66 protein-coding genes, 2 tRNA genes and 1 pseudogene are annotated in these 81,021 nt (G+C 63.1%); 28 read left to right on the top strand and 41 right to left on the bottom strand.

Annotated elements, in window-relative coordinates; genetic code table 11:
* The 4 genes and pseudogenes from GM909_RS25845 to GM909_RS21060 form a co-directional block, all read left to right on the top strand.
* A pseudogene (locus GM909_RS25845) lies at window positions 1–524 on the top strand (hypothetical protein); the annotation flags it as partial.
* Between the two features lie 120 nt (window positions 525–644).
* Entirely contained in the window at window positions 645–2,738 is a 2,094-nt protein-coding gene (locus GM909_RS21070; RefSeq protein ID WP_157019185.1) for a type I secretion protein, read from the top strand.
* Window positions 2,739–2,760: 22 nt separating this feature from the next.
* A complete protein-coding gene (locus GM909_RS21065) occupies window positions 2,761–5,019 on the top strand; it encodes a type I secretion system permease/ATPase (RefSeq protein ID WP_157019184.1) in 2,259 nt (752 codons plus the stop codon).
* Window positions 5,020–5,029: 10 nt separating this feature from the next.
* Entirely contained in the window at window positions 5,030–6,370 is a 1,341-nt protein-coding gene (locus GM909_RS21060; RefSeq protein WP_157019183.1) for an HlyD family type I secretion periplasmic adaptor subunit, read from the top strand.
* A 36-nt stretch (window positions 6,371–6,406) separates the two neighbouring features.
* On the opposite strand, the gene GM909_RS21055 is transcribed toward GM909_RS21060, so the two are convergent.
* Complete coding sequence (locus GM909_RS21055) at window positions 6,407–7,555, bottom strand: ROK family transcriptional regulator (protein WP_198174336.1); 1,149 nt, start codon at window positions 7,553–7,555, stop codon at window positions 6,407–6,409.
* Between the two features lie 296 nt (window positions 7,556–7,851).
* Between GM909_RS21055 and GM909_RS21050 the strand changes: the two genes are divergently transcribed.
* The 5 genes from GM909_RS21050 (at window position 7,852) to radC (ending at window position 12,792) form a co-directional block, all read left to right on the top strand.
* Window positions 7,852–8,877 carry a sugar ABC transporter substrate-binding protein gene (locus GM909_RS21050; protein ID WP_407941333.1) on the top strand — a complete coding sequence of 342 codons (1,026 nt, stop codon included), beginning with the start codon at window positions 7,852–7,854 and terminating at the stop codon, window positions 8,875–8,877.
* Window positions 8,878–8,989: 112 nt separating this feature from the next.
* The gene (locus GM909_RS21045) at window positions 8,990–10,072 is read left to right on the top strand and encodes an ABC transporter permease (RefSeq protein ID WP_157019181.1); all 1,083 of its coding nucleotides are present in this window, start codon (window positions 8,990–8,992) and stop codon (window positions 10,070–10,072) included.
* Entirely contained in the window at window positions 10,069–10,854 is a 786-nt protein-coding gene (locus tag GM909_RS21040) for an ATP-binding cassette domain-containing protein (RefSeq protein WP_157019180.1), read from the top strand. Before GM909_RS21045 ends, GM909_RS21040 begins: the two co-directional genes overlap by 4 nt.
* A 228-nt stretch (window positions 10,855–11,082) precedes the next feature.
* On the top strand, window positions 11,083–11,916 hold the full coding sequence (gene map / locus GM909_RS21035; RefSeq protein ID WP_157019179.1) for a type I methionyl aminopeptidase: 834 nt from the start codon (window positions 11,083–11,085) through the stop codon (window positions 11,914–11,916).
* A gap of 117 nt (window positions 11,917–12,033) precedes the next feature.
* On the top strand, window positions 12,034–12,792 hold the full coding sequence (radC, locus tag GM909_RS21030; protein WP_157019178.1) for a RadC family protein: 759 nt from the start codon (window positions 12,034–12,036) through the stop codon (window positions 12,790–12,792).
* A 178-nt stretch (window positions 12,793–12,970) separates the two neighbouring features.
* On the opposite strand, the gene tig is transcribed toward radC, so the two are convergent.
* The 4 genes from tig to GM909_RS21010 form a co-directional block, all read right to left on the bottom strand.
* Window positions 12,971–14,401 carry a trigger factor gene (tig, locus tag GM909_RS21025; RefSeq protein WP_157019193.1) on the bottom strand — a complete coding sequence of 477 codons (1,431 nt, stop codon included), beginning with the start codon at window positions 14,399–14,401 and terminating at the stop codon, window positions 12,971–12,973.
* An 84-nt stretch (window positions 14,402–14,485) separates the two neighbouring features.
* Window positions 14,486–14,570, bottom strand: a tRNA-Leu gene (locus GM909_RS21020).
* 151 nt (window positions 14,571–14,721) lie between these two features.
* On the bottom strand, window positions 14,722–15,309 hold the full coding sequence (locus GM909_RS21015; RefSeq protein ID WP_157019177.1) for a GDYXXLXY domain-containing protein: 588 nt from the start codon (window positions 15,307–15,309) through the stop codon (window positions 14,722–14,724).
* Window positions 15,306–16,415: a DUF2157 domain-containing protein gene (locus tag GM909_RS21010; RefSeq protein WP_235912006.1), complete on the bottom strand. Its 1,110-nt coding sequence runs from the start codon at window positions 16,413–16,415 to the stop codon at window positions 15,306–15,308. Before GM909_RS21010 ends, GM909_RS21015 begins: the two co-directional genes overlap by 4 nt.
* A 160-nt stretch (window positions 16,416–16,575) precedes the next feature.
* Here GM909_RS21010 and GM909_RS21005 point away from each other — a divergent pair, with 160 nt between their 5' ends.
* The gene (locus tag GM909_RS21005) at window positions 16,576–16,716 is read left to right on the top strand and encodes a DUF1127 domain-containing protein (RefSeq protein ID WP_157019176.1); all 141 of its coding nucleotides are present in this window, start codon (window positions 16,576–16,578) and stop codon (window positions 16,714–16,716) included.
* 251 nt (window positions 16,717–16,967) lie between these two features.
* Here the strand turns inward: GM909_RS21005 and GM909_RS21000 are convergent, their stop codons facing one another.
* Window positions 16,968–17,591: a hypothetical protein gene (locus tag GM909_RS21000; protein WP_157019175.1), complete on the bottom strand. Its 624-nt coding sequence runs from the start codon at window positions 17,589–17,591 to the stop codon at window positions 16,968–16,970.
* Window positions 17,592–17,722: 131 nt separating this feature from the next.
* On the opposite strand from GM909_RS21000, the gene trmFO reads away from it, so the two are divergent.
* The gene (gene trmFO / locus GM909_RS20995) at window positions 17,723–19,132 is read left to right on the top strand and encodes a methylenetetrahydrofolate--tRNA-(uracil(54)-C(5))-methyltransferase (FADH(2)-oxidizing) TrmFO (RefSeq protein WP_157019174.1); all 1,410 of its coding nucleotides are present in this window, start codon (window positions 17,723–17,725) and stop codon (window positions 19,130–19,132) included.
* 21 nt (window positions 19,133–19,153) lie between these two features.
* Here trmFO and GM909_RS20990 read toward each other — a convergent pair whose 3' ends face one another.
* From GM909_RS20990 to yajC, 4 genes are read right to left on the bottom strand one after another with little or no spacing between them, the layout of a single operon-like run.
* Window positions 19,154–19,981, bottom strand: a complete 828-nt coding sequence (locus GM909_RS20990) for a phytoene/squalene synthase family protein (protein WP_157019173.1) — start codon at window positions 19,979–19,981, stop codon at window positions 19,154–19,156.
* Window position 19,982: 1 nt separating this feature from the next.
* A complete protein-coding gene (locus GM909_RS20985) occupies window positions 19,983–20,372 on the bottom strand; it encodes an Mth938-like domain-containing protein (RefSeq protein ID WP_157019172.1) in 390 nt (129 codons plus the stop codon).
* Between the two features lie 4 nt (window positions 20,373–20,376).
* The gene (secDF, locus tag GM909_RS20980; protein WP_157019171.1) at window positions 20,377–22,935 is read right to left on the bottom strand and encodes a protein translocase subunit SecDF; all 2,559 of its coding nucleotides are present in this window, start codon (window positions 22,933–22,935) and stop codon (window positions 20,377–20,379) included.
* A gap of 48 nt (window positions 22,936–22,983) precedes the next feature.
* Window positions 22,984–23,325: a preprotein translocase subunit YajC gene (gene yajC / locus GM909_RS20975; RefSeq protein ID WP_157019170.1), complete on the bottom strand. Its 342-nt coding sequence runs from the start codon at window positions 23,323–23,325 to the stop codon at window positions 22,984–22,986.
* Window positions 23,326–23,496: 171 nt separating this feature from the next.
* On the opposite strand from yajC, the gene GM909_RS20970 reads away from it, so the two are divergent.
* Window positions 23,497–24,366: an ATP-binding protein gene (locus GM909_RS20970; RefSeq protein WP_157019169.1), complete on the top strand. Its 870-nt coding sequence runs from the start codon at window positions 23,497–23,499 to the stop codon at window positions 24,364–24,366.
* A gap of 45 nt (window positions 24,367–24,411) precedes the next feature.
* Here the strand turns inward: GM909_RS20970 and GM909_RS20965 are convergent, their stop codons facing one another.
* The 14 genes from GM909_RS20965 to GM909_RS20900 form a co-directional block, all read right to left on the bottom strand.
* Window positions 24,412–25,821, bottom strand: a complete 1,410-nt coding sequence (locus tag GM909_RS20965; RefSeq protein ID WP_157019168.1) for a peptidoglycan DD-metalloendopeptidase family protein — start codon at window positions 25,819–25,821, stop codon at window positions 24,412–24,414.
* 120 nt (window positions 25,822–25,941) lie between these two features.
* Complete coding sequence (locus GM909_RS20960; RefSeq protein WP_157019167.1) at window positions 25,942–26,595, bottom strand: protein-L-isoaspartate(D-aspartate) O-methyltransferase; 654 nt, start codon at window positions 26,593–26,595, stop codon at window positions 25,942–25,944.
* Window positions 26,592–27,350: a 5'/3'-nucleotidase SurE gene (gene surE / locus GM909_RS20955; protein ID WP_157019191.1), complete on the bottom strand. Its 759-nt coding sequence runs from the start codon at window positions 27,348–27,350 to the stop codon at window positions 26,592–26,594. The genes GM909_RS20960 and surE overlap by 4 nt, the downstream gene beginning before the upstream one ends.
* 42 nt (window positions 27,351–27,392) lie before the next feature.
* Window positions 27,393–28,682 (bottom strand): serine--tRNA ligase, encoded by a 1,290-nt coding sequence (gene serS, locus GM909_RS20950; protein ID WP_157019166.1) that lies wholly within the window; start codon window positions 28,680–28,682, stop codon window positions 27,393–27,395.
* A gap of 183 nt (window positions 28,683–28,865) precedes the next feature.
* The gene (gene tatC, locus GM909_RS20945; RefSeq protein WP_157019165.1) at window positions 28,866–29,720 is read right to left on the bottom strand and encodes a twin-arginine translocase subunit TatC; all 855 of its coding nucleotides are present in this window, start codon (window positions 29,718–29,720) and stop codon (window positions 28,866–28,868) included.
* Complete coding sequence (tatB, locus tag GM909_RS20940) at window positions 29,717–30,295, bottom strand: Sec-independent protein translocase protein TatB (RefSeq protein WP_157019164.1); 579 nt, start codon at window positions 30,293–30,295, stop codon at window positions 29,717–29,719. The genes tatC and tatB overlap by 4 nt, the downstream gene beginning before the upstream one ends.
* Window positions 30,296–30,351: 56 nt before the next feature.
* Window positions 30,352–30,576, bottom strand: a complete 225-nt coding sequence (locus tag GM909_RS20935; protein ID WP_157019163.1) for a twin-arginine translocase TatA/TatE family subunit — start codon at window positions 30,574–30,576, stop codon at window positions 30,352–30,354.
* 35 nt (window positions 30,577–30,611) lie between these two features.
* Complete coding sequence (locus tag GM909_RS20930) at window positions 30,612–31,736, bottom strand: ABC transporter ATP-binding protein (protein ID WP_157019162.1); 1,125 nt, start codon at window positions 31,734–31,736, stop codon at window positions 30,612–30,614.
* A 54-nt stretch (window positions 31,737–31,790) separates the two neighbouring features.
* The gene (scpB, locus tag GM909_RS20925; RefSeq protein WP_407941334.1) at window positions 31,791–32,513 is read right to left on the bottom strand and encodes an SMC-Scp complex subunit ScpB; all 723 of its coding nucleotides are present in this window, start codon (window positions 32,511–32,513) and stop codon (window positions 31,791–31,793) included.
* 16 nt (window positions 32,514–32,529) lie between these two features.
* Window positions 32,530–33,333, bottom strand: a complete 804-nt coding sequence (locus GM909_RS20920) for a segregation and condensation protein A (RefSeq protein WP_157019190.1) — start codon at window positions 33,331–33,333, stop codon at window positions 32,530–32,532.
* A 72-nt stretch (window positions 33,334–33,405) separates the two neighbouring features.
* Window positions 33,406–34,431: a beta-N-acetylhexosaminidase gene (gene nagZ / locus GM909_RS20915; RefSeq protein WP_157019160.1), complete on the bottom strand. Its 1,026-nt coding sequence runs from the start codon at window positions 34,429–34,431 to the stop codon at window positions 33,406–33,408.
* Between the two features lie 103 nt (window positions 34,432–34,534).
* On the bottom strand, window positions 34,535–37,771 hold the full coding sequence (locus GM909_RS20910; RefSeq protein WP_157019159.1) for an SPOR domain-containing protein: 3,237 nt from the start codon (window positions 37,769–37,771) through the stop codon (window positions 34,535–34,537).
* A 105-nt stretch (window positions 37,772–37,876) separates the two neighbouring features.
* Window positions 37,877–39,634, bottom strand: a complete 1,758-nt coding sequence (gene argS / locus GM909_RS20905) for an arginine--tRNA ligase (protein WP_157019158.1) — start codon at window positions 39,632–39,634, stop codon at window positions 37,877–37,879.
* 48 nt (window positions 39,635–39,682) lie between these two features.
* On the bottom strand, window positions 39,683–40,927 hold the full coding sequence (locus tag GM909_RS20900; RefSeq protein ID WP_235912005.1) for a deoxyguanosinetriphosphate triphosphohydrolase: 1,245 nt from the start codon (window positions 40,925–40,927) through the stop codon (window positions 39,683–39,685).
* Window positions 40,928–40,974: 47 nt separating this feature from the next.
* Here GM909_RS20900 and erpA point away from each other — a divergent pair, with 47 nt between their 5' ends.
* A complete protein-coding gene (gene erpA / locus GM909_RS20895) occupies window positions 40,975–41,325 on the top strand; it encodes an iron-sulfur cluster insertion protein ErpA (protein WP_157019157.1) in 351 nt (116 codons plus the stop codon).
* Window positions 41,326–41,385: 60 nt separating this feature from the next.
* On the opposite strand, the gene GM909_RS20890 is transcribed toward erpA, so the two are convergent.
* Entirely contained in the window at window positions 41,386–42,756 is a 1,371-nt protein-coding gene (locus GM909_RS20890; protein ID WP_157019156.1) for a uracil-xanthine permease family protein, read from the bottom strand.
* 123 nt (window positions 42,757–42,879) lie between these two features.
* Here GM909_RS20890 and xth point away from each other — a divergent pair, with 123 nt between their 5' ends.
* On the top strand, window positions 42,880–43,674 hold the full coding sequence (gene xth, locus GM909_RS20885; protein WP_157019155.1) for an exodeoxyribonuclease III: 795 nt from the start codon (window positions 42,880–42,882) through the stop codon (window positions 43,672–43,674).
* A 107-nt stretch (window positions 43,675–43,781) separates the two neighbouring features.
* Window positions 43,782–44,120: a hypothetical protein gene (locus tag GM909_RS25840; protein WP_198174333.1), complete on the top strand. Its 339-nt coding sequence runs from the start codon at window positions 43,782–43,784 to the stop codon at window positions 44,118–44,120.
* 26 nt (window positions 44,121–44,146) lie between these two features.
* On the opposite strand, the gene GM909_RS20875 is transcribed toward GM909_RS25840, so the two are convergent.
* From GM909_RS20875 to GM909_RS20850, 6 genes are all read right to left on the bottom strand, one after another.
* Window positions 44,147–44,944, bottom strand: a complete 798-nt coding sequence (locus GM909_RS20875; RefSeq protein WP_157019154.1) for a tetratricopeptide repeat protein — start codon at window positions 44,942–44,944, stop codon at window positions 44,147–44,149.
* Complete coding sequence (gene ilvD, locus GM909_RS20870) at window positions 44,931–46,655, bottom strand: dihydroxy-acid dehydratase (RefSeq protein ID WP_157019153.1); 1,725 nt, start codon at window positions 46,653–46,655, stop codon at window positions 44,931–44,933. The genes GM909_RS20875 and ilvD overlap by 14 nt, the downstream gene beginning before the upstream one ends.
* 231 nt (window positions 46,656–46,886) lie before the next feature.
* Entirely contained in the window at window positions 46,887–47,816 is a 930-nt protein-coding gene (locus GM909_RS20865) for a TerC family protein (protein WP_235912003.1), read from the bottom strand.
* 261 nt (window positions 47,817–48,077) lie between these two features.
* A complete protein-coding gene (locus GM909_RS20860; RefSeq protein ID WP_157019152.1) occupies window positions 48,078–50,861 on the bottom strand; it encodes a valine--tRNA ligase in 2,784 nt (927 codons plus the stop codon).
* A 148-nt stretch (window positions 50,862–51,009) separates the two neighbouring features.
* Window positions 51,010–51,795, bottom strand: coding sequence for a PopZ family protein (locus tag GM909_RS20855; RefSeq protein ID WP_157019151.1), 786 nt, complete (start codon window positions 51,793–51,795; stop codon window positions 51,010–51,012).
* Between the two features lie 245 nt (window positions 51,796–52,040).
* Window positions 52,041–52,673 (bottom strand): invasion associated locus B family protein, encoded by a 633-nt coding sequence (locus GM909_RS20850; protein ID WP_407941332.1) that lies wholly within the window; start codon window positions 52,671–52,673, stop codon window positions 52,041–52,043.
* 278 nt (window positions 52,674–52,951) lie between these two features.
* On the opposite strand from GM909_RS20850, the gene GM909_RS20845 reads away from it, so the two are divergent.
* Both GM909_RS20845 and GM909_RS20840 read left to right on the top strand, forming a co-directional pair.
* Window positions 52,952–54,754, top strand: a complete 1,803-nt coding sequence (locus tag GM909_RS20845; RefSeq protein ID WP_157019150.1) for an extracellular solute-binding protein — start codon at window positions 52,952–52,954, stop codon at window positions 54,752–54,754.
* Window positions 54,755–54,859: 105 nt separating this feature from the next.
* Entirely contained in the window at window positions 54,860–55,540 is a 681-nt protein-coding gene (locus tag GM909_RS20840; protein ID WP_157019149.1) for a DsbA family oxidoreductase, read from the top strand.
* 36 nt (window positions 55,541–55,576) lie between these two features.
* On the opposite strand, the gene mfd is transcribed toward GM909_RS20840, so the two are convergent.
* Window positions 55,577–59,077, bottom strand: coding sequence for a transcription-repair coupling factor (mfd, locus tag GM909_RS20835; protein WP_157019148.1), 3,501 nt, complete (start codon window positions 59,075–59,077; stop codon window positions 55,577–55,579).
* 43 nt (window positions 59,078–59,120) lie between these two features.
* A complete protein-coding gene (locus tag GM909_RS20830; RefSeq protein WP_157019147.1) occupies window positions 59,121–59,402 on the bottom strand; it encodes an FAD assembly factor SdhE in 282 nt (93 codons plus the stop codon).
* A gap of 89 nt (window positions 59,403–59,491) precedes the next feature.
* On the opposite strand from GM909_RS20830, the gene recG reads away from it, so the two are divergent.
* A complete protein-coding gene (recG, locus tag GM909_RS20825) occupies window positions 59,492–61,600 on the top strand; it encodes an ATP-dependent DNA helicase RecG (RefSeq protein ID WP_157019146.1) in 2,109 nt (702 codons plus the stop codon).
* A 4-nt stretch (window positions 61,601–61,604) separates the two neighbouring features.
* Here recG and GM909_RS20820 read toward each other — a convergent pair whose 3' ends face one another.
* The 5 genes from GM909_RS20820 to GM909_RS20800 all read right to left on the bottom strand — a co-directional run bounded on the left by GM909_RS20820 (window position 61,605) and on the right by GM909_RS20800 (window position 67,867).
* Window positions 61,605–62,306 (bottom strand): DUF502 domain-containing protein, encoded by a 702-nt coding sequence (locus tag GM909_RS20820; RefSeq protein ID WP_157019145.1) that lies wholly within the window; start codon window positions 62,304–62,306, stop codon window positions 61,605–61,607.
* Window positions 62,307–62,435: 129 nt separating this feature from the next.
* Complete coding sequence (gene glmS, locus GM909_RS20815) at window positions 62,436–64,259, bottom strand: glutamine--fructose-6-phosphate transaminase (isomerizing) (protein WP_157019144.1); 1,824 nt, start codon at window positions 64,257–64,259, stop codon at window positions 62,436–62,438.
* A 128-nt stretch (window positions 64,260–64,387) separates the two neighbouring features.
* Window positions 64,388–65,761, bottom strand: a complete 1,374-nt coding sequence (glmU, locus tag GM909_RS20810; RefSeq protein ID WP_157019143.1) for a bifunctional UDP-N-acetylglucosamine diphosphorylase/glucosamine-1-phosphate N-acetyltransferase GlmU — start codon at window positions 65,759–65,761, stop codon at window positions 64,388–64,390.
* Window positions 65,762–65,838: 77 nt separating this feature from the next.
* Entirely contained in the window at window positions 65,839–66,618 is a 780-nt protein-coding gene (locus GM909_RS20805) for a cytochrome c biogenesis CcdA family protein (protein WP_235912002.1), read from the bottom strand.
* Window positions 66,619–66,769: 151 nt separating this feature from the next.
* Entirely contained in the window at window positions 66,770–67,867 is a 1,098-nt protein-coding gene (locus tag GM909_RS20800; RefSeq protein WP_157019142.1) for an NmrA family NAD(P)-binding protein, read from the bottom strand.
* A 328-nt stretch (window positions 67,868–68,195) separates the two neighbouring features.
* On the opposite strand from GM909_RS20800, the gene GM909_RS20795 reads away from it, so the two are divergent.
* From GM909_RS20795 to GM909_RS20760, 8 genes are all read left to right on the top strand, one after another.
* On the top strand, window positions 68,196–68,714 hold the full coding sequence (locus GM909_RS20795; RefSeq protein WP_157019141.1) for a winged helix-turn-helix transcriptional regulator: 519 nt from the start codon (window positions 68,196–68,198) through the stop codon (window positions 68,712–68,714).
* A 437-nt stretch (window positions 68,715–69,151) separates the two neighbouring features.
* Window positions 69,152–69,227 (top strand) — tRNA-Lys (locus tag GM909_RS20790).
* A 795-nt stretch (window positions 69,228–70,022) separates the two neighbouring features.
* On the top strand, window positions 70,023–70,259 hold the full coding sequence (locus GM909_RS20785; protein WP_157019140.1) for a hypothetical protein: 237 nt from the start codon (window positions 70,023–70,025) through the stop codon (window positions 70,257–70,259).
* A 356-nt stretch (window positions 70,260–70,615) separates the two neighbouring features.
* Window positions 70,616–70,753, top strand: a complete 138-nt coding sequence (locus tag GM909_RS20780) for a hypothetical protein (RefSeq protein ID WP_157019139.1) — start codon at window positions 70,616–70,618, stop codon at window positions 70,751–70,753.
* A 196-nt stretch (window positions 70,754–70,949) separates the two neighbouring features.
* Window positions 70,950–72,290 (top strand): molybdopterin-dependent oxidoreductase, encoded by a 1,341-nt coding sequence (locus GM909_RS20775; protein ID WP_157019138.1) that lies wholly within the window; start codon window positions 70,950–70,952, stop codon window positions 72,288–72,290.
* A gap of 37 nt (window positions 72,291–72,327) precedes the next feature.
* On the top strand, window positions 72,328–72,726 hold the full coding sequence (locus tag GM909_RS20770) for a hypothetical protein (RefSeq protein ID WP_198174332.1): 399 nt from the start codon (window positions 72,328–72,330) through the stop codon (window positions 72,724–72,726).
* A gap of 174 nt (window positions 72,727–72,900) precedes the next feature.
* On the top strand, window positions 72,901–73,146 hold the full coding sequence (locus GM909_RS20765; RefSeq protein WP_157019136.1) for a hypothetical protein: 246 nt from the start codon (window positions 72,901–72,903) through the stop codon (window positions 73,144–73,146).
* Window positions 73,147–73,827: 681 nt separating this feature from the next.
* On the top strand, window positions 73,828–75,723 hold the full coding sequence (locus GM909_RS20760; protein WP_157019135.1) for an acyltransferase family protein: 1,896 nt from the start codon (window positions 73,828–73,830) through the stop codon (window positions 75,721–75,723).
* Window positions 75,724–75,989: 266 nt separating this feature from the next.
* Here GM909_RS20760 and GM909_RS20755 read toward each other — a convergent pair whose 3' ends face one another.
* Window positions 75,990–76,289: a hypothetical protein gene (locus tag GM909_RS20755; protein ID WP_157019134.1), complete on the bottom strand. Its 300-nt coding sequence runs from the start codon at window positions 76,287–76,289 to the stop codon at window positions 75,990–75,992.
* Window positions 76,290–76,513: 224 nt separating this feature from the next.
* Between GM909_RS20755 and GM909_RS20750 the strand changes: the two genes are divergently transcribed.
* Entirely contained in the window at window positions 76,514–76,822 is a 309-nt protein-coding gene (locus GM909_RS20750) for a transcriptional regulator (protein ID WP_157019133.1), read from the top strand.
* Between the two features lie 78 nt (window positions 76,823–76,900).
* On the opposite strand, the gene GM909_RS20745 is transcribed toward GM909_RS20750, so the two are convergent.
* Both GM909_RS20745 and GM909_RS20740 read right to left on the bottom strand, forming a co-directional pair.
* Complete coding sequence (locus GM909_RS20745; protein WP_157019132.1) at window positions 76,901–78,886, bottom strand: bifunctional 2',3'-cyclic-nucleotide 2'-phosphodiesterase/3'-nucleotidase; 1,986 nt, start codon at window positions 78,884–78,886, stop codon at window positions 76,901–76,903.
* A gap of 139 nt (window positions 78,887–79,025) precedes the next feature.
* The gene (locus GM909_RS20740) at window positions 79,026–79,499 is read right to left on the bottom strand and encodes an Lrp/AsnC family transcriptional regulator (protein WP_157019131.1); all 474 of its coding nucleotides are present in this window, start codon (window positions 79,497–79,499) and stop codon (window positions 79,026–79,028) included.
* A 147-nt stretch (window positions 79,500–79,646) separates the two neighbouring features.
* On the opposite strand from GM909_RS20740, the gene ald reads away from it, so the two are divergent.
* A complete protein-coding gene (gene ald / locus GM909_RS20735) occupies window positions 79,647–80,765 on the top strand; it encodes an alanine dehydrogenase (protein WP_157019130.1) in 1,119 nt (372 codons plus the stop codon).
* Window positions 80,766–81,021: the final 256 nt, after the last annotated feature.

The raw sequence follows: 81,021 nt of genomic DNA, 5'->3' as shown, positions 1-81,021 counted from the left end.
GCGGCATGGCCGACGCAGCTGGCGGTCACGCTGGCGCCCTCGGCCTCGGCCTCGGGATCGGTGGTGACACCGGCGACGGCGGTGCCGGCGGGCCCGGCGGTGCCGGCGGCAACGGTGCCGGCCAGGGTGCAGGCGAAGGCAACGGCTTCGGCGCCGGCGTCGGCATCGGCAAAGGTGGTGACGGCGGCTGGGGCGGCTTCGCCTGGGGCGGCGACACCATCAACCTGTCCAAGGGTGGCGACGGCATCGGCGGCTATGCCAGCGGTGGCAACGGCGGTGCTGGCGGTGCTGGCGGAACGATCACCAATGGCGCTGGCGGAGCCGGCGGCACATGGGGATCGAACAATGGTGATGACGGCTTCGTGACCGGTACCTCCACAGCGAGCGCCGACGCGATCGTCGAAACCACCGCCTTCAACCAGGAAATCATCATGGGTGCCAACCTGCTCGACAATTCGGTCGACATGACCGTGGTCGGCGGCAGCCTGTCGAGCACCGTGATCGGCGAAGACGACACCGCCTGATTTCCGAAAGTCGAACGACACCGGGCTGCGCGGCCATGGCCGCGCAGCCTCCTAATCGATGGGGCTTTGCAATCGACTTGCCCGATGGCGAGGGTCAGTCCAGAACCGGGAGTACGCACGGTGTATATGGACAAGGTTACCGAGGCGATAGCCCACTTTATCGGGCTTTTTCAGATCACCGAAGAACAAGCCAGGTTGCGAGAGAGCTACGAGAGTTTCAAGCAGGCCCAACGCGCCAGTTCGGACGACCCGCAATGGGATCAGGTCGGCGTTTCCTTCAAATCCCCATACCAGTTCAAGGATCACGACCCGCAGTTGCACTACGTTCCGCCGGCTCCACAGGTCGAGCCGCTGACGTCGAGCCATCCGATCGGCCACAATCCACCGCACATTCCGGTCAGCCCAAAAGGCATATCGGCCGATCATCCCGGCTATGAGAACATCGCGATCAAGCAAACGGTCTCGATCGTCGTCACGCAGTCCGCTCCTTCCGGGGCGGCGCCGGATATCAGCATCGATCCGCCGGGACAGATCGCCGTCGCGATCAATCAGGAAAACCATCTCACCGACAACGATTATGTCGGCATTGGCGGCAGCGGGCTGTTTGTCGGCCAGATCGGGGCGCCCGACGCGGCGCTGGAAGCGCTTGTCGAGCAAATGCATTCCAGCAGCGCCCTGTCCGAAAGCGCGCCCCCGGGCTCCGTCGAGGAGATGGCGGATTTCATCGACAACGTGGCAGCCGAACTCAAGGCAGCAGCGGCGGCCTATGAGGCAAACGACGCACCGCAGGACGTCGGCGACGGGCTGATACAGACCAGCTTCGTTGTCCACGATGAGGCGATCGAAGGCATATATGTCAACGGGAAGGCGGCTATCGAAATGCCGTCGATCCAGGACTACCTGCCTGATGGGTCGATGCTGGCCGAGGACGCCGGATCGCCGCAGGATGGTCCCGCCAATCAGGGTGTCAACGGTACGGGCGCGTCTGCGAGCGGCAGCTACACCAAGGGTGAAGGCAGCCTGGCGCAACAGCCATCCGTCACGCTCGAAGCCGGCGGCAACACGCTGGTCAACAGCGCCATCATCAACAACAAATCGCTCTCGTCGACGGTGACCGCCATCGGCGGAAAAAACGTCGAGGTCAACGCGATCGTCCAGCAAAACGCCTGGAGCGATCTCGACTCTATCGGGTCCAGCCTGTCGGAATGGAGCAAGGACGCGCAAACGACCAAGGCCTTCAATCTGGCCAGTTTCAAGCACGTCGATCCATCCGAGAGCGCCGCGGTTCCGGCCTCCAACGGCACCCCCCAAATGGCCGGCTTCACCAAGATCGACGGTGATCTGATCTTCATGGATTGGGTCAAGCAGCTCAACTTCGTGACCGACAACGATGTGCACACCATGTCGTCCTCCGGCTCGATTTCTAACGTGGTCACGGGCGGCAATATGGCCTTCAATTCCACGTCACTGGCGGAGTTCGGAAGTTTTTTCGACCTGATCATGGTCGGAAAGGATTTCTATGACGGCAGCATCATCAAGCAGACGAACCTGTTGCTCGATGACGATATTGCCGGCGCCGTCAACGGATTCGACACCAACGGCAAAGGTTCGGTTTCGGCGAGCGGCAATCTGCTTTGGAACGAGGCCAAACTGGCCAATGTCGGCGGTTCGGCCAAATTCGATAACCTGCCGGATCACTACCAGAAGACCATGGACGCTCTGGCATCCGGCAAGATGACCATCGATGACGGGGTCTATTCCGACGATGCCTTCATGGGCCTTGCGGGCCTGCGCGTGCTCTATGTGACCGGCAGCATCATCGACCTGAAATACATCTCGCAGATGAACATTTTGGGCGATTCCGACCAGGTGGCGCTCGCCATGGACAAGGCGGGCATCAACAACGCCGACTGGACCGTGAACACCGGCGCCAACGTGCTGCTCAACACCGCAGCGATCACCGATCACGACACGCTTGCCAAGAGCTATGCCGCAAAAGGCCAGTATTCGGACGAGTTCCTCGTCCAGTCGGAACTGGTCAAGATGGACAATCTGGCCTTGAACCACGACGCCGACGCACTGATCAACGAAGCGGTGGCTTTCCTCGGCGACGAGGCGGGCGATCTCGGACCAATCCAGCCGGCCGGCGGATCCTCCGACGGTCAGGATGTCCACCCTGCCCACAACGACATCATGCAGTCCGTCGTTGCCTGAAACCTCGAGAACATAAGACGCCATGAACAAGCACACACGCAACGACGACCTGCCGCGGGCCGACCAGAAGAACGCGGCAGGCGAGGCTCCTTCGGCGGGCATCACGCCCCGCTCGGATGAGACCGCGGCGGCGCTGGACCGCGATTTTCAGGCCCTTATGGGCGAAATAGACAGGACGGTGCAGGAAATGAAGTCCAACACCTCGTCCACAAGCGAAGCCAAGCGAGCCGGTCAAACCGGCGATGCTCCCTCCCCCACCAAGGCCCAGCAGCATGACCACGCTCGGCCCGATGCCGCCGCAACGGAGGCGGAAAAGAAGACGGCAGCGCACGCTGCCTCCGGCGCAGACAACCCGGGAGACGTGACCATCGAAGCGGGTCCGCAAAAGCAGCCCAAGGTCGACGTCAGGGACGCCGATTTCAGTGCCGGCCGTCTGAAATCGATCGAGGCCGACCGCGGTCCCATCAAGGCGGGATCGGGACCGAACGGTGGGCGCCAAGCGGCAGGCGACAAGGCCGGCCAGAATGTCTTTCATCGCCGGCTGGGGCCGATCAATCTGGCCGACAATCTCAAGGCCGGACGAAAGGCCGTTACTCAGAACCTGGCGATCGTCATGGGTTTCACCGTGGCGACCAACGTGCTGGTGCTGGCTATCCCGGTCTATCTCTTCCAGATATCCGATCGGGTGCTCACCAGCCGGTCGACGGACACGCTGGTCATGCTGACCATCGTGATCGCGGGCGCCGTCATCCTCAACGCGGTTTTCGACGCCATTCGGCGCTTCATCCTGATGCGCACCGCCGTCGAGGTCGCCGCACAGCTTGGCGCACCCATTCTCGGCGCGGCGGCACGTGCCTCGCTGCAAAGCAACGGCAAGGAATACCAGACGCTGGCCGACCTGCAGCAATTGCGCTCCTTCCTGGTGTCGGGAACGCTTTTGTCCTTTCTCGATGCACCGATGACGCCGTTGTTCATGCTGGCCGTCTTCCTGGTCCATCCGCATCTGGGATCGATCGTGGTGATCGCGGCGCTGATCCTTCTGGCCATCGCCTATATCAATCAGCGCGCCACGGCGGCCGCGTTCGGCGAGGCGAGTACCTTCCAGAGCAAAGCCAATCTCCATCTCGACGCGATGTCGCGCAACTCGCAGGTCATCAACGCGCTTGCCATGATCCCCGAGGCCGTGAAGATCTGGGGCCAGGACACGGCCGGATCGCTCAAGGCCCAGGTCGTGGCACAGGACCGCAATGTCGTCTCGGCGTCGCTGTCGAAGGGGGTACGGCTCCTCACCCAGGTGGGCATGCTCGGCTGGGGCGCCTATCTGGCCATTCACGGAGAAATCACCGGCGGCATGGTGATCGCCGCCTCGATCATCGCCGGACGCGCCCTGGCGCCGGTCGAAGGCGCCATCGAGGGCTGGAACCAGTTCCTGCATTCGCGCGCCTCCTATCAGCGCATATCCTCGCTGCTGCAGGTTTCGCCGCTCAATTTCGAGCGCCTGAAGCTGCCCAGGCCCGAGGGCCGGCTCGATGTGGAACGTCTTCTCTACGTGCCGCAGGGCACCAAGCGTGTCGTCCTCAACGGCGTCGCCTTCTCGCTGGCGCCGGGCGATTCGCTTGCCATCATCGGCGATTCGGGTGCCGGCAAGACGACGCTCGGCAAGATGCTCGTCGGATCGCTGCTGCCGACCTCGGGCAATGTGCGCCTGGACCTTATGGATCTGAGAAACTGGGACCAGCGCCAGTTCGGCGAAAATATCGGCTATCTGCCGCAAGACGTGCAGCTCTTCCCGGGCACCATCAAGGCCAATATCGGGCGCATGCGCGACGACGCCTCCGACCAGGACATCTACAAGGCGGCGGTGCTGGCCGATGTGCACGAGCTGATCTCGTCTTTCGCCCAGGGATACGAGACCACCGTCGCCTCGGACGGATCGCCGCTGTCGGGCGGCCAGAAGCAGCGCATTGCCCTGGCACGCGCCTTCTTCGGCAATCCGCGTCTGGTCGTGCTGGACGAGCCGAATTCCAACCTGGACGGCAACGGCGACTCCGCGCTGATCCGGGCACTGGAACATGCCAAGCGCGAGAAGATCACGGTCGTCACGATCACGCAGCGCGCATCGCTGCTCAATTGCGTCGACAAGATCCTCGTTCTGACAAACGGCACGGTATCGATGTTCGGACAGCGCCAGGAGGTGCTCAGTGCGCTCGGTGCTCCGGCTGTCCCTGGAAACAACGCCCAATTGGCCGCGCAGGCCAACAGTGGCCGGCAGATCGGATGAGGTTCATGCCATGACGAGCATCTCCAAAGTTCATGACGCGGAATGGTACAGCGAAGTGCCGCGCTCCATCCGGGGCCATGCCGTGGCCGGCCTCGCCATAGCGGCCGTGGCGTTCGGCGGCTTCGGCACCTGGGCATCCACTGCCCCGCTGGCGGCGGCGGTCATCGCCCAGGGCAGTTTCGTCGCCACGGGCGAAAACAAGATCATCCAGCATCTGGAAGGCGGGATCATCGAGGAAATTCTGGTCAATGAAGGCGACCACGTGAAGAAGGGCGATCCGCTTTTCAAGCTCGACGGCACGGCGGCCCAGGTCCAGGAACGGCAACTCTTCCTGCGCCAGGCGCGGCTCGAGGCAATCGTCGAGCGGCTGCGGGCGCAGGTTGAAGAACGAAAGGTGCTGACCTTGCCGCCGATCGTGACCGACAACATGAACGACATGGACATCCGCTCGATCGCCGACAGCCAGACGACCGCGTTCAACGCCGAGAAGACCCGGATTGAGGCCGAGATCGGGCTTTTGCGTCAGAACATCGAATCGCTCGAATTCCGCAAGATCGGCTTCAAGCGGCAAAAGGAGTCGATGGCCGAGCAACTCCACTTCCTGGAAGAGGAACTGGAGGGCAAGATGATCCTGTTCAACAAGGGGCTGACCCGCAAGACGGAAGTCAACGCCATCCAGCGCGCAATGGCCGACGCCAGGGGCCAGATCGGCCGTCTGGGAGCAGAGATCTCCGAGACGCAGTCGCAGATCGTGAAGCACCAACAGCAGATCGATCAGACGGTGACGGAAATGAAGGATGCTGCGCTCGACGAGTTGCAGACCATGGAGGCCGAGCTCGACACGGTGCGTGAGAAATCGCGTGCGGCGCAGGACGTGCTCAGGCGCTCGACGATCAACGCGCCGGTCGCCGGCGTGGTCGTGCGCATGTATTACCACACCGCCGGCGGTGTTATCGAAACCGGCAAGAAGATCCTCGAGATCGTCCCGTCCGACATCCCGCTGATCATCGAGACGCAGGTGCAACGCAAGGACATCGACGCGATCAGGGCCGGTCAGAAGGCGACCGTGCGATTGATCGCGCTCAACCAGAGGACCACGCCGGTGCTCAACGGCGATGTCTTTTACGTGTCGGCCGATGCTCTGGCAGGCAATACGGTCGGGCTGGAGCAGAAGGAGGTCTATCTGGCGCGTATCGAGCTCTCGCCGAGCGAGTTGGCAAAGGTGCGCGGCTTCACGCCGACCCCGGGCATGCCGGTGGAAGTGATGATCCAGACAGCGGAGCGGACGTTTATCGACTACCTGACCAAGCCGATCCGTGACAGCATGTCACGCGCATTCATGGAGCGTTGAACAAGGAATTTTCCCGCACGCCACGGCGCAGCGCGTTCACTGGTCCATGAGAAAAGCGTTGGAATCGACCAGAAAACGTTGCGACAGCGCCAGGCTTGCCGCCCCCAGGGCGCGCGCATCATGTCCGACCGTGCCTTCGCGCACGATCGGAGCCCGGATCCCGGCGAGATCGATCTGCTCAATCTGCACACGCGTCGCGGCAACGATGCGCGCACGCACCTCGGACGGCAGCCAGCCGTCGATCACCGCCGCCTCGAAGTCGATCACGGAGGAGGACGCCACGATGGCGTGAGCCAGCGCCTTCGACAGGCCATCGATCCATTCGCCGAGGATGCTCTCGTCGACTGGCCAGTGGCCGGGCGATTCCCAGAGCACTGAACTGGCGTGGCCGGCAGCGTCCAGTGCGGCCTCCAGGGTCGCGATCGAGGCGATGTCGATCAACTGGCCGGTTCCGCCCCTGCCGTCCGGCACCGGCATCGAGCCGATCGCGCCGGCATTGCCGGTGCGTCCGCTGTAGAGGCTGCCGTTGAGGACGACGCCGCCGCCGATGAAATAGCCGATATAGAAATAGAGAAAATCGCTCTGCCCCGGGGCGGAGCCGAACACCAGCTCGGCGCCACAGGCGGCCGACGCATCGTTCAACAAGAATACGGGATAGTCCGCCCCTTCGGCGATCTCTGCGCGAATATCGACCGTCTTCCAGTCCATCATCGCATCCGAGGGAGCTTCGACGAATTCGGCCCAGTCCCAGAGCTGGAACGGCATGGCAATGCCAAGCCCGGCAATGCGCCCGTTCTGGCGCGCGGTGAGTTGCGCCGTGATCTGCGTCAGCGCCTCGCGTGCGAACGCGATCGTCGCGGCGGGCGTGGGATAACGATAGGCAGAATGAACCTTGGCCATGACCTGGCCCAGAAAATCGATGAGCACCAGATCGCTGCTGCGCCGGCCGATCTTGAGGCCGAAGAACAGGGCGCCTTGCGGATCGAGCGACATGGGAACGGCAGGCTGCCCCACCTTCCCCCTCACGGGCTTGCCGCGCAGGAGAAGGCCATCGGCTTCCAGGGCGCGCATGATCACCGAGACGGTCTGCGCCGACAGGCCGGTCATGCGCGCGATTTCCATCTTGGCCAACGCCCCATGGCGGCGCACCAGCGAAAGCACGAGACGTTCATTGTAGGCGCGCATGCCACTTTGGTTCGAACCGCGGTCCAGGCGATGCACCGTCGCAATGCCGCTGTTCGTAGAGTCCACCACGCAGCGCTCCTCCTGCTTCCTCAGTTGCGGCAATTCTGCACATGCCGCCGCAGGACAATGGTCGGTTCGGGGCATGCTGTCAATAATAATTCATTTTGATTTATATATTGACAGTGACCGTCAGTTGGAGTTTGCTTTCGTCCGGACTGGCGGCGGGACAGGTGCCGGCCAGTCCGCTGAAACACTGGATTGGCGGGGTCCGCACAATCGTTCACGGGAGGAAAATCGTGAAGCACAAGACACTGACGACAGCTTTGCTGAGCGCGGCCGCGTTCGGCCTCATGAGCGGCCTGGCATCGGCGCAGGATATCGGCGCCTGCCTCGTCACCAAGACCGACATCAATCCCTTTTTCGTCAAGATGAAGGAAGGCGCGACGGCCAAGGCCGAAGAGCTGGGCATCGAGCTTGCCACCTATGCCGGCAAGGTCGACGGCGATCACGAAACCCAGGTTCAGGCGATCGAGACCTGCATCGCCTCCGGCGCCAAGGGCATCCTCGTGACGGCCTCCGACACAAAGGCGATCGTGCCGGTGGTCAAGAAGGCACGCGACGCCGGCCTCCTGGTCATCGCTCTCGACACGCCGCTTGAGCCTATCGACGCGGCCGACGCCACATTCGCCACCGACAATTTCAAGGCCGGCGAGCTGATCGGCCAATGGGCCGCCGCGACGCTTGGCGACGAAGCCGCCAACGCCAAGATCGCAATGCTCGATCTTTCGCCGTCCGCACCCTCGGTCGGCGTATTGCGCGACCAGGGCTTTCTCAAGGGATTCGGCGTCGAACTCGGCGATCCCAAGCTGATCGGGGATGAAGACGACCCGCGCGTCGTCGGCCACGACGTGACGTCGGGCAACGAGGAAGGCGGGCGCAAGGCGATGGAAAATCTGCTGCAGCGCGACCCGGAGATCAACGTCGTCTACACGATCAACGAGCCGGCCGCTGCCGGGGCCTATGAAGCGCTGAAATCGTTCGGCAAGACGGACGGCGTGATCATCGTGTCGGTCGATGGCGGCTGCCCGGGCGTGGAAAACGTCAAGGAGGGCGTCATCGGCGCAACGTCGCAGCAATACCCGCTGCTGATGGCGGCGAAAGGCATCGAAGCCATCAAGGCCTGGGCCGACAGCGGCGCCAAGCCCGAGAACACGCCCGGCCTCGACTTCTTCGATACGGGCGTCAATCTCGTCACCGACCAGCCGGTCGACGGCGTTTCCTCGATCAGCGTCGCCGACGGCCTCGATCGCTGCTGGGGCTGATGCCGGGAAAATGCGGGGCCGGACAGGCCGGCTCCGCACGCCCGAATTCATCCGGCTTTGACGGCCGGAGACACGTCGGGCAAGCTGCAATCAAACATCCGGGAGGAAGTCGATGAGCGATGCCACGAGCACGCCGCGTCGATCGGACGATTACGAACAGTCGCTGGACGAAAGCGAGGCTTCCGTCGCCGCTTTCGAAAGCCATGATCTGAACTGGCTCGACCGCGTACAGCATTTCCTGCACCGCAACCCGACGATGGTTCCCGTCATCGTGCTCGTCGCCTCCATCGCCGTCTTCGGCTTCCTGGCCGGCACCCGCTTCTTCTCGCCGTTCAATCTTTCCTTGATCTTGCAACAGGTGTCGATCATCGGCGTGCTCGCAGCAGCCCAGAGCCTGGTTATCCTGACTGCCGGCATAGACCTGTCGGTCGGTGCCAACATGGTGCTCATGTCAGTCATCATGGGACAATTGTCGGTCACCGTCGGCCTGCCGACGCCGATCGCCATTGCGGTCGGCCTGATCGGCGGAATGGCCGCCGGCGGCCTCAACGGCTTTCTGGTGACACGGGTCAAGCTGCCGCCCTTCATCGTCACCCTGGGCACCTGGAACATCTTCTTCGCACTCAATCTGTGGCTGTCCGGGGCCCAGTCGATCCGCAGCCAGACGCTCGACGAGCAGGCCCCGCTGCTCAAGCTCTTCGGCCGAAGCGTCGCCTTCGGCGGCGCACAGATCACCTACGGCTCGATCCTCATGGTGCTGGTCTTCGCAGTGCTTTGGTACATGCTCAACCGTACGGCCTGGGGGCGGCACGTCTATGCCGTCGGAGACGACAAGGAAGCTGCAGAGCTCTCTGGAATCCGAACCAACCACACCTTGATGTCGGTCTACATGCTTGCCGGCCTCGTCTGCGCCATCGGCGCCTGGGCCTCGATCGGCCGCGTCGGCTCCGTCTCGCCGCAAAGCTTTCAGGAAGCCAACCTGCAGTCGATCACAGCCGTGGTCATCGGCGGCATATCGCTGTTCGGCGGGCGCGGCTCGATCGTCGGACCGCTGATCGGGGCACTGATCGTCGGCGTCTTCAATTCGGGCCTGCGCCTCGTGGGCGTCGACGTCCTTTGGCAGGTGTTCGCCATCGGTTGGCTCACCATCCTCGCCGTCGCGATCGACCAGTGGATCAGGAAGTTGTCGTCATGACCCAGTCCGAACCCATCCTCAGCGCCCGCAATGTCGTCAAGCGCTACGGCCGCGTGACCGCGCTCGATCACGCCGACTTCGACCTCTATCCGGGGGAGATCCTGGCCGTTATCGGCGACAACGGGGCGGGAAAATCCTCGCTCATCAAGGCACTGTCCGGCGCCATCCAGATCGATGAAGGCGAAATCCGGCTGGAGGGCAATCCGGTCCGTTTCAATTCGCCCATGGCGGCACGCGGCGCCGGCATCGAAACGGTCTACCAGACGCTGGCCCTGTCCCCTGCCCTGTCGATCGCCGACAATATGTTCATGGGCCGCGAGATCCGCAGGCAGGACCTGCTCGGGCGCTGGTTCAAGGCGATCGACCGCGCGGCCATGGAACGCATCGCACGCGAAAAGCTCTCCGAGCTCGGCCTGATGACGATCCAGAACATCACGCAAGCGGTCGAGACGCTGTCGGGCGGCCAGCGCCAGGGCGTGGCCGTGGCACGGGCCGCGGCCTTCGGCTCGAAGGTCGTCATCATGGACGAGCCGACGGCCGCGCTGGGGGTGAAGGAATCGCGCCGCGTGCTCGAACTGATCCAGGACGTGCGCGCCCGCGGCCTGCCGATCGTGCTGATCTCGCACAACATGCCGCATGTCTTCGAGGTTGCCGACCGCATCCACGTGCACAGGCTGGGCCGGCGCCTGTGTGTCATCGACCCCAAGGATCATTCGATGTCGGATGCCGTCGCCTTCATGACCGGCGCCAAGAAACCACCGCAAGAAGCGACGGCTGCTTAGAGCATTTCCCACTCAAACGGAATCGTTTGAGCGGGACATGCTCCAACATATTGATCTGGCGCGCATATCTTTGCTTCAAACGTTTCCGTTTGAAGCGAACGCGCGCTAGCTTTCGATATGTCCACCTTCCGGCCGGTTGCGCCATTGCGCGGCCGGAGGGGTTGATACGGCCGATGTTCGGTGCCACATGTGCCTGATCACGACGATCTTACGACTGAGAACACCCAAATGGTTACCTACCAGGACGCAGCGACCGCGCCGCTGAAGAATACGGGACAAATCCGCCTCTACGACGAAGAGGCGTTTGCCGGCATGCGCAAGGCCTGCAACCTGACGGCGCGCTGCCTGGACGAGTTGGCCTCGCGGGTGACGCCCGGCACGACGACCGATTCGATCGACCGTTTCGTTTTCGAGTTCGGCATGGACCATGGCGCCATTCCCGCCACGTTGAACTATCGCGGCTACACGAAGTCGACCTGCACCTCGATCAACCATGTCGTGTGCCACGGAATTCCCGATCACAAGCCACTCAGGGAAGGCGATGTGGTCAATATCGACGTTACCTACATTCTCGACGGCTGGCACGGCGATTCCAGCCGCATGTACCCCGTCGGCAAGATCAAGCGCGCGTCCGAACGGCTGCTCGAAGTCACTTATGAGTCGCTGCTGCGCGGCATTGCGGCCGTAGAGCCCGGCGCGCGCACAGGCGCAATCGGTGCCGCCATCCAGGTCTACGCCGAAGGCGAGCGCTGTTCTGTGGTGCGCGATTTCTGCGGTCACGGCGTCGGGCGGCTTTTCCATGACGCACCCAATATCCTGCATTACGGCAATTCGCACGAGGGCGTCGAGATGCGCCCCGGCATGATCTTCACCATCGAGCCGATGATCAATCTCGGCCGTCCGCACGTCAAAATCCTGTCGGATGGATGGACGGCGGTCACGCGTGACCGCTCGCTGTCGGCTCAGTACGAACACACGGTGGGTGTCACCGAAACGGGTTGCGAGATCTTCACCCTGTCGCCAGCCGGGCTCGACTGCCCCGGCCTGCCGCAGGCATCCTGACTTCTTCTCGAGCGCACCGCTTCAAACGCCGCCGCCTATGATCTAAGCTCCCGCGGTGTCCCGACCCGGACAGCCGTTTCCGGCGGGCACAAGGTGGCAGCGGCGCAGCGCGGGGGAATGATGCAGTCGCAGGACGAGGACGAACGCGGCTTCTTCGCCGAACAGACCGGTGCAATCGACACGAAAAAAGGGGCTGGCGGCTCGAAACCACATTATGTCGGCCACCGCGAACGGTTGCGCGAAAGGTTGCGGGCTTCGGGTCCCAACGCACTGGCCGAATACGAGCTGCTGGAAATGCTGCTTTACCGGGTCAATTCGCGCTCCGACACCAAGCCCGTGGCCAAGGCGCTGATCGACCGATTCGGCTCCTTCGCCGAAGTGCTGGGTGCGCCGATCCATCTTCTGCAGGAAACCAAGGGCGTCGGCCCGTCGGCGGCGCTGGAGCTCAAGCTGGTCGCGGCGGCAGCCGAACGCATGCTCAAGAGCCGCATTCGCGGCCGCCAGATCCTGGCGTCCTGGGCCGAGGTCATCGACTATTGCCGCATGGCCATGGCCTTCGAGGCGCGCGAGCAATTCCGCATTCTCTTTCTCGACAAGAAGAATGCGCTGATCGCGGACGAAGTGCAGCAGACGGGGACCGTCGACCATACGCCGGTCTATCCGCGCGAGGTTGTCAGGCGCGCGCTCGAGCTTTCATCGACGGCGATCATCCTCGTGCACAATCACCCGTCCGGCGACCCGACACCGTCGCGGGCCGACATAGAGATGACCAAGCTCATCGTGGACTCGGCGAAGCCGCTCGGCATCACCGTGCAAGACCACATCATCGTCGGCAAGAACGGCCATGCGAGCCTGAAGGGGCTGCAACTGATCTGACTAGAGCATGCCCCGTTCAAACGGAATCGTTTGAGCGAAAGGTACATGCTCCAGCATATTGATCTGGCGCGCATATCTTGCTTCAAACGTTTCCGTTTGAAGCAAACGCGCTCTAAAGCCGAAAAGAAACGGCCGCCCGAAGGCGGCCGTCCGTTCAATCCTTCAATACCGACGCAGATTACTCGGCGTCGGCGGCCTTGGCCGCCTTCTTCTTCGGCGCGGCCTTCTTCTTGGCAGCCGGCTTCTTTTCGGCCGGCTTCGCCGTCTCTTCTTCCTCGTCGTCGGCCAGCAGTTCGTCCTTGCTCACCTTCTTGTCGGTCACCTTGATCTCGGTGAGCAGGTGGTCGACCACCTTCTCCTCGAAGATCGGCGCGCGCAGATCGGCGAGGGCGGCCGGGTTGTTGCGATAATACTCGTAAACCTGCTGCTCCTGGCCCGGATAGCGGCGCACGAAGTCGAAGAGCGCGCGCTGCATCTCCTCGTCGCTCACCTGAACGCCGGCCTTCTCGCCGATTTCGGCAAGGACGAGACCGAGGCGCACACGCCGCTCGGCGAGGCGCTGATATTCGGCGCGCGCATCCTCTTCCGTGGTGTCCTCATCGGCAAAGGTGCGTTCAGCCGCTTCGAGGTCGCGCGTCACCTGGTTCCAGATGTTGTTGAACTCCGCTTCGACCAGCTTCGAGGGAACCTCGAACTGGTAGGTGCCGTCCAGCGCATCGAGAAGCTGGCGCTTGACCTTCTGGCGGGTCACGGAGCCGAACTGGCTTTCGAGCTGCTCCTTGACGATCTCGCGCAGCCGGTCGACCGATTCCACGCCAAGTGCCTTGGCGACGTCGTCATTGAGTTCGATGTCGTCGCCCTTGGCGACCTCGCTCACCTTGACGTCGAAGGTCGCTTCCTTACCGGCCAGATGCGCTGCCTGGTAATCGACGGGGAAGGTGACGGTCACCACCTTCTCGTCGCCAGCCTTGGAGCCGACGAGTTGCTCTTCGAAGCCGGGGATGAACTGGTTGGAGCCGATCACGAGATTTGCACCGGTGTCGGCCCCGCCCTCGAAGGGCTCGCCGTCGAGTTTGCCGACATAATCGATCGTGACCCGGTCGCCGTTCTCGGCCTCGCCTGCCTTCGGCGTGTAGCTGCGCGCCGATTCCGCGACGCGGATGGCCTGCTCCTCGATCTCCGTCTCGGGAACGTCATAGACCTCGCGCGTCACTTCGATGCCGGTCACGTCCTTGACTTCGATCGGAGGGATCACCTCATAGGCGATCGAGAACTCGAAATCGGCCTGCCCGTCGAGGATCTTCTCGGCCTCCTTCTCGTCCTCCGTCATCTTCACCTCGGGCTGCATGGCAGCCTTCTCGCCGCGATCGGAGATGATCGACGTGGTGGAATTGTTGAGAATGTCGTTGACGACCTCGGCCATCATCGACTTGCCGTAGACCTTGCGCAGATGCGGAAGCGGCACCTTGCCCGGGCGGAAGCCGTTGAGCCGGACCTTGTCCTTGGCGTCGGACAACCGCTCCATGAGCCGGGCTTCCATATCCTTGGCGGGAACGACCACCTGGATCTCGCGTTTCAGCCCTGCATTCAGCGTTTCGGTAACCTGCATCATCAAACCTTTGTCTTCACGAATGCCGAGCGCAACAGCGTCTTGCCGTTTCGCCAGTGGATTCTCTTTGCCGGGAGTGGCTTCTGGTGCGGGTGGAGGGATTTGAACCCCCACGGCTTGCGCCACAGGAACCTAAATCCTGCGTGTCTACCAATTCCACCACACCCGCTTTCGAAGCATCAGCCCCGAAAGCGGGTGGTCTATATCATCAGCCACTGCGGCTTCAAACAAAAAACGCCGCAAAAATGCGGCTTTTTTTATACCGCGGGGTCGTGCGGACAGACAAACAGGCGCCGAAAAGCTGCCACAGGGCATCTCGGCTAATAGAGCGGTTCTTCGTAGAGCTTGGTTTCACCGTCGTAAAGCGCCTTGATCTGCGCCTGCCCGTCCGCGCCGACTGCCACCACGACCGTAAACGCACGCAGGCCCAGATCGCGCTCGATTGCCCTGCCCTCGCCTTCCGGCAGATAGAAGCGCTCTATGCCGTATTCCAGGCGCAGGTTCCGCCCCTGCGCGCCACTCCACACGCCCGTCGCTTTGCCGCAAATCTCCACCGCACCCGTCTCTGCCGCGCGCCCTGCGTCATTGGCGGGACGAATGGAGACGGCGCGCGCAATGCCGTCCTCGTCGGGATCGAGGCCGATGCACAAGCGTTCCCCTCCTGCGCCCCTATGATCCGCCAACACTCCGGAATCGAACAGTGCGGATTGAACGGTGGAAATATTGTATGTGAGACGGACATAGTCTCCCCTGAGCAGATCGCGCGGGTCCACCGGCTCGACCGTCAGGCGGATTTCGGCTCCGTCGCGCAGGATGGCCGCCCGGCCGGCGATGATCCAGGCCAGGAAACCGATCTGTACGAGCGCAACCAGCACCGCGCCGGCTATCAGCCTGGCCCGCCTGCTCATGTTCTGGCTCCCTCCCGATTCTGCTCATCGCGCAACCGGCGCTCGAAGCGGAAGATGACAGTGGCGATTGCAGCCAGCAAAAGCGCGGCCGCCAGCAGAAAACCGGCCGTACCCAGCATGGTGCCAATGGTCGCGAGATAGACGACGCAAAGTTCCACTGCGAACAGCAAATAGGCCAGCCAGCGCACCGGCGCACTGTCCCTGCCGCCCAGAACCAGTGCTGCGACGGCGCCGGCAAAGGTCAGGAAGGCCAGCAAGGCAAAGGCGGTTCCATCGCCGAAACGCAGTTGCAGGAGCATCATGGCAGCGCCGAAACCGATCAGCCCATGGACGCGCGCCTGGCCGATCGCCAGAAGGCGCTCGGCCATACGGGGGCGCAGAGCGCAAAGGACGAAATAGCCGACCGAGACGGCAGCGACGGCAATGGCAACCGCCGGATCATCGGCGCGCAGATATTGCAGCAGCCCGTAATAGATCAGGAGCAGCAGGAGGAGATGACGCGACGGCCGGCTCGCAGTCCACAAGGACAGGCTCCATAGGATGGCCGCGACAACCGGATAGCCAACCGCCGGTCCAAACGGCTGCCGCATGTCGATTTCCGCAATCGCGAACGATAGCCACACGCCGGAAAGCGCCACACAAACGACCGTCAGCGCCGGAGACCTCAGAACGAGTGCGGCCAGTGCGACGCCGGCACCCCAGGTGAACACCGCGTCGGCTTCCTCGCCCGACAGATGGTACATCTGCGCGATCAGCGCGATCGCGCCCCCGAAGGCGGCTGCCGCGACGATCCACGCGCCCTCGCCCGCCCCGTCGAGCCCGCGCGACTTCAAAACGGCGCCACCGACATAGCCGGCAAAGATGAGCATGAACAGCATCGCCACCCGAACCAGGTGCGCGATCGCCTCCCAGTTCGCGGCAATGAAGATCAAGATGGCGGCGGCAAACAGGATGGCGGCCAGAACCGCCAATATAGCGCCGAAGCCGAGGGTCCTTGCAGCGCGCTTTTCGACATCCCGGGTCATCCGCTCGGCGGCGGATGCATCGATCCATCCCCTGGATCTCCAGCGACCGATATCGTTCTTGACCCTCGCGGCGTAGTTCACGTTGAACCTTCCTTCACGAGATCGTCGCCCTCAGGGCCGATATTGCATTGCACAATACGCATTGCTGCCATGCAGCATTCACACTTCAAATCACCAACGACCATACCTAGATTGCAGACATACAAGAGAACAGCCGATACGACGATAGAGAGATAGAGAAATGAACCTGATCCGCAATTACCGCAACTGGCGCCGCTACCGCGAGACCGTGGGTGAGCTGAGCCGCCTTTCGAACCGCGAGTTGAGCGACCTCGGCATTGCCCGTGGCGACATCCCCTTCGTCGCCCGCAAGGCCATCTGACAAATTCGAATCTCGCCAGGGCCTACCTCCTCCCAGGCCCCGGTGGATACGGCCAGCATTCACCTCCTCCCGGATGCTGGCCGAAAACAACGACACCCGCCGGACCTCCTCCCCCGGCGGGTGTTGTTTTTTGTACCTTCAATTTTTCTCCAGCGGCCGGCGTTTGGCCGCCACATCCCCGCCAGGCAAATTGAAACTTGGGTTTGCGCCGCGGCTGCTCGAACGGTTTGCGCCGCGGCTGCTCGAACGCCTCAGCGCATCGCGGCCGACAGCTCTTCGGCGAGATCGCCGTTCTTGACCCACTGTTCGACGCTCATGATCTCCGGCTCCTGCCCCACTTCGGTCGGCCAGCTGTCGACGGACCATCTGAACCCGTTCTCCTCGATCAGCACCGCCGTTACATGCGGAAACTGACCATCCAGAATGAAGCCGCGGGTGATCGTCGGGCCGGCGGAATGATGCCTGAGCAGGCCCCGCCGATCGAGATAGCGCAACAGGGACTGGGTATTGGTCCCCTCGTCGATGCAGTCCATCTCGCCTTTCTTTCCGGCATTGCGGAACTGCGACATCGGCGTGTCGGTGTGGCCGAGAAAGGCGGCGTTGCTCTTCTCGAAATAGACGACGGCCTTTGCCACGGCCTTTCGCTCGGCGTCGGGCGAGGAGCGGCCGGCCGCCATGATCGCCGCATAGCGATTGGCGTCGCGCCGCGTCACCGGCACCTTGGTGCGCCAGTAGCAGTCAAATCCGCTGCACACGGCGAAGCTTTGCGTGCTGGAATTGGCCGCGACATCTTCATAGTTGCTGGAATGCGTATTGCACCCGGCAAGAACAGCGGCCAGGAGCGGAACAAAGACGGCAGGAATCAATGACTTCATAAAGAAATTCTCTATGCCGCAGCGCACATTTGCGCAAGCGCGGCAAATTGGCCGCGCCGTGCGTTCGACGGTCCGCACATCGCTCGACCCGACGATTGCAAAAGCGCCGCGCGGCGCTTATGTCGTAAGCCATGTCGACAAAGCCCATACATGTCATTGGCGGCGGTCTCGCCGGTTCGGAAGCAGCCTGGCAGATCGCGTCGGCCGGCCTGCCCGTCACCCTGCACGAAATGCGCGGCGTGCGCGGCACCGATGCACACAAGACCGATGCGCTGGCCGAACTGGTCTGTTCCAATTCCTTCCGCTCCGACGATGCCGAGGCCAATGCAGTCGGGCTGCTGCATGCCGAGATGCGGCTTGCCAATTCGCTCATCATGGCGGCCGGCGACAGCAACCAGGTGCCGGCCGGCGGCGCCCTGGCGGTCGACCGCGACGGATTTTCCGCCGCCGTGACGGCGAAGCTGGAAGACCACCCGCTCGTCACCATTGCGCGCGAGGAAATTGCCGGCCTGCCGCCCGCCGACTGGGATCAGGCGATCATCGCCACCGGGCCGCTCACCGCACCCTCCCTCGCCCAAGCCATCGCGAGCGAAACCGATGCCGACGCGCTGGCCTTTTTCGACGCCATCGCGCCCATCGTCCACTTCGACTCCATCGACATGGATGTTTGCTGGTTCCAGTCACGCTACGACAAGGTCGGTCCAGGCGGAACGGGCAAGGATTACATCAACTGCCCGCTTTCCAAGGAGCAGTATCTGGACTTCGTCCAGGCGCTTATCGACGGCGCCAAGACGGAATTCAAGCAGTGGGAAGGCACACCCTATTTCGACGGCTGCCTGCCGATCGAGATCATGGCCGAGCGCGGCGTGGAAACCTTGCGCCACGGACCGATGAAGCCGATGGGCCTGACCAACAGCCACGATCCCTCGGTCAAGCCATATGCGGTCGTACAGCTTCGCCAGGACAATGCGCTGGGCACACTCTACAACATGGTCGGTTTCCAGACGAAACTGAAGTATGGCGAGCAGGTGCACATCTTCCGCATGATTCCGGGTCTTGAGAATGCGGAATTTGCGCGCCTCGGCGGGCTGCATCGCAACACCTACATCAATTCGCCGGTGCTGCTCGACAACTCGCTGCAATTGAAGACGCGGCCCGGCCTGCGTTTTGCCGGACAGATCACCGGCTGCGAGGGCTATGTCGAATCGGCCGCCATCGGCCTCATCGCCGGGCGCTTCGCCGTCGCCGATCGGCTTGGCCGGGCGCCGGATCTGCCCCCGGAAACCACCGCCTTCGGCGCCCTGCTCGGCCACATCACCGGCGGACATATCGTCTCCGAGGACGAACCGGGAAAACGCTCCTTCCAGCCGATGAACGTCAATTTCGGCCTGTTTCCGCCGGTCGAGGTTCCCAAGCCGGAAGGAAAGCGCCTGCGCGGCAAGGAAAAGGCGATCGCCAAGAAGAAGGCGATTTCGGCGCGCGCCCTGGCCGACTGCCGGGCCTGGTTGGGCATGCCGCCGCAGGCCGAAGCTGCCGAGTAGCCCATTTTCCCGTTGCCTTCCTCACCACCCGCGTGTCGCGCGGCGCAACATGATCCAGTGCTTTTTGATCGCCGGAATGTCGCTGCCGCCGGAAAGAGGCGCGCGCGCGACGCGGTCGAGATAGGCCCCGGCAAGCCCCGCCGGCAAAAAGGCCGGCCTGAGTGTGTCGGGCAGCGCGCCGGCGTCTTTCTCGAAACGGGCAAGATGCTCGCGGCCGAGCGCCACCATGGCGAGTACGGCCTGCTTTTCGTTTTCTCCGGCGGCAGCCGACAGCATCGCCTCGCGGTCGGTGCCGGCCGCGGCCAAGATATCGGCCGGGATGTAGCACTGCCCGCGCATGCAGTGGACCGGCAGGAGGCGCATCAGGCCGGCAATCGCCTGGGCGCAGCCGGCATGACCGGCCAGGGCCGCATATGACGGCGCGGCCGCGCGGTCGAGAATCATCGCGGCAAGCTGGATCAGCGTCGAGGCCGTCTCGCCGCAATAGCCCTCCAGCATATTCCGATCGGTCATCGGATCGTCGTAGAGATCGAAGATGCGCGCCTCGATATAGTTGTCGAAGGCGTCCGGCGGCAGATCATGCCGGCTGATGGTTTGGATGAGCGCATCAGCAAGCGGATTGCCGGTCGTCGGCTGGCCGCCGGCAATCGCATCGCGCCACCATTGCAGCCTGATCTCGCCGGGCAGCGGCTCATGGATCAGATCGCGCACGCGCGCGATCTCGACATTGAAGGCGTAGAGCGCCGCCAGTGCCTTTCGGCGGTCCTCGGGTGCATAGAGGATCGACAGATAACGGTCGCGATCGCCCTCGCGCAGGGTCGCCATTGCATGCGCCAGAGATTCTGTCATGTCAGTCGACGGCAATGAGGGCGGCGGCAACCGCACGGTCCTCGGCCAGAAGGACGTTGTAGGTACGCACGGCCGCCCCGGTCGACATGGGCTCGGCCGCGATGCCCGCCGCCTTCAGCGTCTCGCGCAGCGCCTTCGGCAGCGGCTTCAGGTCCCGGCCCATTCCGACCAGCAGGATCTCGATCTCGCCCGCCTCGTCGAGGAGACGCGCGAAATCCCGTTCGGCCAATGCTTCGGGATCGTCCGGCTCCCAGCCATGAACACCCGAAGGCAGACAAAGGATGGAACCGCGATGCGACATATCGGCAAAGCGGAAGCCGCCATTGCCATATGCCTCGATCGCCGGACGCCCCGGAAAATGCGCCTGGCGAATGACGATGCCGGCAGCCACGGAATTACGCCTTGGTTGGCGTGATCGAGGAGTCCTCCGCCACCTTGGCCTGTCCCTGCCCCACGGCCTGCGGCCGCAGCTTGAACAGGATCAAGAGCGGCCCCGCCACGAAGATCGACGAGTAGGTGCCGATAATCACACCGAAAATCATGGCCTGCGTGAACGAGGAAATGACTTCGCCGCCAAACAAGTAGAGCGCCAGGAGAGCGAGAAGCGTCGTTCCAGCGGTCATTGTGGTGCGCGACAAGGTCTGATTGATCGTGAGATTGATCAGCTCGTCGAGCGGCATCTTCTTGAACCGGCGCAGATTCTCGCGAATGCGGTCGTAGACCACCACCGTGTCGTTGATGGAGTAGCCCACCACCGTCAACACGGCCGCAATGCTGGTCAGGTTGAATTCGAGCCCCATCACCACATAGAAGCCGATCACCATGATCACATCGTGCAGCGTGGCGACGATGGCGCCGACGGCGAACTGCCATTCGAAGCGCAGCCAGATATAGACCAACATGGCGAACAGCGACACGATGACGGCGATCGTTCCGGCGCGCGCCAGTTCGGCCGAAATCGTCGGACCGACCACTTCGACGCGTCGGAACTCGTAGTCGGCGGCAAGCTCGTCCTGGACATTCGTCAAAGCCGACTGTTCCGCGTTGTCTCCGCCTTCCTGCGTGCCGATGCGGATCAGCAGTTCACGCGGGCTGCCGAACTCCTGGACCTGCACTTCACCCAGATTGAGGTCGGTCAGCCGGCCGCGCACGTCGGCAATGTCGGCATTGCCGCTCTTGGCCTGAACCTCGACAATCGATCCGCCGCGGAAGTCGATGCCGAGATTCATATTGACCGTCATGAACAGGACGACGGTGGCAATGGAAGCCAGTGCAGACAAGGTGAACGCGAATTTGCGCACCGACATGAAGGGAACCTTCGTGTCGTCGGGCACGAACTTGACCGGACCGCGCGGCAACTCCGTCGGCCTTGCCCGGCGCACCCAGAAGGCAATCAGCCACCGTGTAACGACAAAGGCCGTGAAAACGGTGGTCACGATGCCGATCGCCAGCGTAACGGCAAAGCCACGCACCGGGCCCGATCCCAGATAGAACATGATCGCCGCGGCGATGAATGTCGTCACGTTGGCATCGACAATGGTCGAGACTGCGTGGCGGAAGCCTGCATCCAGCGCCTGGATGACCGACCGGCCCTGGGCGCGCTCCTCACGCACGCGCTCGAAGATGATGATGTTGGAATCGACGGCCATACCCATGGTCAGCACGATGCCGGCGATGCCGGGTAGCGTCAGCGTCGCCCCGAGGAAGGACAGGACACCGACGATCATGGTCAGGTTGGCGATCAACGCGATGTTGGCGATGATCCCGATCTTGCCATAGGCCAGAACCATGAAGACGACGACCAACATGCCGGCGATGATGGCGGCGATCTTGCCCGCTTCGATGGAGTCCGCGCCGAGGCTCGGGCCGACCGTGCGTTCCTCGATGATGGTCAGCGTCGCGGGAAGCGCACCAGCGCGCAGAAGAACGGCCAGGTCGTTGGCGCTCTGGACGGTGAAGTTGCCCGAAATCTGCCCCGTGCCGCCAAGGATCGGCTCACGGATCTGCGGCGCGGAGATCACCTGATCGTCGAGGATGATGGCAAACAGCCGGCCGACATTCTCCTGCGTGGCCTGGCCGAAGCGGGTCGCACCGCGCGTGTCGAAGCGGAACGAGACGACCGGTTCATTGGTCCGTTGATCGAATGTCGCCTGTGCGTCCACCAGGTTCTCGCCCGAAACGATGACGCGATTCTCGATCAGATAGGGAACCGGCGGATCGTCGGTCGAATAAAGGACGCTCGTGCCGGCCGGCGGACGCCCTTCGATGGCCTCCTGAACCGGCACCGACTGGTCGACCATCCGGAATGTCAGCTTGGCGGTCTGGCCGAGAATGTCCTTCAGGCGCTCCGGATCACCGAGGCCGGGAACCTGGACCAGGATGCGGTCGCTGCCCTGGCGCTGGATGATCGGCTCCGTCGTGCCCAACTCGTTGACGCGGCGGCTGACGACCTCGATCGACTGCGAAAGGGCGGCCGACACGCGGTAGTCGATGCCTTCGTCGGTCAGCGTATAGCGCATCAGGCCTGGCTCAGGTTCATCGAGCGTCAGTTCGCTTACCGTCGTCGCACCAAGAATGCCGGCCGAAACCGGCTCGATGAGCTGCGACAACGCTTCCTTGGCCCGCTCCATGTCGCCGGCATCGCGGATGCGCACCTGGACCGTTCTGTTGGTGCCCGACAGGCCCGTATAACCGATGCGTTCATCGCGCAGGAGGCGGCGAATATCATCGCGCGTGGTCTCCAGGCGTTCCTTGATCAGATCGTCCTTTTCGATCTGCAGCAGGATATGCGAACCGCCCTGCAGATCGAGGCCGAGCGTCATCTGGCGCTTGGGAAGCCAATCCGGCAACGAGGCCAGGGTCGACGGGGAAACCAGGTTCGGCGCCGCCAGCACGACGCCGACGAGGACCGTCAGCCAAATGAGAATTGTCTTCCAGCGCGTAAAATAAAGCATCGGTTGGTCCGTTGGAGCGAATATAGGGCTTCAACGCCCCAAATCCGATTATTTTTTGGAGTTCTGGTTGGCGACCGGCTCACCCTTGACCCGAACCTCGGCGATGGTTCCGCGCAATGCAGTGACCTTCATGCCGCCGCCGAGGTCGATCTCCAGCTCGGTGTCGTTGATAACCTTGGTCACCTTGCCCAAGAGTCCCCCGCCCGTGACCACCGAATCGCCCCGGCGGATGGCGGTCAACATCTCCTGGCGCTTCTTCACCTGCTGACGCTGCGGCCGGATGATCAGAAAATACATGATGACGAAGATCAGCACGAAAGGAAGGATGCTGATCAGCATGTCGGGCGTTCCGCCCGTGGCAGATTGGGCAAATGCCGGCGTTGCAAACATTGATGTCTCCTGAAAATACGTGCCCGGACCCGCTTGTGGCCCCCGCGAAAAGGTGGGCGGAATATAGTCGCTCGCCGCGCCAATGCAACCGATACCACGGCGCTTTTGGCCGACTGTCTTGCATGCTACAGCCGAACGCGACCTGCGGCATGAAATGAAGAGCGATCGAATATGGACAAGGACGACATTCAGACGTTTGGCGCAAAACTGGATCTGCTGATCGAAACGTTGGGCAGAATGGCCCCGCCGAAACAGACGCAGGCCGATTTCGACCGGGCCGATTGCTTTATCTGGGAGCCCGCCGAAGGCCTTCTGCAGCCGGTGCGGCACGTCAACCGCGTCGAGATCGACCTGATCAGGGGTGTAGACCGCGTGCGCGACATCCTGGTCGACAACACGAAACGCTTCACCGAGGGACTGCCCGCCAACAACGTTCTTCTGTGGGGTGCGCGCGGCATGGGCAAATCGTCGCTGGTCAAGGCAGCACACGCCGCCATCAACGCCGAGGCCGGCACACGCCCGCTCAAACTGATCGAGATCCATCGCGAAGACATCGCGACGCTGCCAAGATTGCTCGCCATCCTGCGCGAGGCGAAGCACCGCTTCATCCTGTTTTGCGACGATTTGTCGTTCGACCATGACGACACGTCCTACAAGTCGCTCAAGGCCGCGCTCGAAGGCGGAGTGGAAGGCCGGCCGGACAACGTCATCTTCTACGCGACGTCGAACCGCCGCCATCTGCTGCCGCGCGACATGATCGAGAATGAGCGCTCGACGGCGATCAACCCGGCCGAGGCGGTCGAGGAAAAGGTGTCATTGTCCGACCGCTTCGGCCTCTGGCTCGGCTTCCACAAATGCTCGCAGGACGACTATCTGGAAATGATCGACGGCTATGTGCGTCATTACGGGCTCAGGGCCGATCCGGAAGACGTCCGCGCAGAGGCGCTCGAATGGGCGACCACGCGTGGAGCGCGATCCGGCCGGGTCGCCTGGCAGTTCGTGCAGGATCTTGCCGGCCGGCTGGGACAGAAGCTGGAGTAAGGTAGTACCACTGCAGGGAGGGGTGTCGACCTATTCCCCTGATGCCTATTCCAAATACTTCGACGGATCGACCGGCGTGGCGTCCTTGCGCACTTCGAAGTGCAGTTTCGGCATGTCCGCCGAACCCGACATGCCGGCGAGTGCGATCTCCTGGCCGCGCTTGACCTTGTCGCCGCGTGCCACCTGCAGCTTGCTGGCATGGCCGTAGACGGTCACCATGCCGTCCTCGTGGCGCACCAGCACCGTGTTGCCGAACTCCTTCAGGCTGTCGCCCGCATAGATGACCACGCCGTTCTCGGCCGCCTTGACGGATGTGCCTTCCGGAACGGCGATATCGATGCCGTCATTCGGCTTGGAGCCGACAGTCTGGCCGTAGCCGGCAACCACGCGTCCGCGCACCGGCCAACGCATGCCCGAAACCCCGGTCGCATTCGGCGCGGCGCCGGCCTGGGTTTCCTCGATGACGCTTTCGGCCTGGCGCGGCGGCGCATAGGCGGTCAGCGTGACATCCTCGTCGTCTTCGGCCCGCACGACACGAACTTCCTTCGCTTCGGCCGGCTGCCGACCGGTGGCCGCGCTTCCAGCATTCTGTCCATCCGCGTTGGCTGTTCGCTCGGATGCGCTCGCGCGCTCCTTGGGCCGCGGCGTTTCGGGCAGGACGGCAACAGTCTGATCGGGCGCCGAACTCGGCATCGGCACGCCATTGCTCGGCAGCACAGCGCCCGTTTCGGGTTGCGTCATCGCCACGGCCACATTGGCGGCGGCTTCCGGCTCCGGCGTCGGCACACCGGCCGGCTGGCCGCTGCCCGGGATAACGATCGTCTGGCCCGCGGCGAGCGCGTTGGCCGAGGAAAGCCCGTTTGCCGCGACGATTGCCGAAACCGGCACACCGAAGCGGCGCGAAAGGCCGTAGAGCGTCTCGCCCTGACGCACCGTAACGTGGCTGCCGCCGGAAGTGCTCGTGGCTTGGCTGCCGGCCGGCGAGGTCGCTGCGGGCGCTCCAACCGGCGAAGGCAGTGCGGCAACCTGCACGCCATTCTGCGACACGCCTGCTGCCGGCGCCGCGCCGGCGACAGGGGCCAGGGCCGGCGCCCGCGCGGCGGAAACTGTGTTGACCGCCCCCGTAGCGGAGATTGGCGCTGGCAGTTGCGAACCGGCGACGGCCACAGGAGCGGCACCCCGCGCCGGGCCGAGATCGGCCGGAGGCAGGACGGTGGCGCGATTGATCGAACCCGTACGGGTCGCGTCCACCGGCGCCAGACCGGCACTGGCGGAATAGGCCTGGTTCGCCGAAGCGCTCATGACTGCGGACTGGCTGGAGGCCGAGGTGGCGTAGACATCGTTTTCGAAGCGCGCAACGCCCGAACTGCACCCGGCAAGGAATGAGCTTGTCGCCAATATGGCAGCAAGACGTGACAGCCCGCGTCGGTTGACGCCATAGTTCCCGAACCGCATCGCACTACTCGCGTTACTCGTTACCGATACGTGGGAGATTAAAGCGCGTTAATATTACCGGGCCGTTAAGGTCTGGTGATTCAATGATTTTTCCGCCGATCGCAGTCGGCGGGACACATCTCAGATTGCCGCGGCCACGCCCGGTGTAAGCGGTTGAAGACGAACGGCCCCGATGTCCTGACGGTCGAAACGGCTACCCACCTTGGTCAGCCGCGCCAGCGTCTGCTCGCCCTCGCCCGGACCGATCGGCGCGATCATCACGCCGTTGGAGGAAAGTAGGTCGACGAAAGGCCGGGGCATGCCGTCGAATGCGGCCCAGCAGACGATGCGGTCGAAGGGGCCCTCGCCCGGCATGCCGTTGGAGGCATCGGCCTGGCGCACCAGCGCATTGTCGATATCGAGCGCCTGGAGGCGGTGGTGCGCCAGTTCCGTCAGCGTCTTGTAGCGGTCGACTGTCGTCACCCGCGTCGCCAGCTTCGACATCAAGGCGGCCGTGTAGCCCGAACCGGTGCCCACTTCGAGCACACGATGGCCGGGCTCGATCTGCAGGGCGTGGATAATGGCCGCCTGCAGGTCGATGCCCTCGATCACCTCGCCGCATTCGATCGGGATCATGCGGTCCGACCACGCCACGTCGCGCCATTGCGCCGGCACGAAGTTGCGCCGCGGCACGGCCTCCACCGCCGCGACCAACGGCCTGTTCTCGATCCCCCTGGCGCGCATGCGCAAGTAAAACGCCGCCAGGCACTCGCGCTCGTCGGCAGGCGCAATCATGCCAGGGCCTTCTCCAATGGCTGCAGCAGCGCATGTGCCGTCAGGTCGAGTTGCAGCGGCGTCACCGAGATGTATTTCTCCTTCAGCGCGGCCAGATCCGTGCCCTCGCGGATCTCGACCGGCTCGCGACCGAAACGCAGCCAGTAATAGGGAAAGCCTCGCCCGTCGCGGCGCTCGTCGATCCACAGCCCGTGCACCAGCTTGCCCTGCCGGCTCACCCGTGCTCCGGGAACCGATTCCGGATCGGCATTGGGAAAGTTCACGTTGAGGAAGGTGCCCGCCGGCATATCCGCCGCAATCAGCTTTTCAAGCAGTGCCGGAGCCAGCGCCTCAGCGACATGCCAGGGCACGATCCGGCCTTCTTCGGAGACGTTGTAGGCCTGGCTCAGGGCCAGCGAGCGGATGCCGAGCAACGTGCCTTCCATGGCGCCGGCAATCGTGCCCGAATAGGTCACGTCGTCGGCGACGTTGGAGCCGGAATTGACGCCCGACAGGACCAGGTCCGGCGGCTCCGGCAGGATCTTCCTGACCCCCATGATGACGCAGTCGGTCGGCGTGCCGCGAAGCGCGAAATGCCGATCGTCGAGCTCGCGCATCCTGAGCGGTTCCGACAGCGACAGCGAATGGGCGAAACCCGACTGGTCGGTCTCCGGCGCCACCACCCAGACGTCGTCGCTCAGCGTGCGGGCGATGCGCTCCAGCACCGCCAGGCCCTCGGCGTGAATCCCGTCGTCATTGGTCAGCAGTATGCGCAATGTCTTGTCCTTCGATATCCTGTCGGTGGCGATCGACGTCACCTAACCGCCGATCTTTTCCACGCCGCCCATATAGGGGCGCAATGCTTCAGGAATTGTGACCGATCCGTCCTCGTTCTGGTAGTTCTCCATCACCGCGATGAAGGCTCGGCCGACCGCCGTTCCCGACCCGTTCAGCGTATGGACGAAACGTGTCTGCTTTTCGCCGGCGGCGCGGTAACGCGCATTCATGCGCCGTGCCTGGAAATCGCCGCACACCGAACAGGACGAAATCTCGCGATAGGCGTTCTGGCCGGGCAGCCACGCCTCGATGTCGTAGGTCTTGCGCGCGCCGAAACCCATATCTCCGGTCGAAAGCACCATGGTGCGGTATGGCAGGCCGAGCCGCTTCAGCACTTCCTCGGCGCATTGCGTCATGCGCTCGTGCTCTTGAAGCGAGGACTGCTCGTCGGTGATCGAGACCAGTTCGACCTTGTAGAATTGGTGCTGGCGCAGCATGCCGCGCGTGTCCTTGCCGGCCGAGCCGGCCTCGGAGCGGAAGCAGGGCGTGAGCGCGGTGAAGCGCAGCGGCAGCGTTTCGCCGTCGAGAATGTCCTCGCGCACCAGATTGGTCAGCGGGACCTCGGCAGTGGGGATGAGCCAAAAGCCCTCGTGCGTGCGGAACAGATCCTCCTCGAACTTCGGCAGTTGTCCGGTGCCGAACAAGGCGTCGTCGCGCACCAGAAGCGGCGGCTGGATTTCCTGATAGCCGTGCTCGACCGTGTGCAGGTCGATCATGAACTGGCCGAGCGCGCGCTCCAGCCGGGCAAGCTCGCCCTTCAAGACCGTGAAGCGGCTGCCCGAGAGCTTGGCAGCGCGCTCGAAGTCCATCAGTCCCATGGCCTCGCCGAGCTCGTAATGCTCCTTTGCGGCGTTGGCACGTTTCGGCTTGCCGACGCGCCGGATCTCGACATTGTCGCTCTCGTCGGAGCCGACCGGCACGTCGTCGAGCGGCACATTGGGGATGACGGCGAGCGCGCCGTTGAACGCGGCGTCGAGTTCGCGCTCCCTCGCCTCACCGTCCTGGATAAAGCCTTTGATCTCGGCCACTTCGGTCTTCAGCTTCTCGGCCAGCTCCAGGTCCTTGGCGGCCATCGCCTTGCCGATCTCCTTCGACGCCGCGTTGCGGCGCTCCTGCGCCTGCTGCAGCTTGACGAGATGCGCCCGGCGCGCCTCGTCCATGGCGATCAGGCCGTCGACCGTGGAGCGCGCCTGCTCCGCCGAGGAGCCACGCTTTGCAAGCGCATCGGCCAGGGCGGTCGGGTTCTCGCGAATCCATTTGATGTCGAGCATGGCGGACTCTGATCCTCGAAGTGATGCGTTGGCGAATATCGCGCCTGCCGCCCACCATCCAGGCGGGACAAGCACGAAAGTGCCCTTCCCCGGGCGTTGCTCGGAGAAGACGATGACGGGGTAAACCGCAATCGAAATGGAGGCAAGGCCGAATAGCGCAGGCGCCGCTATCCGGCCGGCGCGTCAGGACGATGCGCTTTCATCCGTTTCGGAGGTCTCTTCAGCCGTCTCGGCGCTCTCGCCTTCGGTCCGCGCCCGGTTGCGCTCGACGCGCCGCGCCAGCCAGATCGAAATCTCATAGAGAAGGATCGTCGGCAGGGCGAGGCCGATCTGGCTCACCGGGTCTGGCGGCGTCAAAACGGCCGCGACGACGAAGGCGATGACGATGGCATATTTGCGCTTGTCGGCAAGGCCTGCGGCGGTCAAGAGCCCGACACGCGTCATCAGCGTGGTGACGACGGGCAACTGGAAGACAAGGCCGAAGGAGAAGATCAGGGTCATGACCAGACCCAGATATTCCGAGACGCGCGGCAGGAGCGATATCTGGATTTCGGTGTCGGGGCCGACCTGCTGCATGGACAGGAAGAACCACATGACCATTGGCGTGAAGAAGAAATAGACCAGCGCACCGCCGATCAGAAACAGGATGGGCGAGGCAATGAGGAACGGCAGAAAGGCCCCGCGTTCGTTGCGGTAGAGCCCTGGCGCGACGAATTTGTAGATCTGCGCGGCAATCACCGGAAACGCCAGCACGAGGCCGCCGAACATGGCGATCTTGATCTGGGTAAAGAAGAATTCCTGCGGCGCGGTGTAGATCAGGTCCACCTTGGTGGCGTCGAGACCGGCCCAACCGGTCGCCCACTGGAAGGGAATGACCAGCAGGTTGAAGATCTCCTTGGCGAAGAAGAAGCAGAACAGGAAAGCGACGAAGAATCCGCCAATCGACCACATGAGGCGCGAGCGCAGCTCGACCAGGTGCTCGATCAGCGGCGCGGAAGACTTGTCGATCTCGTCGTCGTCGTTGCGGTGAACGTTCACGTGGCGGTCCCGGAGGTTTTCTTGCGCGCGCTCGGCTTCCTGGTCGTCGCGGTCGATTTCTTGGCTGGGCCCGGCTTCTTGGCAGCTGCGGCCGGCCTTTTGGCTGTTGCGGCGGGCTTATTGGTGGAAGTGGACCCCGATCCCTTGCCGCCGGATGTCACCTTCGCATCGGCCGCACCGGCGGACGATGCCTCGCCCGACGCCTTTGACGTGCCCGCCGTCTCAGCCGGCTTGTCGGATGCCGTTGCGTCCTGTTTCTTCGGCGCCGTGGGCTTCATCACGTCGTCGAGGCCCGCCTTCAGGTCAGAGGCGGCCTTTTCCATCGGGTTGAGCGCCTTTTTGAGCTCGCCGGCCGGATTGAGCTTGCGCGCCGAATCGATCGTCGATTTGACGTCTTCCAATTCGGCCTCTTTCAGCGCCTCGTCGAACTGCTTGCGAAAATCGCCGGCCATCGTGCGCATCTTGGCGGTGGTCCGCCCGAAGCTGCGCAGCATGCGCGGCAGGTCTTTAGGCCCAACGACCACGATCAGTACGATCGCGATCACGAGCATTTCGGGCCAGCCAAGATCGAACATGACTCAAACTTCCGGCGAATGCGGCCAATACATGCTGTCCATGCCTGGCTTACAGGTCAGGACTTGGACGTCTTTTCCTTGCCCGACGTCACAGTCTCGTCGTTGCGATGCTCGACGGTCTTGCCCGACGTATCCGCCTCTTCGTCCTCGGACATACCCTTCTTGAAGCTCTTGATACCCTTGGCCATGTCGCCCATCAATTCGGGGATCTTGCCGCGCCCAAACAGAAGCAGCACGACCACCAGTACGATGAGCCAGTGCCAGATCGAGAAGGAACCCATGATAATCCTCTTTCGAACCTATCCAGTAACCTGATTTAGGCGCTTTCGCCGCCTCTTTCAAACATCAGCACATCGGAGCGCCGAGCAGTCAGCCAGACGTCACGCGCCTGCGACGCCAGTGCGCCGCGGCGCATCCGCGCCCTGACGGGGTTGTCGGCTCCCGCGACGGCGAACTCCAGTGCCTCAGTCTCCCCAAGGAACCGCCGGGATATCACCCTTGCCTCGACATCGCCATCGTTTTCGTGCGCCTCGATGCCCGAAAGTCGCACTGCCACGGAGATATCGGCGCCATCGGGCAGGCCATGGGCGTCAAACACCCCCAGGGGGGTCTCGGCGCGGCCCGAGCGGACGCGGGCCCGAAACAGGTTGAGCTCGGAAAAGAAGCCGGCCACGAAAAGGTCCGACGGCGCCTGAAACAGCTCCTCCGCCGGTCCCAACTGCTTCAGCCGTCCATCCTTCAAAAGCGCGATGCGGTCGCCCATGCGCATGGCCTCCTCGGCATCGTGGGTAACGACGATGGCCGTGGCCCTGCTTTGGCGAAGGATGGCCAACGTCTCGGCGCGCACGCTGTCCTTGAGCCGTGAATCGAGACCGGAAAAAGGTTCGTCCAGCAACAGCACGGCCGGACGCGGCGCCAGCGCGCGCGCCAGCGCCACGCGTTGCTGCTCCCCGCCCGAAAGGATGTGCGGATAGGATCCGGCATGGTGTTCAAGGCCGACGCGCGAAAGCGCCAGACGGGCTTCGTCCATGGTCTCCGCGCCTGACAGGGCCGTCAGGCCGAAACGCACATTGTCGAGGATCGTCAGATGCGGAAAGAGCGCGAAATCCTGAAAGACGAGGCCGATCGAGCGTTTCTCGGGCGACAGAAATACGTTGGGTCCGGCGATCTCGCGATCGTTGAGAAGCACGCGGCCGCGTGTCTGCGCTTCGATGCCGGCGGCGATACGAAGCAGCGTCGTCTTGCCCGATCCGGACGGGCCGAGCAGGCAAAGGACCTCCCCCGGTTCTGCCGAGAGCGACACACCGTCGAGCGTCGCCGCGCCATTGCCGTAACTGTGAAAGATGTTCTCGAATGTCAGTCGTGCGGCAAAGGTCACGCCGGCTGGCGGCCTCGTCGCCTGTTCAGGCCGTTCGGCTGAATGTGTTGTCTTGTTCGCCATGCCTACCAGCGCCGCGAGGAATTGCGGCCTCGCAAGGCCGCCGCTGGAATTCGGTCAATCATCCCCGCCGCGCGGTGTCAACAGGCCGAGGTCCTCGAGATCGAGGTCGGTCAGCGGGTCTTCGTCCTCGGTCAGTTCATCGGGATCGGCCGGCGGCATGGGCACGGCAAAATTGGACGGCATGCGCGCCGACAACAGCCCCGCGCCCTTGAGCTCTTCCATACCCGGAAGATCGCGCAATTCGGCCAGGCCGAAATGGTCGAGAAACGCGGTGGTGGTGCCGTATGTGATCGGCCGGCCGGGCGTGCGCCGGCGCCCGCGCATGCGCACCCAGCCGCTCTCCAAAAGCGTGTCGAGCGTGCCCTTGGAGGTCTCGACGCCGCGCACTTCCTCGATTTCGGCGCGGGTGACGGGCTGGTGATAGGCAATGATGGCCAGGACTTCGAGCGCGGCGCGCGACAGCTTCTTCTGCTGCACCGCGTCGCGGCTCATGAGAAACGACAAGTCTCCGGCCGTCCTAAATGCCCAGGCATCGGCGATGCGGACCAGGTTGACGCCGCGCTTTTCATATTGCCGCTGCAACTCGTCCATCACCGCCGGCACGTCGACCCCTTCGGGAAGCCGCATCTCTAGGGCCTTGTCGGTCACCGGCTCGGCGGATGCAAAGACGATCGCCTCCGCCATGCGCACGGTTTCGGCCAGATGCAGACGCTCGGCCGGGTTCTCGGGCGCCGTCGAGCCGGCAAGGCCCGCCTCTTCGTCGTCATAGTCGACCATGGCCAGATTGCCGTTCTCAGACATTGGCTGCCTCTCGGGTTTCGCGGTCCTTCGGCCGGGCGCGCATGAAAAGAGGCTCGAAGGGCCCGCTCTGGCGAACCTCGAGTGCACCTTCGCGCACCATTTCGAGCGACGCGGCAAAGGAGCTCGCGATCGCGGTGGCACGTTCTTCCGGCCCGGTCAGATAGGTGATCAGAAACTGGTCGAGCGCCGTCCAATCCTTCATCTGACCGACCAGCCGGGTCAGTATGGCGCGTGCGTCCTGCAGCGACCAGACATTGCGCTTGGCAATGCGAACATTGCTGACCGCCTGACGCTGGCGCTGCGCGGCATATGCCGTCAGGAGATCATAGAGCGTGGCGGAATATTCGGTCCGGCGTTCCAGAACGACGGCCTCGGGCATGCCGCGGGCCATGACATCGCGCCCGAGCCGGTTGCGGTTGACCAACCGGGCGGCGGCATCGCGCATGGCCTCCAGCCGCTTGAGGCGGAACTGCAGGATGGCGGCCATCTCCTCGCCGCTCTCGCCCTCCTCGCTCTCCTGCTTGGGAATCAGCAGCTTCGATTTGAGGTAGGCCAGCCACGCCGCCATGACCAGATAGTCGGCGGCGATCTCCAGCCGCAACCGCTGGGCTTCCTCGACAAAACGCAGATATTGCTCGGCCAGGGCCAGGACGGAGATGCGCGCGAGGTCGACCTTCTGATTGCGGGCCAGATGCAAAAGCAGGTCCAGCGGGCCTTCAAAACCCGACACGTCGACGACGAGCGCCGGCCGCGTGGGGTCCTGCGCCTCTTCGCGCTCCGCCCACAGCCGCTCCATCGGCGTTTCCGTGTCGTTCGGTTTCGTGCTCGCGCCGCTCAATTTCGACTTGTTCCCAATCCTGAACCGCTTCTATGCAACGCTCTCGAACAATTGGGCGAATTCGGCGCGCAAGGCGCTCTCATCCGCATCATCCGCCGGGCCGACGGCTGCCAGCGCCGCTTGCGCCCGCTCAAGTCCCTTGCCAGCCAGTTCCGGCACTTCCAAGGCAACGGCCCTCATCTCCTCCATCACGCCATTGCAGTGAAGGACCACATCGCAGCCCGCCGCAAGGATTGCGCGCGCCTTCTCGGAGAAATCCCCAGAAAGCGCCTTCATCGAGACATCGTCGCTGAGCAAAAGCCCGTCAAAGCCGATCTCGCCGCGGATGATGTCGTTGACGACGGTCGGCGACGTCGTGGCCGGCCGCTGCGCATCGACGGCCGAAAAGACGATATGCGCCGTCATGGCCGCAGGAAGATCATTCAAGCGCTGGAAGGGCAGGAAGTCGCGCTCCCGCAATGCCTCGAGCGGAGCGTCGACGACGGGCAGCGACAGATGACTGTCGGCAAAGGCCCTGCCGTGTCCCGGCATATGCTTGGCAACCGGCATCATGCCACCAGCGAGAAGCCCGTCGGCCGCCGCGCGGCCAATGGCGGCCACCGTTTCGGGAGCATGCCCATAGGCCCGCGCCCCGATCACGTCATGCGCTCCTTCGACAGGAACATCGAGCACCGGCAGACAATTGGCCGATATGCCGACGCGCGCAAGATCGAAAGCCATCAGACGCGACATCAGCCAGGCGGCCCGCAGTCCGACCGCACGATCCCGGGCGAAGACCGCCCCAGGCGCCGCGGCCGGCGGATAGTCGGGCGCCAAGGGCGGGCGCAATCGCTGCACGCGGCCGCCCTCCTGATCGACGAACACCGGCGCATCGGGCCGGCCGACGCAATCGCGCATAGATGCAACGAGGCTGCCGAGTTGCCCGGCATCGCCGACATTCCTGGCAAACAGGATGAAGCCCCAGGGCCGCTCGTCGCAAAAGAAGGCGCGCTCGTCGGGCCTCAGTTCCGTGCCCGCGCAACCGAGGATCATCGCCTTGGAAAGTGATTCGCTCATATCATGCACAATACCGCCTCGACGCGGCATCTGCACGTGCGTTCAAAAATGAAAAGGCCGCCCTCGCGGGCGGCCAGATCCATTTCAGCCCATAACTGAACCGTCAGCGTGCCACGAAGCAGTTGCCGCCAGCGCCCTTGTAACGCTCGCAAAGGTCGATCGCCGCGTCGCGCGACTGAGCAGGAATGCGCACGCGGTAATAGGTGCCCTTGCCCTCGATCTCGGCCTTGACGATGTTGACACCACGGCCGTTCAGGACGCTGGCATAGCGCTGCGAAAGGTTGGCGTAGGAAGCCTGCGCGCCCTCTGCCGTTGGCTGCGAAGCGATCTGCATCGACCATTCGCTCGGGTCTGTAGCGGCAACCTGTACACTCTCACCGACAATATCGACCGGCTGTTCGGACGGGCGGGACGGGACGACCGGGACCGAATCCGGCGTTGCGGGATCGCCATTGGCCGCATTCTGCTGACCGTCGGCTGCATTTTCGGATCCAGACAATGTGCCGGCCGTTTGGTCGCCGGCTGATGAGCCGTCAACCGAGGCTGCATTCGCCTGGTTGGAAAGCGATCCGGTATCGGACGCTGACGGTGCAGCAGCGGCGTCGTCTGTCGTCATGGCCTGTGCGGCCGACTGCGGAGCCGGCGTTGGCGCCGCCGGTTCCTCGCGCGGAACAAGCGTGCCGTCCGGCTTGACCACCATGGTGCGGACGACGCGCGGCGCCACAGCCGCCACCTCATCGGCATTGACGGGCGTAGGCGGCGTATCATCCGGCAGGATGCGCGCCTCCGACTTGCCGCTTTCGCTCATCTGCGGCGCCGTAGCTGCCGGCTCGCCCGCCTGGTTCGAACCACGCGCAGACAGATCAACGGGTTCCTCGCTGCTCGCCACGAGCCTTTCCTGCGTCGGAGCGTCCTGGGTGCCGCCCGCCACGCGTTCATAGACGATCTTGTCCTGGTTCGGCACCGTCACGCCACCCGGCTGCTCCGGCCGTACCTTGACGGGATCGGGATCGGCCTTGACCAGAACGGGCGCGCCATCGGAGCCGCCGCCACCCGAGGAGAAGGCATATGCCGCGATCCCGCCGACAATGGCGACACCAGCCACGAGCCCCGCAACGATCAGGCCGCGGCGATGACCGGTCTCCTGGCGAGCCGGGTCCATTGCGGCAACGGATGGCTGAGGAGCGGAATCCTCAAGGTCTGAGGGGCTGACCGAAAAATCATCCAGGTCCGCCGCCAGCCAGTCATCGCCAGCGTCGAGACCGGCATGGGCGCCAGCCTGCTCCGTGCGGGCCATTGCGGCGGCCGCGTCGGCGTCGATCGGAGCGCCGGCATGCGCCGCTGCCGCAACCTCGATGCCGCGCGCTTCCTCGCGCGGCACACCGGCTCCCATGGAAGCGGGCTTCAAGGCCTGCGGATCGTCGAAGATCGAGGCAAGCTGCAGTTCAAGTTCGTCGTCGGTGGCCGGCGGCGGCGACTCGTCCGGCAAGCCGATATCCGGCAGATCGAGTTCATCCGTCAGTTCGACCCGACCTTCCGGTATCTCGACGGTCTCCAGATCCGGACCGTAGTCATCCCAGGTTGGCTGCTCGGCGCGGCCGGGCTCACCGATAGCCTCGGCCGCGGATTGCCTGTCGGTGTGCAACGCATTCGGCGCAAACGCCGCGGCTTCTGCGGCCGGCTGATGGAAGGGATCGCCCGCATCCGGCCAGCTCTGCTCGTAGTGAGCACCAGCCGGGGCTTCCCCAGGCTCCGTACGAAGGTGAGCGTCATCGAATGCAGAAGACTGCTGGTCCAGCCGAGTGTCGAATGTGGCCGGCTCGTCCCGGTTCGTTTGCACCGGCTCGCCGGGATCACCCATATCGCCGAAGCCGGGCTGCCGATCGCCATCCGACGTATCGGGCAGAGAGACTTCCGCCTCGGCCATCGGCTGCGGCAACGGATCGCCCGCACTGGACCAGTCCTGTGCGTCGAGTGACGCAGCCCCGGCCTCCTCGGACGCTGGGCGACGGTGGGCGCCATCATAATCCGGTTGCTGGCCCAGCATGACGTCGAGTGCGTCCGGCTCGTGTTCCTCGTCACTCGCCACGGAGCCGTTTTCCAGATCGTCCGGCGCCGGCTCACGCGCTTCTTCCCTGAGCCTGCGTGTCAAGCTTCCATAACCGATCGATGCACGCGAGGCGGTCGCCTCGGCCATGGCTGCCAATTCGGCGAACGGATCCTGCGCCGATTGCGGCTCGGCCTCGACATGCGGCTCATTCAACGCCGCTTGATCTACCAGTTCGAGTTCGGCTGCCGGCTCGTCGGCCGGGAAAGAAGCGGCATGGTCGACGGGATCGGTCGATTCAACGCCGCGATACAAGGCGTCCTCGCCGGACAACTCCGGCGGCGCCGTCTGAAGCGGATCAGCGACACTGTCGCCATTCCAGGTATCGGGCCAGGTATCGGCCGATTCGGCACCAAACACTTCGTTCGGCGTGTGATGCGACGCCGACAGCGCATCCTCGGCCTCGCCTGCCACACGGTCCTCGGACGCCAACGCCTCAGCCGCAGCAGGCTGCTCGTCGAACCCGGCATTCGCCGATGTCTCCTGATCGGAAACGGGAGGGCCTGCCAGATTGCCGCCAAGCAACGCCGCAAGCTCGTCCTCGAGGCTCGGCGCGGGCATTGCCTCCGGGCTCTCCGCAGCGCTCGCGGCTTGCGCCGCCTCGCCCGTCTCAAGCTGTGCGTTCGCCTGCCAGGCCGGCTCCGCCTCTGCCGCCACATCCGCCTGATGCGGCTCGGCTTGCCTTCCTTCCAGACCCGCATCGAAGTCGAGATCCAGATCGAGGAATTCTTCGTCGGCCTGCAGCGCGGGACTGTCTTCAGGCGCTACCGCATCTTCGTGAGGCTGGGCAGCATCGAAAGCCGTCACGTCGGTCGGCGCCGCGCCGGCCGCAGATGTCGCCTCATCGACCGTCGGCTGCCCGATTGAAGGTTCTGACACCAGTCCGTCGGATGCCAGTTCGTCCTCCAGCATGCTGGAAAACTCGGCTTCCATCGCCTGATCGAGCGGATCGGCATGGACCTCGCTGCCAGACTGATCAATTTCTTCGGGACTCGCGGCGGGGATGGACGGCTCGGCAAGCGCAGACTGATCGGGCGCGGCCGCATCCGACGGCGCCTCGGCATCAAATGCACCAAGCAACTCTTGTTCGAGATCGATACCGAAATCGTCGAATTGCTGATCTTCAGTCTTGCCATCGGGCGCCAGGCCCATGATCCGCGTCAGTTCGGCCAGCGGATCGTCGTCCACTGAATCGATGTCCTGCTTTACTTTGAGCTGACCATGATCTGCCATGCTTCTTCCCGCACTCACACTCGGTCGGGGCGCCGGCGACGCCGCGAAAGTTTGGCCACTACCAGCGCATTGTGGGCAAAAGGTGACAGTTACTTTCCGCGAACCTTAGCGCATCTCCTTCGGCGCATCGGCACCCAAGAGCGCTAGGCCTGACGTCACGACGTCGGAAACACCTTGCACCAGCCCGAGTCTGGCATATGTCAATTCTCGATCATTAACCTTAAGAAAACGTAAGTCCGGATTATCGGTGCCACGGTTCCACAATGCATGGAAGGCGCTGGCAAGATCATAAAGGTAAAATGCGATCCTGTGCGGCTCGAGCGCAAGTGCCGCCGCTTCTATCATGCGCGGATACTCGGCAAGCTTCTTGACCAGGGCAATCTCGGCGTCGTCGGTCAGCTTTTCGGCTGCTGCCGCCAGCGAAGCGCGGTCGAACGAGCCCTCGCCGAACTGCTCGGCTGCCTGCCGGAACACCGAATGCGTGCGCGCGGACGCATACTGGACGTAAAAGACGGGATTGTCCTTCGACTGTTCGGTCACCCGGGCAAAGTCGAAATCCAGCGGCGCGTCGTTCTTGCGATAAAGCATCATGAAGCGGATCGGGTCGCGCCCCACCTCGTCGACCACCTCGCGCAATGTGACAAAATCGCCGGATCGTTTCGACATGCGCACCGGCTCGCCGTCCCTAAACAGCTTGACCAACTGGCACAGAAGCACGGTGAGCTCCACCTTCTCGCCGGCAAGCGCCCTGGCGAGCGCCTGCAGCCGCTTGACATAGCCGCTATGGTCGGCGCCCAGCACATAGATCAGGTGATCGAAGCCGCGTCCGATCTTGTCCTTCATATAGGCCACATCGGCGGCGAAATAGGTAAAGCTACCGTCCGACTTCATGAGCGGACGATCGATGTCGTCTCCGACCGCGGTGGAGCGGAACAGCGTCTGCTCGCGATCCTCCCAGTCCTCGGGCTTCTGGCCCTTGGGCGGCGGCAGCTTGCCCTTGTAGACATGCCCGTTCAGCGTCAGGTCGTTGATCGCCGAACGGATCGTGCCGCCATTGCCGGCGTGAAGGGAGCGCTCGGAAAAGAACACGTCGTGATGAACGTTGAGCGCCGCCAGATCCTCGCGGATCAGCTTCATCATCGCCTCGATCGTCCGATCCTTGACGATCTCCAGCGCCTTGTCCTCGGCCATGCCGAGCAAGCCGGAGCCGTATTCCCCGAGCAATGACTGCGCGACCGGGATCAGATATTCGCCCGGATAAAGGCCGGGCGGGATTTCGCCGATATTCTCACCGAGCGCTTCGCGATAGCGCAGCATCACCGAGCGGGCCAGGACGTCGATCTGCGCGCCGGCATCGTTGATGTAATATTCGCGCGTCACCTGGTGGCCGGTGAAAGCCAGCAGATTGGCCAGCGTGTCGCCCACCACGGCGCCGCGGCAATGGCCGACATGCATCGGCCCGGTCGGGTTGGCCGAGACATATTCGACATTGACGCTGAGCCCCTTGCCGATCGTCGAGCGCCCGTAGTCGGTTCCCGCCGCCAGCATGTCGCGCAGCTGCGCCTGCCAAAATCCGTGATCGAGCGTGAGATTGACGAAACCGGGGCCGGCAATCGTCACATCGGCCACATCGGGTTCGCCACGCAGCTTCTCCGCGATCTGCTCGGCGAGCGCCCGCGGATTCTGCCCTGCGGCCTTGGCCAGGACCATCGCGGCATTGGTGGCCAGGTCGCCATGGCTGGAATCGCGCGGCGGCTCGACCGTCATGCGCGTGAAATCGAGAGCTCTCCCGTCCGAAGCCTCCAGGCCGAGCGAAAGGATTGCGTTTTTGATCCGCTCGTGAAAATCGGCGAAAATATTCATCAGTCGTCTTCCGGATTGGAGAGGCCGCCCCAGGGGGCGCGCCACCGCCTACCCCATATCCGGCGTATGGTCAAACAGACGGCGATGCTCGTCTATGGCGAAATTGTCGGTCATTCCGGCCAGAAAATCGGCCACATGGCGCATGCGCTCGGCCCGCGCGGCGTCGGCCGGCAGGTCACGCCAGTCCCGCGGCATGGCGCGCGGGTCGTCGAGATAGGCGTCAAACAGTTCCTTGACGATGGTTTCGGCATGGGCCCGCTTGGCCATCACATCAGGATGGCGATACATGTTACTGAAAAGAAAGCTCTTCAGGACCTTCTCCTGGCCCGCCATTTGATCACCGAAACGGATGATCGTCCGGCCCGCCGCCCTGACATCGTCGGGGCCCTGCGGCTTCAATGCGTTCAGTTCCTGCCGGGCGGTAGAAATGACATCCTCGACCATAAGGGTGATCTGGCGCCGCATGAGTTCGTGGCCGGTGCGCACGGGGTCGAGGCCGGGATAGCGCTCGCGCACCTCGCCCAATATCGCGGCCGAAAACGGCACATCCTGCAGCATTTCGAGCGTCAGCAACCCGGATCTCAGGCCGTCGTCGATGTCGTGCGTGTCATAGGCGATATCGTCGGCAATGGCCGCGGCCTGCGCCTCCAGCGAGGCATGGGAGGCAAGATCGATCGGGAAGCGGGCATCGAACTCCAGGATGGCATCTGGCACCGGCCCCTTGAGACCCCTGCCCCGCCCATCGACCAGCGGCCCATTGTGCTTGACCAGCCCCTCCAGCGTTTCCCAGCACAGGTTCAGCCCGTCGAATTCGGCATAGCGGCGCTCCAGGCTGGTGACGATGCGCAGCGACTGGGCGTTGTGCTCGAATCCGCCGGCTTGCGCCATCTTCTCGTTGAGCGCCTCCTCGCCCGTGTGGCCGAAGGGCGTATGGCCGAAGTCGTGAACGAGGGCGATCGCTTCGGCCAGGTCCTCGTCGAGATGGAGAGAACGCGCCAGGGCCCGGGCGATCTGCGAAACCTCGATCGTGTGGGTGAGCCGCGTGCGATAGTGATCGCCCTCATGCGCCACGAAGACCTGCGTCTTGTGCTTCAGGCGGCGGAATGCGGTGGAATGAATGATGCGGTCGCGGTCGCGCTGGAAGGGCGTGCGGGTCGGGCTTTCGGGCTCCGCAGCCAGCCGTCCGCGCGATCGGGCCGGATCGCAGGCGTAAACGGCGCGCGGCCGGTAGCCGAAGCCGATGTCGCCCAACCCTTCGCGCTCTTTCGCCATAACCCACCGGTTGACTTGCATCAAACCGCTTCATACCTATTGGTGGAATGCGAATGCAAGGTGACGCCATGGGCGCTGATGCGAAGATTTCCATGAAGGGCGTTGAGGTAACCGACGCGGCTGCCAACCAGATCGCCAGGATCATTGCGGGCGAACCCGACAAGACGGCGCTGCGCGTGTCGGTCGAGGGCGGCGGCTGCTCGGGCTTTTCCTACAAGTTCGATCTGGTGGACGAGCGCAGCGAAGACGACACGGCGTTCGAGAAGAACGGCGCCACGGTGCTGATCGACGACATCTCGCTTGTCTATATGGGCGGCTCGGTGATCGATTTCGTCGACGACCTGATGGGCCAGTCCTTCCAGATCAGGAACCCCAACGCCGTCGCCTCCTGCGGCTGCGGCACCAGCTTTTCCATCTGAAGCCGGACAGATCCGACAGTGCGAAGCCGTCCCAAGGGACGGCTTCTTCATTGGCAGTTCTCAATCGAGTTCCTGCGGCAGGACCAGATTGAGCACGATGGCCAGTCCCGCCGCGGGCAGAAGTCCCGAGGTCAGCAGGATCTGCACTGTCTGCGGCAGATGCTGCAGCGCGCCCGGCTCGAGTTGAAGCCCCAGTCCGACCGACAGCGAGACGGCGAAGATGACCATGTTGCGGCGGTTCCAGTCGACCTCCGACAGCATGTTGACGCCGGCCGCGCACACCATGCCGAACATGACGATCACGCCGCCGCCAAGCACCGTGATCGGCACTGTGGAGATGATCGCACCGATCTTGGGGACAAGGCCGCAGACGATGAGAAAGATGGCGCCACATGTGACGACATGGCGGCTCATGACGCCCGTCATGGAAATGAGGCCGACATTCTGGCTGAACGACGTGTTGGGCAGACCGCCGAAGATGCCGGCGATCGCGGTGCCCAGACCGTCGGCATAGGTAGCGCCTGAAATCTCCTTGTCGGTCGCCTCGCGCCCGGCCCCGCCCTTGGTGATGCCGGAGACGTCGCCCACCGTTTCGATGGCGGAGATGACGGCCATGAAGCACATGCCGATTATGGCGGCCGCGCTCAGATCAAATCCCCACATGAACGGCACGGGCAGCGCCACCCATCCGGCACCGCCGACATTGTCAAAGCTCACCATGCCCATGGCGAGCGCCACCACATAGCCGGCGATAAGGCCGAGCAGAACAGCGGCAATCGACCACATGCCCTTGGCGAAGAATTTCAGCAGGAGCGTAACGACCACGACGACCAGGGCCACGCTCCAATTGGCCAGGCTGCCATATTCCGGCTTGCCGATCAGTGGCACACCGCCGGCCGCGTACTGGATGCCGACCTTGATCAGCGCCAGGCCGATCATCAGAACGATCAGGCCGGTGACCAGCGGCGGCAGGCAGAAGCGCAGCCGTCCGATGAAGCTGCCCAGGATAAAATGGAAAATTCCGCCGATGACGACACCGCCCATCAGCGCGCCCATGCCGGCCAGCCCCTGACCGGCGACGATCGGGATCATGATCGGCAGAAAGGCAAAGCTCGTGCCCTGCACGATGGGCAGTCGCCCGCCAACCGGCCCCATGCCGATGGTCTGGAACAGTGTCGCAATGCCGGCAAACAGCATCGACATCTGGATCATGTAGATGAGATTGGGAAAATCCGGCGAGTTCGAACCAAATCCGAAGCCCGCTGCGCCGGCCACGATGATGGCCGGCGTGACGTTGGAAACGAACATGGCCATGACGTGCTGGATGCCGAGTGGAACGGCCTGCGCCAATGGCGGCGTGTAGTCAGGATCCTTCAGGAGCAGTTTGAGATCCGCGCTCCGCTCGTCGGAACTGATTGACGTGTCTGTCATGCTGTGCAACCCCTCTGATGCAACGTGCCCCTTGTTTTGTCTTTGTTGTCGGGGATCACGGAGCATCCCCGAAACGCGCGCCGTCGACCATCAAGTTCATTTTGAAAGACAGACAAGGCTTTCATGAAAATCGCTACCTGGAACATCAACGGCGTGAAGGCGCGGATCGACAATCTCGTCGAGTGGCTCGGCGCCAGCCAGCCCGATATTGCCTGCCTGCAGGAGATCAAGTCGGTCGACGAGCAGTTTCCACGGCTCGAGATCGAAGCGCTCGGCTACAATGTCGAGACACATGGCCAAAAAGGTTTCAACGGCGTGGCGATCGTGTCGAAACAGCCGTTCGACGAGGTCATCCGCCGCCTGCCCGGCGACGACAGCGATGAGCAGGCGCGTTTCATGGAAGGTGTGTTTTCCACCGACAAGGGCGCGCTGCGGGTCGTCTCGCTCTACCTGCCGAACGGCAATCCGCTCGGCAGCGAGAAGTTTCCGTACAAGCTCGGCTGGATGAAGCGTCTGCAGGACTGGGCCGATGCGCGCCTCGAGCTCGAAGAACCGCTGGTGCTGGCCGGCGACTACAATGTCATCCTCGAGCCGGAGGATGCGAAGAATCCGGACGCATGGCTGGACGACGCACTTTTTCAGCCGGAAAGCCGCGGCGCCTTGCGAAAACTCGCCTGGACCGGTTTCACCGATGCCGTGCGCGCGGCAAACGACCAGACCGGTCTCTACAGCTTCTGGGATTATCAGGGCGGAGCCTGGCAAAAGAACAACGGCATCCGCATCGATCATCTGATGCTTTCGCCGGAAGCCGCCAACCGGCTCGTCGGTGCGGGCATCGAAAAGCATGTCAGGGCATGGGAAAAGCCTTCCGATCATGTCCCCGTCACGGTCGAGCTCGATCTGGCCGCGGCTGCCTGAACATGTCCCGCTCAAACGGTGACGTTTGAGCGAAAGGTACATGTTCCGGCATATTGACCTGGCGCGCGTCGATGGCCGTGCGCGCACGGCCGTGATATTATTCCAACATGAAACCGCTTACCGGCGTGGTGCTGTTCCTGACCACGGCAGCGTTTGCGGGCACATTGCCCGCCGCAGCCGATTGCCAGTGCGCGGCCAACGGCACGCGCTACGAGCAGGGTGCGGTCGCCTGTCTCACCTTGCCGGACGGCAAGCTTCTCGCCCGATGCGGCAAGGTGCTCAACAATTCATCGTGGAAGAAGCTGCAGGATGGATGTCCGCTCAGCCTCGCGCCATCGGATCCCGCGAGATCGACCGTGGCCACCGCGCAATCCCTTGCAGATTCTGTGGCCCTTGCAGATTCTGTGGCCCTTGCAGATTCTGTGGCGAAGCCGCGTCCTGACTGAATTCTACCCGGCCGCCCGTAGGGACCTCACTCAATCCCGTTTTGGACATAGGTCTGCGCCAGGGCAATCGCGGTGCGGCGATCGGACTCTCCGGCCAGCGCGAAGGCCTGCTCCTGCATGCCGCGGATCCAGCCCTGGTCACTCGGGCCGGCGATCTCGAGGGCCGAAGTCATCATTGCGAGACCCTTGACGACCTTGCCACTTTGGAAGAGCAGGTTGCCGAGCGTCGCCTGCGCGCCGGCATGGCCTTTTTCGGCCGCCAGTTGCAGCCAGCGGCCCGCCTGCTGAACATTGGACTTCACACCTTCCCCGTTCAGGAACATGCGGCCGATCTCGTACTGTGCTTGCGGGTTGCGGTAGGTCGCGGCGGCCCGCATGTAGAATTCCTGCGCCTCAAGCGGGTTCGCCTCGACCGGCGTGCCCGGAATGCCGCTGCGCAGATAGCCTGCGACCGCGACCAGCGCGTCCGAAACATAGCTTTCCTCAGCGCTGCCGGGCTCGACGTCCTCACGGATGATCTGGGTGAACGCCTTGAAGGCCTCGTAATCGTTGCGCTCGACCCCGTCGCCCTCAGCATACATGCGCGCCAGTTTCCAGCGCGCGCCGATCTGGCCGTTCTCGGCCGCGTAGCGATAGGCCTCGACTGCCTGGTCCTTGTGTCCCTGCTTGTAGGCGCTGAAGCCGAAACGGAACACCGCCCAGGGGCTCCGGTCCTTCTCCTTGAGCGATTGCGGATCGAAAGCCCGCGCCGGAGCCGTCACAGCGAAGGTCCCGGCCACGGCTGCAAGCAGCATCATCATTCTGAATGATCTAAATATCGGCATAGCAATGTTTTTCTTTTGCGCCACCGGGATGCGTCACCGCCCCGTCGCGCGCAGAACCTACCGTTTGCGCATATTTCCAGATCGCGCCGCTTTCGTAGTCCGTCTCACGCGGTTTCCACGCCTTGGCGCGCTTTGCCAGTTCATCGTCGTCCAGGGCAACGTCGATGGTGCCGGCGACGGCGTCGATGGTGACGACGTCGCCATCCTTCAACAGGGCAATGGGTCCGCCGGCAGCAGCTTCCGGGCCGACATGGCCGATGCAGAACCCGCGCGTGGCACCCGAAAAACGACCGTCGGTGATCAGCGCCACCTTGCCGCCCATGCCCTGTCCGTATAGGGCGGCCGTGGTCGCCAGCATCTCGCGCATGCCCGGACCGCCTTTCGGCCCTTCATAACGGATCACAAGCACATCGCCTTCCTTGTAGAGGCGCTTCGAGACCGCCTCGAAGCACTCTTCCTCCGAATCGAAACAGCGCACCGGGCCCGAGAATTTCAGTACCGCCATGCCGGCGACCTTCACGATCGCCCCTTCCGGCGCAAGATTACCCTTCAGACCAACGACGCCGCCGGTCTTCGTGATGGGCCTCGAGGCCGGATGCACAACATCCTGTTCATCGTTCCAGGCAACATGCTCCATGTTTTCGGCCAAAGTGCGGCCTGTCACCGTTGGGCAATCGCCGTGCAGATAGCCATTGTCGAGCAGGGTCTTCATCAGCAAGGGTATGCCGCCGGCCTCGAACATGTGCTTGGCGAGATATTTGCCGCCCGGTTTCAAATCGGCGATGTAGGGCGTGCGCTTGAAGATCTCGGCGACGTCGAACAGATCGAACTCGATGCCTGCCTCATGGGCGATAGCCGGCAGATGCAGCGCCGCGTTGGTCGAGCCGCCGGAAGCGGAGACGACGGCGGCGGCGTTTTCGAGCGATTTCCGGGTGACGATATCGCGCGGGCGGATCTGCCTGGCGATGAGTTCCATCACCTTCTCGCCGGCCGCAAAGTTGAACCTGTCGCGCATCTCATAGGGTGCCGGCGCGCCGCATGAATATGGCAGCGCGAGGCCCATCGCCTCGGCCACGGTGGCCATGGTGTTGGCGGTGAACTGGGCCCCGCACGAGCCGGCCGAAGGACAGGCCGCCTGCTCGATCTCAAGCAAATCGTCGTCGCTGATCGTACCGACCGAGTGCTGGCCGACCGCCTCGAACACGTCCTGCACGCTGATTTCGCGCCCGCGGTAGCTGCCGGGCAGGATCGAGCCGCCATAGATGAAGACCGAGGGGACGTTAAGGCGCACCATCGCCATCATCATCCCGGGCAGGGATTTGTCGCATCCGGCCAGGCCGACCAGCGCATCGTAGCAATGGCCGCGCATGGTCAGTTCGACCGAGTCGGCGATGACCTCGCGCGACACCAGCGACGCCTTCATGCCCTGATGGCCCATGGCGATACCGTCGGTCACGGTAATGGTGCAGAATTCGCGCGGCGTGCCTTTCGCGGCCGCCACGCCCTTCTTGACCACCTGGGCCTGGCGCATCAACGAAATATTGCACGGCGCGGCCTCGTTCCAGCAACTCGCCACGCCGACCAGCGGCTGAGCGATCTCCGCCTGCGATAGCCCCATGGCATAGAGATAGGACCGGTGCGGCGCGCGAGCGGGGCCTTCCGTGACATGCCTGCTGGGTAGTCTGGCCTTCGATATCGCTTTCGCGTCCATATTGTGCTCTGCCGCTCTGTCCCGCGGCTTGTTCCTGACGCCGCGCGCTCCATACGCGCCGCCGACAGCCTATGCCGTGCGAGTCCATTATGGCGGCAACGGGGCAAGACCGTCGGCCAGTGCTATAGCGGAAAGCTTCTTACGAGACTGTTGCCAAACCGCAACAAATGGCGGGAAGCGTGCACATCCCAGTCATGGCCCCGTCAAGGGCCCGTCATGGGCCCAGCGCGATCACCTGGCTTCCGATGAACTCTTCTCGCGGGTCAGCACCGAGGCGGCGACCGACCCCAGGATCAGCGCCATGGTGACCAGGAGTGCGACGACCGACGGGATCTCGTAGAAATGCGCCAGGAGCATCTTGCAGCCGATGAAGATCAGCACCAGAGAAAGCCCGATCTTCAACAGATGGAACTCGCGCATCATGCCCGAAAGCACGAAGAACAGCGCCCTGAGCCCCATGATCGCGAAGACATTGGACGAAAAGACGATGAAAGGATCGTTGGAGATGGCAAGGACGGCGGGGATGGAGTCGACGGCGAAGACGAGGTCCGTCAATTCGACGGTCGCCAGCACGACGAAGAGCGGCGTCATGTAGAGCAGCCCGTTGCGCCAGACGAAAAACTTCGACCCCTGATACTCGCTGGTCACGCGGCCTGTCCTGCGCAGCCATTTGACGATCCGGCTGTCGCCGGGATCAATGGTTTCCTCGCGCGAGACAAGCATCTTGTAGCCCGAAAAGACGAGCAATGCGCCAAGCGCCATTCCGATGAAGAAGAATTTGTCGACCAGTTTCACGCCGGGCACGATCAGCGACAGACGCATGACGATCGCACCGACGATGCCGTAAAACAGCACGCGATACTGCGCTTCCGGCGGAACCTTGAAATAGGCGAAGATCAACGCAATGACGAAGATGTTGTCGAGCGACAGCGACTGCTCGACCAGATAGCCCGTCAGGAATTCCGAACCGCGCTGAGCTCCGGCGAAATAAAACACACCGCCGGCAAAAATCATGGCGAGCGTCACGTAGCCTGCGACCGTCATGCAGGCTTCCCGGCCGGATATCACATGGTCTTTACGGTGAAGAACGAAGAGGTCGAATACGAGAATGACGGCAACAAACGCCAGAAAGCCGGGCCATAGGCACTCTTGCAGGGGCATGGATTGAAAGATTTCAAATAGCGCTGCGTCTGCGCGATCGCCTTCGGTCCGACATCACAGGCGACGCCTCGCCTGCCAGAGGGGCCCGGCCCGGGTGACGGAACTTATGTGCGCCGGGCTCTGCCTTCTTTCAAGAGGCGGGGATGTTTTTTTACATAACAATCAGTCGCAAGGCAGAACGGACGACCGCAGACGGCCGGGCCATCACGTCGCCCCGCCCCCGGCCCGTTGCAGGGCCGGGTGAGCGTGCGACGCGCGCGTTCAGTCGGCCTCGCGCACCCTTCCAAGGGCAGTCTCCAGCTTGCCGCGCGCGTCGGCAAGCTCGGCAAGCTTCTCGCGCTCGCCTTCAACGACGTCTTGCGCCGCCTTGGCAACGAATTGCGGATTGGCAAGCTTCTTCTCGATGCGCGCCATGTCGCCGGTCGTCTTGGCAAGCGCCTTTTCCAGCCGCGCGGCCTCGGCATCGAGGTCGATCAGGTCTCCCAGCGGCAGACAGGCCGTTGCCTCGCCGGCCACGATCTGTGCCGAGGCCCTGGGTGCCGCGTCGTCGAAGCCGAGCTCGCCGATGCGGGCCAGGCGGCGTATGGCCGGATCGTGCCGGCCTACGCGCTCGCGCGTCGTCGCGTTGGCGCCCACGATGACGAGCGGAGCGATAGCAGATGGCGGCACGTTCATTTCCGAGCGCACCGAACGGATGCCGCTGACGAGTTCGACGAGCCAGTTGATCTCGGCCGCTGCATCCTCGTCCTCGAGACCGGCTTCAGGCCATGCGGTCAGGCACAGGAGATCATCGCGCGAACGCCCCTCGCCCGCCGTCAGCGCCCACAACTCTTCGGTGATGAAGGGCATCATGGGATGCAGGAGCTTGTAGATCTCGTCGAGCACATAGGCCATGCAGGCCTGGCTTTCGGCCTTTGCCGCCTCGTCCTGGCCGGCGAATACGGGCTTCAGGAGCTCGACATACCAATCGCAGAACAGATTCCAGACGAAGCCGTAGGCCGCGCCGGCCGCCTCGTTGAACCTGTAGCTCTCAATGCCGCCCGTCACCTTGCGCACGGTACGCGACAGTTCCGTCAGGATCCAGCGATTGACCGTGAGCTTCGCGTCCTGCGGCCGGAAATCGGGATTGAGGGCGGCGCCGTTGAGCTGGCCGAACCGGGTCGCGTTCCACAGCTTGGTGCCAAAATTGCGGTAGCCGGCGATTCGTGCCGGATCGAGTTTCACGTCGCGTCCCTGCGCGGCCATGATGGACAGGGTGAAACGCAGCGCGTCGGCCCCGTATTCGTCGATCAGTTCCAGCGGATCGATGACGTTGCCCTTCGACTTCGACATCTTGGCGCCGTTCTTGTCGCGAACGAGCGCGTGCACATAGACGGTGTGAAAGGGCTCCTCGTCCATGAAGTGAAGCCCCATCATCATCATGCGGGCCACCCAGAAGAAGATGATGTCGAACCCGGTCACGAGGACGGAGGTCGGATAGTAGGTCTTCAATTCGGGCGTCTGCCGCGGCCAGCCCAGCGTGGAGAACGGCCACAGTGCCGAGGAAAACCATGTGTCCAGAACGTCCTCATCGCGCGTGAGGATGTCGCCGGGCTCGAAATTCTCGAGCCTGTCCTCGACCCAGGATTTCCACGGGCCCTCAAGCGCCAGATAATATTCGACGGCGTCATCGAGGGCTTCCTTGTCGGTCTTGGCAACGAAGACGTGGCCGTCCGGCCCGTACCAGGCCGGGATCTGATGGCCCCACCAGAGCTGGCGCGAGATGCACCAGGGCTGAATATTCTCCATCCACTCGAAATAGGTCTTTTCCCAGTTCTTCGGGACGAAATTCGTGCGCTCCTCGCGCACCGAGGCGATGGCCGGCCGGGCCAGCGTCTTGGCATCGACATACCATTGGTCGGTCAGGAAGGGCTCGATCGGCACGCCGCCGCGGTCGCCATGCGGAACCGTGTGCCTGTGCGGCTCGGTTTGAGCGAGCATTGCGCCCTCTTCCATGATCTTGACGATCGCCTTGCGCGCCTCGAAGCGGTCGAGCCCGTCGAGCTCCTTCCACAGTCGGCGCTGCGCCGCTGTCGGCTCGAGGCCATCCAGAAAGTCCTCGTTGTTTAGAAGCGTGACCGCCGCTTCGGGCGTCATGACATTGACAGCCTTGAGGCCATTGCGCTTGCCGACCTCGAAGTCGTTGAAATCATGCGCCGGCGTGATCTTGACGGCGCCGGTGCCCTTCTCCGGGTCGGAATATTCGTCGGCAACGATCGGGATGCTGCGCCCGACAATGGGCAACACGACGTTGCGGCCGATCAGGTGCTTGTAGCGTTCGTCGCCGGGGTGCACCGCCACGCCGGTATCGCCCAGCATGGTTTCCGGCCGGGTCGTGGCGACGGTGATGAATGTCGCGAGGTTCTCCGGGTCAAAGCGCTCGCCTTCGATCGGATAGCGGAAATGCCACAGATGGCCGTCGACCTCGTGCTGCTCGACCTCGAGGTCGGAAATGGCGGTCAAAAGCTTCGGGTCCCAGTTGACCAGCCGCTTGTCCTTGTAGATCAGCCCCTGCTTGTAGAGCGAGACAAAGACCTCGATGACGGCCTCTGACAGCCCCTCGTCCATCGTAAAGCGCTCGCGCGACCAGTCGCAGGAAGCGCCGAGGCGCTTCAACTGGTTCATGATGGCGCCGCCGGACTCGTCCTTCCACTCCCAGACCCTTTCGACAAACTTTTCGCGGCCGAGGTCGCGGCGATGCTCCTGGCGCTCCGTCAGCTTGCGCTCGACCACCATCTGCGTGGCGATGCCGGCATGATCCATGCCCGGCTGCCACAGCACGTTCTTGCCGCGCATGCGCTCGAAGCGCACCAGGATGTCCTGCAGCGTGTTGTTGAGCGCGTGCCCCATATGCAGCGAGCCGGTCACATTGGGCGGCGGGATGACGATGGTGAAGGCTTCCGCGCCGGGCTTCGAACCGGCGCCCGCCCGAAAGGCGTCCGCCGCTTCCCAGATCTGTCCGATCCTGGGTTCGACCGCCTTGGCGTCATAGGTCTTTTCAAGCATATGGGTCGTCCGCGAATGGGAGAAGTCTGGCAGGGTGTAAACCGGATGGCTGCCGGCAAGTCAACTGCGTGCGAAGACCGGGCAAGCAACGCCGAACGCCGCCCGCAGGCGGCGCACAAACGTGACAGGCAGAAAGGAGATCGTCCGCTCAGTCGGCGTGACCGCGCGCAACCCGCTCGATTTCCTCGCGCACCAGGCGCTCGACCAGCGTCGGCAGATTGTTGTCCAGCCATTCCTGGAGCATCGGACGCATCATTTCGGCCGCGATTTCATCAAAACTTCTCCGCCGGCCGGCGGCAAACACTTCGGATAGTTCATCAAACGCCGCCGAGACCTGCCGGCCCGCCTGTTCGGATATGATCGAACCGAGATTGCCCTGTCCCGCCGGTGCCGGAGCGAGGGCGCGGCCGGTCGCATCTTGCGCGGCCTGCAATCCTTGCGGCGCCGGCGTTTCGACGCCTTCTGCCGCCGGCAGAGCAACGTCCATTTCCTCGTCCAAGGCCATGTTGTTCTCGCGCGGCGCAGCCGCCTTGTCTCCCCTCGGCTCGCTTTCATGCTCATGTGGCTGCGCGGCAGGGGCCTCCGTCGCGAACCGGCCGAACGTCCCGGGCGCGTCTGCGTCCGTCGCCACGGCGGCAGTCTCGTTCGGCAAGGGCGAAGACGTGTGCGCCTGATCGACCTGCGCGCTTTCGGATGTCGGGCCGTCCTGGCGCTCCGCGGCGTCGGCGGGCTGATTCAACTCGGCCGAGAAACTGCGCATGTCGCTTTCCGCAGCGGATTCGTCATATGTCGCCGTCGCGGGAGCGTCCGGTTTGTGCACCTGGTCGCTGTCCTCGATGATGCGCCGGATCGACGCCAATATCTCTTCCATTGAGGGTTCGCGCTGTGCGCCGTCTGTCTGAGGCCCGATCGATTCCGCCGCCTGGACTGCCATCTATGCATCCCCTTGTCCGTTCGAGAATCATCCCGAATCAACAGGAATGCTAACCGAGCGAACGGGGTGTGAGAATCCCCTTGCGGGCAACCCGCCCCGTTTCACACAGATTACGTCGTGTAAACGGTCCGCGCGGCGGTTCGACCGAGCGCCCCGATGGCACAAAAAGAAAGAGCGGAGACAACGCCCCGCCCTTTCGCAAATTCCTGCCTGTTTCCTGATTTGGAGCTCAGGCTCGCGGCCGATCAGTTCGCAGCCTTCGCCTTTTCCTGCTCTTCCTTGAGTTTCTTGGCGAAGTCCTCGTTGTTCTTGTTGACGAACTCCTGGAGCTTCTGCTGACGCTCCTGCAGGTCGGATTGCTGCATCGGCGGTCCGTCAAAGGCATCGGTGAAGCCCTGGAGCGACACGTTGATCGGATTCGGCTGGTTCTGGAAGTTCACCGAGGTGAGCCTCAGCTCCGACCCCTTCTTGAACGAGTTGACCAGCGTATCGGTCAGCGGCACTTCTGCAACGCAGCGGTCCGGAAAGCAGATTGCATAGTCGACCTTCTGGGCCTTGCCGCCATCGATCTGCAGGCCGATGCCAGGCGGGATCATACGACCGGAGGGAACGGTGACCTGGAAAACCTTGCGGTTCACCTTGCCCTTCACCTCGATCAGGCTGACGCCGGTCACCAACTGGCCCGAGTTTGCGAGAACGATATTCTGTATGTTGCAGATATCGATATCTTCCTGCTTGGAGCAGGCCTTGAACCAGCCCTTGGGCACCTGGGGCTGCTGCTGCTGCGCGGCGGCCGGCGCGGCGCCGACGGCAAGGAAGGCAGCGAGGCCGGTCGCCATGGCCAGATATCGGCTCGCCGTGCTTTTGCAATGTTTCATCGTGTGGTGTTCCTCTCGCATGCTCCTGGGCGCCCGGCATATGGTGCGTGCCCGCTACCTGTTGATCAAATGAGGCAACAGCAAGGCCCGCCGCCACACAGACTCGCCGAGCCAGAACTCATAGGCCTGTTACACCGGCAGGGCAGTTGAATCCAGTCCATCTCCCAATTTATGCCACATCGGACAGGTTGTTGCGGTGGGTTACAGGCCGGCATGCTACCGTGCGCGGCGAATCGCAGCCACCGAAGGCGAATTGCAGCCCCTGACTTGTCGGGATCATGAAGACCCTCCACACCCTCCTGCTTGCCAGCCTGTGCATCGTCGTGACCGCAATGGCCGCGGCCGCACAGCCGAGCCACGCCATTGCCATGCACGGCGAGCCGGCACTCGGCGCCGACTTTTCCCATTTGCCTTATGCCAATCCCGACGCGCCGAAGGGCGGCACGATCAACTATGCCGTCCAGGGCACCTTCGACAGCGTCAATCCCTACATCGTGCAGGGCTCGGGCGCGCGCGGCGTCGTCGACCTCGTCTTCGGCAACCTCGTCTTCGACAGCCTGATGATGCGTTCCTACGACGAGCCGTTCACGCTCTATCCACTCATCGCGAAGACGGTCGAAACAGACGAGGAGCGCAGCTTCGTCGAGTTCCAGCTCGACCGGCGGGCGCGGTTCTCAGACGGTGAACCGGTAACGCCGCAGGACGTGATCTTCACGTTGGAGCTGCTGCGCGACAAGGGCTTGCCGCGCTATCGAACGACGATCGACAAGATCGAGCGGATTGAAATGGCAGCCCCCAACGGGGTGCGGCTTGTCTTCAAGGAGCCCGATCGCGAGCTGCCGCTCATTCTCGGTCTGATGCCAGTCTTGCCCAAGCATGCAATCGACGCTGAAACCTTCGATCGCTCGACGCTCAAGCCGATGATCGGCAGCGGGCCCTATCGGATCGAGATGGTCCGTCCGGGTGAACTGATCACCTTTCGCCGCAATGAGGACTATTGGGCCAGGGACATTTCCTCCAAGCGCGGCTTCGACAATTACGACGAGATCCGCATCAACTATTTCCGCGACGAGAACACGCTGTTCGAGGCGTTCAAGAAGGGGCTGATCGACATCCATATCGAAAACAGCGCCTCGCGCTGGTCGAGCGAGTATGATTTTCCGGCGGTCACTTCCGGCGCAGTCGTCAAGGAGAGTTTCAGGAGTGGGCTGCCGTCCGGCATGCATGGCTTCGTACTCAACACGCGCCGCCCGGTATTCCAGAACCGCAAGCTCAGACGGGCGCTTGCCGGGCTGTTCGATTTCGAATGGGCCAACCGCAACCTGTTCTCCGGCGTCTATACAAGGACGAAGAGCTACTGGGACGGCTCAGAACTCTCCTCCCACGGCCGACCGGCCAGCGACAAGGAGCGCGAATTTCTGGCCGATTTTCCCGATGCCGTCGCCCCCTCGATCATGGCGGGCGAGTGGTCGCCGCCGTCGTCGGACGGAAGCGGACGCGATCGCGCATTCCTGAGGCACGGCTATGAGGCGCTCAAGCATGCCGGCTACCAAATGGAAGAAGGACGCATGGTCGACGCGAACGGGCGGCCACTGTCCTTCGAAATCATGCTCAAGGCCAAAAGCGGCGAAGAACTGGCACTGGCCTGGCAGCGCACCCTGTCGCGTCTTGGCATCCAGACGACATTGCGCTCGGCCGATGCGGCGCAATACCAGCAGCGCCTCATCACCTTCGACTATGATGTCATCCTGTATACCTATCCCTCCTCGCTGTCGCCCGGCGTGGAGCAAGTCGGCCGGTGGGGTAGCGTCGCTCGCGACGCCAATGGCTCGTGGAACTTCGCCGGTGTCGCCGAACCCGCCGTGGACGCCATGATCGATGCGCTGCTGAACGCGCGCTCGCGGGCCGATTTCGTCGAGGCGGTGCGCGCCTATGATCGCGTATTGTTGAGCGGCGCATGGGTTGTCCCGCTCTATCATCGTGATGAACAATGGCTGGCACGGTGGTCGCGCATTGCCCACCCCGACGTCACGCCGCTTTACGGGTATCAACTGACGACCTGGTGGCGCAGTCCCGGATAGCGCCTGATTCCAACATTTGCCCTCAGGGCCGATGCAAATGGGATGCAAATGTTGGAAACGGACCACTAGAATCGCAGACGGCCAATCCCACGAAAGGCTGCCGACATGACCGACAAGACGACAATCGACATCGACGTTGTATCCGACGTGGTCTGCCCGTGGTGCTTCATCGGCCAGAAGCGGCTCGACCGTGCCATGGCGATCGTTGACGAAGCGGATTTCGCAGTGCGCTGGCGGCCCTTCCAGCTCGATCCGTCAATCCCGCCCGAAGGCTACGACCGCAAATCCTATATGCTGGCGAAGTTCGGCGACGAGGCGCGGTTGCGCCAGGTGCACGACACCGTCCGGGAGGCCGGCAGCGCAGAAGGCATCGCCTTCGATCTAGACAGGATAGAGGTGTCGCCCAACACGCTCGACGCGCATCGCCTCATCCGCTGGGCGGGATCGGCCGGACTGGAGGTTCAGAACATCCTGGTGCGGCGGCTGTTCAAGCTCTATTTCGAAGAAGGCCGCAATGTCGGCGACCGCGACATGCTGATTGAAGCTGCGCGCGACAGCGGCATGGATATCGCAGTGGTGGAGACGTTGCTGCCGACCGATTCCGACAAGGAGGCGGTCCGCGAGGAGATCGCCACCGCCGCCCAAATGGGCGTTCGTGGCGTTCCCTGCTTTCTCATCGAGGGAAAGTTCGCCGTCATGGGCGCGCAGGACGCCGAGACGCTCGCCGACGCCTTCAGGCAGATCGGGACAGCCAAGGCGCGTGGCGAGTTGGAAAAGCTGGTCTGACGTTCCGCACAGCCGTGATCGGGAACGGACCGGCCGTCAGGCAGCCGCCTTCTCCGCCAGGCGGGCCAGTTGTGTCATGACCACGGCTGCGCCGGCGAGCCGCTTTTCCGGATTGGGCCAATCGCGCGTAAAGACGACGCTCTGGTCCGGCCTGATCTTGGCCAGCGCCCCCTGCTCGCCGATGAGGCGGATAAGACCGGCCGGATCGGCGAATTCCTTGTTGCGGAACTGCAGCACCACGCCCTTCGGTCCGGCGTCCAGCTTTTCCACATTGGCCTTGCGGCAGAGCGCCTTGATGTAGACGATCTTCAACAGGTGCTGGACCTCCAGCGGCAGCGCGCCAAAGCGGTCGATGAGCTCGGCGCCGAACGCGTCGATCTCCTCGGTGGTTTCCAGCTCCGCCAGCCGCCGGTAGAGCGCCAGGCGCAATTGCAGGTCTGGCACATAGTCCTCGGGGATCATCACGGCGGTGCCGACGGTGATCTGCGGCGACCATCCCGTGTCGAGCGCTTCGCCTGTGCCGCGCAGTTCGGCGACAGCCTCCTCGAGCATTTGCTGGTAAAGTTCGAAGCCGACTTCCTTGATATGGCCGGACTGCTCCTCGCCGAGCAGGTTTCCGGCGCCGCGGATGTCGAGATCGTGGCTGGCGAGCTGAAAGCCCGCGCCCAGACTATCGAGCGATTGCAGCACCTTGAGGCGCCGGTCGGCGGTTGCCGTCAAGGTTCGATTAGCCGGCAATGTAAACAGCGCATAGGCACGGACCTTCGATCGTCCGACGCGTCCGCGAAGCTGGTAGAGCTGGGCCAGTCCGAATATATCCGCACGGTGCACGATCATCGTGTTGGCGGTCGGAATATCGAGGCCGGATTCGACGATCGCGGTCGACAGCAGCACGTCGTACTGCCCGTCATAGAAGGCGTTCATAACGTCGTCGAGCTCGCCGGGCGGCATCTGCCCGTGCGCCGTGGCGACCTTCAGTTCGGGCACCTGTTCGCGCAGGAAGGCGGAGACATCGGCAAGGTCGGCAATACGCGGCACGACATAGAAGCTCTGTCCGCCGCGATAGCGCTCACGAAGCAGGGTCTCGCGGATGACGAGCGGATCGAAGGGCGAAATGAACGTGCGCACCGCCAGGCGGTCGACGGGCGGCGTGGTGATCATCGACAGTTCGCGCACACCGGTGAGAGCCAGTTGCAGCGTGCGAGGAATGGGTGTGGCCGACAAGGTCAGGACGTGTACGTCGCTCTTCAGATCCTTCAGCCGCTCCTTGTGCTTGACGCCGAAATGCTGCTCCTCATCGATGATGAGCAGGCCCAGATTCTTGAACTTGATCGACGCGCCGAGAAGCGCATGCGTGCCCACCACGATGTCGACAACACCGTCGGCGATGCCCTTCTTGGTCTCGGCCAGTTCCTTCGATCCGACAAGCCGCGACGCCTGGCGCACGCGCACCGGCAGGCCGGCGAAGCGTTGCGAAAAGGTCTTGAAATGCTGGCGCGCGAGAAGCGTCGTCGGCACGACCACGGCCACTTGAAACCCTTCCATCGCCGCCAGGAATGTCGCGCGCAGCGCCACTTCGGTCTTGCCGAAACCGACATCGCCGCAGATCAGCCGGTCCATCGGGCGGCCGGCGCGCAGATCGTCCATAACCGCGTCGATGGCGTTCTGCTGGTCTTCGGTCTCCTCATAGGGAAACCGAGCGGCGAATTCGCCATAAAGCCCATCGGCCGGCATGATGGCCGGCGCACCCTGCATCTGGCGCTCGGCGGCGATGCGGATGAGGTCGCCCGCCATGTCGAGCAGGCGCTTCTTCAGCTTGGCCTTGCGCGCCTGCCACGCCCCGCCACCGAGACGGTCGAGCGGCGTGTCGGCGGCATCGGAGCCGTAGCGCGACAGAAGATCGATGTTTTCGACCGGCAGGAAGAGCCGACCGTCCGCGGCATAGTGGATTTCCAGGCAATCATGCGGGGCGCCCGCCGCCTCGATGGTGCGCAGCCCGACAAAGCGGCCGATGCCATGATCGGTGTGCACGACAATGTCGTCCGCAGCCAGGGCTGAGACTTCGGATATGAAGTTGGCTGCCTTCTTGCGCCGGGTGCGCCTGACCAGGCGGTCGCCGAGAATGTCCTGCTCGGCCACCACAGCGAATTCGCGGCCTTCGAATCCGCTTTCCAGCGGCAGCACCGCCAATCCGACCTGCCCGCGATCGAGACGCTGCAAGTCGTCGAAGACCTCGACGCGGGTGAGATTGCCGAGCCCATGTTCATCGAGGATCTGCGCCAGACGGTCGAGCGACCCTTCGGTCCAGCCGGCAACCACGACGCGCCGGCCGGCAGAGCGCGTCTCGGCAACGTGGTCGACGACATGGTCGAACACGTTGGCGTTGGGGTCGGCGCGCTCGGCGGCAAAGTTGCGACCGGCCCTGGAATCGGCCGAAATCACCGTGCGACCGCCCGTTTCCGGCATGTCGAAAGGAGAGAGGTCGACCAGCATCCTGTCGCCTGCGGTGGCAACGACGTCTTCGGGCGAGAGATAGAGCAGCGTCGGCGGGGCCGGCTTGTAGGGCGTGGCATCGCCATGGCCCTGGCCGTCGGCCTGCCTGCGGCGCGCGTCGTAGTGGTCGAGGATCTGATCGTGCCGCTCGACCAGCGCTTCGCGGGCGAGATTGTCCAGCACGACCGGCGCGTCCGGGACGTAATCGTAGACGGTTTCGAGGCGCTCGTAGAAAAACGGCAGCCAATGCTCCATGCCGGCAAAGCGGCGCGATTCCGAAATCGCGGCATAGAGCGCATCCTCGCGCGTCGGCGCACCGAATGCCTCAATATAGCTGCGGCGGAACCGGCTGACAATTTCCGGCGTCAGCGCAACCTCGCTGGCCGGCTGCAGGATGAACTCGCTGCGCTGGCTGGTCGTGCGCTGCGTCGCCGGATCGAAGGCACGGATCGTCTCCAGCGTGTCGCCGAAGAAGTCGAGGCGAAGCGGCTCCGCCGCGCCAGGCGCGTAAAGGTCGAGAATGCCGCCGCGCACGGCGAATTCGGCGACGTCGCGCACGGTGGAAACACGCTCGAAACCGCTGCTCTCGAGCCGCCCGATCAAGGCGTCCATATCGACCTGGTTGCCGGGTTTCACTGCGAAGACCTGCTGGGCAAGCACTTCGGCCGGCGGCAAACGCTGCAGGATGGCGTTGACGGTGGTGAGAATGACGGCCCGGTGCGGCTTCTCCTTCAGCGCGATCATCCTGGCCAACGCGTCGAGCCGGCGGGCGGCGGCGTCCGCTCCTGGCGACACCCGGTCATAGGGCAGACAGTCCCAGGCGGGCAGTTCGAGGACGGGCAGTCCGGGCGCCACGAAGGCAAGGGCATCTGCGAGGCTCGGCAGGCGCTGGCCGTCGCGGGCGACGAAGATCAGCGGGCCGTCGCCGCATGCTTCCGTCGCGATGCGGGCCAGCACAAACGCCTCGTAGCCGTCGGCGACATTGGAAATCGTCACCGGTCCGATGCGGCCAGGCTTCAGGCCGAGAGGGGAAATCAGGCTCATGGCAATGCTTTGATCTGTGCTATGTCGGGGCGTCGATCAGGGTTCATTCCACCGAATGGCGAAATCCCCGGATCGAGCGGAACAACGTCGTGTCGTAGCGTTCGGGCACCTGGTGTTCGCCCGTCACCCATTTGAAGAGTTCGGCATCCGGCGCCTTGAGCAGGTCTTCATATTGTTCGAGTTCGGCCTCGGTCAAGGCCGCCAGACGCGCATCGGCGAACGATCCCAAAATGAGATCGCATTCACGCATGCCGCGGTGCCAGGAGCGAAACAGCGCCTTGCGCTTGCGTGTTTCGAGGTCGTCGGTTTCGTGAGTGCCGTTCATGTCGAAGAAATCCTCTGCCGCGTCGATATATAGTGGATCATGTCGGGTGTCAGCCTTGCGCGCCGGACTTGCCTGCATAATCTTGCCGCATGCGCCCTTCCCTTCTCGATCCGCTGTTTGCACCGGTTACCGCGCTGGACGGCGTTGGCACGAAACTGGCCGGCCTCCTGGCGCGCATCGTTCCGGCCGATCTCGGCGAACGTGAGCCGCGCGTCGGCGACCTGCTTTTCGTTCTGCCGCACTCGATCATCGACCGGCGCAACCGGCCCGGCGTGGCGCGCGCGGCCGAAGGGGCGATCGTCACACTCGAACTGCATGTCGACCGTCATCAGCCGTCACCACGCGGCCGAGCCAACGTGCCTTACCGGGTCTTCGCCCATGACGAAAGCGGCGAGATCGCCTTGACATTCTTCCACGCCAAGCAGGCATGGCTGGAAAAACTGCTGCCCGTTGGTTCGCAAGTCCTCGTCAGCGGGCGCATGGAATGGTTCAACGGCCGGCCCTCCATGGTCCATCCCGATCATGTCGTGCCGGCGGCCGAGGCGGCCTCGCTGCCGCTCGTCGAACCCGTCTACCCGCTGACGGCAGGTCTTTCGCCGCGCATCCTGCGGCGCATCCTGCAACAGGCGCTCGACCGTTTGCCAGACATGCCCGAATGGCTCGACGGCGAATTGAAGCGACGGCACAGCTTTCCGGGCTTCGACCAGGCCCTGATGCGATTGCACAACCCATCGGACGCCCTCGACGTCTCGCCCGACAACGCCGCCCGCCGCCGCCTGACCTATGACGAGTTTCTGGCCGGGCAGCTCTCCCTGGCGATGATGCGCGCGCGCATCCGCAAGCTCTCCGGCCGCCCGCTCACCGGTGACGGACGTCTGGTCGATCGCATTCGCGCAGCGCTCCCCTATGCACTGACCGGCTCCCAGGAACAGGCGCTGGCCGAAATCGAGGCCGATCTGGCCAGACCCGAACGCATGCTGCGCCTGCTGCAGGGCGATGTGGGCGCCGGCAAGACGGTGGTTGCGCTCCTTGCCATGGCGCGCGCCGCCGAAGCGGACACGCAGGCCGTCCTTATGGCGCCGACGGAAATCCTCGCGCGCCAGCATTTTGCCACCATCGCCCCCCTGGCGGCCCAAGCGGGCCTCAAATGCGCTGTGCTGACGGGCCGTGAAAAAGGGCGGGAGCGCACCGAGACGCTCGCCGGACTGGCCGACGGATCGATCAACTTCGTCGTCGGAACCCATGCGCTTTTCCAGGAAAGCGTGAATTACCGCAATCTCGGCCTGGCCATCGTCGACGAGCAGCATCGCTTCGGTGTCCACCAGCGGCTGGCGATGACGGCCAAGGGCGAGGCTCCCGACATGCTGGTCATGACCGCCACGCCCATCCCGCGCACGCTGGTGCTGACCGCCTTTGGCGACATGGACGTCTCGCGTCTGACCGAAAAGCCGGCCGGGCGCCGCCCGATCCAGACCGTCACCCTTCCCCTCGAGCGGCTCGACGATCTCATCGAACGGCTTCGCTCCGCCATTTCCGAGGGCCAGAAGGTCTATTGGATCTGCCCCCTGGTCGAAGAATCCGAGGAAATGAAACTGATGTCGGTCGAAGACCGCTTCGCGTCCCTGAAAAAGATCTTCGGTTCGCAGGTCGGTCTGGTGCATGGCCGGATGAAGGGGGCCGAAAAGGACGCGGCGATGCAGGCGTTCAAGAACGGCGACACGCGCATCCTCGTCGCAACGACCGTCATCGAGGTCGGGGTCGACGTCCCCGACGCCACGATCATCGTCATCGAGCATGCGGAACGCTTCGGCCTGGCGCAGCTCCACCAGTTGCGCGGCCGGGTGGGCCGCGGCGACAAGGCCTCGACCTGCCTGTTGCTCTACAAGGGTCCGCTCGGCGAGACGGCCAAACGGCGCCTGTCGGTCATGCGCGAAACCGAGGACGGCTTCGTCATCTCGGAGGAAGACCTGAAGCTGCGCGGCGAAGGCGAACTCCTCGGAACACGGCAGTCCGGCACGCCGGGCTTCCTGGTGGCGCGAATCGAGGCGCATGCCGATCTTCTGGAGACGGCGCGCAACGATGCCCGGCTCGTGCTGGAACGCGATCCGGAGCTGCGCGGCGAGCGCGGACAGGCGTTGCGGCTGCTTCTTTATCTGTTCGGCCGCGACGAAGCGGTGCGGCTGTTGCGGGCGGGTTGAACGGTCAGGCCGCGTCGCGCGGCGTTGTCGCGCCGGCCTGAACCGCCAGGTCGTGGGTGATCTTCTGGTATTCCGGCGTCACGAGCCCCGCCGATATGATCAGCTTGGCCGCCTCCTCGACCGTCATCGACAATTCGATGACTTCCGATTTCGGCACGTAAAGCAGGAAACCCGTCGTCGGATTGGGCGTAGACGGCAGGAAGACAGCGACGGTCCTTCCGGATTGATCCTCCAGCTTGATATTGACTTCGGATTCCCTCTCGCTGGAGATGAAGATGATCGCCCACAACCCTCGACGTGGGTATTCGATCAGACCGACCTTCTTGAAGACGTCCGACTTGTGCGACAGCACGGTCTCGAAAATCTGCTTGAGACCGCGGTATATGCTGCGCACGAGCGGCATGCGATCGAGAAAATACTCGCCATAGGAAAAGATCGTCCGGCCGATGAAGTTCGCCGTCAGGAAGCCGATCAGCGTGATCAGGATCAACGCGACGATCAGCCCGAAGCCAGGCACGGCAAAGGGCAGATAATTGTCCGGATTATAGCGTCCCGGGATGTAGGGTTTGACCCAGGAATCAACCCAGCCGATGAAGGACCACGTCAGATAGGCGGTGATCGCAAGCGGCGCGCAGACGACGAACCCGGTGAGGAAATAGTTTCTGATGCGCGTCATACCGCGATGCGATTTGGAGTGATCGGACATGGCTCCGTTCTGCCGTGTGAGCAGAGGCTTCACGATACATAATGCACTGCATTCTAAATTTGAAAGGCAAAAGCGCCAAATTCGTCTGCCGCGAATCGACGCCGCGGCAGACGGACGCGGATCGCGCGCCTATTCCACGGTCACCGATTTGGCCAGATTGCGCGGCTGGTCGACATCGGTCCCCATGAATACGGCGGTGTGATAGGCCAGCATCTGGACCGGCAGCGCGTAGACGATCGGCGCGACGAATTCAGGCACATCCGGCATCACGATGGTCTCGAGCGTCGATACGTTCGCCTTTTCGGCCCCTGTCGCGTCAGTGATCAGGATGATCTTGCCGCCACGCGCGGCCACTTCCTGCATGTTGGAGACGCTCTTGTCGAAGATGCGGTCATGCGGCGCAATGACGATGACCGGCATCTCTTCGTCGATGAGCGCGATCGGACCGTGCTTGAGCTCCCCTGCCGCATAGCCTTCGGCATGGATATAGGAGATCTCCTTCAGCTTGAGTGCCCCTTCGAGGGCCAGCGGATAGCTGGTGTCGCGGCCGAGATAGAGAACGTGTTTGTAATGAGACAATTCCCGCGCCAGCTCCCGGAACCGCTCCTCCAGCCGCAGCACCTGACTGGCCAGCCGTGGCGCCTCGGACAGGGCGCGTATGAGCTTGCGCTCGGTCTCATTGTCGATGGTGCCGCGTTCACGCGCGGCGCGCAGGGCGAGCGAAGCAAGCACGGAAAGCTGGCAGGTGAAGGCCTTGGTCGAGGCAACGCCGATCTCGGGTCCGGCGAGGGTCGGAAAGACGATATCGGATTCGCGCGCGATGGTCGAACCCTGGACATTGACGATCGAGGCGATCGGAACGCCCTCGCCGCGGCAATAGCGCAACGAGGCCAGCGAATCGGCGGTTTCACCGGACTGCGAGATGAAGACCGCCGCGCTGTTCTTTGACAGCGGCATTTCGCGATAGCGGAACTCCGAAGCGATATCGATGTCGACCGGCAGCCGCGCAAACCGCTCGAACCAGTATTTGCTGACAAGCCCGGAGAGATAGGCCGTGCCGCAGGCCGAGATGGTGAGCCGGTCGAGCGTGGCGAAGTCGAATGGCAGCTCCGGCTGCCTGATCGCGCCGTTGGCGAAGTCCAGATAATTGGCCAGCGTATGGGAAATCACCTCGGGCTGTTCGTGGATCTCCTTTTCCATGAAATGGCGGTGATTGCCCTTGTCGACGAGGAAACTCGTCGCCACCGAGGTCTGCCTGGGCCGCTCGACCGGAGACCCGTTCATGTCGCAGATCTTGACGCTGTCGCGCCGCACGACCGCCCAGTCGCCGTCTTCGAGATAAGTCACCTGATTGGTGAACGGCGACAGCGCGATCGCATCCGATCCGAGATAGGTCTCGCCCTCGCCATGTCCGATAGCCAACGGCGGACCGTTGCGCGCGCCGATCAACAGGTCCTCGTCGCCACGGAACATGAGCGCGATGGCGAAGGCGCCTTCCAGCCGCTTGAGCGCGGCGAAGGCAGCCTCCTGCGGGCTCGATCCGCCCGAAATTCCTTCGGAAACGAGATGGGCCACGACTTCGGTGTCGGTCTGGGTGCTGAACACATGGCCCTTGGCCGCCAGCTCGGATCGCAGTTCGGCGAAATTTTCGATGATGCCGTTATGCACGATTGCCACGTCGCCGGCGAAATGGGGATGGGCATTCGTCTCGTTGGGAACGCCGTGCGTCGCCCAGCGGGTGTGTCCGATGCCGATCGTCCCCGAAAGCGGCTCCGCTTCCAGCCGCGCCTCCAGGTTGACCAGTTTGCCTTCGGCGCGCCGGCGCGCCAGCCGGCCGTTCTCGATCGTCGCCACGCCGGCCGAATCATAGCCGCGATATTCCAGCCGCTTCAGCGCGTCGACGATCAATGGTGCGACGGGCCGCCCGCCGATGATTGCAACAATCCCACACATATATTGCCATTCCCCGCATTGTGCTGGCGCCGATGTAGGTCCGAATAGCACGACAAAGAAGTAAAAACTCTTTTCAGCGCATGACAATCTATCCGGGCGGCGGGTCGGACCACCCCTTCGGTTGAGCCTTATGCCTTGGATTTCTCCGCCCGACGGCGGTCCTTTTCGGCCTGATAGCGCGCCCGCAAGTCGCGCGCCCTGCCCTCCTTCGTCGTCTGCCGCGCCCGGCCGAAGGCGAGCGCATCGTCAGGCACGTCATCCGTGACGACGCTTCCCGAGGCCACATAGGCCGAATTGCCGACGCTCACCGGCGCCACGAGGGAGGTGTTCGAGCCGATGAAGGCGCCGGCGCCGATCTCGGTGCGATATTTATTGTAGCCGTCATAATTGCAGGTGATCGTACCGGCCCCGATATTGGCCTTCGCGCCCACCGTCGCGTCGCCGATATAGGACAGATGATTGACCTTGGCGCCGGGCCCGACATGAGCCGCCTTGATCTCGCAGAAATTGCCGACCTTGGAACCCTCGGCGAGATCGGCACCGGGGCGCAGGCGGGCAAACGGCCCGATCTCCGCCCCTTCACCGAGCCGGGCCTGGGTGAGATGCGAAAAGGCGTGAATGATCGCCCCGCCCGCAACGCTCACGCCCGGCCCGAAAAAGACGTTTGGTTCGATCAGCGTGTCGGCGCCGATCTTGGTGTCGTGGGAGAGATAGACGGTCGCCGGATCGATCATCGTAACGCCCGACAAGAGCAGGTCCTGGCGCCGCCGTGCCTGCCAGAGCGCTTCGGCCTCGGCCAGTTCCGCCATCGTGTTGACGCCCAGAACATTGTCGAAGGCGACTTCCGCCGCACCGACATGGAGACCGCGCGCGCGGGCGATCTCGACGATGTCGGTCAGATAATATTCGCCCTTGGCGTTGCCGTTGCCGACAGCCTCTATCAGGTCCAGCGCCAGGCGGCCGTCGATCGCCATCAAGCCGCCGTTGCAGAAATTGATGGCGCGTTCCTCGTCCGTGCAGTCGCGCTCCTCGCGGATCGCCTCGAGCTCGCCATCCTTCTCGATCAGGCGGCCGTAGCCATTGGGCCGGTCGGTGCGAAAGCCCATCACGGCGACCGCCGCGCCCTCGGCCAGCAGGGCGCGCGCCCGGCCGAGCGCAGCCGGCTCGACGAGCGGCGTGTCGCCGAACATGATCAGGATATCGTCATAGCCGGCCGCGATGGCCTCGCGGGCGGCCAGAACGGCATGTGCCGTGCCGAGGCGTTTGTCCTGCACGGATACGGCGGCATCCGGACTGGCGGTGCGCACCTCATCGGCTACGGCCTCTGCGCCATGTCCGACCACGGCCGCCACCGCCGTGCTGCCGGCCTCCAGCGCCGCCTTGACGACATGGCCGACCATCGGCAACCCCGCCACCTTGTGCAGTACTTTCGGCAGCGCGCTTTTCATGCGTGTGCCCTCGCCCGCAGCCAGGATGATCGATAGGCAGGTCCGTTCGCTCATAGTCGTGTCCGAATGCTTCAATTTCACGGGAATCGCACAATCTGTATCATTGCCGCGCCCGCCTCGCCAATCGTGCTTCAGCCGAGCTGGCCGAGTACCGGAAACGTCTCCAGCAGCCAATAGGACATGGTCTGCACGCCGCCGGTCATAAACAGGACGCCGGCGACCACCAGCAGCCCGCCCATTACCTTCTCGACCCGCCCGAGATGGGTGCGAAAACGTGTCAGGAAGCGCATGAAGGCGCCGGAAAAGATCGCCGCGACAATGAAGGGTATGCCGAGGCCGAGCGAATAGGCCAGCAGCATGAACGCCCCCTCGCCGACCGTTTCCCGGCCACCGGCCAGCGTGAGGATGGGACCGAGGACCGGGCCGATGCACGGCGTCCAGCCGAAGGCGAAGGCCAGCCCCATGACATAGGCGGCCAGAGCTCCGGCCGGACGCTGGCCCGTCTGGAAACGCGCCTCGCGCGACAGGAACGGAATGCGCAGGACGCCGAGAAAATTCAGCCCCATGACGATGATGACAAGGCCGGCAATGATGGCCAGCGGCTCCTGCCACACGCGCAACAGCCCGCCGATCGTCGACGCGCCGGCCCCGAGCGCCACGAAGACGGTCGAAAACCCGAGCACGAAGGCAACCGAAGCGGCAACAAGCGCCAGGCGCGTGTGCGCCCGGGTCGCGCCCCCGGCGTCCTGGCGGAAATCCTCGACCGAGACGCCGGCCATGTAGCACAGATAGGGCGGCACCAGCGGCAGCACGCAGGGCGACAGGAAGGACAGCGCCCCGGCCCCGACCGCACTGAAATAGCCGATATCCATTGCAACCGCCATTGCCACGCTGCCTCGTTGTTGCTTCATGCGGCCCGTCGACCGGCCCGCATGCCCCTATAAACCCGCGCCGCAACGCGCGCCAATCACCGTTTGGTGGGCATATTGCCTCAAGTCTTGTCGGATCGCCGGGCAACTGGAGCTGAATTGCGCCGATTTTCCAGTTGACCGGCGTGGACCGCTATAGTCGGCCTTTCCGCCCATCTTCCGACACTTTTAGCACAGGAGGCGCTGAGTACAGGTTCTCGGGTTGGAGCCTTTCCCAAAGCCCCCCTTTGCCAAGCTCCCGCCCAAGCTGATCTTCGCGCCTAAGCCATTCTTCGACACTCTTGATGCGGTTAGGATGAATCTCGTCCAGAAGCGCGTAGTCCCGCTGGACCACCCCGTACTTCCAGATGTTCCAGAAGCCCGTGAAGTTATCCTGAACGCTCATGGTGCTCTTGTCGGACGGATCGGCGTTGTAACCGGCCGGCATCCGAGCCGCTCTGCTAAGCGGGCCGCCACTCCAGTAGTCCTCCAAATCGGTATCGATGTACTTCGCCGGATGCCCCGTTACGTTTTCGAACGCCGTGGCGAGTTCCCGATATCCGACATGCTCGATAGCGACCTCCAGATTCATGCCGTTGGCCCGCTCCGCATTGTCGAAGAGCCAGCGAGCATAATAGCCACAATCATCGAGAGCGACGTGCGGTACGGCTCCGTCGCCGAGCGGAACCCGCCAGGTCACGACACCGTCTTCCACAGACGGAGTCATGGGCGTCATTGCCGAGATCGCCATCTCCATGTACGGGCCCGTGGTGAACACCGCCGCGCCCATTCGGTCCCTATTCGCCTGATTCTGCCACAGGATCCATTCGGCTATCCGGCCCTTGCCGTCATAATGACCGGTACGAAACCTGGAATCATAACCGGCCTTCTTGAGCGCGAAGTCAAGATTTCCATACACGAAGAATTTTACGCCTTCTTCAATGGCGATCTCGTAGCTACGGATGGCCCAATACATCTCGGTCTTTTCGCCGGTGTTGAACCCATCGATATTTATGTATGCCCCGTCGCAACCTCGGAATCCTTCCCGCAGTGTAGATTCGTCGGCGAAGGTCCCCTCAAAAATTTCGACGTTGCCTAGCTCAAGCAGGGCCTTGGCCCGGCGGGAACCCGGGTCTCGGCTGAGAGCGCGGACAGCATATTTCTTGTCTGCTACCAGAGCGCCAATCACGGGCAAGCCCTGGGCACCGGTGCCGCCGACGACAAATATCTTGGAGATGGGGTGGGAGGGCATTGTTGTCTCCTTGCGATTGACTGGACAGTAAATTCAAGCGCTCACCGGCTGGCCCTGCCGAGAATCGGTCGCGCCCGTGGTGCACTCGCAGGCGTCGCCCTGACCGAATGCGATGTAACTCTTATAATAAGAGTTATATATTTGGGCAAGGGGTTCGTTGGCTCCGACAGGCGCTGCCTAAGCACAACCTGACTCGCCCCGCACGTGGCGTATGGCGTGTGCAAAGCCGGATTGAGTTTGTTGGATTGCCGATCTAAATTAACTCTGATTATGAGAGTTTATTGACTGGCTCTTGGACAAGATCTGGCACACAAAACGGGAATGGTTCATGCGCTCGAAGTCCTTCGACGGAATGGTGTGCTCGATCGCCGGAGTGATGGCCGCGGTCGGCGATCGCTGGGGGGTTCTGATCCTGCGCGACCTCTTTTGCGGCCTGAGCCGCTACGACGATTTTCGTCGTTCCACTGGTGTCACCAATGCGACGCTCAGCGACCGATTGAAGCACCTGGAAGCGAACGGCTTGATTGAACGGCGACGCTATCAGTTGAAACCAGAACGGTTCGAATACGTCTTGACTAAGAAAGGCAAGCAGATCGCTCCTGTGATGTTCGTGCTCGCCAAGGTCGGTGATTGCCTCGAAGTCTCCGGCACTTCAGCACCGCCAATGAAATTCGTGAATCGAAAGACCGGGGCTGAGGTTGGATGGGCTTTCATCGACGAGGTCACGGATGAAATGGTGGACCCGATAGATCTGGCCATAGAAGCGGGTCCTGGCGCTGACGATCTGGTTCGCTGGCGTGTGTCGCACGGCAAGGCAGGCCGCGGGACGACCGAGCGATGTAGATGACGGCAGAGGTTTTTGGTGTGGTGTCTGCCTCACCGCTCTCCAATTTCACCAAGTAATCGCCAGATGCCACCGAACGGCTGGCGCTGTCGGCGCCAACAGGAAGGGACCGAAAGCGCACGACTTGAGTCCGATCATCGCTGAAGGGTCGCCGCTTACCGACGGCTGGAGCCGATGCTGGCAGGCTGCATCTGCGCACACTTGCCATCCTCAATTTCCCGAATGTCACCGGGGCCGAAATCCCTAAGCGCGCCCAGGGTCTGCGTCATCGACGCCCACGCCCAACATGAATGACCCGCGGCACACTCAGGAAACAACGTGCCGGTTGCGTTTTCAAGGAACAACACGGGATCTGAATTGCGCCGATTTTCCAGTTGACCGCCGTAGTCTGCCTCCCTATGTTCCGCCGCACTTTCCGGGCCGCAGCGTGCGGCATTCGGGAGCGCGTAGCTCAGCTGGTAGAGCAACTGACTTTTAATCAGTAGGTCCAGGGTTCGAGCCCCTGCGCGCTCACCAGGAAAACCCCAAAAAAATAAAGCACTTAAGCGATATAATGTGCCGAGTTTCATAGGCCATCGGCTTCACAGGAGTTCCCGGCTTTTCGAACTTTTAGCGTGGATCGCCACGGTCTTGATGGCTCGTCAAGGGCCCGGCGCAGCGCATCGACCTTCACGCATGTTTCAGCCGGCATGCGGGTAGACAGGCAATGCAGTCACAGGGACCAGCCGAAAGGCCTGTCGTGCCCTCGGCCAGATATGGCAGTGCTGCAATCCGGCCACTGGCGCGGGACGTCGGCCTGCTATAAAAGGCATGCGATTTCGTGCGGATGATCCGATGATACCGCTCCTGTTGCGCCGTGCTTGCGTCCTGCTCCTGGTAGTCCTCTGCCTGGGTCTTCCCGGGCGGCATAGTCCGCCGGAAATCTTCGCACCGGGCGAGCCGCGCCTCGCAAGCCTCAACCACCATTCCGTCTCGACCATCGTCCGAGAAGTCGCCCCGCATGCCGAGGCGATGGCACGACATCAGTTGCCAAAGGCAGGAACGAGCCCCGGCGACCCGTCGCTTCCGGCGCAACCCATCCTCCGGCTGAATGATGCGGTTCGGCCGGCTCGTGCCGCCGTCCTTCCCGCAAGCCGTTTCTCCACCACCAACGCGTCGCACCGCGCCCGCGCACCGCCGCTGACAGCCTGACGATCCCGGCACCGATCGGGCTTTGTCAACAGGGCGACGAAATACCCGTGCGCCTTTCCGGTCAGTCATCGACATGGCTGACGCTCTCGTCACGTCCGCGTGTACGGGCAGGAAATTCCCATGAAACGTGTTATCAACTTCTGGAGCCTGTTGAGCTTCATCTCCGTCTCGGTCTTCGTGGCGATCGAGATAATCGTAATCGCGGCGGCAATGGTTTGGTCCGTCTCGGGCCTTCTTCACTTTGGAACTTATGCCACGACCTCTCTCGGCATTCTGATCGCAATTCCTGCGCTGTTCGCCATCATCAAGGTTACCATTCTGGCGTTCCAGGCTGAAACGAACCCGGAAAACAATTAAAGGAGCGAACAAAGGTCGCAACCAAAACGCTCGACTGCGTAAGCTGGAATTTCGTTTCACCATCGGCAAGCGGGTGTTGGTTTTCGTCGAACCATGGAAGTGGCGTTCCCGAAGTGGCCCGGACGTCGGTTTTGTCGCCCACGTCCGGGCCTCCATCGACCCATATCCCAGGTCCTCATCGTCGAGCACTGGCCGGGCTCGCCGACCCTGTTCGATCGCGCGGTGATTTTGCGCTATCATCGCGCCCACAACACAAGCGGCTACACCACGTTTCGACCGGGTGGGCTGCAAACCCGCACGGTTTTGTTGTGGCTCCCGCCTCGTCGTCACCAACTGGTGTAGCAAGGAAGGGTGCTATGAATATGAACAGATGGATTTCGATACTGGCGGTCGTGCTGGCGATCCTGATCATCGTCTTCTTCCTCGTTCCTTCGCAGAATGAGGCGCCGACGCAGTCGACGGCAACGACCGAAGAATCCAATGCGGCCGACTGAGGGCTCCGGACGCCGGCGGACGGTCGGCCTATGGGAATAAGAGTGGCGCCGCCTGGAAAGCGCCACGCAGGACCATGCCACTGGTCAGCCGTTCATGCATAAAATTCGACAGAGCTAATTTACTTCTGCACGGCTGCACCGGCTGGTAGAGTCGCGGACGACGAGAGGCCACCAACACCCAAGCAGGGAGGCGAGCATGGCTACTCATCAAACGAGGCCCGAGGAGCGGCTTGATCATGCCGGCATCCGGAAGGCCTATGAGGACGATCCCGACACAGCCGACCAGAGGCTCTTCGGGCGCGTGCCCTGCCCCGACAGGCGCGGATTTTTGAAGGGTGCGGGTCTTGCAGCAATGGGCACGGCCCTCGGCGCGGCAATCCCGTTTCATCGCAACCTGCCCGCCGGCGTCGTCCCCGTGGCGCTGGCACAGGATACCGGCGCAAAGCATATGGGCGAGAAGGACGGACTGACGCTGCTCAATGAACGACCGCTCAACGCCGAAACACCGGCCCATCTGCTCGACGACGACGTCACCCCCTATTCGCGGCTCTTCATCCGCTCCAACGGCCTGATCCCGCAAAGCGCGCTCGACATGGACGCGCAAGGCTGGACGTTGACGGTCGACGGTGAGGTGGAAAACCCGCTTGAACTCAGCCTCGACGATCTGAAGAGCGAGTTCGAGACGGTCACGCTGGCACTGGTGCTGGAATGCGGCGGCAATGGCCGCGCCTTCTTCGATCCCGGTGCGTCGGGCAACCAGTGGACCGTGGGTGCCGTCGGCTGCCCCGAATGGACTGGCGTGCGTCTCAGCGACGTATTGGCCAAGGTCGGTCTCAAATCCGGCGCCGTCTATACGGGCCACTATGGCAACGATGTCGACATTTCCGGCGACATGGACAAGGTCGTCATCTCGCGCGGCGTGCCGATCGAAAAGGCGCAGGAGCCGGAATGCCTGATCGCCTGGGCGATGAACGGCGAAGACCTGCCGGCGTTGCACGGCTTTCCGCTGCGGCTGGTCATTCCCGGTTATCCGGGATCAGCCTCGCAGAAATTCCTGACCCGCATCTGGGTGCGCGACAAGGTCCATGACGGGCGGAAGATGGGCGGCTACTCCTATCGCCTGCCGGCCTACCCGGTGGCACCGGGCACGGAAGTGCCCGAACAGGACATGGAAATCCTGACCACCATGCCGGTCAAATCGCTCATCACCGCGCCGCAGACCGGTGTCGAGGTTCCTGTCGGGCAACCGACCCGGATACGCGGCCATGCCTGGGCCGGCAATGGCGATGTGCAGGCCATGCATGTCTCGCTCGACTTCGGCCAGACATGGCAGCAAGCGGAACTCGACGCACCGCCGAACAGGTATGCCTGGCAACGCTGGCGCGCGGACGTCACGCCTCGTGAAGCGGGCTATTATGAGGTCTGGTCGCGCGCGACCGACGGCAATGGCGTCATGCAACCACCGGTGACGCCGGGCTGGAACCCGCGCGGCTACGGCAACAACATGATCCACCGGGTCGCGATCTTTGCCGTTTGAGGCCCGCATGTCACCGGCCCGACCGCGCCAGCGCGGGGTGATTCTGCTGGTGCCGTTGCTGATCGTTGCCGGGGTTTGTGCCGCTCTCGCGCAGGAGAGGCCGGCCGGCGCCGACCAGGGCTACGACCCCATGCGCCGCATCCTGCCGCACTCTCCTTCCGCCCAAAAAGAATCACCGCCCGGCAATCCGAGGCTGGGCGGATTACCGGATGCGCCGGGTGCCGAAGAGACCTTTTATCTGTGCTCGGCCTGTCACTCGATCGCGATGGTGAGACAGCAGCATCTGAGCGACGAGCGCTGGGACGATATCTGGGCCTGGATGGTGGAAGAACAGGGCATGCCGGAGCAGGATGAGGAGACCCGCAATACCATCCTCGGCTATCTCAAGACCTATTTCTCCGGCGGCGGATCCGGAGCCGTTCCGCCGGAACCGTGATTACAGATATTCGCCTTTGCGCCCATCAAGCGTTGCAGCGAGGCCGCACTCAGCCACGACCGGCGTGTTCTGCGGCCTCGCGGGCGAAACGCCCTTTGCATCTTGGCAATAGCAAATATAAGTCATCTTACGGGCCGTCGACACGCGGCGGGCAGGCGCAAGGGAAACAGACACATGCAGGACGACCTCGAAAAATATGCCGTCGCCGTGATCATCGTCTTCGGCGCCCTGATCATTGGCGGGCTGATGGCCGCAACGATCGCCTCCGGCAATCGCGACGGCTTCCTGTTGGCGCTCGGATCTGCCACGCTTGCGTGGATCGCCGGTCACGCGATGATGCTGGACATGCCGCGCTTCTATGTCGTTCTGATCGGCCTGGCCGCATTGATGGCGATGGGCTCCACGGTCACCCTGCTTTAGGCCGTGTGGACAGTTATGGGTTGGAGCGTGGTATGAGCGAAAATCGTTCAGTTCCAGGAGCGGACCCGCAGGAAGGGTCGACCCCTTTCAAGGGGCCGCGACGCCGAAATGGGCGATTTTCGCCATACCCTTTCGGGGCGCAGCGCGCCACGCCCAAGCCATAACTGTCCACACGGCCTAAGCCCCGTAATCCGCCCCGCCTTTCTTGCGCTGCAGTCAATTTCATTGACCGACTGTCTCGGTAGTTGACCGCGCTGGGACAAATTGCGGCAAGGCCGGGCGTTGATTTCACAGCAAGAATTGCCGACTGGCCGGCCAATGGGCACTTGCTGGGCCGCGCCATGCGGCCAGGCGGCCGCTTCACCTTATACGTAGGCCTGCCCAAGGCTGGACGAGGTCTTGTTGCAGTGCAAGATTTGTCGCTAGAACATGTCCTGCTCAAGCGAAACCGTTTGAGCGAAAGGTACATGTTCCAGCCTATTGATCTGGCCCGCAACTCCTTGCTTCAAACGTTTCCGTTTGAAGCAAATGCGCGCTAGAAGGTCACGGGCCTGGGATGTCGCACAATCGAATTATCCTCGAGGGCCCTCCTATATGCAGCATACCGCCCTGCCCGACATGACGGCCAACCTGCCGGCCAATCCACCGCCTTTCGCACACTGCCGGCAGGTCTGAAGCGGCATGAAGTATCGCCCCGACATCGACGGCTTGAGAGCCGTCGCCATTTTGCCCGTCCTGCTTTTTCATTCCGGTGTCGCCGGTTTTTCCGGCGGCTTCGTCGGCGTCGACGTCTTTTTCGTCATCTCCGGCTATGTGATCGCGCTGAGCCTGCTCGACGACCTGGAAAACGACCGTTTCTCCATCTGGCGCTTCTATGCCAAGCGCATCAGGCGCATCTTTCCCGCGCTCTTCGTGACGGTCGCCGTCACCTTTGTCGTTGCGTGGCTCCTGCTCCTTCCCTCCTTCTTCATCGACTTTTCCAAAAGCCTCGTCGCCGCGTCCCTGTTCGTCTCCAACATCTATTTCTGGAAGGCTTCGGGCTATTTTGCCGCCGATGCGATCTTCCGGCCGCTGCTTCATACCTGGTCGCTCTCGGTCGAGGAGCAATATTACCTGTTCATGCCGGTCGCGGCCTTCATCATCTACAAATATCTCGCAAGGCGCTGGCTTCTCACCCTGCTGCCGGCCATCCTGGCCAGCCTGGCACTGAGCGTCTACGCCACGTCGACCGCGCCGACGGCCAATTTCTTCCTCTTGCCGACCCGCGCCTGGGAACTGCTTGTGGGTGCGGCGCTGGCGCTCGGCACGATCCCAATCGTTCGCACGCGCTGGTTGGCCGAAAGCCTCGGCGTGCTCGGCCTCGGGCTTATCGCCTATGCCGTATTCGCCTTCGACGAGACGACGGCCTTTCCCGGGGCCAATGCGCTCTACCCCTGCATCGGCAGCGCATTGCTGATCCATGTCGGAAAATCGCCGGCCCGATCGGCGGCCACAAGCCTGTTGTCGATGCGGCCGCTGGTGGCGGTCGGCCTCATCTCCTACTCGCTCTATCTGGTGCATTGGCCGATCGTCTCCTTCCTGCGCTATCAGTCGCTCCAGGCGCCCACGCCGCTTCAGGCGGCAGCCGTCGTCGTCGCCAGCTTCGTTCTCGCCTGGCTGTCCTGGCGCTTCGTCGAACGGCCTTTCCGCAAACCCAGCCCGGCGATCACGCAACCGCGCCTGCTGGCCGGCGGGGTGGCGGCGATCGCCGTCTTCGCCGTCGTCGGCACTTTCGGCGTGGCCGGGGACGGCTTTCCCGGCCGGATCAGGAATTTTGCGCAGGTCGAGATCGCCGGCCACGAGCACTGGAACCAGGGCACCTGCTTCCTGAGCAGCAATCCCGATGTGAAGCGATGGAAGGCCGAAGACTGCACGCTGACCCATGGAGACGGTCCGCCCGTGCTGCTGTGGGGGGATTCCTTTGCGGCGCAATATGTGCCGGGCATCGTCGCCAATCGGGAACGCCTTGCAGGACGCGTCGTCCAGTACACGGCGGCGGGCTGCCCGCCTGTCCTTTCCTATTATTCCCATGCCCGGCCGCGCTGCACCGACTTCAACCAGAACGCCATCGGGATCATCAAGGCGATGGACATCGAAACGGTGATCCTGAGCGCGCGCTGGACGGATCTGCAGTCGCGCGGACTGGACGAACTGGAGAGCACGCTTGCCGCGCTCGAGGGCGCCGGTGTGAAGGTCTACCTGATCGGCCAGTCGCCGCAATTTGCGACCAATGTGCAGGTGATCGCGCACGCCAAGGGCAGCCGCGACCCTGACGCGGTCGACAGCTGGTCCGTCTCCTTCGAGCCGGAAATCAACAAGGAACTGCGCCAGTTGGCCGGACAAGGCGCGGTCTTCATCGACCCGCTGCAAAAGCTGTGCGACGGCCACAAGTGCCCCTATCGCGATGCCGGGCAATATCTCTACGAAGACGCCGAGCACTTCTCCGTCGACGGCAGCCGCAAGGCGGTCGAGGCCTATTTCCCGCTGCTGAGACAAAAGGAGCCACCCGCTCCTGCTCACACGATCGCGGACATTTGACAGCATACGACGCGCGTAACCGGCAACACTGCCAAGTGTCGCGCCAAGTCACTGCCGATCCGCCAATAGTATGAGCATTCAGCCATTGGAATGAGCCATGACGCGTTCCAAAGACCGGACTGTGCGGTGTGATCGCGCAATGGAGCAGTGCTGCGAAATCGGCTACAATGACAATTGGAAACATTCCGCCGGGACATCCCCCGCCTTTGGTCCCCAAGCGGGATGCCTATGCCCCGCCTTGGCGCAAGCCGGGCGGGGTCTTTTTGTCAGCAGGTCACGGCAATCGCGCAGCTCCCGACATCGCGCGTTCGCACATAATAGGGCCGCGGCGTGCGCCCGCTCGTGTCGCATGTCAGCGTGGCCGCCTGGCCGATCGGCGTTCCCACGCGCACGGGCAGCAGGAACCGCCCATTGGTAAAGACATGGATCTTGTGATGCCGCGCATAATAGTCGATGGCCTGGCGGCAGGTCATCTGATCGGCCGGAAGTTCGGCCGCTGCCGGGGACGCGGCGGCCAAACACAGTATCATCAACATCCAGCGCAGCTTCGACATGGCTTTGCTCATCGCGTTTCCGACAGTGGTTTTCGACAAAAGATTGCTCGTGACGGCGGCATGACACATCGAAACGGGCACGAATGCAAAGACCTACTGCCTTTTGAGCGCTGTGGGCGCGAAGAATGCATTCGCGGCTTCAGAAAAAGGGATGTGTTGTCGGAACGGAACGCCGGGCATAACCTTTCCATATGACAGGGTTGCCGGATGGTGATTCTGTCGCACATGAAAGGTCGATGAGGAACAGCCCGACCATGCAGCTTGCACCCGCACAATGTCGAGCCGGACGCGCGCTCATCGGATGGACGGTCGATGCCCTGGCAACCGAAACCGGGCTGCCGCGGGGCCGGCTGGCCGGCTTCGAGGACGGCAAGGTCGTCTTGCCGCGCGAGCATCTCGACCTGATGCGGCACACGTTCGAAATGGCCGGCATCGAATTCATCGGCGATGCGGCCGGCGAGGGCCTGGGCGTCAAGCTGCGCCGCCCGCCGATCGTCCAGAACGGCATCCGGCCGCAGGATCTCAACGCCGCCAACGACGATTGAGCGGCGGCGTGTCTCATGCTTGCGCCGGCATGACGGCGACGCGGGCCGAATGAAGCCCGCGCCGCTGCAATCCTTCCTTCACAGCGTGATGCGGTACTGCGCGAAACCGTCCGCGCCCTCGCCGGCCGGCTCGATCGCCACGCCCTTGACGTCGGCGATGAAGTCCTTCGCCTTCGGGCCGGTCTCGAAGAGCACCGTGGCGCCGTCCATCGGCGCAAACGACCAGTTGGCATCGGCAGACGGGTTGATGGTGCCCTGCTCGACGATGTAGCGCACGATCACGTCGCGATTTGTGTCGGGCGCCTGGAAGATGACCTTGGAGGGTTCGATGCCGGGAAAATTGCCGCCGCCGCCGCCGCGGTAGTTGTTCGTCGCGACAACGAATCTGGCTGCCGGATCAATCGGTTTCCCCTCGAACATCAAGTCGGCAATGCGGTTTGAATCGGGATTGATCGCATTGCCCTTGGAATCGTATTTCGGCGGCTGCGCGAGATCGATCCTGTAGGTCACGCCGTCGATGACGTCGAAATTGTAGGACGGGAAGTCGGGATTGATCAGCGGCTGATCGGCCTTGCCGGGCTCGACCTGGTTGAACATGCCGGCCGACATTTCCAGCCAGTCCTTGACCTCCGCCCCGGTGAAAAGCACCGCCTGCACCGTGTTCGGATAGAGATAGAGATCGGCGACATGCTTGATCGCAACGTCGCCGGCCGGGACGTCGGTGTAATAGTCGGGACCGCCGCGCCCGCCCGCCTTGAAGGGTGCGGCCGCCGACAGGACGGCCAGATCCCTGTACTCGGTCTCCTTCAGCATGTCGGCGATGTACCAGGTCTGCGCCTGCGAGACGATCTGCACCGACGGATCGTCGGCCACCAGCGCGAAATAGGAATGGAGCGGCGCTGAGGTCTTGCCTACGGCGGTGCGCACATATTTCAACGTCGCCTCGTGCAACTCGCGCACCGAATCCTCGACTTCAGCCTTGCTTTCGACCAGCGGCTCGGCCTTGCGGTCCACGCGCTCGAAGATCGGCCGCGCCTCGCTTGTCGTGGCCGTCACCTTCCACTGGTTGCCGTCGCGCTCGAGCATCAGGTCGATCAGGCCGAGATGCGAGCCCCAGAAGCCGCCCATGACGGCGGGCTTGCCGGCGATCGTGCCTGAAGCGTTGTCGACGCCCGCGACGCCGTCGAATTTCGGCCCGGGAAAGTCGAGATGGCTGTGGCCGGTGACGATCGCGTCGATCGCGTCGATCCCGTCGATGCCGGCAAGCGCGATCGATGCGTTCTCGGCATTTTCGACATAGCCGGCCTCGCCCATGCCGGAATGCGACAGCGCGATCACGATGTCTGCACCCTCCTCGCGCATCTGCGGCACCCATGCCTCGGCGGTCCTGACGATGTCGCGCGTCATCGCCTTGCCGGTCAGATGGCGCGAATCCCAGGTCATGATCTGCGGCGGCACGAAGCCGATCAGCCCGACCTTGATCGGATGTGCGTTGCCCGCGCCGTCCTCGATCGTCTTTTCCAGGATCACATAGGGCTTGATGAACAGATCGTCGTCGCGCGCATAGGCGGCAAGCTGGCCCTTGGTGAGATTGGCGCAGACGAAGGGAAAATTGGCCCCGTCCAGAACCTTGAACATGAAGTCGAGCCCGTAATTGAACTCGTGATTGCCGAGCGTGGAACATTCGTAGCCGAGCGTGTTCATGGCCGCGATGACGGGATGCATATCGCCATCCTTCATGCCGCGCTCATAGGCGATGTAATCGCCCATCGGATTGCCCTGCAGGAAGTCGCCATTGTCGATCAGCATCGAATTGCCGGCCTCGGCGCGGATTTGGTCGATGATCGTCGCCGTGCGGGCAAGGCCCATCGTGTCGTTCGGCTTGTCGGCATAGTAGTCATAGGGAAAGACGTGAACGTGCAGGTCGGTCGTCTCCATGAGGCGCAGATGCGCCTGGTTGGCCTCGGCCCGCGCGGCGAAGGGATGGAGCATGATCATGCCGCCGGTTGCGGCGGTGCCTGCCATGAAAGTCCGGCGCGAAATAGGGTGAAGTGTCAAAGACATGGAGCGCCTCCATAAAGCGTCAAATGATCGGATGACTGGACCGGACCAGAAGTGTTGCGCCGGTTACCTTTCGAGTCCAGCAGATTCGTCCTGCAGTTTCATGACGCGAATTTACCAACGATTTGCCGGCGCGCGGCGTTCAGGCATGGTCGGGCCGCACGCCGGTTCCCGTGCGGTCGATGATCTGACGCAGCGCGAAAGACGAGTTGATCTTCGTCACATGCGGCATTGCCGTCAGCCATTCCTTATGGATGCGCTCATAGTCCTCCAGATCACGCGCGGCGATCCGCAAAATGTAGTCGTACTCGCCCGACATGAGATGGCACGACAGGATGTTCGGACAGCGCTTCACCGCCGCCTCGAACTCACTGAGCGTCTTCTCGAACTGGCCCGACAGCGAGATGTGGACGATGACCGTCATCTTGTGGCCAAGCGCCCCGTTGGAAAGCTTGGCGTGATAGCCTTCGATGACGCCCGATCGCTCAAGCTGATCGAGCCGCCGCGAGCAGGCCGATTGCGACAATCCGACCTTTTCGGCAAGCGCCGCATTGGACATCCGCCCGTCCTTCTGCAGCGCGTCGAGAATCGCAAGATCAATCCTGTCTACAGACATTGGCGCAATTTCCTTCGAAATTCATTCTGATTTGCGCAACAAATTACGTTATTGTCACTGAAGACAATTCGACATTGCAAGCACGTTCGAAGCCATATCTGCTTTAATAGCCGACCAGAGGGAACGAAATCCAGTTGGAGGCTTGAAATGCGTGTCGGTTGCCCGAAGGAAATCAAGAATCACGAGTACCGCGTCGGGCTGACGCCGGGCGCGGCTCGCGAGTATGTCGCCCATGGCCACGAGGTACTGGTCGAGACAGGAGCCGGCGCGGGCATCGGCGCCGACGACAATGCCTATCGCGCCGCCGGTGCGGCCATCGCGGCCACGGCCGAAGAGGTCTTTGCCAAATCGGACATGATCGTGAAGGTCAAGGAGCCGCAGCCCGGCGAATGGACCCAGCTCAGAGACGGCCAGATCCTCTACACCTATCTTCACCTGGCGCCGGACCCGGAGCAGACCAAGGGCCTGCTCGCATCGGGCGTGACGGCGATCGCCTATGAAACGGTGACGGACGAGCGCGGCGGGCTGCCGCTGCTGGCGCCGATGTCCGAGGTCGCCGGGCGGCTTGCCATCCAGGCCGGCGCGACAGCGCTGCAAAAGGCCAATGGCGGCCGCGGCGTGCTTCTTGGCGGTGTGCCGGGCGTGCTGCCGGGCAAGGTCGTCGTCATCGGCGGTGGCGTGGTCGGCCTCAATGCCGCCAAGATGGCCATCGGTCTCGGCGCGGATGTGACCATCCTCGACCGTTCGATCCCGCGTCTGCGCCAGCTCGATGACATTTTCAATGGCCGCGTCCATACGCGCTACTCGACGGTGGAAGCGCTGGACGAGGAATGTTTCTCGTCGGACGTCATCGTCGGCGCGGTACTCATACCGGGTGCCGCGGCGCCCAAGCTGGTCACCCGCGAGATGCTGTCGGGCATGCGGCAAGGCGCGGTACTGGTCGACGTGGCGATCGACCAGGGCGGCTGCTTCGAGACGTCGCGGGCGACCACCCATGCCGATCCGACCTATGAAGTCGACGGCATCATTCACTATTGCGTCGCCAACATGCCGGGTGCCGTTCCGATCACCTCCGCCCAGGCGCTGAACAACGCCACGCTGCATTATGGCCTGCAGCTCGCCGACAAGGGCCTGAAGGCGCTTGCCGACGATCCGCATCTCCGAAACGGCCTCAACGTTCATAGGGGCCGCATCACCAATCAGGCCGTGGCAGAGTCGCTCGGCTATGAATTGACGGAACCGGCTGCCGTTCTCAAGGCCGCCTGAGCCTCCTAGTGGTTCGTTTCCAACATTTGCATCCCATTTGTATCGGCCCTGAGGGCAAATGTTGGAAACAAAAGAACCACTAGCAAGTCTATGATTCTAGTGGAAATTTTGAATTTGACATTCGATCTCGGGGTCGACATCGAGTGGGTATCGAATGTCAAATTCGTTCCACTAGGAGCGTGTCTGAGTAGTCACTGGTCAAGCGGGTGCGAGTCTGATTCCTTGCTGGGTTATGAGCAAGGACTTTCGCCTCTGG

The organism is Mesorhizobium xinjiangense (assembly GCF_009749525.1).
In the GTDB taxonomy this organism is placed as follows: domain Bacteria; phylum Pseudomonadota; class Alphaproteobacteria; order Rhizobiales; family Rhizobiaceae; genus Mangrovimarina; species Mangrovimarina xinjiangensis.
Note: the sequence above shows the minus strand (reverse complement) of the source record. Positions and strands in the feature narration are given on the sequence as shown.

Coding starts and splice junctions, on each gene's coding strand:
- GM909_RS21065 (WP_157019184.1), top strand. CDS start 2,761: ATGAACAAGCACACACGCAACGACGACCTGCCGCGGGCCGACCAGAAG.
- GM909_RS21060 (WP_157019183.1), top strand. CDS start 5,030: ATGACGAGCATCTCCAAAGTTCATGACGCGGAATGGTACAGCGAAGTG.
- GM909_RS21055 (WP_198174336.1), bottom strand. CDS start 7,555: ATGCGCGCCTACAATGAACGTCTCGTGCTTTCGCTGGTGCGCCGCCAT.
- GM909_RS21045 (WP_157019181.1), top strand. CDS start 8,990: ATGAGCGATGCCACGAGCACGCCGCGTCGATCGGACGATTACGAACAG.
- GM909_RS21040 (WP_157019180.1), top strand. CDS start 10,069: ATGACCCAGTCCGAACCCATCCTCAGCGCCCGCAATGTCGTCAAGCGC.
- map (WP_157019179.1), top strand. CDS start 11,083: ATGGTTACCTACCAGGACGCAGCGACCGCGCCGCTGAAGAATACGGGA.
- radC (WP_157019178.1), top strand. CDS start 12,034: ATGATGCAGTCGCAGGACGAGGACGAACGCGGCTTCTTCGCCGAACAG.
- tig (WP_157019193.1), bottom strand. CDS start 14,401: ATGCAGGTTACCGAAACGCTGAATGCAGGGCTGAAACGCGAGATCCAG.
- GM909_RS21015 (WP_157019177.1), bottom strand. CDS start 15,309: ATGAGCAGGCGGGCCAGGCTGATAGCCGGCGCGGTGCTGGTTGCGCTC.
- GM909_RS21005 (WP_157019176.1), top strand. CDS start 16,576: ATGAACCTGATCCGCAATTACCGCAACTGGCGCCGCTACCGCGAGACC.
- GM909_RS21000 (WP_157019175.1), bottom strand. CDS start 17,591: ATGAAGTCATTGATTCCTGCCGTCTTTGTTCCGCTCCTGGCCGCTGTT.
- trmFO (WP_157019174.1), top strand. CDS start 17,723: ATGTCGACAAAGCCCATACATGTCATTGGCGGCGGTCTCGCCGGTTCG.
- GM909_RS20990 (WP_157019173.1), bottom strand. CDS start 19,981: ATGACAGAATCTCTGGCGCATGCAATGGCGACCCTGCGCGAGGGCGAT.
- secDF (WP_157019171.1), bottom strand. CDS start 22,935: ATGCTTTATTTTACGCGCTGGAAGACAATTCTCATTTGGCTGACGGTC.
- yajC (WP_157019170.1), bottom strand. CDS start 23,325: ATGTTTGCAACGCCGGCATTTGCCCAATCTGCCACGGGCGGAACGCCC.
- GM909_RS20970 (WP_157019169.1), top strand. CDS start 23,497: ATGGACAAGGACGACATTCAGACGTTTGGCGCAAAACTGGATCTGCTG.
- GM909_RS20965 (WP_157019168.1), bottom strand. CDS start 25,821: ATGCGGTTCGGGAACTATGGCGTCAACCGACGCGGGCTGTCACGTCTT.
- GM909_RS20960 (WP_157019167.1), bottom strand. CDS start 26,595: ATGATTGCGCCTGCCGACGAGCGCGAGTGCCTGGCGGCGTTTTACTTG.
- serS (WP_157019166.1), bottom strand. CDS start 28,682: ATGCTCGACATCAAATGGATTCGCGAGAACCCGACCGCCCTGGCCGAT.
- tatB (WP_157019164.1), bottom strand. CDS start 30,295: ATGTTCGATCTTGGCTGGCCCGAAATGCTCGTGATCGCGATCGTACTG.
- GM909_RS20935 (WP_157019163.1), bottom strand. CDS start 30,576: ATGGGTTCCTTCTCGATCTGGCACTGGCTCATCGTACTGGTGGTCGTG.
- GM909_RS20930 (WP_157019162.1), bottom strand. CDS start 31,736: ATGGCGAACAAGACAACACATTCAGCCGAACGGCCTGAACAGGCGACG.
- scpB (WP_407941334.1), bottom strand. CDS start 32,513: ATGGTCGACTATGACGACGAAGAGGCGGGCCTTGCCGGCTCGACGGCG.
- GM909_RS20920 (WP_157019190.1), bottom strand. CDS start 33,333: ATGGAGCGGCTGTGGGCGGAGCGCGAAGAGGCGCAGGACCCCACGCGG.
- nagZ (WP_157019160.1), bottom strand. CDS start 34,431: ATGAGCGAATCACTTTCCAAGGCGATGATCCTCGGTTGCGCGGGCACG.
- GM909_RS20910 (WP_157019159.1), bottom strand. CDS start 37,771: ATGGCAGATCATGGTCAGCTCAAAGTAAAGCAGGACATCGATTCAGTG.
- argS (WP_157019158.1), bottom strand. CDS start 39,634: ATGAATATTTTCGCCGATTTTCACGAGCGGATCAAAAACGCAATCCTT.
- GM909_RS20900 (WP_235912005.1), bottom strand. CDS start 40,927: ATGCAAGTCAACCGGTGGGTTATGGCGAAAGAGCGCGAAGGGTTGGGC.
- erpA (WP_157019157.1), top strand. CDS start 40,975: ATGGGCGCTGATGCGAAGATTTCCATGAAGGGCGTTGAGGTAACCGAC.
- GM909_RS20890 (WP_157019156.1), bottom strand. CDS start 42,756: ATGACAGACACGTCAATCAGTTCCGACGAGCGGAGCGCGGATCTCAAA.
- xth (WP_157019155.1), top strand. CDS start 42,880: ATGAAAATCGCTACCTGGAACATCAACGGCGTGAAGGCGCGGATCGAC.
- GM909_RS25840 (WP_198174333.1), top strand. CDS start 43,782: ATGAAACCGCTTACCGGCGTGGTGCTGTTCCTGACCACGGCAGCGTTT.
- GM909_RS20875 (WP_157019154.1), bottom strand. CDS start 44,944: ATGCCGATATTTAGATCATTCAGAATGATGATGCTGCTTGCAGCCGTG.
- ilvD (WP_157019153.1), bottom strand. CDS start 46,655: ATGGACGCGAAAGCGATATCGAAGGCCAGACTACCCAGCAGGCATGTC.
- GM909_RS20865 (WP_235912003.1), bottom strand. CDS start 47,816: ATGCCCCTGCAAGAGTGCCTATGGCCCGGCTTTCTGGCGTTTGTTGCC.
- GM909_RS20860 (WP_157019152.1), bottom strand. CDS start 50,861: ATGCTTGAAAAGACCTATGACGCCAAGGCGGTCGAACCCAGGATCGGA.
- GM909_RS20855 (WP_157019151.1), bottom strand. CDS start 51,795: ATGGCAGTCCAGGCGGCGGAATCGATCGGGCCTCAGACAGACGGCGCA.
- GM909_RS20850 (WP_407941332.1), bottom strand. CDS start 52,673: ATGAAACATTGCAAAAGCACGGCGAGCCGATATCTGGCCATGGCGACC.
- GM909_RS20845 (WP_157019150.1), top strand. CDS start 52,952: ATGAAGACCCTCCACACCCTCCTGCTTGCCAGCCTGTGCATCGTCGTG.
- GM909_RS20840 (WP_157019149.1), top strand. CDS start 54,860: ATGACCGACAAGACGACAATCGACATCGACGTTGTATCCGACGTGGTC.
- mfd (WP_157019148.1), bottom strand. CDS start 59,077: ATGAGCCTGATTTCCCCTCTCGGCCTGAAGCCTGGCCGCATCGGACCG.
- GM909_RS20830 (WP_157019147.1), bottom strand. CDS start 59,402: ATGAACGGCACTCACGAAACCGACGACCTCGAAACACGCAAGCGCAAG.
- recG (WP_157019146.1), top strand. CDS start 59,492: ATGCGCCCTTCCCTTCTCGATCCGCTGTTTGCACCGGTTACCGCGCTG.
- GM909_RS20820 (WP_157019145.1), bottom strand. CDS start 62,306: ATGTCCGATCACTCCAAATCGCATCGCGGTATGACGCGCATCAGAAAC.
- glmS (WP_157019144.1), bottom strand. CDS start 64,259: ATGTGTGGGATTGTTGCAATCATCGGCGGGCGGCCCGTCGCACCATTG.
- glmU (WP_157019143.1), bottom strand. CDS start 65,761: ATGAGCGAACGGACCTGCCTATCGATCATCCTGGCTGCGGGCGAGGGC.
- GM909_RS20805 (WP_235912002.1), bottom strand. CDS start 66,618: ATGAAGCAACAACGAGGCAGCGTGGCAATGGCGGTTGCAATGGATATC.
- GM909_RS20800 (WP_157019142.1), bottom strand. CDS start 67,867: ATGCCCTCCCACCCCATCTCCAAGATATTTGTCGTCGGCGGCACCGGT.
- GM909_RS20795 (WP_157019141.1), top strand. CDS start 68,196: ATGCGCTCGAAGTCCTTCGACGGAATGGTGTGCTCGATCGCCGGAGTG.
- GM909_RS20785 (WP_157019140.1), top strand. CDS start 70,023: ATGAAACGTGTTATCAACTTCTGGAGCCTGTTGAGCTTCATCTCCGTC.
- GM909_RS20780 (WP_157019139.1), top strand. CDS start 70,616: ATGAATATGAACAGATGGATTTCGATACTGGCGGTCGTGCTGGCGATC.
- GM909_RS20775 (WP_157019138.1), top strand. CDS start 70,950: ATGGCTACTCATCAAACGAGGCCCGAGGAGCGGCTTGATCATGCCGGC.
- GM909_RS20765 (WP_157019136.1), top strand. CDS start 72,901: ATGCAGGACGACCTCGAAAAATATGCCGTCGCCGTGATCATCGTCTTC.
- GM909_RS20760 (WP_157019135.1), top strand. CDS start 73,828: ATGAAGTATCGCCCCGACATCGACGGCTTGAGAGCCGTCGCCATTTTG.
- GM909_RS20755 (WP_157019134.1), bottom strand. CDS start 76,289: ATGAGCAAAGCCATGTCGAAGCTGCGCTGGATGTTGATGATACTGTGT.
- GM909_RS20750 (WP_157019133.1), top strand. CDS start 76,514: ATGAGGAACAGCCCGACCATGCAGCTTGCACCCGCACAATGTCGAGCC.
- GM909_RS20745 (WP_157019132.1), bottom strand. CDS start 78,886: ATGTCTTTGACACTTCACCCTATTTCGCGCCGGACTTTCATGGCAGGC.
- GM909_RS20740 (WP_157019131.1), bottom strand. CDS start 79,499: ATGTCTGTAGACAGGATTGATCTTGCGATTCTCGACGCGCTGCAGAAG.
- ald (WP_157019130.1), top strand. CDS start 79,647: ATGCGTGTCGGTTGCCCGAAGGAAATCAAGAATCACGAGTACCGCGTC.